Origin of the sequence: Pantoea sp. UBA4549 (assembly GCF_002387285.1) — a bacterium.
Lineage (GTDB): Bacteria > Pseudomonadota > Gammaproteobacteria > Enterobacterales > Enterobacteriaceae > Pantoea > Pantoea borealis.
Genome location: NZ_DGLH01000009.1, coordinates 1 through 112291 on the forward strand (window position 1 = coordinate 1; position 112291 = coordinate 112291).

The 112291-nt window shown below is 56.2% G+C and carries 112 protein-coding genes and 3 tRNA genes; 59 read left to right on the plus strand and 56 right to left on the minus strand.

All coding sequences use genetic code 11. The features are described 5' to 3' along the window. Window positions 1-450 precede the first annotated feature (450 nt). From B3041_RS06670 to B3041_RS06680, 3 genes are read right to left on the minus strand one after another with little or no spacing between them, the layout of a single operon-like run. Window positions 451-1278, minus strand: a complete 828-nt coding sequence (locus B3041_RS06670; RefSeq protein WP_065650449.1) for a glycosyltransferase family 8 protein — start codon at window positions 1276-1278, stop codon at window positions 451-453. A 20-nt stretch (window positions 1279-1298) separates the two neighbouring features. Next, the gene (locus B3041_RS06675; RefSeq protein WP_292970688.1) at window positions 1299-2681 is read right to left on the minus strand and encodes a D-arabinono-1,4-lactone oxidase; all 1383 of its coding nucleotides are present in this window, start codon (window positions 2679-2681) and stop codon (window positions 1299-1301) included. A 60-nt stretch (window positions 2682-2741) separates the two neighbouring features. Continuing rightward, window positions 2742-3401: a TetR/AcrR family transcriptional regulator gene (locus B3041_RS06680; RefSeq protein WP_292970691.1), complete on the minus strand. Its 660-nt coding sequence runs from the start codon at window positions 3399-3401 to the stop codon at window positions 2742-2744. Window positions 3402-3583: 182 nt separating this feature from the next. On the opposite strand from B3041_RS06680, the gene B3041_RS06685 reads away from it, so the two are divergent. Continuing rightward, window positions 3584-4711, plus strand: a complete 1128-nt coding sequence (locus tag B3041_RS06685) for a hypothetical protein (RefSeq protein WP_292970694.1) — start codon at window positions 3584-3586, stop codon at window positions 4709-4711. Between the two features lie 112 nt (window positions 4712-4823). Here B3041_RS06685 and B3041_RS06690 read toward each other — a convergent pair. After that, window positions 4824-4899: transfer RNA gene (locus B3041_RS06690), tRNA-Asn, on the minus strand. Window positions 4900-5410: 511 nt separating this feature from the next. On the opposite strand from B3041_RS06690, the gene B3041_RS06695 reads away from it, so the two are divergent. The 7 genes from B3041_RS06695 (at window position 5411) to B3041_RS06725 (ending at window position 14020) form a co-directional block, all read left to right on the plus strand. Then, a complete protein-coding gene (locus B3041_RS06695; protein WP_065648959.1) occupies window positions 5411-6334 on the plus strand; it encodes a sugar ABC transporter substrate-binding protein in 924 nt (307 codons plus the stop codon). Between the two features lie 33 nt (window positions 6335-6367). Continuing rightward, window positions 6368-7852 carry a sugar ABC transporter ATP-binding protein gene (locus tag B3041_RS06700; protein WP_292970699.1) on the plus strand — a complete coding sequence of 495 codons (1485 nt, stop codon included), beginning with the start codon at window positions 6368-6370 and terminating at the stop codon, window positions 7850-7852. Between the two features lie 14 nt (window positions 7853-7866). Continuing rightward, complete coding sequence (locus B3041_RS06705) at window positions 7867-8898, plus strand: ABC transporter permease (RefSeq protein ID WP_065648961.1); 1032 nt, start codon at window positions 7867-7869, stop codon at window positions 8896-8898. Between the two features lie 339 nt (window positions 8899-9237). Further along, window positions 9238-10155, plus strand: a complete 918-nt coding sequence (gene nac, locus B3041_RS06710; protein ID WP_065648962.1) for a nitrogen assimilation transcriptional regulator NAC — start codon at window positions 9238-9240, stop codon at window positions 10153-10155. A 122-nt stretch (window positions 10156-10277) separates the two neighbouring features. After that, entirely contained in the window at window positions 10278-11237 is a 960-nt protein-coding gene (gene cbl, locus B3041_RS06715; protein ID WP_065648963.1) for an HTH-type transcriptional regulator Cbl, read from the plus strand. Window positions 11238-11297: 60 nt separating this feature from the next. Continuing rightward, window positions 11298-12131, plus strand: coding sequence for a GNAT family N-acetyltransferase (locus B3041_RS06720; protein WP_292970709.1), 834 nt, complete (start codon window positions 11298-11300; stop codon window positions 12129-12131). Between the two features lie 107 nt (window positions 12132-12238). After that, window positions 12239-14020 (plus strand): thiamine pyrophosphate-requiring protein, encoded by a 1782-nt coding sequence (locus tag B3041_RS06725; protein WP_292970712.1) that lies wholly within the window; start codon window positions 12239-12241, stop codon window positions 14018-14020. Window positions 14021-14199: 179 nt separating this feature from the next. On the opposite strand, the gene B3041_RS06730 is transcribed toward B3041_RS06725, so the two are convergent. Beyond that, window positions 14200-14670 carry a transposase gene (locus B3041_RS06730; protein ID WP_292970715.1) on the minus strand — a complete coding sequence of 157 codons (471 nt, stop codon included), beginning with the start codon at window positions 14668-14670 and terminating at the stop codon, window positions 14200-14202. 530 nt (window positions 14671-15200) lie between these two features. Further along, entirely contained in the window at window positions 15201-17354 is a 2154-nt protein-coding gene (locus B3041_RS06735; RefSeq protein WP_414692365.1) for a putative bifunctional diguanylate cyclase/phosphodiesterase, read from the minus strand. Between the two features lie 293 nt (window positions 17355-17647). Here B3041_RS06735 and B3041_RS06740 point away from each other — a divergent pair, with 293 nt between their 5' ends. Further along, on the plus strand, window positions 17648-18220 hold the full coding sequence (locus tag B3041_RS06740) for a phosphonate C-P lyase system protein PhnH (protein ID WP_292970718.1): 573 nt from the start codon (window positions 17648-17650) through the stop codon (window positions 18218-18220). A 7-nt stretch (window positions 18221-18227) separates the two neighbouring features. On the opposite strand, the gene B3041_RS06745 is transcribed toward B3041_RS06740, so the two are convergent. Then, a complete protein-coding gene (locus B3041_RS06745) occupies window positions 18228-20816 on the minus strand; it encodes an ATP-binding protein (protein ID WP_292970721.1) in 2589 nt (862 codons plus the stop codon). Between the two features lie 143 nt (window positions 20817-20959). Here B3041_RS06745 and B3041_RS06750 point away from each other — a divergent pair, with 143 nt between their 5' ends. The 5 genes from B3041_RS06750 to B3041_RS06770 all read left to right on the plus strand — a co-directional run bounded on the left by B3041_RS06750 (window position 20960) and on the right by B3041_RS06770 (window position 26488). Continuing rightward, entirely contained in the window at window positions 20960-22462 is a 1503-nt protein-coding gene (locus tag B3041_RS06750) for a sugar ABC transporter ATP-binding protein (protein WP_292970724.1), read from the plus strand. A 10-nt stretch (window positions 22463-22472) separates the two neighbouring features. Continuing rightward, window positions 22473-23456 (plus strand): ABC transporter permease subunit, encoded by a 984-nt coding sequence (locus B3041_RS06755; protein WP_065648972.1) that lies wholly within the window; start codon window positions 22473-22475, stop codon window positions 23454-23456. 69 nt (window positions 23457-23525) lie between these two features. Beyond that, a complete protein-coding gene (locus tag B3041_RS06760; protein ID WP_065648973.1) occupies window positions 23526-24464 on the plus strand; it encodes an ABC transporter substrate-binding protein in 939 nt (312 codons plus the stop codon). A 115-nt stretch (window positions 24465-24579) separates the two neighbouring features. Continuing rightward, a complete protein-coding gene (locus B3041_RS06765; RefSeq protein WP_292970733.1) occupies window positions 24580-25440 on the plus strand; it encodes a ketose 1,6-bisphosphate aldolase in 861 nt (286 codons plus the stop codon). A 1-nt stretch (window position 25441) separates the two neighbouring features. Then, window positions 25442-26488: a carbohydrate kinase family protein gene (locus tag B3041_RS06770; protein WP_065648975.1), complete on the plus strand. Its 1047-nt coding sequence runs from the start codon at window positions 25442-25444 to the stop codon at window positions 26486-26488. On the opposite strand, the gene B3041_RS06775 is transcribed toward B3041_RS06770, so the two are convergent. Continuing rightward, window positions 26431-27171, minus strand: a complete 741-nt coding sequence (locus B3041_RS06775) for a winged helix-turn-helix domain-containing protein (protein ID WP_292970738.1) — start codon at window positions 27169-27171, stop codon at window positions 26431-26433. The genes B3041_RS06770 and B3041_RS06775 overlap by 58 nt on opposite strands. 407 nt (window positions 27172-27578) lie before the next feature. On the opposite strand from B3041_RS06775, the gene B3041_RS06780 reads away from it, so the two are divergent. Further along, window positions 27579-28877: an NCS2 family permease gene (locus B3041_RS06780; protein ID WP_292970741.1), complete on the plus strand. Its 1299-nt coding sequence runs from the start codon at window positions 27579-27581 to the stop codon at window positions 28875-28877. Between the two features lie 54 nt (window positions 28878-28931). Here B3041_RS06780 and B3041_RS06785 read toward each other — a convergent pair whose 3' ends face one another. After that, window positions 28932-30386 (minus strand): AMP nucleosidase, encoded by a 1455-nt coding sequence (locus B3041_RS06785; protein WP_292970744.1) that lies wholly within the window; start codon window positions 30384-30386, stop codon window positions 28932-28934. A gap of 272 nt (window positions 30387-30658) precedes the next feature. Between B3041_RS06785 and B3041_RS06790 the strand changes: the two genes are divergently transcribed. Continuing rightward, complete coding sequence (locus B3041_RS06790; protein WP_292970747.1) at window positions 30659-32080, plus strand: EmmdR/YeeO family multidrug/toxin efflux MATE transporter; 1422 nt, start codon at window positions 30659-30661, stop codon at window positions 32078-32080. Here the strand turns inward: B3041_RS06790 and B3041_RS06795 are convergent. From B3041_RS06795 to glyA, 9 genes are all read right to left on the minus strand, one after another. Further along, window positions 32069-32833: a 3'-5' exonuclease gene (locus tag B3041_RS06795; protein WP_065648980.1), complete on the minus strand. Its 765-nt coding sequence runs from the start codon at window positions 32831-32833 to the stop codon at window positions 32069-32071. The two genes, B3041_RS06790 and B3041_RS06795, sit on opposite strands and share 12 nt — an antisense overlap. 7 nt (window positions 32834-32840) lie before the next feature. Beyond that, window positions 32841-34718: a DUF294 nucleotidyltransferase-like domain-containing protein gene (locus B3041_RS06800; protein WP_065648981.1), complete on the minus strand. Its 1878-nt coding sequence runs from the start codon at window positions 34716-34718 to the stop codon at window positions 32841-32843. Between the two features lie 64 nt (window positions 34719-34782). Continuing rightward, entirely contained in the window at window positions 34783-36441 is a 1659-nt protein-coding gene (locus B3041_RS06805) for a BCCT family transporter (protein ID WP_039385230.1), read from the minus strand. A gap of 181 nt (window positions 36442-36622) precedes the next feature. Beyond that, the gene (gene purU, locus B3041_RS06810) at window positions 36623-37483 is read right to left on the minus strand and encodes a formyltetrahydrofolate deformylase (protein ID WP_065648982.1); all 861 of its coding nucleotides are present in this window, start codon (window positions 37481-37483) and stop codon (window positions 36623-36625) included. Between the two features lie 67 nt (window positions 37484-37550). Then, window positions 37551-38222, minus strand: a complete 672-nt coding sequence (locus tag B3041_RS06815) for a sarcosine oxidase subunit gamma (RefSeq protein WP_292970759.1) — start codon at window positions 38220-38222, stop codon at window positions 37551-37553. After that, window positions 38215-41235, minus strand: coding sequence for a sarcosine oxidase subunit alpha (locus B3041_RS06820; protein WP_292970762.1), 3021 nt, complete (start codon window positions 41233-41235; stop codon window positions 38215-38217). The genes B3041_RS06815 and B3041_RS06820 overlap by 8 nt, the downstream gene beginning before the upstream one ends. Window positions 41236-41247: 12 nt before the next feature. Further along, window positions 41248-41535 (minus strand): sarcosine oxidase subunit delta, encoded by a 288-nt coding sequence (locus B3041_RS06825; RefSeq protein WP_065648985.1) that lies wholly within the window; start codon window positions 41533-41535, stop codon window positions 41248-41250. Between the two features lie 11 nt (window positions 41536-41546). After that, window positions 41547-42800 (minus strand): sarcosine oxidase subunit beta family protein, encoded by a 1254-nt coding sequence (locus B3041_RS06830; protein ID WP_065648986.1) that lies wholly within the window; start codon window positions 42798-42800, stop codon window positions 41547-41549. Window positions 42801-42885: 85 nt separating this feature from the next. Further along, window positions 42886-44151, minus strand: a complete 1266-nt coding sequence (gene glyA / locus B3041_RS06835) for a serine hydroxymethyltransferase (protein ID WP_292970769.1) — start codon at window positions 44149-44151, stop codon at window positions 42886-42888. 309 nt (window positions 44152-44460) lie between these two features. Between glyA and B3041_RS06840 the strand changes: the two genes are divergently transcribed. From B3041_RS06840 to B3041_RS06875, 8 genes are all read left to right on the plus strand, one after another. After that, entirely contained in the window at window positions 44461-45837 is a 1377-nt protein-coding gene (locus B3041_RS06840) for an L-serine ammonia-lyase (RefSeq protein WP_065648988.1), read from the plus strand. A 336-nt stretch (window positions 45838-46173) separates the two neighbouring features. Next, window positions 46174-47322 carry a GlxA family transcriptional regulator gene (locus tag B3041_RS06845; protein WP_065648989.1) on the plus strand — a complete coding sequence of 383 codons (1149 nt, stop codon included), beginning with the start codon at window positions 46174-46176 and terminating at the stop codon, window positions 47320-47322. Window positions 47323-47532: 210 nt separating this feature from the next. Beyond that, the gene (locus B3041_RS06850) at window positions 47533-48510 is read left to right on the plus strand and encodes a dipeptidase (RefSeq protein ID WP_065648990.1); all 978 of its coding nucleotides are present in this window, start codon (window positions 47533-47535) and stop codon (window positions 48508-48510) included. Window positions 48511-48547: 37 nt separating this feature from the next. Continuing rightward, complete coding sequence (locus tag B3041_RS06855; RefSeq protein WP_065648991.1) at window positions 48548-49075, plus strand: 4-vinyl reductase; 528 nt, start codon at window positions 48548-48550, stop codon at window positions 49073-49075. Window positions 49076-49166: 91 nt separating this feature from the next. After that, window positions 49167-51230 carry a dimethylglycine demethylation protein DgcA gene (dgcA, locus tag B3041_RS06860; RefSeq protein ID WP_065648992.1) on the plus strand — a complete coding sequence of 688 codons (2064 nt, stop codon included), beginning with the start codon at window positions 49167-49169 and terminating at the stop codon, window positions 51228-51230. 87 nt (window positions 51231-51317) lie between these two features. Further along, a complete protein-coding gene (locus B3041_RS06865; protein WP_292970776.1) occupies window positions 51318-53276 on the plus strand; it encodes a (Fe-S)-binding protein in 1959 nt (652 codons plus the stop codon). Next, window positions 53276-54514 carry an electron transfer flavoprotein subunit alpha/FixB family protein gene (locus B3041_RS06870; RefSeq protein ID WP_065648994.1) on the plus strand — a complete coding sequence of 413 codons (1239 nt, stop codon included), beginning with the start codon at window positions 53276-53278 and terminating at the stop codon, window positions 54512-54514. The genes B3041_RS06865 and B3041_RS06870 overlap by 1 nt, the downstream gene beginning before the upstream one ends. Continuing rightward, window positions 54504-55295 (plus strand): electron transfer flavoprotein subunit beta, encoded by a 792-nt coding sequence (locus B3041_RS06875; protein ID WP_292970779.1) that lies wholly within the window; start codon window positions 54504-54506, stop codon window positions 55293-55295. Before B3041_RS06870 ends, B3041_RS06875 begins: the two co-directional genes overlap by 11 nt. A gap of 67 nt (window positions 55296-55362) precedes the next feature. Here the strand turns inward: B3041_RS06875 and B3041_RS06880 are convergent, their stop codons facing one another. Further along, the gene (locus B3041_RS06880) at window positions 55363-56628 is read right to left on the minus strand and encodes an aromatic ring-hydroxylating oxygenase subunit alpha (RefSeq protein ID WP_065648996.1); all 1266 of its coding nucleotides are present in this window, start codon (window positions 56626-56628) and stop codon (window positions 55363-55365) included. Window positions 56629-56994: 366 nt separating this feature from the next. Here B3041_RS06880 and B3041_RS06885 point away from each other — a divergent pair, with 366 nt between their 5' ends. Further along, window positions 56995-58122: a hybrid-cluster NAD(P)-dependent oxidoreductase gene (locus B3041_RS06885; protein ID WP_276203846.1), complete on the plus strand. Its 1128-nt coding sequence runs from the start codon at window positions 56995-56997 to the stop codon at window positions 58120-58122. A 68-nt stretch (window positions 58123-58190) separates the two neighbouring features. On the opposite strand, the gene B3041_RS06890 is transcribed toward B3041_RS06885, so the two are convergent. After that, window positions 58191-58266: transfer RNA gene (locus tag B3041_RS06890), tRNA-Asn, on the minus strand. Between the two features lie 295 nt (window positions 58267-58561). On the opposite strand from B3041_RS06890, the gene B3041_RS06895 reads away from it, so the two are divergent. After that, window positions 58562-59416, plus strand: a complete 855-nt coding sequence (locus B3041_RS06895; RefSeq protein WP_292970787.1) for a glucose 1-dehydrogenase — start codon at window positions 58562-58564, stop codon at window positions 59414-59416. Window positions 59417-59474: 58 nt separating this feature from the next. Here B3041_RS06895 and B3041_RS06900 read toward each other — a convergent pair. The 3 genes from B3041_RS06900 to B3041_RS06910 all read right to left on the minus strand — a co-directional run bounded on the left by B3041_RS06900 (window position 59475) and on the right by B3041_RS06910 (window position 61306). After that, window positions 59475-59550, minus strand: a tRNA-Asn gene (locus B3041_RS06900). 103 nt (window positions 59551-59653) lie between these two features. Then, the gene (mtfA, locus tag B3041_RS06905; protein ID WP_292970790.1) at window positions 59654-60430 is read right to left on the minus strand and encodes a DgsA anti-repressor MtfA; all 777 of its coding nucleotides are present in this window, start codon (window positions 60428-60430) and stop codon (window positions 59654-59656) included. 195 nt (window positions 60431-60625) lie between these two features. Next, window positions 60626-61306 carry a hypothetical protein gene (locus tag B3041_RS06910; RefSeq protein WP_065648999.1) on the minus strand — a complete coding sequence of 227 codons (681 nt, stop codon included), beginning with the start codon at window positions 61304-61306 and terminating at the stop codon, window positions 60626-60628. A 585-nt stretch (window positions 61307-61891) separates the two neighbouring features. On the opposite strand from B3041_RS06910, the gene B3041_RS06915 reads away from it, so the two are divergent. Together B3041_RS06915 and B3041_RS06920 are read left to right on the plus strand one after the other, a co-directional pair. Beyond that, window positions 61892-62596, plus strand: a complete 705-nt coding sequence (locus tag B3041_RS06915; protein ID WP_065649000.1) for a phosphohydrolase — start codon at window positions 61892-61894, stop codon at window positions 62594-62596. A 72-nt stretch (window positions 62597-62668) separates the two neighbouring features. Further along, a complete protein-coding gene (locus B3041_RS06920; protein WP_065649001.1) occupies window positions 62669-62923 on the plus strand; it encodes a ribbon-helix-helix protein, CopG family in 255 nt (84 codons plus the stop codon). 49 nt (window positions 62924-62972) lie between these two features. Here the strand turns inward: B3041_RS06920 and dcm are convergent, their stop codons facing one another. Continuing rightward, window positions 62973-64385 (minus strand): DNA (cytosine-5-)-methyltransferase, encoded by a 1413-nt coding sequence (dcm, locus tag B3041_RS06925; RefSeq protein WP_292970797.1) that lies wholly within the window; start codon window positions 64383-64385, stop codon window positions 62973-62975. A 182-nt stretch (window positions 64386-64567) separates the two neighbouring features. Here dcm and B3041_RS06930 point away from each other — a divergent pair, with 182 nt between their 5' ends. The 5 genes from B3041_RS06930 to B3041_RS06950 all read left to right on the plus strand — a co-directional run bounded on the left by B3041_RS06930 (window position 64568) and on the right by B3041_RS06950 (window position 66898). Next, window positions 64568-65044, plus strand: coding sequence for a very short patch repair endonuclease (locus tag B3041_RS06930; protein WP_065649003.1), 477 nt, complete (start codon window positions 64568-64570; stop codon window positions 65042-65044). A 70-nt stretch (window positions 65045-65114) separates the two neighbouring features. Beyond that, window positions 65115-65381, plus strand: coding sequence for a hypothetical protein (locus B3041_RS06935; protein ID WP_039385177.1), 267 nt, complete (start codon window positions 65115-65117; stop codon window positions 65379-65381). A gap of 20 nt (window positions 65382-65401) precedes the next feature. Beyond that, a complete protein-coding gene (locus B3041_RS06940; protein ID WP_292970803.1) occupies window positions 65402-66313 on the plus strand; it encodes a DUF808 domain-containing protein in 912 nt (303 codons plus the stop codon). A gap of 91 nt (window positions 66314-66404) precedes the next feature. Continuing rightward, window positions 66405-66539: a hypothetical protein gene (locus tag B3041_RS06945; protein WP_255402073.1), complete on the plus strand. Its 135-nt coding sequence runs from the start codon at window positions 66405-66407 to the stop codon at window positions 66537-66539. A 179-nt stretch (window positions 66540-66718) separates the two neighbouring features. Then, entirely contained in the window at window positions 66719-66898 is a 180-nt protein-coding gene (locus B3041_RS06950) for a YodC family protein (protein WP_065649005.1), read from the plus strand. Between the two features lie 35 nt (window positions 66899-66933). On the opposite strand, the gene B3041_RS06955 is transcribed toward B3041_RS06950, so the two are convergent. The 3 genes from B3041_RS06955 to B3041_RS06965 form a co-directional block, all read right to left on the minus strand. Beyond that, entirely contained in the window at window positions 66934-68154 is a 1221-nt protein-coding gene (locus tag B3041_RS06955; protein WP_065649006.1) for a glycosyl transferase, read from the minus strand. 15 nt (window positions 68155-68169) lie between these two features. After that, a complete protein-coding gene (locus tag B3041_RS06960) occupies window positions 68170-68970 on the minus strand; it encodes a mannosyl-3-phosphoglycerate phosphatase-related protein (RefSeq protein WP_292970808.1) in 801 nt (266 codons plus the stop codon). A gap of 353 nt (window positions 68971-69323) precedes the next feature. Beyond that, complete coding sequence (locus B3041_RS06965) at window positions 69324-69500, minus strand: hypothetical protein (RefSeq protein WP_292970811.1); 177 nt, start codon at window positions 69498-69500, stop codon at window positions 69324-69326. Window positions 69501-69808: 308 nt separating this feature from the next. On the opposite strand from B3041_RS06965, the gene B3041_RS06970 reads away from it, so the two are divergent. Both B3041_RS06970 and dsrB read left to right on the plus strand, forming a co-directional pair. Next, window positions 69809-69967, plus strand: coding sequence for a YqaE/Pmp3 family membrane protein (locus B3041_RS06970; protein WP_039385165.1), 159 nt, complete (start codon window positions 69809-69811; stop codon window positions 69965-69967). Window positions 69968-70032: 65 nt separating this feature from the next. Beyond that, on the plus strand, window positions 70033-70227 hold the full coding sequence (gene dsrB / locus B3041_RS06975) for a protein DsrB (RefSeq protein ID WP_065649008.1): 195 nt from the start codon (window positions 70033-70035) through the stop codon (window positions 70225-70227). A 49-nt stretch (window positions 70228-70276) separates the two neighbouring features. Here the strand turns inward: dsrB and B3041_RS06980 are convergent, their stop codons facing one another. The 15 genes from B3041_RS06980 to fliF all read right to left on the minus strand — a co-directional run bounded on the left by B3041_RS06980 (window position 70277) and on the right by fliF (window position 84162). After that, window positions 70277-71983, minus strand: a complete 1707-nt coding sequence (locus B3041_RS06980) for a methyl-accepting chemotaxis protein (RefSeq protein WP_065649009.1) — start codon at window positions 71981-71983, stop codon at window positions 70277-70279. Between the two features lie 161 nt (window positions 71984-72144). Beyond that, window positions 72145-72780 carry a transcriptional regulator RcsA gene (rcsA, locus tag B3041_RS06985; protein ID WP_039385157.1) on the minus strand — a complete coding sequence of 212 codons (636 nt, stop codon included), beginning with the start codon at window positions 72778-72780 and terminating at the stop codon, window positions 72145-72147. Between the two features lie 628 nt (window positions 72781-73408). Further along, window positions 73409-74197, minus strand: coding sequence for a flagellar biosynthetic protein FliR (gene fliR / locus B3041_RS06990; protein ID WP_065649010.1), 789 nt, complete (start codon window positions 74195-74197; stop codon window positions 73409-73411). Further along, window positions 74197-74466, minus strand: a complete 270-nt coding sequence (fliQ, locus tag B3041_RS06995) for a flagellar biosynthesis protein FliQ (protein WP_039385151.1) — start codon at window positions 74464-74466, stop codon at window positions 74197-74199. The genes fliR and fliQ overlap by 1 nt, the downstream gene beginning before the upstream one ends. Window positions 74467-74500: 34 nt before the next feature. Then, window positions 74501-75235 carry a flagellar type III secretion system pore protein FliP gene (fliP, locus tag B3041_RS07000; RefSeq protein ID WP_039385989.1) on the minus strand — a complete coding sequence of 245 codons (735 nt, stop codon included), beginning with the start codon at window positions 75233-75235 and terminating at the stop codon, window positions 74501-74503. Window positions 75236-75237: 2 nt separating this feature from the next. Then, window positions 75238-75630 (minus strand): flagellar biosynthetic protein FliO, encoded by a 393-nt coding sequence (gene fliO, locus B3041_RS07005; protein ID WP_065649011.1) that lies wholly within the window; start codon window positions 75628-75630, stop codon window positions 75238-75240. Window positions 75631-75632: 2 nt separating this feature from the next. Further along, window positions 75633-76043, minus strand: coding sequence for a flagellar motor switch protein FliN (gene fliN / locus B3041_RS07010; protein ID WP_065649012.1), 411 nt, complete (start codon window positions 76041-76043; stop codon window positions 75633-75635). Continuing rightward, complete coding sequence (gene fliM, locus B3041_RS07015) at window positions 76036-77043, minus strand: flagellar motor switch protein FliM (RefSeq protein ID WP_039385143.1); 1008 nt, start codon at window positions 77041-77043, stop codon at window positions 76036-76038. The genes fliN and fliM overlap by 8 nt, the downstream gene beginning before the upstream one ends. Window positions 77044-77047: 4 nt before the next feature. Next, window positions 77048-77533: a flagellar basal body-associated protein FliL gene (gene fliL / locus B3041_RS07020; RefSeq protein WP_065649013.1), complete on the minus strand. Its 486-nt coding sequence runs from the start codon at window positions 77531-77533 to the stop codon at window positions 77048-77050. 129 nt (window positions 77534-77662) lie between these two features. Continuing rightward, a complete protein-coding gene (locus B3041_RS07025) occupies window positions 77663-78937 on the minus strand; it encodes a flagellar hook-length control protein FliK (protein WP_292970830.1) in 1275 nt (424 codons plus the stop codon). Continuing rightward, window positions 78934-79377, minus strand: a complete 444-nt coding sequence (fliJ, locus tag B3041_RS07030; RefSeq protein ID WP_065649015.1) for a flagellar export protein FliJ — start codon at window positions 79375-79377, stop codon at window positions 78934-78936. The genes B3041_RS07025 and fliJ overlap by 4 nt, the downstream gene beginning before the upstream one ends. A 25-nt stretch (window positions 79378-79402) precedes the next feature. Next, entirely contained in the window at window positions 79403-80758 is a 1356-nt protein-coding gene (fliI, locus tag B3041_RS07035; protein WP_065649016.1) for a flagellar protein export ATPase FliI, read from the minus strand. Further along, a complete protein-coding gene (gene fliH / locus B3041_RS07040) occupies window positions 80758-81468 on the minus strand; it encodes a flagellar assembly protein FliH (protein ID WP_292970836.1) in 711 nt (236 codons plus the stop codon). Before fliH ends, fliI begins: the two co-directional genes overlap by 1 nt. Further along, window positions 81461-82453, minus strand: coding sequence for a flagellar motor switch protein FliG (fliG, locus tag B3041_RS07045; protein ID WP_065649018.1), 993 nt, complete (start codon window positions 82451-82453; stop codon window positions 81461-81463). Before fliG ends, fliH begins: the two co-directional genes overlap by 8 nt. Further along, the gene (gene fliF, locus B3041_RS07050; protein ID WP_065649019.1) at window positions 82450-84162 is read right to left on the minus strand and encodes a flagellar basal-body MS-ring/collar protein FliF; all 1713 of its coding nucleotides are present in this window, start codon (window positions 84160-84162) and stop codon (window positions 82450-82452) included. Before fliF ends, fliG begins: the two co-directional genes overlap by 4 nt. A 338-nt stretch (window positions 84163-84500) precedes the next feature. Here fliF and fliE point away from each other — a divergent pair, with 338 nt between their 5' ends. Then, a complete protein-coding gene (gene fliE / locus B3041_RS07055; protein WP_065649020.1) occupies window positions 84501-84812 on the plus strand; it encodes a flagellar hook-basal body complex protein FliE in 312 nt (103 codons plus the stop codon). A 374-nt stretch (window positions 84813-85186) separates the two neighbouring features. Here fliE and B3041_RS16890 read toward each other — a convergent pair whose 3' ends face one another. Beyond that, window positions 85187-85531, minus strand: coding sequence for a tyrosine-type recombinase/integrase (locus B3041_RS16890; protein ID WP_414692366.1), 345 nt, complete (start codon window positions 85529-85531; stop codon window positions 85187-85189). Window positions 85532-85795: 264 nt separating this feature from the next. On the opposite strand from B3041_RS16890, the gene B3041_RS07060 reads away from it, so the two are divergent. From B3041_RS07060 to B3041_RS07070, 3 genes are all read left to right on the plus strand, one after another. Continuing rightward, window positions 85796-85999 (plus strand): DUF2612 domain-containing protein, encoded by a 204-nt coding sequence (locus tag B3041_RS07060; RefSeq protein ID WP_292972385.1) that lies wholly within the window; start codon window positions 85796-85798, stop codon window positions 85997-85999. A 6-nt stretch (window positions 86000-86005) separates the two neighbouring features. Beyond that, window positions 86006-87298, plus strand: coding sequence for a hypothetical protein (locus B3041_RS07065; protein ID WP_292970844.1), 1293 nt, complete (start codon window positions 86006-86008; stop codon window positions 87296-87298). 149 nt (window positions 87299-87447) lie between these two features. Beyond that, window positions 87448-87741, plus strand: coding sequence for a tail fiber assembly protein (locus tag B3041_RS07070; protein ID WP_292970847.1), 294 nt, complete (start codon window positions 87448-87450; stop codon window positions 87739-87741). Between the two features lie 20 nt (window positions 87742-87761). Here B3041_RS07070 and B3041_RS07075 read toward each other — a convergent pair whose 3' ends face one another. Continuing rightward, a complete protein-coding gene (locus B3041_RS07075; RefSeq protein WP_292970850.1) occupies window positions 87762-88763 on the minus strand; it encodes an acyltransferase family protein in 1002 nt (333 codons plus the stop codon). Window positions 88764-89103: 340 nt separating this feature from the next. On the opposite strand from B3041_RS07075, the gene B3041_RS07080 reads away from it, so the two are divergent. Beyond that, the gene (locus B3041_RS07080; protein ID WP_292970853.1) at window positions 89104-89343 is read left to right on the plus strand and encodes a DNA polymerase V; all 240 of its coding nucleotides are present in this window, start codon (window positions 89104-89106) and stop codon (window positions 89341-89343) included. After that, on the plus strand, window positions 89343-89663 hold the full coding sequence (locus B3041_RS07085; RefSeq protein ID WP_292970856.1) for a phage repressor protein: 321 nt from the start codon (window positions 89343-89345) through the stop codon (window positions 89661-89663). Before B3041_RS07080 ends, B3041_RS07085 begins: the two co-directional genes overlap by 1 nt. Window positions 89664-90470: 807 nt before the next feature. On the opposite strand, the gene B3041_RS07090 is transcribed toward B3041_RS07085, so the two are convergent. Continuing rightward, the gene (locus tag B3041_RS07090) at window positions 90471-90797 is read right to left on the minus strand and encodes a four-helix bundle copper-binding protein (RefSeq protein ID WP_292970859.1); all 327 of its coding nucleotides are present in this window, start codon (window positions 90795-90797) and stop codon (window positions 90471-90473) included. Between the two features lie 279 nt (window positions 90798-91076). Between B3041_RS07090 and umuD the strand changes: the two genes are divergently transcribed. After that, the gene (gene umuD, locus B3041_RS07095) at window positions 91077-91499 is read left to right on the plus strand and encodes a translesion error-prone DNA polymerase V autoproteolytic subunit (RefSeq protein ID WP_292970862.1); all 423 of its coding nucleotides are present in this window, start codon (window positions 91077-91079) and stop codon (window positions 91497-91499) included. Continuing rightward, complete coding sequence (gene umuC / locus B3041_RS07100) at window positions 91500-92762, plus strand: translesion error-prone DNA polymerase V subunit UmuC (RefSeq protein WP_292970865.1); 1263 nt, start codon at window positions 91500-91502, stop codon at window positions 92760-92762. It begins immediately after the preceding gene. A 31-nt stretch (window positions 92763-92793) separates the two neighbouring features. Here umuC and B3041_RS07105 read toward each other — a convergent pair whose 3' ends face one another. Next, window positions 92794-93051 carry a biofilm development regulator YmgB/AriR family protein gene (locus B3041_RS07105; RefSeq protein WP_065649031.1) on the minus strand — a complete coding sequence of 86 codons (258 nt, stop codon included), beginning with the start codon at window positions 93049-93051 and terminating at the stop codon, window positions 92794-92796. Window positions 93052-93443: 392 nt separating this feature from the next. Between B3041_RS07105 and B3041_RS07110 the strand changes: the two genes are divergently transcribed. Beyond that, a complete protein-coding gene (locus B3041_RS07110; protein ID WP_139074182.1) occupies window positions 93444-93755 on the plus strand; it encodes a hypothetical protein in 312 nt (103 codons plus the stop codon). Between the two features lie 48 nt (window positions 93756-93803). On the opposite strand, the gene B3041_RS07115 is transcribed toward B3041_RS07110, so the two are convergent. The 3 genes from B3041_RS07115 to B3041_RS07125 all read right to left on the minus strand — a co-directional run bounded on the left by B3041_RS07115 (window position 93804) and on the right by B3041_RS07125 (window position 94844). After that, complete coding sequence (locus B3041_RS07115) at window positions 93804-94196, minus strand: YgiW/YdeI family stress tolerance OB fold protein (RefSeq protein WP_065649033.1); 393 nt, start codon at window positions 94194-94196, stop codon at window positions 93804-93806. A 213-nt stretch (window positions 94197-94409) separates the two neighbouring features. Further along, window positions 94410-94583, minus strand: coding sequence for a hypothetical protein (locus B3041_RS07120; protein ID WP_167350670.1), 174 nt, complete (start codon window positions 94581-94583; stop codon window positions 94410-94412). Window positions 94584-94667: 84 nt separating this feature from the next. After that, a complete protein-coding gene (locus B3041_RS07125) occupies window positions 94668-94844 on the minus strand; it encodes a hypothetical protein (RefSeq protein WP_292970875.1) in 177 nt (58 codons plus the stop codon). Window positions 94845-95959: 1115 nt separating this feature from the next. Between B3041_RS07125 and B3041_RS07130 the strand changes: the two genes are divergently transcribed. After that, a complete protein-coding gene (locus B3041_RS07130) occupies window positions 95960-96148 on the plus strand; it encodes a hypothetical protein (RefSeq protein WP_065649034.1) in 189 nt (62 codons plus the stop codon). A 31-nt stretch (window positions 96149-96179) separates the two neighbouring features. On the opposite strand, the gene B3041_RS07135 is transcribed toward B3041_RS07130, so the two are convergent. Continuing rightward, on the minus strand, window positions 96180-97391 hold the full coding sequence (locus tag B3041_RS07135; protein ID WP_292970878.1) for a diguanylate phosphodiesterase: 1212 nt from the start codon (window positions 97389-97391) through the stop codon (window positions 96180-96182). Window positions 97392-97633: 242 nt separating this feature from the next. Between B3041_RS07135 and B3041_RS07140 the strand changes: the two genes are divergently transcribed. After that, window positions 97634-97879 carry a hypothetical protein gene (locus tag B3041_RS07140; protein WP_292970881.1) on the plus strand — a complete coding sequence of 82 codons (246 nt, stop codon included), beginning with the start codon at window positions 97634-97636 and terminating at the stop codon, window positions 97877-97879. A gap of 40 nt (window positions 97880-97919) precedes the next feature. Here B3041_RS07140 and B3041_RS07145 read toward each other — a convergent pair whose 3' ends face one another. Then, the gene (locus B3041_RS07145; RefSeq protein ID WP_065649037.1) at window positions 97920-98576 is read right to left on the minus strand and encodes a helix-turn-helix domain-containing protein; all 657 of its coding nucleotides are present in this window, start codon (window positions 98574-98576) and stop codon (window positions 97920-97922) included. Window positions 98577-98716: 140 nt separating this feature from the next. On the opposite strand from B3041_RS07145, the gene B3041_RS07150 reads away from it, so the two are divergent. The 4 genes from B3041_RS07150 (at window position 98717) to B3041_RS07165 (ending at window position 100291) form a co-directional block, all read left to right on the plus strand. Continuing rightward, window positions 98717-99106, plus strand: a complete 390-nt coding sequence (locus tag B3041_RS07150) for a hypothetical protein (protein WP_065649038.1) — start codon at window positions 98717-98719, stop codon at window positions 99104-99106. Further along, window positions 99087-99377: a hypothetical protein gene (locus B3041_RS07155; protein WP_065649039.1), complete on the plus strand. Its 291-nt coding sequence runs from the start codon at window positions 99087-99089 to the stop codon at window positions 99375-99377. The genes B3041_RS07150 and B3041_RS07155 overlap by 20 nt, the downstream gene beginning before the upstream one ends. An 88-nt stretch (window positions 99378-99465) precedes the next feature. Next, window positions 99466-99879 carry a hypothetical protein gene (locus tag B3041_RS07160; protein ID WP_065649040.1) on the plus strand — a complete coding sequence of 138 codons (414 nt, stop codon included), beginning with the start codon at window positions 99466-99468 and terminating at the stop codon, window positions 99877-99879. 145 nt (window positions 99880-100024) lie between these two features. Next, a complete protein-coding gene (locus B3041_RS07165) occupies window positions 100025-100291 on the plus strand; it encodes a hypothetical protein (protein ID WP_065649041.1) in 267 nt (88 codons plus the stop codon). A gap of 19 nt (window positions 100292-100310) precedes the next feature. On the opposite strand, the gene B3041_RS07170 is transcribed toward B3041_RS07165, so the two are convergent. Then, entirely contained in the window at window positions 100311-100550 is a 240-nt protein-coding gene (locus B3041_RS07170) for a DinI-like family protein (protein ID WP_065649042.1), read from the minus strand. Window positions 100551-100859: 309 nt separating this feature from the next. Continuing rightward, on the minus strand, window positions 100860-101183 hold the full coding sequence (locus B3041_RS07175) for a DUF6388 family protein (RefSeq protein ID WP_039385062.1): 324 nt from the start codon (window positions 101181-101183) through the stop codon (window positions 100860-100862). 147 nt (window positions 101184-101330) lie between these two features. Here B3041_RS07175 and yedD point away from each other — a divergent pair, with 147 nt between their 5' ends. Further along, window positions 101331-101798, plus strand: a complete 468-nt coding sequence (gene yedD, locus B3041_RS07180) for a lipoprotein YedD (protein WP_292970895.1) — start codon at window positions 101331-101333, stop codon at window positions 101796-101798. A 40-nt stretch (window positions 101799-101838) separates the two neighbouring features. Here yedD and fliT read toward each other — a convergent pair whose 3' ends face one another. The 3 genes from fliT to fliD are packed head-to-tail and all read right to left on the minus strand — an operon-like array spanning window position 101839 to window position 104029. Beyond that, window positions 101839-102192 carry a flagella biosynthesis regulatory protein FliT gene (fliT, locus tag B3041_RS07185; protein ID WP_065649044.1) on the minus strand — a complete coding sequence of 118 codons (354 nt, stop codon included), beginning with the start codon at window positions 102190-102192 and terminating at the stop codon, window positions 101839-101841. Window positions 102193-102217: 25 nt separating this feature from the next. Beyond that, on the minus strand, window positions 102218-102598 hold the full coding sequence (fliS, locus tag B3041_RS07190) for a flagellar export chaperone FliS (RefSeq protein WP_292970899.1): 381 nt from the start codon (window positions 102596-102598) through the stop codon (window positions 102218-102220). Between the two features lie 9 nt (window positions 102599-102607). Beyond that, on the minus strand, window positions 102608-104029 hold the full coding sequence (fliD, locus tag B3041_RS07195) for a flagellar filament capping protein FliD (protein ID WP_292970902.1): 1422 nt from the start codon (window positions 104027-104029) through the stop codon (window positions 102608-102610). Window positions 104030-104365: 336 nt separating this feature from the next. Here fliD and B3041_RS07200 point away from each other — a divergent pair, with 336 nt between their 5' ends. The 8 genes from B3041_RS07200 to tcyN all read left to right on the plus strand — a co-directional run bounded on the left by B3041_RS07200 (window position 104366) and on the right by tcyN (window position 112040). Next, window positions 104366-106003 (plus strand): FliC/FljB family flagellin, encoded by a 1638-nt coding sequence (locus B3041_RS07200; RefSeq protein WP_292970905.1) that lies wholly within the window; start codon window positions 104366-104368, stop codon window positions 106001-106003. A gap of 153 nt (window positions 106004-106156) precedes the next feature. Beyond that, on the plus strand, window positions 106157-107128 hold the full coding sequence (locus B3041_RS07205) for an HNH endonuclease signature motif containing protein (RefSeq protein WP_292970908.1): 972 nt from the start codon (window positions 106157-106159) through the stop codon (window positions 107126-107128). A 140-nt stretch (window positions 107129-107268) separates the two neighbouring features. Beyond that, window positions 107269-107991 carry an RNA polymerase sigma factor FliA gene (locus B3041_RS07210; RefSeq protein WP_039385048.1) on the plus strand — a complete coding sequence of 241 codons (723 nt, stop codon included), beginning with the start codon at window positions 107269-107271 and terminating at the stop codon, window positions 107989-107991. A 48-nt stretch (window positions 107992-108039) separates the two neighbouring features. Next, window positions 108040-108543, plus strand: coding sequence for a flagella biosynthesis regulatory protein FliZ (gene fliZ / locus B3041_RS07215; protein WP_065649049.1), 504 nt, complete (start codon window positions 108040-108042; stop codon window positions 108541-108543). Window positions 108544-108671: 128 nt separating this feature from the next. Beyond that, window positions 108672-109658: a D-cysteine desulfhydrase gene (locus B3041_RS07220; protein ID WP_292970916.1), complete on the plus strand. Its 987-nt coding sequence runs from the start codon at window positions 108672-108674 to the stop codon at window positions 109656-109658. A gap of 164 nt (window positions 109659-109822) precedes the next feature. After that, the gene (gene tcyJ / locus B3041_RS07225) at window positions 109823-110623 is read left to right on the plus strand and encodes a cystine ABC transporter substrate-binding protein (protein ID WP_065649051.1); all 801 of its coding nucleotides are present in this window, start codon (window positions 109823-109825) and stop codon (window positions 110621-110623) included. Then, on the plus strand, window positions 110623-111291 hold the full coding sequence (gene tcyL / locus B3041_RS07230) for a cystine ABC transporter permease (RefSeq protein ID WP_071667941.1): 669 nt from the start codon (window positions 110623-110625) through the stop codon (window positions 111289-111291). The genes tcyJ and tcyL overlap by 1 nt, the downstream gene beginning before the upstream one ends. Beyond that, entirely contained in the window at window positions 111288-112040 is a 753-nt protein-coding gene (gene tcyN / locus B3041_RS07235; protein WP_292970925.1) for an L-cystine ABC transporter ATP-binding protein TcyN, read from the plus strand. Before tcyL ends, tcyN begins: the two co-directional genes overlap by 4 nt. Window positions 112041-112291 lie beyond the last annotated feature (251 nt).

Below are 112291 nucleotides of genomic sequence, written 5' to 3' on the forward strand. Positions count from 1 at the left end.
AGGGGCGCCATTCATGGCGCCCTTTGCCGGGTATGAAACCAGGGCCGCAATAATGCGGCCCCTGCGGTACACCATCACCGCAGGGGCGCCATTCATGGCATCCTTTGCCGCGTATGAAACCAGGGCCGCAATAATGCGGCCCCTGCGGTATATCATCATTGTAGGGGCACCATTCATGGCGCCCTTTGCCGGGTATGAAACCAGGGCCGCATCAATGCGGCCCCTGCGGTACACCATCACCGCAGGGGCGCCATTCATGGCATCCTTTGCCGGGTATGAAACCAGGGCCGCAATAATGCGGCCCCTACGTATATCGCCACCGTAGGGGCGCCATTCATGGCGCCCTGGCCGTAAATGAAACCAGGGCCGCAATAATGCGGCCCCTGCGGTACACCATCATTGTAGGGGCGCCATTCATGGCGCCCTGGCCGCGTATGAAAACCGGCGCCGCTATGCGGTACCACGCTCCCACCACAGTTTGTCCAGCGCATAATAACGGTCGCGTTCTTCTTCCGGCTGGGTGAGATCGCGCTTCCACGGCTTGGCGAGGATATAGTGCAGGTTTTTAACCTTATCCTGCTGCCACATGGCGCTGTGCTGAAAGGGCAGCGTCTTTAGCGCGTTATAGATGTAGGAAAGCGGCAACCAGCGGCCGGCAAACACTTCATTCAGCAGATCCTGCTCCGAGAAGGGATAGCGTTTAAGATCGTCAATCTCCTGCACTTTCTGCTGCAGCCAGCTGAACACGGCGTTATCCGGTTTCAGCACCAGAAAACCGCCGTTAAGATAAGCGTCGAGCGTGGCAGGTGCCGCTTCGCCCCGGTCATGCCAGGTATAGTGACAGTTTTCCGGCTGCCAGCTGGCCGGATAGCTCGCAATCTGGTTTGGATTACAGCGGCAGGCGTGACAGGCGGCCAGCGCATATTTACCCATATCCAGCGTAAACAGCTCATCCATGTTCTGCAGAACCAGCATATCGGCATCCAGAAAAACCACGCGCTCATAGTCGGTCAGCTCCCACGCGCGTAATTTGCTCCACACCTCGCCAAACTGTGCCGACGCGTAGTGCTGCTCCAGCGCGCTGTCGGGCATCAGCGGCGCAACAGGCTTAATCACACAGCCTGCAGCCTGCAGCGCAGCGCGCGTCCCGGCATCGATCGCATCCGTGACCATCACAACCAGCGGCCAGCGGGTTTCACTGCGCTGAAGCGAACGGTGCAGCGCTTTCACGCCAATAACATAATCGGGCTGCGTCAGCAGCGTTACCCAGGCGAACATATTCTCTCCCTGTTCAGACATCAGTCAAAAAGCGCAGTGGTGTAGTCGTTGCTGAAACGGCGGGTGGGATCCAGCGTTTCACGCACCGCGCGAAAAGCATCCCACTGCGGATAAATATCGCGCCACTGATAGCGCTGCGGATCGTAATATTTCCCCCAGTGCGGGCGTCCGCCTTCAGCTGCCAGCAGTTTCTCTACTTCCGTCAGAAAATGCAGACCCTCCTGCGACAGCGAGCCATCATCCGCGTAGTACACGACAAACCCAAAGAAGCAGGAGGGCTGCTGATGTGACGGGCTCAGCCAGCCTTCTGAGGCGCCGGTACAGCGCAGGATAATCGGGTAGTGCATGTGCGGCTGATTTTCGGCATACCAGGCTTTAATCTTGCTGATAACCTGCGGCGTTTTATCGAGCGGCACGGCAATTTCTACGTTGATCTGCGGGACCGCGATGCCGCGACAAAAAAGCTGATAAATATCGCCGCTGACATCGGTAAAGTCGCGGAAGCGGGTAACGGTGCGGAACTGTTTACCACCTTTACCGTGGATTTGCGTATCGCGGTGCATCTGGGCCAGCGTCTGATCAATGGTATGGTTCAGGCTGCTGTCGGCGTTATCGCCATGCTCAATCACCTGACGTCCATTGGCGTGCCAGGCCTGCGTATCCTCTTCGCTGGCCTGCTCAGCGTTCCAGACATGCATCAGGTTGTCATCGACAAACCACCAGGCTTTACTCAGCTCATAGTCACGGTTCCACTTCAGCAGATCCTGCTCCAGCGCATCAGCGCTGACGGCAAATTTATAGCAGGTAAATAAGCGAAACGGCTGGGTGCGCAGCGTAACCGCAGTTACCACGCCAAGCGAACCCAGGGCAACCTGCGCTGCCGGGAAGTCAGGCTCGCCGCGCACAAACTCACGCACGCTGCCATCGGCCAGCACCATGCGAATGCGCAGCGCTTCATCCGCCAGCGAACTCTGCTGTAATCCCTGACCATGGGTCCCGGTCGCCAGCGCACCCGCCAGCGTCTGCACGGCAATCACGCCGGGGGAAGAGGCGAGCATGCGATCGCGCGCGGTTAAGGTGTCATACACCGTTTGCAGCAGCGTACCGGCCGCAAAGGTAATGGTGTGGTCATCTTCAGCCAGTACGCCGGTAAAGGCGCTCAGGTCGAGCAGCAGGTCGTCGGGTTGCACGCAGAGCATCCGGCCTGGCGACAGTCGGCTGCCCATCAGACGCACTTTTCCGCGCGTATCGCGCAGCAGCTGCTGCAGCTCAGCTTCCGTTTGTGGCTGGTGCAGCTGCTGACGCTGGCCCACCACAGAGTTCTGCGCCCAGTTCCAGAGGGCTGTATCGTGTTCAGTATCCTGGGTGTTGCGTAACGGATAGAGAAGGGCATCTTTGTTCACTTCAGTGTTCCTTAGTCTCAGGTCTGTGACCGTCCCGTTGATGAGATCAAGCGTAGACCATCACAGCGAACCCGCAGACGACGGGGCCTGGCGAATGTAACGCAGCGTTGCTGTCACCGCCAGCTGACGGTTGCGGCAGATGGTTTCCGCTTCGCTGTCGTCAGGCGTGAACAGCGTATGAAAGGTATAGCGGTTCGACACATGGTGAACGCAGATACTGCTGATAAGGCGGTGTACATCCACGCTGCTGAGGTCGCGACAAAACAGTCCCTGCTGCTGGCCACGCGTCAGTATCGCTTCAAGCAGTTCGAGCGCACTGCGGTTAAGCGTTTTGATCCGCTCAGACTGCATGATATAGCGGCCGCGCAGCAGGTTTTCGCTGCAGACCAGCCGCATAAAGTCCGGATGCGCCACATGATAATCAAAGCTCGCCTCAACCAGTTTGACCATCGCCTGTTCCGGTTCGAGCGAGGCAAGCTGCAGGCTGGTTTCATGCTCGCGCATGGCGCGATACACCTGCTCCAGCACCTCAATGTAGAGCGCTTCTTTGCTGGTGAAGTGATAAACCACCATGCGCTTCGTGGTCTGCGCCAGCGCTGCAATCTGCTCCATGCGCGCGCCCGTCAGGCCATATTCGGCGAAAACAGAGAGCGCAGCCGCAATGATACGGCGCTTTAATCCTTCCGGATCGTTTTTGCGTTTACTGGGGGTCTCAGACATGGTTTTCACAGCGTTGATCAAAAACCCCATGATAACACAGGCATACTCCAGCCCGGACAGCAGTACGTGTGGCGCGAAGCCAGCCAGGGACGTTGAACCATAAGGAGCGAATTTAGAGAGCGCGCGGACAGGAGATCATTTTAACTATAGGGCTGTTTTTTAGACGCAGTTCAGGAGAAATTATGTCAGTTATAAGTGCGCAAGAACGTTTAAGAGTAACGGAAAATATATTACGTCACGGCAATGAATTTGATATGTTAGAAGTAACCAGACCTAAAGGTATGCTGGAATACCTTGTTAATATGTTTACACTTGGTGGGGTAAGAAAAGAGAAAGAAGAATTATATAATTGTGTAATAAAAAACCTGCGTAACTATTTTCATGAAAATAATATTACACTCAATAATTTACAGGATGCTAAAGAAATAAATATATCTCCCAAAGGGATGCATATTAAATTTGAGCCAAGTGCCAGGGCTGAAGAAACACGTATTGTAGTAAAAAAAGGATGTGAGGAGGAAAGCAAGTTTATACCTGACCATTATTTTACTTCTCTATGCACATCGATTCTTCTCAGAGATAGATTAAAACTTAGTCATGAGAATGATCTTCTTATGCCGTCAGGAGAAATTAACCTGACAGATATTCATAAAACTAATTTGAGTCTGCCAGAGGTTATGGCAATAATGGAGGATTTACCTCCACAGACAAAATGGATAATGTCAGAGGAGTATAACAAAGACCTGGACAGCCTTTTAAGTGTCATTGAGCAGTTAGATAGAAATGAAAAGTCTGCAGTAGCGATAGCAAGTCAGGTAAGAGAACAATTAGGACTGAATAAAAATAGCGATCTTCTTATGCCGTCAGGAGAAATTAATCTTACCGATATTGATGAGACTCCTTTGGATTTAACAGAGGTTATTTCAGTTCTTAGCAATGTGCCTCCGCAGATAAAATGGACTTTATCTCAAGAGTATATAGATAACTTAAACATTGTACTCAGATATAGTGAGTTTTTAGAAAAGAATAATAATACTAAGCCTTTTGTCAGTCGTGAACCAGAACCGCAGGTAAACATACTGCCGAAAACATCTATACATAACGAAACCTCGCCTCCTGTTTTATCGCGGGAGACAACCGGAGCGGATTCCGGTTTCGCGACAGGATATATGACTGGAACAAATTCAGACAGCGATACGTTAAGTATTGATCCCTCTATTGAAGAAAGAGAAAGTTTGTATAGCAACCAGCGCAGTTTTAAAGATATTTTAGCAACACGGCCTAACGCCCTGATAACAACCAAAGCCTGACCCGGCAGGCTAGCGTTCCCAGCCAGCCTGGTACACCACCAGCCAGTACCACATCAAAACGCAACACAGCAAAAAGCCCGCTCAGGTTTCCCTGAGCGGGCTTTTCTAATTCTGGCTCCTCTGACTGGACTCGAACCAGTGACATACGGATTAACAGTCCGCCGTTCTACCGACTGAACTACAGAGGAATCGTGTGAACGAGGCGAATAGTAGCGAGCGCGATCCCGCTTGTCAAAGCTGTACTGCACACTTTTGGTTTAAGTGCGCGCAAAAGCACCATTCTGCTGCTTTTCTGCCTGATGTGGTGGCAAAGCAAACTGCCAACAGGATCTCAATTCAGAGGCATTTCCGCTGAGATGTTAGAGGCGTGTCAAATTTTTGCGGTTTGCTGATTTTAAAACAACTGTTTCAGTGCTTTTATGATGAAAATTTCATATGAAGCAAGTATGAAACAAATGAACTGCTTATCATCACGCCGGAAACTACTTTTTAACAGGCGGCGGTGACAGCAAAATTAACCTGTTGATAAGGAGCGCGTTCTTCAGAGCAACATCAGCTGGCTTCAGCGCGAAAAGTGCAACTATCCGAAATCTGTACCCATAAATAACGCCAGTCGCGGTGCGCAAAGGCAAAAGATTTTTTTCATTTACCTGATGCATCATGCTGTGCGTGCGTTAACTAACAATAAGAAGGTGCCCTATGAAATTTAAAAAAGCGTTAGTCACTTCCCTGTTAGCCTGCATGTTGCCCGCTGCGGTTATGGCGAAAGATCTGCAGGTTGGTGTCTCAATGGCGCTGTTTGACGACAACTTTCTGACCATTCTGCGCACGGCGATGCAGAAAGAGATGCAGAAAGATAACGTTAAAGGCCAGCTGGAAGATGCCAAAGGGGACGTGTCGCAGCAGCTGCAGCAGGTACAGAACTTTATCGGGCAGGGCGTGGACGCCATTATCGTTAACCCGGTAGATACCAACGCCGTGAAACCGATCATGGACGCGGCGAAGAAAGCGGATATTCCCCTGATCTTCGTTAACCGTAAACCTGCCGGTGAACTCACAAACAAAATGGCGTATGTCGGCTCAGACTCAGAGCTGGCGGGCCGCCTGCAGATGGAAGCGCTGGCCAAAGCGATGAACGGCAAAGGCAACGTGGCGATCCTGATGGGTGATTTAGCGAACGAATCAACGCGCGACCGCACCAAAGGCGTGGAAGCGGTGGTAGCGAAATATCCTGATATCAAAGTGGTGCAGAAGCAGACGGCAAAATTCACCCGTAACGACGCGGTGGATGTGGTCAGCAACTGGATGACCGCCGGCGATGACATCCAGGCCATCGCCTCTAACAACGATGAAATGGCGATTGGTGCCCTGCAGGCGCTGGGCAAAAACCCGAACCATATCCTGATTGCCGGCGTGGATGGCACCCCGGATGCGCTGCAGATGCTGAAAAACGGCAAAATGGTCGCCACGGTTTTCCAGGATGCCAAAGGGCAGGGTGAAGGCGCGGTGCGGGCTGCTGTCAGCCTGGCCAAAGGTGAGAAAGTTGAGAAAGTGATCAACATCCCTTATCAGCTGATCACCAAAGAGAACATGGCGCAGTTTGAGAATCGCAACCAGAAATAACCGCTCCCCCCTTAAGCCGTATGGAGGTGATGTATGACCGCTTTTGCGCTTGAAGCCGAAGGCATCAGCAAGTTCTTCCCCGGAGTGAAGGCACTCGACAATGTCTCACTGCGAATCAGGCCGGGGTCGGTACATGCCCTGATGGGCGAGAATGGCGCAGGCAAATCCACGCTGATGAAATGCCTTATCGGGATTTACCGTCCCGATAAGGGCACTATCCGCATCAAAGGGGAACCCGTGCAGTTCCAGGACACCATGGACGCGTTGCGTTCCGGCATCTCAATGATCCATCAGGAGCTGAACCTGGTGCCGCATATGACCGTGGCGGAAAATATCTGGCTGGGGCGTGAGCCGATGAAGTTTGGCTTCGTCGATCACGCGCTGCTGAACCGCCAGACGCAGGAGTTGCTTAATAAACTCAATATTCGCCTCAAAGCGGATCGCATGGTGGGCGAGCTGAGCATTGCGGCGCAGCAGATGGTGGAGATTGCCAAAGCGGTATCATGGAACTCTGACGTGGTGATCATGGATGAGCCCACCTCCGCGCTCACCGAAACCGAAGTGGCGCATCTGTTTACTATCATTCGCGACCTGCGGGCGCAGGGCAAGGCGATTATCTATATCAGCCATAAGATGGATGAGATCTTCACTATTACCGATGAGATCAGCATCTTCCGTGACGGTACCTGGGTCGGAAGCAACGATACCAGCGCGTTTACGCGGCAGTCGCTGATCACCCAGATGGTGGGGCGCGAGCTGACCCAGCTGTTTCCGAAATTCAACGGCACCATCGGCGAAGATGTGCTGACGGTGCGCGGCCTGACCAGCAAAGATCGCTTCAGCGATATCAGCTTCAGCGTACGCAAAGGGGAGATCCTGGGCGTCGCCGGGCTGGTGGGTGCGGGACGCAGTGAGGTGATGGAAAGCCTGTTTGGTATGGAGAGTTATGACAGCGGTGAAGTGCTGATCGATGGTGTACCGGTCAGCATCGATTCGCCCTCTATGGCCATTGAAAAAGGCATGGCGTTTCTCACTGAGGATCGCAAAAAGTCGGGGCTGTTTCTGGTGCTGTCGGTGATGGAGAACATGAGCATCGTTAACATGCCCGATTACACCGGCAAAAGCGGCTTTGTCAGCCATGTGAAAATGGCGCAGGACTGTATGGATCAGATCCGCAAGCTCAATATTAAAACGCCGACCATGGATCAGATCATCAATAACCTCAGCGGCGGTAACCAGCAAAAAGTGCTGATTGCGCGCTGGCTGCTGGCGCAGCCGAAGATCCTGATTCTGGACGAACCGACCCGCGGTATCGATGTAGGGGCCAAAGCCGAGATCTACCGCCTGATCAGTGAACTCGCTAATCGCGGTGTGGCTATCATCATGGTCTCTTCTGAACTGCCGGAAATTCTCGGCATGAGTGACCGCATCATGGTGATGCACGGCGGGCGCATAACCGGCATCCTCAGTAAAGAAGAGGCCGACCAGGAAACCATTTTGTCGCTGGCATCTGAGTGAGGCTTGAGATCCCTATGAATAATGTAAAAGCTACGGCCCCGCAGGCCACTGAACAAAGCTCTTTCTTCAGTAATCTGCGCCATAAATTGCCGAAAGATACCGGCATTTTTGTGGTGATGTTAGGCATTGCGCTGATTTTTGAAATTGCCGGCTGGTACGTACGCGACCAGTCTTTTCTCCTCAACACCAACCGTTTAGTGCTGATTGTCCTGCAGGTGGCCATTATCGGCATTATCGCGGTCGGCGTTACGCAGGTGATCATCACCACCGGCATCGACCTCTCCTCCGGCTCCGTTATCGCCCTGACGGCGGTGGTGGCGGCCAGCCTGGCGCAGACCTCAGAAAGCCTGTCGCCAATGTTCCCCTCGCTGGTTAACCTGCCTGCGGCCATCCCCATCGGCGCCGGTATCGGTGTCGGACTGCTGTGCGGCGTCATCAACGGCGTGCTGATCACCCGTACCGGTATTCCGCCCTTTATCGCCACGCTGGGGATGATGGTGTCCGCGCGGGGCCTGGCGCAATACTATACGCAGGGTAATCCCATCAGCTTTCTGTCAGACAGCTTTACTTCGATTGGTCAGGGTGCAATGCCGGTTATCATCTTCCTGGTGGTGGCGTTCCTGTTCCATATCGCGCTGAAACATACCCGCTACGGCAAATATGTCTATGCCATTGGCGGCAACATGACATCAGCCAAAGTGTCCGGCATCAACGTTAATAAGTATCTGATCATCGTCTATACCATTGCCGGTGCGCTCTCAGGCCTGGCAGGCGTGGTACTGGCAGCGCGCGTCAGCAGCGGTCAGTCAAGCATGGGGATGGCGTATGAGCTGGATGCGATCGCCGCCGCGGTTATCGGGGGCAGCAGCCTGATGGGCGGCGTGGGGCGCATCACCGGCACGCTGATCGGTGCCGTGATCCTGGGACTCATCAAGAGCGGCTTTACCTTCGTCGGTGTAGACGCTTATGTGCAGGACATTATCAAAGGCATGATTATCGTTGCTGCGGTGTCAATTGATATGCATCGCAACCGCAAAAAACGCTAAGTCACCGCTCTCTGCGGCACAACTGACCCCGGCAGGGCCGGGGTCAGGCCGGAGGCAAAACAACGTACCGGTTTCCTGTCATCACTTTTTTGCACGTCTGCCTTGCAGGTTTTGCACCAGCAGAGTGCATGCCAGCTCCCGCTTTACCCGCCCGCTGCGGCACCGACACACTCTGCTTCCTTTCAGGTAATCACAAAAGCTTATTTTCCAGTCTTTTAATCTCTGTGGTACGCCGTTTTTTTCCGCGATGAAATAACTGGCCTGCTTATTGCAAAACTCTGTTTATCGGCCAGCAGGCCATACGCCCTTAACGGGTAAACCGGAATTGACGGAGGCAACATGAACTTAAGACGGCTGAAGTATTTTGTGAACATCGTCGATATCGGCAGCCTGACCCGCGCCGCCGAAGTACTGCATATTGCGCAGCCGGCCCTCAGTCAGCAGGTGGCAACGCTGGAAAGCGAACTGGATCAGCAGCTGCTGATCCGTACCAAGCGCGGCGTAACGCCTACCGACGCGGGTAAAATTCTCTATGCGCACGCCCGCACCATATTACGTCAGTGTGAGCAGGCGCAGGCCGCCGTCAGCCAGGCGGGCCAGACGCTGACCGGACAGGTTTCTATTGGTCTGGCACCCGGCACGGCGGCCTCCGCTCTGACCATGCCGCTGCTGCAGACCGTGCGCGAGCAGTATCCGGATGTGCTGGTGTATCTGCATGAAAACAGCGGCAGCTCGCTGAACGATAAAGTGCTGAACGGTCAGCTTGATATGGCCGTGCTCTACGATCGCGCGCCTACGGCTGGCGTGACCAGCCTGCCGCTGCTGAAAGAGGAGCTTTACCTGGTCGGCGCAACCGCCTGCCCGGGGTCAGCGGTAGATCTGGCCGACGTCGCGCAGATGAACCTGTTTCTGCCGCGTGACTACAGCGCGGTGCGCAAGCGGGTAGATGAAGCGTTTTCACTGCGCCGCCTGAGCGCGCGCATTATTGGCGAAATTGAATCAATCGCCACCCTGACCGCCGCGGTGTCCAGCGGGTTGGGCGTAACCGTGCTGCCGGAATCCGCTGCCAGGGCGCTGGTCAGCTCAACCCACGCCTGGATGGCCCGCATCACATCACCCTCACTGACGTTGCCGCTGTCGCTGAACATGTCTGCGCAGCTGCCGCTCTCGCCTGCGGCACAGGCGGTAAAAACCATTCTGCTGTCGCTATTGAATAAGCCCACTGTTGCCGATCGCGAGCTGATGCTGGTGGGCTAAAAACGGCCTGTCGCAGCCACACGCCTTATTACTAAACCGCATAACAGGCGGTTTTTTATTATTTGTTGTATTTAGTTCCGCTCCCTACCATGGCGAAAACCGTGCCAGAAAGGAGAGAGGGTGTGAATTTCCAGCAGCTTAAAATTATACGGGAAGCCGCCCGCTGCGACTTCAATCTGACCGAAGTCGCTAACACGCTGTTTACCTCGCAGTCCGGTGTCAGCCGGCATATCCGCGATCTGGAAGATGAGCTGGGCGTGGAGATATTCATCCGGCGCGGAAAGCGTCTGCTGGGCATGACAGAGCCGGGTAAAGCGCTGCTGACCATTGCCGAACGCATTCTGGATGAGGCAGGCAAAGTGCGGCGTCTGGCCGATGTATTTACCAACGAGACCAGCGGCGTGCTGACGATCGCCACCACCCACACGCAGGCGCGTTACAGCCTGCCGCGCGTCATCAAAGCGTTCCGCGAACTCTATCCCAACGTGCGGCTGGAGCTGAATCAGGGCTCGCCGCAGGAGATTGTTGCGATGCTGCTGGCAGGCGAAGCGGATGTCGGTATCGCCTCTGAGCAGCTGGTTAACCATGCCAGCCTGGCGGCTTTTCCCTGGTTCAGCTGGCATCATTCGCTGCTGGTGCCGCCCGGTCACGACCTGCTGCAGCAGCAGCCGGTGTCACTTGAAAGCCTGAGCGCCTGGCCATTGGTCACGTACCGGCAGGGGATCACTGGCCGATCACGCGTTGATCGGGCGTTTCAGGCAGCCAGCCTGCGGCCTGATATTGTCCTGAGCGCGCAGGATTCTGACGTGGTGAAAACCTATGTGGAGCTGGGGCTCGGCGTGGGGATCCTCGCCGATCAGGCGTGCGATATCTATCAGGGCGACCATCTGGTCAGGATTGATGCCCGCCATCTGTTTGAGGCTAACACCGTGTGGCTTGGCCTGAAGCGCGGGCAGCTGCAGCGCAACTATGTCTGGCAGTTTCTGGAGCTCTGCAACGCCAACCTGTCGCTGGAGGAGATCAGGCGTCAGGCGCTCTCATATGAGAGTGAGGAAGAACCCGCGCTCGATTTTCAGATCTGAGACTGTCAGGCACGGCCGCGGTATGGCACTCTTCTTCTGCATTCATTAAGGGAGAATCGCATGAGCATGACGTTGCGTGATATTACGGCGACAGATGCCGCGGCTGGCCATGCCCTGACGCAGCAGGCGGGCTGGCCACACCGTATTGAGGACTGGCAGCAGCTGATTGCGCTGGGGGAAGGTGTTGTGATGGAAGAGGCGGGGCGGGTGTCCGGCTGCGCGCTTGGCTGGCGCTGGGGAAGCACGGCTGCCACCATCGGCCTGGTAGTGGTGGACCAGACCGCGCGCGGACGCGGCATCGGGCGCAGGCTGATGCAGGCGCTGATCGCGCGTTTCGCCGGCTGTACGCTGCGCCTGCATGCAACGGAAATGGGAAAAGGCCTCTATGCACAGCTGGGATTCAGGGAGTGTGGTCAGGTATGGCAGTACCAGACCGCGGCGTTAGCCGCACCTCCCGCTGTACCGCTGCCGCCTGCGCTGAGGCTGGAACCGGCGTGCAGCGCAGCGTATGCGGATATGTGTGCGCTTGACCGGCAGGCGACCGGTCTGCAGCGTGCGCGTTTGCTGCAGCAGTTGCTACCCGGCAGCGTGCTGGTGCGCGATGCGCAAAGCGTGCAGGGTTTTGCCAGTCTGCGGCGCTTTGGCCGCGGGTGGACGATCGGCCCGGTTATTGCCCGCGACGGTACCGTAGCGCAGGCGCTCATTGCCGCGCTGCTGCACACGCTGACCGGTCAGTTCGTCCGGCTTGATACGCCTGACGCCGGGCTGGCGGCCTGGCTGGCAACGCTGGGTCTGCAGCAGGTCGACGCACCGCACATCATGGTGCACGGCACCCCCTGGCGCACAACAGACGACATACACTGTTTTGCGCTGGTCTCTCCGGCACTGAGTTAGCGTGTCATCCGGCAGCGTCAGCAAACCTTAATCCGGCAGATTCTCCGCACGCCCGTTTCTGTCAGCTACCCTTAAAAGCTGACAACAGCCTCTAAGGGAGCAGCGGGATGAGTAAAAAAACCAGCGATTTTTTTGTCGAGCGTCTGCAGGCGTGGGGCGTCACGCGCATTTACGGCTATCCGGGTGATGGTATCAACGGCGTACTGGGTGCCATTCAGCGCGCCAACAAAACGGGTGCCGGTATTGAATTTATTCAGGTGCGTCATGAAGAGATGGCGGCGTTTATGGCCGCCGGGCACGCCAAATTTACCGGTGAGCTTGGCGTCTGCCTCTCTACCGGCGGACCGGGCGCTACCCATCTGCTGACCGGCCTTTATGATGCCAAAATGGATCATGCGCCGGTGCTGGCGATTGCCGGACAGGCTGAGGCGACCGCGCGCGGTGCCAGTTATCAGCAGGAGATGAACCTCGATCGCGTGTTTTCTGATGTCGCCAATTTCGTGCAGGAAGCAGCCGCGCCAGCGCAGATCCAGCATCTGGTCGATCGCGGCGTGCGTATCGCAAAAGCGCAGAACGGCGTGGCGGTGCTGATCCTGCCAAAAGATATTCAGGATGAAACCTGGCAGCCGCCGCAGCATGCGCACGGCTTTACCCACTCGGGCCCCGGCTATCAGCGACCGAAAATCGTCCCGTATGAGGCGGATCTGCAGCGCGCGGCAGAGGTACTCAACGCCGGCAGCAAGGTGGCGATCCTGATAGGTGCAGGCGCACGCGGTTCGGCAGTGGAAGTCGTCCAGGCCGCGAACCTGCTCGGTGCAGGCGTTGCCAAAGCGCTGCTGGGCAAAGATGTGCTGCCGGACGATGCGCCTTTTGTCACCGGATCGATTGGCCTGCTCGGCACCAAACCGTCGTGGGATCTGATGCAGGAGTGCGACACGCTGCTGATGATCGGCACCGGTTTCCCGTGGACCGAATTTTTACCCGCCGAAGGCAAGGTGCGTGCGGTACAGATTGATATTGACCCGGCAATGCTGGGCCTGCGCTATCCCTGTGAAGTTAACCTGCACGGGGACAGCGCCGAAACGCTGCGGGCGCTGATACCGCTGCTGCAGCATAAAAGCGATCGCCACTGGCAGGAGCAGATCGCGGTGCAGGTACGCGACTGGTGGCAGCTGATGGAGGAGCGGGCGCTGGCGCCGGCTAACCCGGTCAATCCACAGCGGGTGGTGTGGGAGATGTCGCCGCAGCTGCCGGAAAACGCTATCGTCACCTCTGACTCCGGCTCCTGCGCCAACTGGTTTGCGCGCGACTATCGCGTGAAGCAGGGACAGCGCGCCACCCTGTCGGGCGGTCTCGCCTGTATGGGCGCCGCCGTGCCGTTTGCTATCGCCGCCAAATTTGCTTATCCCGATAAACCGGTTGTGGCGCTGGTCGGAGACGGGGCGATGCAGATGAACAATATGGCTGAACTCATCACTATTCAGAAATACTGGCAGCAGTGGGCCGATCCGCGGCTGATTGTCTGCGTGTTTAATAACCAGGATCTTAATCAGGTCACCTGGGAGCAGCGCGTGATGGAAGGTAATCCACGCTTCGAGGCGTCGCAGCAGCTGCCCGATGTGCCTTACGCGCGCTTTGCCGAAAGTCTCGGCCTGCAGGGGATCGTGGTTGATAATCCGGATGAGTTAGCCGCCGCCTGGCAGCAGGCGCTCAGCGCAACCCGTCCGGTGGTGCTGGAGGTGAAAACCGATCCGGAAGTGGCCCCGCTGCCGCCGCATATCACGTTTAAGCAGGCGAAATCGTTTATGGCATCCATGGCAAAAGGCGATCGCGGGGTGGCACAGATTATCGGTGACACCGCCAGCCAGCTTATCCGCCCTAAACGCTGATCCCGCCGGGTCTCTGTCTGTTATCCGGGCGCCATAAATGGCGCCCCTACGGTTACAGCGGTGCCGGTTATCCGGGCGCCATAAATGGCGCGCCTGCATATCTATCGTAGGGGGCGCATTCATGCGCCCCTGGCTTCGTTTATGCGCCCCTGGCTTCGTTTATGCGCCCCTGGCCTCGTTTATGCGCCCCTGTTTTTATCCCGCGGTTCCCGTACAAACAACCGATCCAGCTCCCACTTCAGTGGATTCTCTGCAATATAACGGCGAACCGCGTCCAGCTCCTGTTCCGTACGGATAACGCGGTCATAAAAGCCGCGCTGCCATAAAGGCACCCCGGCGCGCCGTGAAATACCTGCTTTAAAGTGATTAATAATGGCTGATAACGAACAACGATTACCCGGATGCAGCCAGATAATGCCGTGCAGATGATTGGGCATTACCACAAACGCATCTGTTGCCAGCGTGCTGTAACGGGCAGAAAGGCACTCCCACTCTTCGGTCACGCAGAGGCCGGCTGGCGAAGCGTGCAGGCTGCCGGACAGGATCTCCCCCAGCCGTAACGCGCGCTGTCGGGTGACCAGGGTAATGAAATAAGCGCCGGGTGTACGATAATCAAATTGCGTCAGACGCGGATTTTTACGGTTTCGCATTGTGCCTACCTGAGCCGCTATTTTCTCTTTCCAGCGCAGAAAGGCGATTCAGTCACGTTAACAATGCGAGATGTCGCGAAAAAGTAAGGGCGCCATGAATGGCGCCCCTACGGGTAGGGCGGTGCCGGTTATCCGGGCGCTATCAATGGCGCTCCTGCATATTCACCACAGGGGGCGCATTAATGCGCCCCCTGGCTTCGTTTATACGCCGTACTTCATTGTTGCCAGGGCGCCATGAATGGCGCCCCTACGGGTAGGGCGGTGCCGGTTATCCGGGCGCTATCAATGGCGCTCCTGCATATCCACCACAGGGGGCGCATTAATGCGCTCCTGGTCCCGTTTATGCGCCGTAGCTTATTGTTGCCAGGGCGCCATGAATGGCGCCCCTACGGGTAGGGCGGTGCCGGTTATCCGGGCGCCATCAATGGCGCCCCTGCAGATTTATATTCGGGCGCGATAACCAACGCATTCCCGGTGCTCGTAGGGGACGCATTAATGCGTCCCTGGCGTCATGTATACATCCCTGACACCTATACCATTTTTTCAATCTCGGCCAGCGGGACGGCATGGCTGAACAGGTAACCCTGCAGCTGGTTACAGCCGGCGCTGGCGAGGGCGTGCATCTGTCCTTCCGTCTCCACGCCTTCGGCGGTCACGGTAAGGCCCATAGCGTGTCCCAGCCGCACCACCGATTCGATAATCGCGGCTGAATTATCGGCCACACCGAGCGACTGAGTAAATGAGCGGTCAATTTTTATCTTATCGACCGGGAAACTGCTCAGATAGTTGAGACTGGAGTAACCGGTGCCAAAATCGTCCAGCGCGATACGGAAGCCCGCTTCACGCAGCGCGACAATACAGCTGCGTGCCGCATGCTCATCTTCAATCAGCACGCCTTCGGTGATCTCCAGCTCCAGACGCTGCGGATCGGCCCCTTCGCTCTGTACAATCTCCAGCAGCCGGGGCACAAAGCCGCTGCTGCGAAACTGCACCGGTGACACGTTCACCGCCACCACCACCTGCGGCAGCTTCAGCGATGTCTTGCAGGCTTCGCGCAGCACCCACTCGCCCAGCGGCAGGATCAGCCCGGTCTCTTCGGCAATAGCGATAAAGTCAGCCGGGGAGATATCGCCGCGTGTCGGATGATGCCAGCGCAGCAGAGCCTCAACGCCAACGACGCGCTCGCCATTAATCTCCATCAGCGGCTGATACCAGACGGCGAGGCCGGTAAAATTGACCAGCGCCTGACGCAGCTCGGCCGCCAGCTCCTGCCGCGTACGCAGCGACTCATCCATCGCTTTTTCAAACTGGCGAAACTGACCGCGCCCGTGATTTTTGGCGTCATACAGCGCGATATCTGCCTTACGCATCAGCTCCAGCCGGTCTGTGCCATCTTTCGGTGCCAGCGCCAGCCCGATGCTGACGCCGACCCACAGCTCATTACCCAGCAGATGATAAGGGGCGCTGAGCGTGCTGATGATGCGCTGCGCCAGCGCATGCACCTGGCCGATAGTCTCCGTATCCGGCATCACGATAATAAATTCATCGCCGCCAATGCGTCCCACGGTGTCGCTGGTACGCACCATCTCGCTCAGGCGACGCGCCACCTCGCGGATGAGTTCATCACCGGCGTGATGACCCCAGGTGTCATTGATATTTTTAAACCGATCCAGATCGAGCAGCAGCAGCGCCACGCGGCGATCGTGCCGGAGCGCGGCGGCCAGCGCCTGGGTCAGACGATCTTCTACCAGCGCACGGTTGGGCAGGCCGGTCAGCACGTCATGAAACGCAAGATGCTGCGCCTGCGCCTCGCTGGCGCCCAGCCGGACCAGCGACTGTGACAGACTGAGTGAAGAGGTCCAGATGCGCCGCACCATAAACAGGCAGAGCAGGGTAATGATCATCACCGACAGCAGCGTCGAGGGGATGATAGTCCGCAGCATCTGTGCGCCAGGCTTGTCGGGCTGCCAGCTCAGATAGCCTACCCGCTGGCCACTCTGCGATGAAAGTGTCCAGAACGCGCTCTTCTTATCAGTAGGCGGCGTGTCGCTAAAGTGCAGCTGCGCCAGCTGGCTGCGTTCGGAGAGGTGGCGCAGATAGCCGTCATCGAGAAACGCAACGCTCACCAGGCTAAACCGGGTAGTACTATCAGGTGCGCTGATCCTGCCCACGGCCAGCGCAGCAGCGCGGCCGGCAATACGCACAAAATCGGCCCGGTCCTCTGCGCCAGCCGCGCGGGTTACCAGCGGCGTGGCGAGCAGATCGCGCAGCCACGGACCGACCGCCTGTGGGCTGACCGGTTCACCGTTGCGCCAGACGGCAACCGGCTGCTGCCTGCTGTCCAGCAGCAGGATCAGCTGATGCGCAAACATCTCATAGAGCCAGCTGCCAACATTCTGATCCAGCCAGGCCTGGTCTGCGTCACCCCGTGTCAGATGGCCGGCAAGCGGTGACCAGCGCGTCAGGCTGCGCAGCTGGCGCAAATGCTCACTGAGGCTCTGGTCAAATGAGGCGGAAATCATACGCTGCTGCTGCTCACGCGCTTCACTGTTGGTCACGGATGTCCCCCAGTAAAGCCCGCTGCCGGCCCCGGCAAACGACAGCACCAGAATCGCGATCAGCGGCGCGACCACCTGACGCAAAAAACTGTGCCGGAACTGACGGGATGTTCTGATTGAATTCATTATTTTTTCTTCATATAAACAGGCGGCCCTAATGAATAAGTTAGCAGAAAGGCGGGTTTGTGCCTGGCGGTAAGCGGCACAGCGTCAGATGGACTTATTAATCATCCTGATGCGTCAGGGGGGCTGCGGCGGCAGATTCATCAGGCCGTCATGCCGTCGTCACCCCGCTGTCATCTGCTCCACGCATCCTGAGCGTCTATCAAGCCGGGCAGGGCCGATCCCGTCTCAGCCCGGAGCAGGGCGCTGAACAGCCCGGCGGTTTATTTTTTTATTCCGGTACACAAAGAGGACCCATGAGCTTACTGGCCAGTTTTCATTATTCCGTCGCGGATGCTCAGCAGGCGTCCCGCCGCCTCCGCAAAGCGATGAGCGAGCCAGGCGTCGTGGTGTCGCTGCCGCTGATGCCGGGGCGAAACGAACTCTCCTCAGCCGCCAGCGCGCTGCTGCTGACGCGGGAAGAGGGGGCCGATACGCTCTGGCTCGATTCGCAGATTGACAGTGCGGCGCTGCGTAGCTCGCTGCATTTTTGTACCGGCATGCCGCTGGTCCCCGCCTGTGAGGCGTCGCTGGCCCTGAGTCACGCCAGGGCAAATCCCGATCCCGCCTGTCTGATGGGCCGGCAGCATGCCGCCGGCAATATCCGTACGCTGATTATTGAGTTACCAGGCCTGAACGGCGGTCTGACATTGCGTCTCAGCGGCGGCGGGCTGCGTGAAACGCGCGCGGTCGCACCGCAGCTGCCGCCGGCGGTGCTCACTTATCTGCACGAGCATCCGCACCCCTCCCGGCAGCGGGGGGATTTAATGTTTACCTGCGGCGAAACATTAATGGCGCTGCCGCATGACGTCAGGGTCACGGTGTGCTGAGCACTTGCTATCCGCGGGATACCGGTGCTGAAGGCGCAGCCTGCCGCGCGCGGCTCAGCCGTGCGCTGCGCTGCCAGGCCCGCTCCAGCGCCTGAACCAGCTGCGCCTGCTGCCAGGGCTTCGCCAGCCGCTCGCACAGCGGTAACGTCACCTGCGACCGGCGCAGATCCTGCCCGCTGATCAGCAGCGTCGCGAGCTGCGGCCACTGCTGCTGCGCCTGACGTATTACATCGGCGCCGCTGAGCGGACCAGGCAGCATCAGATCACTGATCAGCAGATCGATATCAGGCGTCTGCAGCAGCAGCGCCAGCGCGCTGGCACCGTCGCCGCACTCCAGCGTCAGATAGCCAAGCTGATGCAAATGATCACACAGCGTCTGCCGCACGGCGGGTTCATCATCCAGTACCAGCACCAGACGATCGCGGCTGGCGCCGGGTACAGCAGGCGGAGGCGCAGCGACCGGCTGTGCTGCTTCCGCCGCGCGCGGCAGCAGCAGGCGTACCGTGGTGCCCTGGCCCGGCGCGGTTTCCAGCGCAATTTCACCGCCCGACTGCCGCACAAAGCCATAGACCATCGACAGCCCCAGTCCGCTGCCACTGCCGGTAGGTTTGGTGGTGAAGAAAGGTTCAAAGACCTGCTGACGAACTTCCGCTGACATGCCGCAGCCGCGATCGATGACCTCTACCACCACCCACTCGCGTTTCCCCGCTGCCGACGCTTTGCGCTGGTTCCAGACGCGCAGCACAATCTCGCCGGGCTGCTGCTGCAGCGCATCGCGCGCGTTGACCACCAGGTTCATCAGCGCATTTTCAAGCTGACCGGCATCAATCCACGCCGGCCAGCCGGGCCGCGGCGCCTCGGTCACCAGCTGCTGACCGGGCAGCAGGGCGTGCTGCAGCAGCGAATGCAGATCTTCGACCAGATCCACCACCGCGACCGCCCGCGGATAGAGCGCCTGTTTACGGGAAAACGCGAGCAGGCGCTGGGTAAGCTGCGCGGCGCGGTCCGCGGCCTGGCGGGCGCGTTCTATGCGGGTCGCCAGCGTGCCAGCCGGCAGCTGATCGGCTGTGAGCGCCAGGCTGCCGATAATCACGGCCAGCAGATTGTTAAAATCGTGCGCCAGGCCGCCGGTGAGCTGGCCCACCGCTTTCATTTTCTGGCTGTGCAGCAGTGCCTCTTCCAGCGCCTTGCGCGAGGTGCGCTCCAGCACGGTGTTGACCATGCCACGGCGCGGCACCGGACTGAAACGCAGCTCCAGCGTACGCCCGTCGGGCAGCCGCACCTCCTGCGCATCCTGCAGGCTGAGCAGCTGCACATTCAGTCGTGCCAGCAGCTGCTGATAGTGCAGGCCGCGCTGAAGCTCATGCGGCGCAATACCCAGCAGCTGCGCATATTGTGCGTTCCAGACCACCAGCTGCCCGCTGTTATCAAACAGCGCAAAGCCGTCGCGCATGGCGAGAAAGGTTGACTCCAGCTGGGTGCTTTTCTCCTTCAGCAGTGAAGAGGTGTGCGCCAGTGAGGCGGTGTTGCGGGCAAAAACGTTAAACGCCCGCGCCAGATCGCCCAGTTCGTCGCGCCGCGTCTGACCGGGCACGCTGACGCCTTTCTCTCCCTGCGCCAGCTGCGTCATGGCGCGGGCGATAGCGGTAAGACCGGAGCCGAGATTGCGGTAGATGTAGTAGCCGGCGTAACCGGTGATCAGCAGCGCCAGCAGCATAAACAGTGCGATAAACCCGATGACTGAGTCGAGTTCACGGTGCGTGCTGGCGCTGCGTGCATCGCTCTGCTGGGCGACCTGCTGCACATAGCGGGTAATGTCCTCATTGAGCATTGCCACCAGCGCCTTGATGCGATAAGTCGCGTAAGCGATGCCGGTATCGCTCTCTTCAAGGTCCAGGGCAACGGGCTCCAGCGCGCTGAGAACGCGGATAAAGCGCGCCCGCTGCAGTGCCAGCACCCCCTCCAGCGGCAGGGCTGACCAGACCGGCAAAATAGAGGTGAGCTGCTGCACCGCAGCCTGCGGCGTGGCGGAGCGGATCGCTACCGCGAGCAGGCTCTCGCTCTGCTGACGCAGCGGCAGAAAAGCGGCGTTGCTTGCCAGGGCATTAATGCGGTTCAGCAGCAGCTGGGCCTGCCACAGCCCGCTTAGCATGGTATTGCGCTGCAGGTGCCGCTGATGCCCCCTCTGCAGCAGCAGCGTGATGCTCTGCTCCAGCATCTGGCTGCGCTCACGAATGCGGCTGAGCAGGGCGGGCTGCAGCCTGGCAACAGGTGCCGCTGCCAGCTGCGTCAGCGCCTGCTGCAGCGCCTGCTGCGTCTGTTGCAGACGCGCCGATTCACTCTGGTACTCCAGTGCGCCCACGACCTGCGACAGACGTACCGCTGCCGTCGCCACGTTGGCCGTGTCACGTGCCAGCGCCAGGCTGCCATTCATATCGGCCAGCGTCTGCGCCTGCGCCTCTTCCTGAATCGTGCCGGCGTGACGGAATCCGGTAATCGCCACCAGGCTGACCGCCAGCGTTACGCCGACCACCAGCAGATTAAACAGCAGCAGGCGGCCACGGGCACCGGCATACCACGGCAGAGTCTGACTCATGCGCCACCTCGTCATGCGAAACGTCAGCCGAGTATAAAAGTGGCCATCAGAAGCAATATGACAAATATGAACAGACGCTGACATTTTCCATTTATGTTGCGCGGTGACACTGCTCAGCACTATCCGGCAGCAGGAGCGCGGCAATGACAGCACCGATACTGGAAATGCGCGGTATTACCCGGCGCTTCGGCAGCTTTTACGCTCTGAAGGGCGTGGACCTCACCGTCTGGCCGGGCGAAGTACACGCGCTGATGGGGGAAAACGGGGCCGGTAAGAGCACCCTGATGAAGATTCTGGCCGGTGCCTACAGCGCCAGCAGCGGGGAGATCCTGATTGAAGGGAAACCTTACGTCATCCGCGGCCCCAAAGAGGCGCTGGCGGCGGGCATTACGCTGATCTATCAGGAGATCAATCTGGCACCCAACCTTACGGTCGCGGAAAACATTTTTCTCGGCAGTGAGATTGCGCGCGGCGGGCTGGTCAGACGCCGGCAGATGGCAGAAGAGGCGCAGCAGGTGATTGCGCGGCTGGGCGCTCGCTTCAGCGCGACCGATCTGGTCGGGCGTCTGAGCATCGCCGAGCAGCAGCAGGTAGAGATCGCCCGCGCGCTGCACCGCAACAGCCGCATTCTGGTGATGGATGAACCTACCGCCGCGCTCTCCAGCCGGGAAACGGAACAGCTGTTTGCGCTGATCAAGCGGCTGCGCAGTGAAGGTATGGCGATTATCTACATCAGCCACCGTATGGCTGAGGTCTATGAACTGTCCGATCGCGTCAGCGTGCTGCGTGACGGTGAGTATGTGGGCAGCCTGACGCGTGAGCAGCTTAACGCCAGCGAGCTGGTGCGCATGATGGTCGGGCGTCCGCTCAGCGACCTGTTTAACAAAGCGCGCGACATTTCATTTGGGGCTATCCGTCTGGCGGTCAATCACCTGACTGACCGGAACAAAGTCCACCCCAGCAGCCTGGCGGTGCGTGCCGGTGAGATCGTCGGCCTCGCCGGCCTGGTGGGGGCCGGACGCAGCGAGCTGGCGCAGCTGATTTTCGGCGTGCAGCAGCCCGCGGGCGGAGAGATCTGGATCGACGGTGAAAAAGTGCACATCCGTTCTCCGCGTGAAGCGATCGCCCGCGGCATCGGCTTTCTTACCGAGAACCGCAAAGAGCAGGGGCTGTTTCTGGAGCTGGCCGCGCGGGAGAACATTGTGATGGCGACGCTGGAGCGCGACGCCAGCTACGGCCTGCTGAACCGGCGCAAGGGGCAGAAGATCGCCAGTGACGCTATCGCGTCGCTCAATATTCGCGTGCCGCATGCGCAGGTACGCGCGGGCGGGCTCTCAGGCGGCAACCAGCAGAAGCTGCTGATTTCGCGCTGGGTATCTATTGCGCCGCGCATTCTGATTCTGGACGAACCGACGCGCGGCGTGGATGTCGGGGCGAAGAGTGAAATTTACCGCATGATGAATCAGCTGGCGCAGCAGGGCGTGGCGATTCTGATGATCTCCAGCGAACTGCCGGAGGTGGTGGGCATGAGCGATCGCGTCTACGTCATGCGTGAAGGCACCATTGCCGGCGAGCTGAGCGGTGACGCAATCAGCCAGGAAAATATCATGACACTGGCCACCGGCGCTCAGCCGGTTACAGCCTGAGGAGAGGGGAATGACCAGCGAAACCACACGCGTAGCCAGCCCGACGCTGAAACGGGCGTTAATGAGTGATTTGCTGCAGACGGTGGGGATCCTGCCGATTCTGATCCTGATTGTGGCGGTGTTTGGCTTTATTGCGCCTAACTTTTTTACCGAAGCGAACCTGCTGAACATAACCCGGCAGGCCTCTATCAATATCGTGCTGGCGGCGGGGATGACGTTTGTCATTCTGACCGGCGGTATCGATCTGTCGGTGGGCTCGATGCTCGGCACCACCGCGGTAGTGGCCATGGTGGTATCGCTCGATCCCGCCTTTGCCAGTCTGACGATCCCTGCAGCGCTGGGGGCCGGGCTTATCATGGGGTTGTTTAACGGCATTCTGGTCGCCTGGGCCGGACTGCCGCCGTTTATTGTCACGCTCGGCACCTATACCGCCCTGCGCGGGGCCGCCTACCTGCTGGCTGACGGCACGACGGTCATTAACTCCAATATCAATTTTGAATGGATAGGTAACGGTTATCTCGGCCCGGTACCGTGGCTGATTATTATCGCCTTTGCGGTCATTGCGCTCTGCTGGTTCATTCTGCGCCGTACCACCCTGGGTATTCATATCTATGCCGTGGGCGGCAACATGCAGGCGGCCCGTCTGACCGGGATCAAAGTGGGCGCGGTGCTGATCTTTGTTTACGCCATGAGCGGTCTGCTCTCCGGGCTGGGGGGGCTGATGAGCGCCTCACGGCTCTACAGCGCCAACGGCAACCTTGGCGTGGGGTATGAACTGGATGCGATTGCTGCGGTGATCCTCGGCGGCACCAGCTTTGTCGGCGGTATCGGCACCATCACCGGCACGCTGATTGGGGCGCTGATTATCGCCACGCTCAACAACGGCATGACGCTGATGGGCGTCTCCTACTTCTGGCAGCTGGTGATCAAAGGCGGCGTGATCATCGTGGCCGTATTAATCGATAAATACCGTACCCGTCATCACGTTAGCTGAGGCCGGTGCAGCATTTCCAGGTGGCGATCCCGCGGACCGCTAACAATAAAAAGCAGGAGAACATCAACTATGCGTTTTAATCCGATTGTAACCGGACTGCTGGCGGCCACGCTGCTGAGCGCGCCGCTGGTGCAGGCGAAAGAGCTGAAATCGATAGGGGTGACCGTAGGCGATCTGGCCAACCCGTTCTTTGTGCAGATCACCAAAGGTGCCGAGCTGAAAGCCCGCGAGCTGGCGGGCGACAAGGTCAACGTGACGCTGGTCTCCAGCGGCTACGATCTCGGTCAGCAGGTGGGGCAGATTGATAATTTCATCGCCGCCAAAGTGGATATGATCATTCTTAACGCCGCCGACTCTAAAGGCATTGCGCCGGCGGTGAAGCGGGCGCGTGACGCCGGCATTGTTGTGGTGGCGGTGGACGTGGCCGCCGATGGTGCTAACGCGACGATTACCTCGGATAACACCCAGGCAGGTGCCATGGCGTGCAAATATATCTCTGACCGCCTGAACGCGAAGGGCAACGTCGTGATCATCAACGGGCCGCCGGTTTCGGCGGTGCAGAACCGCGTCGAAGGCTGCATGAACGAGCTGAAAACGCACCCCGATATTAAGCTGCTCTCCTACAACCAGAACGCCAAAGGCAGCCGTGAAGGCGGGCTGGAGGTGATGACCGGCCTGCTCTCGGCTAATCCGAAGATCGACGCCGTATTTGCCATCAATGACCCGACCGCAATCGGCGCCGATCTGGCGGCAAAACAGGCGCAGCGCAGCGAATTCTTTATTGTGGGCGTCGATGGTTCGCCGGACGGGGAAGAGGCGCTGAAGCGCAAAGGCTCGCTGTTTGTGGCGACCCCGGCGCAGGATCCGCAGGTGATGGCGGAGAAAGCGGTAGAAATTGGTTACAACATACTGCAAGGTAAGCCTGCCCCTGACAAACCGGTGCTGATTCCGGTGACGATGATCGATCGCAACAACGTGAGCAGCTACAAAGGCTGGACAGTGAAATAACGCGCCGGATATTCCGGCGGTAATCCCTCTCCCGCAGGCGGGAGAGGGCTGCGGCGGCAACACGTTTGTCTGCCGCCGCGCCATCCATTTACCCCTCACGTGACGGGAGCACTTCATGGCACTGATATCTCTGGCGCAGGGGCTGGCCCATGCGCAGCAGCACGGCTACGCGCTGGGCGCATTCAACGTCCTCGACACCCACTTTCTGCGCGCGCTGTTCCAGGCGGCAGAGCAGCAGCGCTCACCCTTTATCATCAATCTCGCCGAGGTGCATTTTAAGTATGTCAGCCTCGATCACCTGGTTGCGGCGATTCGCTGTGAGGCGGCGCGGCACGCGATTCCGGTGGTGCTCAATCTCGATCACGGTCTGCATTTTGAGGCGGTGGTACAGGCGGTACGCCTCGGCTTTACCTCGGTAATGTTTGACGGCTCCGGGCTGAGCTATGACGAGAATGTGCGTCAGACGAAGGAAGTCGTCAGACTCTGTCATGCGGTGGGCGTTTCGGTCGAAGCGGAGCTGGGCGCGGTGGGCGGCGACGAAGGCGGAGCGCTGACCGGTGAAGCGGACAGCGCAAAGTTTACCGATCCGGCGCGGGCGGCTGACTTTGTAAAGAGCACCGGCATCGACTGCCTGGCGGTGGCGATTGGCAACGCGCACGGTAAATATAAAGGCGAACCCCGCCTCGACTTCGACCGGCTGGCGGCGATCCGCAGCGCAGCAGGTATTCCGCTGGTGCTGCACGGCGGCTCGGGAATTAGCGACGCCGACTTTCGCCGCGCTATTACGCTTGGCATTCATAAAATCAACTTCTATACCGGCATGTCTCAGGCGGCGCTGGACGCAATAGAAACGCAGATCGGCCAGCGCGACGCCCGCTATGACAGTTTTGCTGAGCTGCTTATGGCGGTGGAGCGCAATATCAGCAGCGTGGTCGCGCAGCAGATGCAGATTTTCGGCAGCAGCGGACGCGCCTGAGATGACGGCGCGCAGCGGCATTCTGGCCGCCGGTACCCTGCTGGTCGATCATGTACAGCGCATTACGCACTGGCCGGAGCAGGGCTGGCTGACCGAAATTGTGGCGCGCGAGCGCTGCAGCGGCGGCGCGGTGCCGAATGTGATCCTGACGCTGGCACGCATGCAGTCAGGTTTACCGCTGGCGGGTGCCGGTATCACGGGCGAGGATGCGGATGGTGACTATCTGCTGCAGCGGCTGCGTGAGGAGGGCGTGGATTGCCACGGCGTGACGCGCACCCGTGCAGCGGCCACCGCCATGACGCAGGTGATGACCACGCCGGATGGTCAGCGCACCTTTTTCCACGCGCGCGGCGCCAGCGCGCTGCTTGATGTGGCGCATTTCCGCGAGCTTGCAACCCCGCACCGCATTTTTCATCTCGGCTATCTGCTGCTGCTCGACCAGCTTGACCAGCCTGACGCGCAGTTCGGCACGCGCAGCGCGCGGCTGCTGGCACAGATGCAGCAGCGCGGCTATCTGACCTCGCTCGATCTGGTCTCCCGCGCCGGCGATCACCGCGCCCTGGTGCTGCCGGCGCTGCGCTGGCTCGACTATCTGATCATCAATGAACTGGAAGCGTCAGCGCTGACCGGCATCCCGCTGCGGCACGGCACCGGGCTGGCACCGCCGGAGACGTTTGCCGCCGCGGGCGTCTGGCTTCTGCAGCAGGGCGTGCGTCAGCGCGTGGTGATCCACGCACCGGAAGGCGCATGGGGGGCAGAAAGGGGCGGAGAGGCGTGCTGGCAGCCGGCATGGCAGCTTGATGCCAGCGATATTGTCGGCAGCGTGGGGGCCGGGGACGCTTTCTGCGCCGGCGTGCTGTACGCCAGCCACGAGGGCTATACGCTGTCAGCCACCCTGCAGCTGGCGCACACCTGCGCCTGCTTTAACCTGCGCGCGGCGAATGCGCTGGATGGTATCCGGCCGTTACCGGAAATGCAGCGCTGGATGGATCAGGCGATCTGCGACACGGGCGCCGCCGGACGCACTACGTCGGCTGAAAACACATAGCCGAGGCCGCGAATGGTGCGGATAAGGTTTGGCTGATGCGGGTTCGCTTCGATTTTACGCCGCAGCCGCATGATCAGCACGTCGATAGTGCGGTCAAAGACATCCAGCGTTTCGCTGTGCGTCAGCTCCAGCAGCTGGTCGCGCGTTAACACTTTGCGGGCATGGGCAACCAGCGCACGCAGCAGCGTATATTCTCCCTGCGTCAGCGGCACGCTTTCACGCTGCGGATTCAGCAGCTGGCAGCGCATCTCATCCAGCTGCCAGCCGTTGAACTGCCAGCCTGCAGGGGGGACGCTCTCCGGTTCCCCGTGCCTGCCGCTGCGGCGCAGCGCGGCGCGCGCTCTGGCCACCACCACACGCGGATTGAACGGCTTAGCGATATAGTCATCGGCACCCATTTCGAGGCCAACCACCATCTCGGCCTCCGATCCCATACCGGTCAGCATGATCACCAGCACGCCCGGATGTTCTCGCTGGATCTGCTGCAGAACCAGCAGCCCGTTAGTATCCGGCAGCATCATATCGAGCATCACCAGCGAAATGTCCGGGTGCAGCGTCAGCAGCGCCTGGACATCGCGCCCGAGGTGGCAGCGATAGACGGCAGAAACATGCTCACTTAAGACATCGTGCAGCAGTTCGCAGATGGCACGATCATCGTCAACGATCAGTATCGCGGGCTTCATGGCGCGGCCTCGTTATCATGCAGAGAGTAGAGGCACTATAACCTGCTGTTTTTGACCTGCTGAATCGTGCAGCAGAAACGTGAGCGATATCGCCAGGCAGAACGCGAAAGCGTGCGGCACCGCAAAATTATTGCGCACAGCGTGGCATGAAGGAAAACGATTGCGCAGCAGCGGGGCAATGCACCATAATCGCGCTTCTTTCTGGTTCAGACTTTTCTTAACCGGATGCGTATCTGAAAACGTAAACGATTGCGCAGAGGATGGCACAGCAATTGCTATCAGGACAGGGGAAAGCGGAGGGGGCAACCTTACGTCCGGCAGACTCGCTTTCAGCAAAAAACAATCAGCTGTTAACCACGTTGGCCAGTGAGAACGCGCAGCCGCTGCGTCTCCGTTCATGAGAGAGAATGATGTTAGAGAAACTGTTTAAGCTTAAGGCGCACAACACCACCGTGCGCACGGAGATCGTGGCGGGGATCACCACCTTCCTCGCAATGGCCTATATCCTGTTTGTTAACCCCGCGATTCTGGGCGCGACCGGCATGGATAAAGGGGCGGTGTTCGTGGCGACCTGTCTCGCGGCAGCAATCGGCTCAATTCTGATGGGACTGATTGCTAACTATCCGATTGCGCTGGCCCCCGGCATGGGGCTGAACGCGTTTTTCACTTACACCGTTGTGCTGCATATGGGTTACACCTGGCAGATTGCGCTGGGCGCAGTGTTTCTTTCGGCAGTGATCTTCTTTGCCCTCTCCATCTTTAAAATTCGTGAGTGGATTATCGCCAGCATCCCGCTGCCGCTGCGGGCCGGCATTGCCGCCGGTATCGGTCTGTTTCTGGCGCTGATCGCGCTGGAAGGTGCCGGCATTGTGGTGGATAACCCGGCGACGCTGGTCGGGCTGGGCGATCTGACCAAACCGGGGCCGCTGCTGGCGCTGCTCGGCTTTTTTATCATCGTGGTACTGGAAGCGCGCCGCGTGACCGGCGCGGTGCTGATCGGTATTCTGGTGGTGACCTTTATCTCTATGGGCATCGGCCTGACGCCGTTTGGCGGCGTCTTCTCCGCACCGCCTTCGATTGCGCCTACCTTTATGCAGCTCGACATCGCCGGCGCCTTCAATGTGGGGCTGGTAAGCGTAATTTTTGCCTTTCTGTTTGTTGATGTGTTTGATAACACGGGCACGCTGCTGGGCGTGACGAAACGCGCAGGCCTGGCGGATGAGCAGGGCAACGTGCCAAAAATGGGACGCGCACTGATCGCTGACAGCGCGGCGGCGCTGTTTGGCTCACTGCTCGGCACTTCAACCACCACCAGCTATGTGGAATCCGCGGCTGGCGTCAGCGCCGGCGGACGCACCGGTCTGACGGCGGTTGTGGTAGCCGTGCTGTTTCTGCTGAGCCTGTTCTTCTCACCGCTGGCGGGCAGCGTGCCGGTCTGGGCCACTGCCCCGGCGCTGCTGTTTGTCGCCGTACTGATGGCGTCCGGCCTGGCGGAAATTGACTGGAAAGATGTGACGACGGCAGCACCGGTAACGGTAACGGCGCTGACCATGCCGCTGACCTACTCCATTGCCAACGGCATCGCCTTTGGTTTCATCACCTGGACCGTCGTTAAGCTGCTGAGCGGTCGCAGCAGGGAGGTCAATAGCGCACTGGTGATCCTCTCACTGCTGTTTGTCATCAAGCTGGGATGGCTCAGCGCCTGATCAAAAAAGGGAAGCCCGCCCGGGCTTCCCTGCTGATGGACGCAGGCTGGTGCGTTACCGGAACGGCGGCTCGTTGAACGTGCGCAGCTTGCGGGAATGCAGCTTATCGCCCTCGGCGCGCAGCAGCTCTACCGCACAAATGCCAATCTGCAGATGTTCAGAAATGGCCCCCTCGTAAAAGCGGTTCGCCTGACCCGGCAGCTTGATCTCACCGTGCAGCGGTTTATCAGAAACGCACAGCAGCGTGCCGTAAGGCACGCGAAAGCGGTAGCCCTGCGCCGCGATAGTCGCACTCTCCATATCCACCGCCACGGCGCGGCTCAGGTTAAAACGCAGCGCGGAAGCGGCGTAGCGCAGCTCCCAGTTGCGATCGTCAGTGGTGACCACCGTACCGGTACGCAGCCGCTGTTTAACCTCTTCACCCGGCATGCCGCTCACTGACTTGGTCGCATCGTAGAGCGCACGCTGCACTTCGGCGATGCTGGGTACCGGAATATCCGGCGGCAGCACGCTGTCGAGCACATGGTCATCACGCAGGTAGGCGTGGGCCAGCACATAGTCGCCGATATTCTGACTTTCGCGCAGGCCGCCGCAGTGGCCAATCATCAGCCAGGCGTGCGGACGCGTTACTGCCAGATGATCGCAGATAGTTTTGGCATTGGAAGGGCCTACGCCAATGTTGACCAGCGTAATTCCGCGCCGGTTGGGGGAGGTAAGATGCCAGGCGGGCATCTGGTGCTTTTTCCACGCCAGATCGGACATCATCGCGGCGGGATCGGCCGTTTCCGCCGTGATGACTACGTCGCCGGCGCAGGCGAGGCTGTCATAGGGCGTGGCAGGATCCTGCACCTGTTCTATCGCCCAGCGCACAAACTCATCGACGTACCGGGTGTAGTTGGTGAATAGCACGAAAGGCTGGAAGTGTTCCACAGCCGTACCGGTGTAGTGCCGCAGGCGCGCCAGCGAGAAGTCGGTACGCAGTGCGTCAAAATGGGAGAGCGGGAAGCGGGCATCGGCGTTGAACAGGCCATCTGCGGTCTCATCGCCAATCTGCGACAGCTCGGTGGTCGGGAAATGGCGGGCAATACTGGCGCTCATCGAGCGGTCAAGCGACAGATCCGAACCGTCAATCACGTAAGGGTAGGGGATCTCCTGCTGCGACGGCCCCACTTCAATCAGCACGTCATACTCTTTCTCAATCATCTGCAGCTGCTCGCTGAGATAGTGGCGCAGCAGCGCAGGGCGGGTAATCGTCGTGCTGTAGCGGCCGGTATGGGTAAAGCGGCCCCAGGCACGGGTGCGGTTCTGCTGCGGACCCTCTCCCTGCCAGGTCAGGCGCAGCTCCGGATAGACAAACAGCCCCTGCTGCCGCTGCTCTGTGTCGGGCAGCGTACCCTGTTCAGTGAAGTCGCGGATAGCGTTGCGCAGCGCCTCAACCGCCGCATCGTAGCAGCGCTCCAGTTCATCCAGTGCCTGATGGGCAGTCAATCCGTTCCGTTGTGTTTGCATAGATTCTCCTTCAGGAAAATGGATCAGGTTGAGCAGAGCATAGCGGATAAACCGGCTGATATAATTAAGAATCTGTGACGCTATGCCAGCGTAATTATTGCGTACAGAAATTAACGTGGCTGCGCAAAGCGGGCAGAAATAAAAAGTTTGTAATAATGATTAAATGGCCGCCGCAAAGACTTTGCATAATCGCTGGCCGCCTATCATCATTACCTCTCCTCTCTCATCCAAAGTGATTTGGTACTCTCTTGCAAAATCCCGGTGTGGCAGTAATGCGGGCGGTTCGCAACACGGCGTGGTATCCCCGGCGCCGGACTTACCGCACGCTGTTGTGGCGTGAGATCGCGCCGCTGGCGATCCCTATCTTTATCGAAAACCTCTGCGTCATGCTGATGGGCGTGCTGAGCACGTTTCTGGTCAGCTGGCTGGGCAAAGAGGCGATGGCGGGTGTCGGGCTGGCAGACAGCTTCAACATGGTGATCATCTCCTTTTTTGCGGCTATCGATCTCGGCACCACGGTGGTGGTGGCGTTTAGCCTGGCGCGCCGCAACGGGAAACGCGCCCGCGCGGCCACCCGGCAGTCGCTGGGGCTGATGACCGTGCTGGCGCTGGTGCTGGCGCTGGCGATTGAGTTCTGGGGACACCTGATCATTGACGTCATCGCCGGCAGCGCAGACCCGCAGGTCAAACAGCTGGCGCTGAGTTATCTGCAGACCTCCGCCTGGAGTTATCCGGCGGCGGCCATTGCGCTGATTGGCAGCGGTGCGCTGCGCGGCGCGGGTAACACCAAAATTCCGATGCTGATCAACGGCGGCATGAATATCCTGAACATCATGATCAGCAGCGTGCTGATTTATGGCGCGCTGGGCTGGGAAGGAATGGGGTTCATCGGGGCGGGCCTCGGGCTGACAATTTCACGCTACATCGGTGCGCTGGCGGTGCTCTATGCGCTCTGGCGCGGTATCAGCCCGGCGCTGAAGCTCACGCTCAGCAGCTACTTCCGCCGCTGGGATCGCGCCATCCTGATGGAAGTGCTGGGGATCGGCGTGCCCGCCAGTATTGAGTCCGTGCTGTTTAACGGCGGTAAGCTGCTGACGCAGATCTTTGTCGCCGGTATGGGCACCAATGAAATCGCCGGTAACTTTATTGCGTTCTCTATTGCCACGCTGATCAACCTGCCGGGCAACGCGCTGGGTTCTGCCTCCACCATCATTACCGGCAAACGGCTTGGCCGGAATCAGGTGATGCAGGCGGAGCGTCAAATCAGACATGTGTTCTGGCTGGCGATGATCGGGCTCTGTACGCTGGCGCTGATCACCGTTCCGCTGGCGGGTACGCTGGCGCGCTTCTATACCCGCGATCCGGCGGTAATTGAGGTCACAAAACATCTGATCTGGCTCAACGCCGCCTTTATGCCGATCTGGACCGCCTCCTGGGTGCTGCCCGCCGGACTGAAAGGGGCCCGCGACGCACGCTACACGATGTTTGTCTCGATGTTCAGTATGTGGGGCGCGCGCGTGGTAGCGGGCTATCTGCTGGGCATTGAACTTGGCATCGGGGTGGTCGGCGTGTGGCTCGGTATGTTCCTTGACTGGACGGTGCGCGGTCTCTGCTTCTGGTGGCGACTCAGCAGCGGCAAATGGCTAAGCAACTACCGGCGCATGCTGGCGAAAGCAGGTGGCTCAGCACCATAGCTCGCGTAATGGCGTCTGCGGCGGGAAGTGGTGGGCACACTGCGCCTGCAGCAGCTCGGCACAGCCCAGTGCGTCCGTCAGCGCGTTATGTGCCGGATAGTGCGGCAGATGGTAACGCGCCCGGCTCTCCGGCAGGCACAGCGAGGGGCGGGCGCTGCCGCGCCACAGTTTTCGCAGCCGGCTGACCGGTGCGTGCTGACAAAGCAGCCCTTCCAGCGCCAGCGTGTCGATACAGGGAAAAATAATGCCTTCTCCGATGCGCCGCTGCAGCGCCGCGTTCAGAAAATGCTGCTCAATGCCGCGATGGTGAACCACCATCACGCGGCCCGCCATCATGGTCAGCAGCTTCAGCAGCCGTTCACTCAGATCGGGTGCGTGCGCCACCGTCGCGTGGGTGATGCCGTGAATGACCACTGATTCATGGCGCAGATCGGCACGCGGGTTGAGGATCCAGTGCACGCTTTCGCTAAGCCGGATACGCGTCAGGCTGAGGGGAATAAGGCCGATACTGACAATATCGTCGCGCCGGGTATTCAGCCCGGTGGTTTCAAAGTCCATTGCCAGCAGCGGCACCTCGCTGATGGGCGTCGCCGCATCCGGTACGCCAGCCCGGTAGTAGTGCTGCAGCGCCGGATGGCGTGCTGTCTCTGCCTGCTGCGCCAGCAGCGCGGGCCAGTCCGGCGCGAATCCTGCGCGCGGTGCCGGTGCCGGCGCCGGTGCAGATCGCAGCAGCTGTTTACTGATATGCAGCATAGTTACCTCACACTTTCCGGCCTGGCTGATAACGGTATTTCAGGAATTTCTGCGCGTTGCTCAGGATCTGAAAGGCATCCTTAAGGTTTTTGCGCTCGAACTCAGAGAGATTGAGCGGCTCAATGCGGTTATCCGGCTCCTGACCGCTCTCCACGTCCTGCGCCTGATGCCGGATACGTACCATCGAGATAAATTCCAGTGCGTCACGCAGATCCTGACCGCGCCCGTGCGGCAGCAGGTCGGTTTGCATAATATCCTGCAGCCGGTCAAACGAGTTGCGTGCTGCTGAACCGGCAGCCAGCGCATGCACGCGGATCAGATCGGCCAGCGGGGCAGTGCCGCGACGTTTCATATCGATGGACTGCGTGTGCTGACCCGAAGGCTCCATCACAAAATTTTTAAAGAAACCCAGCGGCGGTTTGCGCAGCAGCGCGTTGCGCGCCATACAGGCGAGAAAGCGCGAGTTGTGCCGGACCTTATGCGTGATGCGTTTATTCAGCTGCTCACCCCACTCCAGCTGACCCCAGACGGCATCAAGATCGAAGAAAATTGCGCTGTCCAGCAGCGTCTGCGGGGAAGGGGTGTCAATCCATTCATCAAAGTATCCTTCCCAGACGGCCAGCGGCTGACGCCAGCGCCCGTTGGTGGCCATGATATTGCCGCTGCAGTAGTGATAGCCGCAGGCCGCCAGGCCATCGCAGACGCGGCGCGCCAGCGCCATGAAATAGGCTTCATGCCGGAAGGCGTCATACCGGTTGTCGAGGATCAGCGCGTTATCCTGGTCGGTGACCAGCAGCTGCTCCTGACGTGCCATCGATCCCAGCGTAATAAAACAGTAGGGCACCGGCGGCGGCCCCAGTTCAGCTTCAGCCAGCGCCAGCAGCCGCTGCGTGAAGCTGCGCCCGATAACCGCCATGGCGCGGCCCGTCATCTGCGAATTGGCGTCTTCGCGCACGATGCGGCTAAAACAGGCGCGTACCTCATTTTTCAGCGCGCTCAGCTCACTGATGCTGTTGCAGTGAAAAATACGGCTGACAAGAAACAGGCTGTTTTGCGACTCATAGCGGATGATATCTGACTGAGAGATCACCCCGACCGGCTGACCCTGCTTCAGCACCGGCAGATGATGTATGTTGTGCTGCATCATGATCAGCATCGCTTCAAATACCAGCTGATGATGAGCGACGTGCGTCAGCTGCCCGGTCATGATCGTTCCGACCGGCGTATTGAAGTTCAGCCCGCGGGCAATGACCCGATCGCGCAAATCTTTATCCGTCACGATGCCCGCCAGTCGCTGCGGGGTTTCCCCGTCAGCATCCGGGGTCACAATCAGCAGTGACGACACCCCTTCTTTACTCATTTTTTGCGCCGCTTCACACACCGTGGCGCGGCTGTCGATGGTCACCGGTAGCCGGCTAATCAGCGCTTCAATGCGTGACGTCATCAGGCCGCTCGCCTCTTCGGTACGCGCAACGGTTTGCCGCAGGCGGGTGCGATCTTCCACCTCGACCAGATCGGCAAACTCTTCGTATTTGCTGAATAGCTCATTAAAAATCGGGGCGGGAATAAGATAGGTCAGCGTATCTTCCAGCGCGGTAACCGGAAAGCGCACGCTGTTCTCACGCAATAAACCGAACTCACCAAAATAGCCGCCGGCGCTCAGTCGGTTATACAGGTCGCCGTTGCGGCGATAAATCTCTACCGCGCCGCTGCGGATGATATACCAGGCGTCGACCTGCTGGCCAAAGGTGAGGATCGGCGTACCGGCTTTGTAATAGCTCACTTCAAGGGTGGCAGCAATGCGCGCCAGTGCCGCCAGCGGCAGGCTGTTAAACGGCGGGTAGCGCTGAATAAAGTCGATGATTTCCTGATGTCCGGCCTGCATAGCGATCTCCCTTCCTGCACCTGCAGCGGCGGATAGCCTGGCCGGCTATCCGCCTGCGTGCGTGCTATTGATTGCGCACAGCGGGAGCCGGGCGCGTCGGGCGTGGCTCAGAGAGCAATCCCTTTACAACGGCGACCGATGCGACCAGCAGCACCAGTGCAAAAGGCAATCCGGTGGAGACCACCATTGCCTGCAGGGCATCCAGCCCGCCGCCGAGGATCAGTACGATGGCGACCAGCGCTTCAAACACGCACCAGAATACGCGTTGCGCAGTCGGGGATTCAATTTTACCGCCGGAGGCGATGATATCGATCACCAGCGTGCCGGAGTCAGCTGAGGTGACAAAGAACACCACCACCAGAATGATGGCGACCACGCAGGTGATTTTTGCCAGCGGCAGCGTGTCGAGCATGGTAAAGAGCTGCAGCGGCAGAATGGCATCAGCAATACTCTGATATCCCTCAGTAAAATATTGATGGATAGTGGTGCCGCCCAGTACCGTCATCCACAGTACACACGCCAGTGACGGGACCAGCAGCACGGAGATGATAAACTCCCGTACCGTGCGACCACGTGAAATACGCGCGATAAACATGCCGACAAACGGTGACCAGGAGATCCACCACGCCCAGTAGAAGGAGGTCCAGCCGGCGGCAAAATTGCTGTCTGGACGGGAGACCGGATTGGAGAGCGCGGGCAGGAACTCAATATAGGAGACGAGGTTAGAGAAAAAGCCGCTAAACAGCAGCATGGTCGGGCCGACCACGATAATAAACAGCAGCAGCAGACCGGCGAGGATCATGTTCGCTTCTGATAAGCGCCGCACCCCGGCGTCCAGCCCGGCGACCACAGAAAAGGTGGCAATAGCGGTAATCGCGATCACCAGTACAATCTGCGTGGTTTGTCCCAGCGGTACATCAAACAGAAAATTCAGTCCGGATGCGGCCTGCGAAGCACCCAGCCCCAGGGAGGTGGCGAGGCCAAACAGCGTGGCCAGCACGGCAAGAATGTCGATCAGATGACCAGGCCAGCCCCATACGGCATCACCCAGCAGCGGATAAAAGAGTGACCGGATAGTCAGCGGCAGGCCTTTGTTAAAGGTGAAGAGGGCCAGTCCCAGGGCAAGAACCGCATAGATCGCCCACGGATGGAGCGCCCAGTGGAAAATCGTAGCCGCCATGGCCAGCCGCGTAGCCTCTTCTGCTGATCCACTCGCACCGCCCAGCGGCGCCCAGTCGGTACGCACGCCATTTTCAGTGGCCGTGCCGCCTATCGCGCTGGAGAAATGCGACAGCGGCTCAGAGACGCCGTAAAACATCAGGCCGATACCCATGCCGGCGGCAAACAGCATCGAGAACCAGGTGACGTAGTTGTAATCGGGACGGGCGAGGGTGCCGCCGAGCCGAACCTTGCCCAGCGGTGAGAAAACCAGTCCCAGACAGATGATGACAAAAATATTGCCTGCGCCAATGAAAAACCAGTCGAGTTTAGTGGTAAGCCAGCTCAGCATGCCTTTGAACAGCGGGGCAACATCACTCTGAAACGCCAGCGTTAATATAACAAATAGAATTACGGCGATGCCGGATATCGCAAATACCCGGTTGTGAATATCCAGACCAAAGGGTCCGACATTCACGATAATATTATCCTGGCCTACCTGATAGTCAGTATCATAGGGCGATACTTCGCCATCAGGCGTCATCGGATCTCTGGAATCCGCCATAGTGATTTCCTCGCGACTTACGTGTTGTTGTTAAAAACCTGCCGCTGATGTCAGGACAGGTTCTGTTTTATTTAACGCTGAAGGTCGTGATCAATCCCTGATTACCCTGTTTTCCGAAAAAAGATAAAAACGTGCAGCCTGCTGGTGCATTCACTGCACTTTTTATTGGCGATTGCACCGGTTAACTGAAAACCACCGTGCGCTTGCCGCTTAAAAATACGCGTTTTTCAACGTGATAACGTACTGCATTAAATAGCGTGACGCGTTCAATATCCTGGCCGCGACTGATCAGATCATCGGGATAAAGCGCGTGATCGACACTCTGAATACCCTGCGTAATAATGGGTCCCTCATCCAGGTCATTATTAACGTAGTGCGCTGTGGCACCGACCATTTTGACGCCTTTTTCCCACGCCTGATGGTAGGGGCGTGCGCCTTTAAATCCCGGCAGCAGTGAGTGATGAATATTAATGGCTTTACCGTCGAGCTTTTCACACATCAGCGGCGAAAGAACCTGCATATAGCGTGCCAGTACCACCAGGTCGATATTATATTGATCCAGCAGAGCAAGAATTTGAGCTTCCTGTTCTGCGCGATTCGCATTATTTACCGGCAGATGGTACCAGGGAATGCCGTGCCATTCAGCCAGTGAGCAGAGATCGGGGTGGTTAGAAATAATCAGGGGCACATCAATAGATAATTGTCCGGTGCGATGCCGGAATAACAGGTCATTCAGACAGTGATCAAATTTAGAGACCAGAATGGCCACGCGCTCACGATGCTGCGGCGGGGTAAGCTGCCATTGCATTTCAAACGGGGCTACACGCGGAGTGAAATTATCACGGAATATATCGGTACTGAATTGCGCAGCGGGTGAAAAAGCAACGCGAATAAAAAAGTGGTGGCTGACGCGGTCATCGAACGAATGGATTTCATTAATATAGTGACCCGATTCCGCCATAAACCGGGTCACGACATCCACCGTGCCTAATTTACTCGGGCAGCTGGCGGTAAAAATCCATGAATCGGGCAGCACGCTCATGGGCGACTCCTGATAATAAGAGAAAGGCGTGCCGGCGGGCAGTTAGCCGCGCCGGCACGGCCGGATATTACGTGGTGATCTTCAGGCCATATTCACGGCTGGCATCCCGTAGCCAGAGCCAGATGTACTCTGCGAAACTGCGGCGGATCACCAGCTCCCAGCTTTCCGGACCGGTGCGGCGGATCAGCGCGCTGCTCTTCGCAAACACCGACCCGGCAACTTTGCCGACCGGAAACTGTGACGGATGCAGATCAAGCACCGTGCTCTTTTTCAGCACATCCACAGCATGTTTACCGGAGAGCGCCAGAATGGTCTGGCCGCCGCTGACGTTCACCACCGAACAGTGGCCGTCGATTTCAGCGCGCAGCGCTTTCTCTACCGGGAACAGCTGATCCATTGGCAGCACCACCAGCCACTCATCGGGACTGAGCCAGCGCACGGAGATATCGCCATCTTCGGCAGAGGTCAGCGGCGCGGCAGGCAGCGGGACACCTAATACCGTCAGGCAGCCCTGCATAAAGCTCACATTGTTTTGCGAACCGCGCAGTACCAGATGCCCGTACAGCGCCAGCTCGCGCAGTTCAACGCCTGCCTGCTGAGACTGACTGGCGGTGACGGGACCGCGATCGGCGTGATGCAGCGGCGACTCGGCGCGCACCTGCGGCGCGACCTGGTTCATGACCGCGACCTGTCTGACGGTCCCTGCGGGTTTGGTTTCAGGTAAGAGGGTTTCAGACATGTTGACGTTCTCCTTTCGGATCGATAAAGACCGGGCTGCAGATTTCCGCTTCAACCACACGGCCATCTGCCAGCGGATAAAACACGGTTTCGCCCATACGTTGCAGCCCGCCTTTGATAAAGCCCATTGCGATACTGCGGTTCAGATTGGCGCTCCAGTAGCTGGAGCTGACGTGGCCCAGCAGATCCATCGGCACCGGCTGCTGCGGATTGGCTACCGCCTGCGCACCTTCCGGTAGCACCACCAGCGGGTCACGCGTTTTCAGGCCCACCAGTTGTTTACGCTGCTCGCGCACACAGTCTTCCCGCGCCATACCGCGCTTGCCGATATAGCTAAACGGTTTTGAATCGGCGACGCACCAGCCCATATTGAGATCGTGCGGCGTGACGGACCCATCCGTATCCTGACCGGCAATAATGAAACCTTTCTCCGCACGCAGAATGTGCATGGTCTCCGTGCCGTACGGCGTCAGATCGTATTTCGCCCCGTGCTCAAACAGCTTCTCCCAGACCGCAAGCCCGTAGTTTGCCTGCACGTTGATCTCAAACGACAGTTCACCGGTAAACGAGATGCGGAAGATACGCGCCGGTACGCCGGCAACCGTGCCTTCCTGCCAGTCCATGAACTTAAAGGTCTCTTTATCCAGAGAGACATCGCTGCAGAGTTCCGCCAGCAGGTTGCGGCTCTCCGGACCGGAAATGGTCATGGTTGCCCAGTGATCGGTCACGCTGGTGAAGAACACTTCCAGCTCCGGCCATTCAGTCTGATGGTAGAGCTCCAGCCACTCCATAACGTGCGCCGCGCCGCCGGTCGTGGTGGTCATCAGAAAATGGTTCTCCGCGAGGCAGGAGGTCACACCGTCGTCAAACACCATACCGGTTTCACCGCACATCAGGCCGTAGCGGCACTTGCCCACGCCGAGCTTAGCCCAGGCGTTGGTATAGACGCGGCTGATAAACTCGCGCGCATCTTTACCCTGAATATCAATTTTGCCGAGTGTAGACGCGTCAAGGATACCGACGCCGCTGCGCACTGCGCGGCATTCGCGATCCAGCGACTGCTGCATGGTTTCCCCCGGACGCGGGTAGTACCACGGACGTTTCCACTGGCCGACATCCTCAAACTTCGCACCCTGCTGTACGTGCCACTTATGCATGGCGGTAAAGCGTTTAGGATCAAACAGCTCACCGCAGTTACGCCCCGCGATAGCGCCAAAAGCGATCGGCGTATAGTTCGGACGAAACACCGTGGTGCCGGTCTCGGGAATGGTTTTGCCCATCACTTTGGCGGCAATCGCCATGCCGTTGATGTTGCCGAGCTTTCCCTGATCGGTACCAAACCCCATCGCCGTATAGCGCTTGATGTGCTCAATCGCCTCAAACCCTTCACGCGTTGCCAGCGCAATGCCGGCCGCCGTCACGTCGTTCTGGAAATCAACAAACTGTTTAGGCGCCCGGCTGATCGGTTTGGTGTGCGGAATATGAAACAGCGCGGCGGGCGTATGCTCAATCCACTTTTTCACCTCAGGCAGCGCGACCTCAACCGGCGTCAGCCCAAGTTTCAGCACGGCGTCCTGACCCGCTTTGATCCCCTCCTGCAGCACATTGTCGAGCGCGTAGCGGCCGTTGATGCCACCCGCCGTCAGCTGCTGCTGCGTGGTGGGGCCAGGCAGGAAGCCAATGACGTCGCTGTTCCAGACCGGACGGCTGCCGGTATGTCCGGCGAGGTGGATCACCGGGCTCCAGCCACCGGAGCTGGCCACGGTATCGCAGGAGAGGGTAAAGGGCTTGCCGGTAAGGGCATCGCCTTTCTTATCGATAGCGGCAATGGTGACGCCGCTGACGCGCTTTTTACCCTGTACGTCGATCACCGCGCTGCCGTTGATCACCCGAATACCGCGGCGGCGCACGGCGGCGGCCAGCTCACCTTTAGTGGCGGCGCGCGTATCGACCACGGCCACAACCTCACGACCGGCATCGGCCCAGTCCAGCGCAGTCTGATAGGCACTGTCGTTGGTGGTCATCAGCACCAGCTGATTGCCGGGCACCACGCCATAGCGATTGATATAGACGGAGATGGCGGAAGCGATCATACAGCCGGGCACATCGTTGTGGCTGAAGACCAGCGGGCGCTCCTGCGCGCCGGTGGCAAGCACTACCCAGTGCGCCCGCACGCGGTGCATGCGCTGACGTACCTGTCCGGCTGCCGCGCGGTCGCCGTGGTAATCTGTGCGGTTCTCATTAATGGTTAAGAAGTTATGATCGTGATAGCCGTTCACCGTCGCGCGCATCAGCAGCGTCACTTCCGGCATGGTGGCCAGTTCTGCCACCACCTCTGCAACCCAGTCGGCGGCCGGCTTGCCCTCGATCAGTTCGCGGCTGGCGAGCAGGTGTCCGCCCGGTTCGCTCTGCTCGTCTGCCAGGATCACGCGCGCACCGCTGCGGCCGGCGGTCAGCGCCGCCATCAGGCCCGCCGGACCGGCACCCACGATCATCACATCGCAGTGCTGATTCATGGCGTCATAAATATCCGGGTCTTTCTCCTGCGGCGCACGTCCCAGCCCGGCGGCCTTACGGATAAATTTCTCGTAAGTCGGCCACATTGACTGCGGATACATAAAGGTTTTGTAGTAAAAGCCGGGCGGCATCACTTTGCCGCCGAGGTTACCCACCAGCCCCATCAGGTCAGATTCCACATTGGGCCAGCCGTTGGTGGCAGAGCAGACCAGGCCCTCATAGAGCGTCTGCTGCGTGGCGCGCACGTTGGGTACCTGAGTCGCTTCCGTTGCACCCAGCTGCAGCACGGCATTCGGCTCTTCCGCGCCCGCGGCAACGATGCCGCGCGGGCGGCTGTATTTAAAACTGCGTCCGACAATATCAATGCCGTTGGCCAGCAGGGCAGACGCGACGGTATCGCCTTCATAGCCCTGATACTGACGGCCGTTCCAGGTAAAGTTCAGCGGGGTGGAACGATTGATTCTGCCGCCGGACGGCAGGCGATTTTTCTGGCTCATGCTCTGCGCTCCTTACCCTTGCTCGCCGGCTTCAGGCTGTTCATCGAGTGTATAAACACGTTTGATTTCATACGTCTGTGTGTCACGCGTCAGGTTAAAAAATTTACGGCAGCCGGCGCTATGTACCCAGAGTTCGTTATGCATACCGCGCGGATTTTTGCGGAAATAGAGAAAGGTTCCCCACTCCTCGTCGCTGCAGGCATCCGGATTAGCGGGCCGGGCGATATGCGCCTGACCGCGCGGATGAAACTCTTCTTCTTCGCGATACTCACCACAGTGAGGACAGTAAATGTGCAGCATGCTAAAAGTCCTTAGTGGGCCACGCCCGCAGCGCCATGTTCATCAACCAGGGCCCCGGTGTAAAAACGGGACATTGCAAAAGGTTCAGCGATTGGATGCGGCGTGCCGTGCGCCAGCTGGTGAGCAAACAGGTTGCCGGAGCCGGGCGTGCCTTTAAAACCACCGGTGCCCCAGCCGCAGTTGAAAAACAGGTTGCGTACCGGGGTCGCTGAAAGAATGGGGCTGGCGTCAGGGCAGGTATCGACAATGCCGCCCCACTGACGGTTCATGCGTACGCGGCTGGTGCAGGGGAAGAGCTCAACAATCGCCTGGATCGTATGCTCAATCACGCTGTACGATCCGCGCTGACCATAACCGACCCAGCCGTCAATGCCGGCACCAATCACCAGGTCGCCTTTATCAGACTGGCTCATATAGCCGTGTACATGGTTGGACATCACAACCGTATCCAGGAAAGGTTTAATCGGCTCTGAAACCAGCGCCTGCAGCGGATGCGACTCAACCGGCAGTTCAAAGCCCGCCATTTTTGCCATCACACCAGAGTTGCCGGCGGTCACGCAGCCCACGCGGTCGGCTTTGATTACGCCATGGTTGCGGGTTTTCACGCCGGTGATCTTGCCGTCGCTGATCTCCATATCGATCACTTCACAGTTCTGGATCAGATCCACACCCAGACTGTCGGCTGCGCGGGCATACCCCCAGGCCACCGCATCATGACGGGCATTGCCGCCGCGCCGCTGTACTGAAGCGCCCAGCACCGGATAACGCGCATCTTTACTGCAGTCGAGCGCCGGGATCTCACGCTGCAGCTGGTCGCCATAGACCATTTCGTTGTCGACGCCCTGCAGGCGGTTGGCGTTAGCCAGCCGCTCATTGGTGCGCAGATCCTGCAGCGTATGGCAGGTGTGATAGACACCACGCTGCGAAAACATCTGGTTGTAGTTCAGCTCCTGCGACAGTCCTTCCCAGAGTTTCATGGAGTGCTCATAGAGCGCGGCTGATTCATCCCACAGGTAGTTAGAGCGGACAATGGTGGTGTTGCGGCAGATGTTGCCACCGCCGAGGTGGCCCTTTTCCAGCACCGCCACGTTGGTGATGCCGTGCTCCTTTGCCAGATAGTAAGCGGTGGCCAGGCCGTGGCCACCGCCGCCGATAATAATGACGTCATAGCGTTTCTGCGGTGTCGGGTTGCGCCAGACCTTCTGCCAGTTCTCGTGATAGCTCAGACTGTGTTTGAGCAGGCCAAATCCTGAATAGCGTTGCATAGTTATCTACTCCCGTAACGATACCGCGTGTGCGAATGGACAGAGGGTAAGATGGCGCCCCGCGGCTGGCCGGGGGCGTTCTGGCTTAGCGGTAAACCGGGAAATCTGCACACAGCGACAGCACCTGCTGTTTCACCTGCGCAATTTTCGCCTCCAGCTGCTCCTCGTTGTGCATCACGTCGAGGATGTCTGCGATCCAGCCTGCCAGCGTGCGGCAGTTCTCCTCACTGAAGCCGCGCGTGGTGATCACCGGCGCGCCGATACGCAGGCCGGAGGTCACAAACGGCGACTGTGGATCGCCTGGTACGGCATTTTTATTAACGGTAATATTGGCGCGGCCCAGCGCGGCATCCGCCGCTTTACCGGTCAGGCCCTGTTTGATCAGGCTAAGCAGAAACAGATGGTTATCTGTACCCCCTGACACCACATCGTATTGGCGCGAGACAAATACCTCTGCCATCGCCTGCGCATTCTTAACGACCTGACGCTGATACTTCGCGTAGTCAGGCTGCATCGCCTCTTTAAAGGCCACGGCTTTAGCGGCGATCACATGCATCAGCGGACCGCCCTGGCCGCCGGGGAACACGGCAGCATTCAGCTTCTTCTCCAGCTCCGGGTTGGCTTTCGCCAGGATCAGACCGCCGCGCGGACCGCGCAGGGTTTTATGCGTGGTGGTCGTAACCACGTCAGCGAACGGCAGCGGATTAGGGTAGATGCCGGCGGCAACGAGGCCCGCGACGTGCGCCATATCGACAAACAGCCACGCGCCTGTTTTGTCGGCGATAGCGCGAAAGCGTGCCCAGTCAACCACGCGTGAATAGGCAGAAAAGCCAGCCACAATCATTTTCGGCTTATGCTCCAGCGCCAGCGCTTCCACCTGGTCGTAGTCGATCTCGCCTGTTGCTTCGTTCAGGCCATACTGCACGGCGTGATAGATCTTGCCGGAGAAGTTGACGTGTGCGCCGTGCGTCAGATGGCCGCCGTGCGCCAGACTCATGCCCAGCACAGTGTCGCCCGGCTGGCACAGCGCCATGTACACCGCCGCGTTGGCCTGTGAGCCGGAGTGCGGCTGCACGTTGGCATAATCGGCCCCGAACAGCGTGCAGGCGCGTTCAATCGCCAGTTTCTCCACGATGTCGACATATTCGCAGCCGCCGTAGTAGCGTTTGGCCGGATAGCCCTCTGCATATTTATTGGTCAGTACCGTACCCTGCGCCTGCATAACCCGCGGGCTGGTGTAGTTCTCTGAAGCAATAAGCTCGATGTGCTCTTCCTGACGCACCGCTTCCTGCTCTATCGCCTGCCACAGTTCACTGTCAAAGCTCTGAATCGTGTCGCTCTTCGCAAACATGCCTGTCTCCTTGCCCGGATAATCGCGCGGCGCCTGCTCCGGTACTGAGCCATTCAGGGCAGCGGTAAATTGAGTGTGGGTTGATAATACCCAGCGCCACTGCGGCCAGGATGTTTGGTAACGCCGGGGCTATGTCAATTTGCGACATAGGGCGGCGCCTGCCTGTCTGCAGCAGGCTGGCGCGGCCGTGCCGGGCGGAAAATGGCGAGTTCACGGTGAAATGCGTCGTTATCCGGCATCCATTAATTTTTTACGCCACCGATAATGCGGCGGTTAAACACTACATGGCCGTGAGCCCGGGAGAGCAGAATGAGTATTAGCGTCTTCGATTTATTTAAAGTCGGAATTGGCCCCTCCAGTTCGCATACCGTCGGGCCCATGCGCGCGGCACAGCGCTTTGTTGAGCAGCTGAGCCACAGTGACAGGCGGCAGGCGCTCTGCCGCATCAAGATCGAACTGTTTGGCTCGCTGAGCGCAACCGGACGCGGCCACAGTACTGATAAAGCGGTGCTGTTAGGGCTGATGGGAGCCTCGCCGGATACCATCGATCCGCACATCATTAACGCCACGGTACAGGCGATCTGCGAAACCGGTTCGGTAACGCTGCCCTGGGGCGAAAACATCGAGTTTGACTGGCATCAGGATCTGCTGTTCGTGGATGACGTGCTCGCTTATCACCCGAACGCCATGCGGCTGAGCGCGTACTTTCGCACCGGCGACAGCCTTTCCGTGGTCTATTACTCCATTGGCGGCGGCTTTGTACTGGATGAAGAGGAGGCAACGGCCACGGCACATCTGGTGCCGCAGTGCTCACTGCCGTATGACTTCAACAGCGGAGCGGAACTGCTGGCGCACTGCCGCGAAAAAGGGCTGCGTATCAGTACGCTGATGCTGGAAAATGAAAAGGTGTGGCGTGACGAAGCGGCGATCCGCAGCGGGCTGGCGCAGATCTGGGAGGTGATGCAGCAGTGTATCGCTAACGGGCTGGCCCAGGAGGGCATACTGCCTGGCGGGCTGCAGGTGCGCCGCCGTGCGCCAGCGCTGTATCAGTCCCTGCGCCGCGCCTCAGCGGAGAATGTCATCAGCTCCACGCTCTCTGCTATGGACTGGATCAACCTCTATGCGCTGGCGGTCAACGAAGAGAACGCCGCAGGCGGGCGGATGGTGACGGCACCGACCAACGGCGCAGCCGGAATTGTACCGGCCGTACTGATGTACTACATGCAGTTTGAAGCGCGTGCGCGCGAAGAAGATGTGGTGGATTTCCTGCTGGCCGCGGCGGCTGTCGGCGCGCTGTGTAAGAAGAATGCTTCTATATCCGGCGCTGAGGTGGGCTGTCAGGGAGAGGTCGGTTCCGCCTGTGCAATGGCGGCAGCCGGGCTGACAGAAGTGCTGGGCGGTACGCCGGAACAGGTAGAGAACGCGGCTGAAATTGCGCTGGAGCATAACCTTGGCCTGACCTGCGATCCGGTGGGCGGACTGGTGCAGGTTCCCTGTATTGAACGCAACGCGATTGCGGCAATGAAAGCGATCAATGCCGCGCAGATGGCGCTGCGCGGTGATGGTCAGCACTTTATTTCGCTGGATAAAGTGATCCGTACCATGCGCGATACCGGACGCGACATGCAGGATAAATACAAAGAGACGTCGAAAGGCGGTCTGGCGGTCAATGCGATTGAATGTTAATGCTGTGTAAGTAATTGGTTACAGCATCTTATGCAGATCGTAATGTGCGCAGGCAGTGAACAGTGACGTAAAAGGGTGCAAAATGCGCTGACTTAACCAAAACGGGTCAGCGCCTGCACTGTTTTGAGGCTGACAGACGCTGACGCGGCAGCAAAGATCAAATCTGTGAAGCTGAACAAACATTTGTTTCGCTTATGTTAACTGTGTGTCATTTTCGGGATGTCTATCCTGGTGACGAATGGCATGTCTGTTGCTTACTCTATAGGTGATGGAAAGCGATTGGGGGAAATGCCCCCGGGTAATGTTTCTGTTTAGCCTATATAGAGGTCAGCGCACATGTTCGACACAGACGCAATTTTGAAAAGTCCCTCTAATGATATTAAAAAGCGCAGCGTAGGCTTTTTACTCGTCAATAATTTCACCATGATGGCTCTGGCAACCGCAGTGGAACCTTTACGCATGGCGAACCAGCTAAGCGGCAAAGAGCTGTATAGCTGGTGTACCGTCAGTGAAGAGGGTGCGCCCGTTGTGGCAAGTGATGGTATTTCAATTACGCCCGATCATTCGATGGCTAACGTGGCAGCACTGGATGTGCTGATCGTGGTCGGGGGTGTCAACATTACCCGCAGTTATACCAGCCGTCAGGTGAGCTGGCTGCAGAGCATGGCGCGCCGCAAAATCCTGATTGGCGGCATCTGTACCGGACCCTATCTGCTGGCGGAAGCCGGGCTACTGGATGGGTATCACTGCAGCGCACACTGGGAGTGTATTGCGTCAATGCAGGAGGCGTATCCCAAAGTCATCTGTACCAACCAGCTGTTTGTGATTGAGCACGATCGCATGACCAGCAGCGGCGGCACCGTGCCCATGGATATGATGCTGACGATGATCCAGCGCCATTTTGGTCACCAGCTTACCGCCGGGATCTCAGAGATGTTCATCTGCGATCGCGTACGCAATGAATCAGACTACCAGCGTATTCCGCTGCGCCACGTACTCGGTACGGCGCAGCCAAGCCTGGTTGAAGCAGTCTCGCTGATGGAGGCCAATATTGAGGAGGCGATCGATCTTGACGAGCTGGCAGGCTACGTGGGCCTGTCGCGGCGCCAGCTGGAACGGCTGTTTCAGAAATACCTGCGCTGTTCGCCTTCACGATACTATCTCAAGCTGCGGCTGTTCCGCGCCCGCCAGCTGCTGAAACAGACCTCAATGTCGATTATCGAAATAGCCCTGGCGTGTGGCTTTGTCTCTACGCCGCACTTCAGCAAATGTTACCGCGAACACCTTGGCGTACCGCCACGCGAAGAGCGGCGGGGCGTACACAGCCAGGGAGGCGGCAAAACGCTGACGCAATTTTTTATGGCAGAACTGCCCGGTCTGACCAACTGGCAGCAGGAGAGTACGGTATCGGCTTCTCTGCGCATCCTGAATGAAGCGCGTTTTGAGCCAACCTTTGGCTCAGTGGCTTTATCAACGGATGTCTGACGCATCCCGCCTGTAATTCACGCCGGCTGAAAACGCTGCCTTCATGGCAGCTTTTTTATGTCCGCTCATCGGTTTAAATCGCCTGTTCCCTTTCCGGGCTGCGCCAGCTGTCAGGCAAGTGACGTTTTCAGAACAATTCATCCGCAGCGTAAACCCTATTCTGTTTTCATTCGGCCGCACCCGGTTATGAATCAAACCAGAGAGGAAGATATGAACGCTACTGAATTGCATAATTCTGCGATTGTCATCGATGGGCTGGTGATTGCGAAATGGGACAGAGAGCTGTTTGAAGATATGCGCCGCGGCGGGCTGACGGCTGCCAACTGCACGGTCTCCGTGTGGGAAGGGTTTCAGGGCACGGTGAATAATATCGTGGAAATGAATAACCTCATTGCGCAGAACGCCGATCTGGTTACCAAAGTGACCAACACCCGCGATATCCGGCGCGCCAAGGATGAAGGCAAAACCGGCATCCTGATGGGCTTCCAGAATGCGCACGCGTTTGAGGATCAGCTGGGCTACATTCAGGTGTTCAAAGAGCTGGGCGTCGGCGTCGTGCAGATGGCCTATAACACGCAGAACCTGGTGGGCACCGGCTGCTATGAACGTGATGGCGGCCTCTCAGGTTATGGTCATGAAGTTGTGGCAGAGATGAACCGCGTCGGCATGCTGTGCGATCTCTCTCATGTAGGCGCGCAGACCTCTAAAGAGGTGATCCTGGCGTCGAAAAAACCGGTCTGTTATTCCCACTGTCTCCCGTCTGGCCTGAAAGATCATCCGCGCAATAAGTCTGACGAAGAGCTGAAGTTCATTGCGGACCACGGCGGATTTGTGGGCGTCACCATGTTTACTCCGTTCCTGAAGAATGGCATTCACTCCACAATTGAGGACTACGTGGAAGCGATCGACTACATCTTCAATCTGGTAGGGGAAGATCAGATCGGCATCGGCACCGACTTTACGCAGGGCCACGGTCAGGCGTTTTTCGAGTGGCTGACGCACGATAAAGGCTACGCCCGTCAGCTCACCGACTTCGGCAAAATCATCAACCCGGAAGGCATTCGCACGCTGGGTGAGTTCCCGAATTTAACGGCTGCACTGCTGCGCCACGGCTTTACCGAGAAGCAGGTGCGCAAATTTATGGGTGAGAACTGGCTCAACCTGCTGGCAAATGTCTGGCACGAGTGATCATCTGGCCTGTTAACACGAATAAGCGAGGTAAACCATGGCACATGCGCCTGAAATGCCGATCAGCGTCGATGATGAAACCGGCGTCTGGACCACCGATGCGTTACCCATGTTATACGTGCCCCGGCACTTTTTTGTGAACAACCATATGGGGATTGAAGAGGAAATTGGCGCAGAACGCTACGCCGCCATCCTCTACAAAGCGGGCTATAAATCGGCCTGGCACTGGTGCGAAAAAGAGGCTGAACTGCATGGCCTGTCTGGCGATGCAGTGTTTGAGCACTACATGAAACGTCTTTCTCAGCGCGGCTGGGGCTTGTTTTCCACCGAAGCCCTGGATTTGAAACAGGGCACGGCGCGTATCCGGCTCGATCACTCTGCGTTTGTCTACCAGTACGGCAAAGTCAACCGCAAGGTGGACTACATGTTTACCGGCTGGTTTGCCGGCGCGATGGACCAGATTGCACAGAGCCTCGGCTACAGCGTGAAAACTCAGGCGGTACAGACGCAGAGCGCCGCCGAAGAGGGATGTGAGTACGGTGTTTTTACCGTTTCGCCAGTATAAGACCCGGTACGCAGCGCTGGCTGCGTACCCCGCATTACCACTGAACCGCAGGCTGGCGGGCCGGATATCAGAACGGAATTAAGGTGAAGCTATGTCACAGTTTGATCTGCTGTTTGAGCCATTAAAAATAAATAAACTGACTATCCGTAACCGTATTGTCAGCACCGCCCACGCCGAGGTGTATGCCACTGACGGCGGGATGACCACCGATCGCTATGTGAGATATTACGAAGAGAAAGCCAAAGGCGGCTGCGGGCTCTGTATCTGCGGTGGCTCAAGCGTGGTTTCGATCGACAGTCCGCAGAGCTGGTGGAGTTCGGTTAACCTGAGTACTGACCGGATTATTCCGCACTTCCAGAATCTCGCCGATGCCGTGCACCAGCACGGTGGCAAAATCATGATCCAGATCTCTCATATGGGGCGGCGTTCGCGCTGGGATGGCGAGAACTGGCCTAACCTGATGTCACCCTCCGGCATCCGTGAGCCGGTGCACCGCGCCACCTGCAAAACCATCGAGGAAGAAGAGATCTGGCGCGTCATTGGCGACTTTGCAAAAGCGGCACAGCGCGCTAAAGCGGGGGGCCTCGACGGCGTAGAGTTATCCGCCGTGCATCAGCATATGATCGATCAGTTCTGGTCACCGCGTGTCAATAAGCGCACGGATGAGTGGGGCGGGAGTTTTGAAAAGCGGATGCGCTTTGGCATCGAGGTACTGAAAGCCGTGCGTGACGCAGTCGGGCCCGATTTCGTTGTCGGCATGCGTATAACCGGTGATGAGTTCCATCCCGACGGCCTCAGCCATGAAGATATGCGGCAGATTGCCGCCTATTACGATAAAACCGGCATGGTGGATTATTTTGGCGTGGTCGGTTCCGGCTGCGACACCCACAACACGCTGGCGAACGTTATTCCGAATATGAGCTATCCGCCTGAGCCGTTCCTGCACCTGGCGGCGGGTATTAAAGAAGTGGTCACGGTGCCGGTGATCCACGCGCAGAACATTAAAGATCCCAATCAGGCGCAGCGTATTCTCGAAGCGGGCTACGTTGACTTTGTGGGTATGACGCGTGCACATATCGCCGATCCGCATCTGATCGCCAAGATCAAAATGAATCAGGTGGATCAAATCCGCCAGTGCGTCGGCGCCAACTACTGCATCGATCGGCAATATATGGGGCTGGATGTGCTGTGCATTCAGAACGCGGCCACTTCGCGCGAATATATGGGGCTGCCACATATCATCACCAAAACCGAAGGGCCGGTGCGCAACGTCGTGGTGATTGGCGGCGGACCGGGCGGGCTGGAAGCGGCACGGGTCGCGGCAGAGCGCGGGCATAAGGTCACGCTGATAGAACGTGCCAGCGAGCTGGGCGGGCAGATTACGATTGCAGCAAAAGCACCACAGCGCGATCAGATGGCCGGCATCACGCGCTGGTTAGCGATGGAGATTGAGCGTCTTGGCGTCAAGGTAATGACCGACACCACGGCGGATATGGCGATGATCCGCGATCTCACGCCCGACGTCTGCATTCTTGCAACCGGCGGAGAGCCTTTCCTTGAGCAGAACCCGGAATGGGGCGCGGCAGAAGGGCTGGTGGTCTCCAGCTGGGACGTGCTGAACGGCGTCGTGGAGCCCGGCAAGAACGTACTGGTGTATGACTCTATCTGTGAGTTTTCCGGTATGTCCGTCTCCGATTTCCTCGCTGCCCGCGGTGCGCTGGTGGAGCTGGTGACCGGCGATATCAAACCCGGCGTGGGTATTGGCGGCACCACCTTCCCGACTTACTACCGCAGCCTGTATGAAAAAGCAGTGGTAATGACCTCCGATCTGGCGCTGGAAAAGGTCTACCGCGAAGGCGAGAAGCTGGTGGCAGTGCTGGAGAATGAGTATACCGGGCAGAAAGAGGAGCGGGTGGTGGATCAGATCGTCGTGGAAAACGGCACCCGCCCCAATGAGGAACTTTACTACGCGCTGAAAGCGGAATCGCGTAACAAGGGACAGATTGACGTAGAAGCGCTGTTTGATATCCGGCCCCAGCCGGTGCTGGAACAGGCGGGCAGCGGCATGATCCTGTGGCGGCTTGGCGACTGCGTATCGCAGCGCAATGTCCACGCCGCGATCTACGATGCGCTGCGTCTCTGCAAGGACCTGTAGTTTCGCCGTCGCTGACGCAAAGCGTGCGGTATCCGGAAGCGGCACCGCACGCTGCATTTAACAGAAATTGTCTGGAAAGGGCACATCATGGTACTTGATCGGATACTCCCCTGGTTACTTCTTGGCGCGGTGATCCTGGCCATCGTGGGTATGGTCAGGCGCGTTCTGCTCTGGCGGCGCGGACAACCGGAGCAGGTTGCCCTGCTAAGCGGCCTGATGGCGATGCCCCGCCGCTATTTAGTTGACCTGCATCACGTGGTCGCACGTGACAAATATATGTCACGTAGCCATGTGGCAACCGCCGGCGGCTTTGTGCTGTCGATGCTGCTGATCCTCATGGTTCATCTGGCAGGCGTCAGCGGCACGCTGGTGGATGGGGTACTGGCGGGTGCGCTGCTGGTGATGTTTAGCGGTGCGCTGTTTATCTGGTATCGCCGCCGCAATCCGCCGGCCCGTCTTTCGCGCGGACCGTGGATGCGCCTGCCAAAAAGCCTGCTGGTGTTTGCAGCCACGTTCTTTATCACCACGCTGCCGGTCTCCGATCTCTTTGGCGAGGCAGGGCGCTGGGTCATGGCTGCACTGCTGCTGGCAGGCATCTGCTGGGGGCTGGGTGAAATGCTGTTCGGCATGGCGTGGGGCGGGCCGATGAAACACGCGTTTGCCGGTGCGCTGCATCTTGCCTTTCATCGCCGTCCGGCCCGCTTTGGCGGCGGTCGCTCTGTGGGCCTGAAGCCGGTTGATCTGACAGCCGCAAAGCTTGGCGTCGGCAAGCCGGCAGATTTCAAATGGAACCAGCTGCTGGGCTTTGACGCCTGCGTACAGTGCGGTAAATGTGAAGCGATGTGCCCGGCGTTTGCGGCCGGTCAGCCACTGAATCCGAAAAAGCTGATTCAGGATATGGTCATCGGGATGGCAGGCGGCAGCGACGCGCGCTTTGCCGGCAGCCCCTATCCGGGCGTGCCGGTGGGGGAAGCGTGCGGGCAGCCGCATCAGCCGATTGTCGGGGGGCTGATCAAAGAAGAGACGCTCTGGTCCTGCACCACCTGCCGCGCCTGCGTGGAGGAGTGCCCGATGATGATTGAACACGTCGACGCGATTGTGGACATGCGCCGCTTTATGACGCTGGAAAAGGGGCAGACGCCCGGCAAAGGCGCTGAAGTGCTGGATAATCTCAGCCAGACGGATAACCCCGGCGGGTTTAATCCGCGCAGCCGCACGCACTGGTCAGCAGATCAGAACCTGCCGCTGATGCAGGATGTCGGGCAGGCTGACGTGCTGTTCTGGGTCTCAGACGGGGCGTTTGATATGCGCAGCCAGCGTATTCTGCGCGCGTTTGTCAAAGTGCTCAGGGCCGCCGGCGTCAATTTTGCAGTGCTGGGTGATGAAGAGCTTGATAGCGGAGACGTTGCGCGACGCCTCGGCGATGACGCCACGTTTCAGCGGCTCGCCCGCAGCAATATTGCCACGCTGCAAAAATATCGCTTTAACCGCATCGTAACCACCGATCCGCACGCCTTTCACTGCCTGAAAAATGAGTATCCCGATTTTTACCCGGCAGGTACGCAGCCTGACTATGAGGTGTTGCATCACACCACCTTCATTAATGAGCTGGTTAAGGCGCAGCTGCTGGATCTGAAAGATTACAAAGGCGGCAGCGTGACCTGGCATGACCCGTGCTATCTCGGCCGCTACAACGGTGAATATGCGTCACCGCGTGAGCTGCTGGCAGAGCTGGGGATCAAACTCAGCGAAATGGACCGCTCCGGCTTTCGCTCACGCTGCTGCGGCGGCGGCGGCGGTGCGCCCATCACTGATATTCCGGGAGAGCGGCGTATTGCTGACATGCGTATGGAAGATGCAAAACAGACCGGCGCAGAGCTGATTGCCGTTGGCTGTCAGCAGTGTACCGCCATGCTGGAAGGTGTCGTCGGACCGCGTCCGGACGTAAAAGATATCGCTGAACTGGTGGCTGAAGCCCTCAGCGAGCCGAAAAAGCCGCTGCCGGCGAAGCTGCGCGAGCGCCAAATTGCTGTGGAGGTGATCTGATGGAAACCCCTGTACGTCGCGATCCGCGTCTTGAGTGGATTGCCCGCAACCGGCTGCATCCGCAGCATGCAGAGCTGATGCTGCCGGTACAGGAGAGCCGCGGCCCGTCCGGGCTGCTGCGTAAGAATCCGCACGCTGTCGGCTTTACCGGGCCAAATGGACTGAAGCGAATCGATCGCGAGAACGTCAATGCATTTACCCAGCTTTCCGGCCGGCGCAGTAGCGGGACACCGCACGTTGCGGAGCTGCCGCTGCACCGCGTGGCGCAGCCGGATTACTGCGTGGCGGTAGTGCTGGACATGACCGGTGGCCGGCTAACCGGCCACGATCGCGACGTGCTGGGACAGGCGCATCAGCTGGTGCGTGAGGCCGGCGGAGCAGGTGTGGTGATGGCCGTGGTATTTGGTGAACACCGTGAAGAGAGCTTTGCCACTGCGGGCGTTGACCGGCTGCTGCATTTCAGCGGCGATCGTTATGAGGGGTATAACCCGGAACAGCGCATCCATGCGCTGATGGCGGTAGAAAATGAACTGACACCGCGCTTCTGGCTGTTTCCGGATAGCATTGCTGCCGGCTTTGAGCTGGGCTGTCGTTTTGCCGCACGCTGCGGTGAACGACCCGCCACGCAGGTGTGGCGCATAGAAGGCGAGCGCTGCATCAGCCGGGCGGCAGGCGGCAGTGCTGATATTACTCGTCCGGTTGCGCGCGTGATGCTGCTGTCAGCAGAGTGCGCTGAACCCGTGGATGAAACCCGCCATGAAGTGCTGCCGGTGAGCGTCGGGCTGCAGAGTATTGGCGCCGCACGCATCACCGACTGTGGTCTGATGCCGGTTGATCCGGCAGCCGTGCCGCTGGGTGAAGCGGAGTTTATTTTGTCTGCCGGTAACGGCGTCGGCGACTGGGCGCAGTTCCACGCGACCGCAGAGATTCTGGGGGCCACCGAAGGCGCCAGCCGCGTCGCCGTTGATAATGGCCATATGCCGCGTTTCCGTCAGGTCGGCGCTACCGGCACCTGGGTGACGGCGCGGGTTTATCTGGCGGTGGGCATCTCCGGCGCAGTGCAGCACCTGCAGGGGATTGCGCAGTGCGATCGGGTTATTGCCATTAATACCGATCCCGGCTGCGATATGGTCAGCCGCGCGTCGCTGAGCGTCATCGGCGACAGCGATGCGATTCTGGCCGAGCTGGCGCGCCTGGCGCGCGCCTGGCGTAATGAGGAACTTAACCATGCAGCATAAAGCACACCACAGCGGGTGCCGTATTACGGCGCTGATATCCGTCGGACTGCATCCGGAGTCGGGCAGAGCCCGCCGCGCCGGACAGGATGCGCGTGCGGTAGAAATGGGGCTGGCGCTGGCCTCCGGCGATCTGGAACTGCTTCACGCCGGCGATCCGCACAACGTGGCGCTGCGCAGCTACGCCGGCATGGGGGTGGAGACGCTGCGCGTGCTGCCAATGACAGAACAGGGCGATGCGGTAGCGGTGCTGAGTCATTATCTTAAACAGGATCACCCGGATGTGATCCTCACCGGCGGCCGGGCGGAGCGCGGCGAGTCGTCGGGTATGCTGCCTTTTTTGCTGGCAGAAGCGCTGGAGATCCCGGTGGTGGTGGGTGTGGCAGAGATAGTCAGCCTGAACGGCACTGACGCCGAAGTGTTACAGGCGCTGCCGCGCGGCCAGCGGCGCCTGCTGCGGGTTGCGCTCCCGTTTATCGCCAGCGTGGACATGGCTGCCGCCGCGCCGCGCCAGAGCGCGTTTGGTCCGGCTAACCGTGCAGAGATTGTCACCGCTGCGGGCAGGGAGGTACCGGATGCGGCGATGGCAGCCTGGGAGATTGCGCCTGCGCGTAAGCGGCCTAAGCGACTGAAAAAAGTGAAAGCTAAAACAGCTGCGGATCGCTTTAAAGCAGCCACGGCTAAATCACAGAGCGAAGGCGGCAAAGTGCTGCAGAATAAGCCGACGAATGAGATGGCGCAGGCAGTTTTTGATCTGCTGCTGGAGGAAGGCGTGATCCGCTAACCGCCTCTCTGAACGATGAAAACCCGGCTGGCGTTTCACTGCGCCAGCCGGGTTTTCTGTTATCAGATCAGCCTTTTACGTTTTTAAGCACGGTTTCACTGTACCAGTCGATAAAGTTAATCACGCCAAATTCATAGGTTTCTGAATAGGGACCAGGCTGATAGCCGATCGAGTTGATGCCACGCTGGTTCTCTTCGCCCAGAACGCGATCCTGTTCATTGGTTGCGTCCCATACGGTGCGCAGACGTTCCGGATCGTAATCGACACCCGCCACCGCATCTTTATGCACAAACCATTTTGTGGTGACCATCGTCTCCTGTGCGGAGATCGGCAGCACGCGGAACACGATAAAGTGATCGCTTTGCATATGGTTCCATGAGTTGGGCAGGTGCAGAATACGCATCGATCCCTGATAGTGGCTGGTGAAACGACCCAGCAGCCGGGTGCAGCCCTCACGACCGTCAATGGTCATGACTTTGGTGCCTTCCTTCAGCGGCATACGCACAATCCGGTTGCGCAGGCCGAAGCTCTGATGGCGATGCGGAATACCCTGCTCATCCCACAGCGCCGCCTGCTTGTTGTAGTAGTCGTGAAAACTTTGCGGTGCGCGTGGATCGTTGGTGTCATCCCACTCCAGCAGGCTGTTCAGCAGTTCCGGATGACTGCCGGCGCAGTGATAACATTCGCGGTTATTCTCCAGCACCAGCTTCCAGTTGGCTTTTTCATACATGTGGGACTCTGCCGCTAGCTTGGTGTTCTCCACATCATAAGGTTCCATATACTCTGCCAGCGTGGCCAGAAACTCATCGAAGTCAGACTCCGGTGGCGTCTCGGCCAGGCAGATAAAGACAAACCCGCCCGCGGTTTTGCAGTGCGCTTTTTTCAGGCCGTGCTGCTTCATGTCAAACGACTGGTTCATCTCTGAGCCGGCGAACAGCAGGTTGCCTTTTAAATCGTATGTCCACTGGTGGTAGGGGCAGACCAGATTCGCCACCTTGCCGCGCTGCTGTGAGCAGAGCCGCGAGCCGCGATGGCGACAGGTGTTGTGAAACGCGTTGATGTTGCCTTCTGCATCGCGCAGAACCAGCACCGGGTTCTGTCCGACCTCCAGCGTAAAGTAGTCACCCTTTTTCGGGATTTCGCTACTCATACCGGCAAACAGCCACTCTTTCTGAAACACCTCCTCCATATCAATGCGAAACAGAGTCGGGTCATTATAAAGCGCCTGCGGCAGTGAATAGTTGGGCTGGCGTTTTTCGAGCAGATCCTGCATACGGTCGCTCGCATCGACAAGGCTTGTACAGGTGATATTCAGCAGATCGTTGTGACTCATAATGTTGCTCTTCTCGCGCGGTTGAAAAGGGAGTGGTTCGCGCCCGACAGGCGCAGCCGGATATCAACAAAACCGGACTTCCGCCTGGCTGGAAGCCCGTAAGATCGCTACGGATTACATGTGCAATCCATGCTGCACCGGTTAGGCACCCGTCAATGTTCTGCCAGCGACATAAATCCCCTCTGTTAAAGACGCGTGCGCAGAATTTCCTGCCGATGTGGGTTTTTCAGGCATTTCCGTGTCGCGTATAACTAAATGCTGTCACAGGGTTACACGGAGAATCGCAGTTTCTGGCTCAAAAGCCTGTGGTTATCCATGCGTCAATACAGGCAATTGATCACTCCAATCCTGATGGGAATGAAATGTATGACAGAGAGAAATATCACGGTACTGAATACCAATGCTTTTGAGCCTGTCACCACGCAGACCTGGACCAATGGCCGTCATGCGGTGCGGTGCGTTAAAGTCATACAGGAAACCTGGGACGTGAAAACCTTCTGCTTTATGGCCGAGCAGCCGGTGATGTTCTTCTTTAAGCCCGGGCAGTTTGTCACGCTGGAGCTGACGATAGAGGAGCAGACCGTGTTTCGCTCCTACACCATCTCCAGTTCTCCTTCGGTACCCTACAGTTTTTCAATCACGGTGAAACAGGTGCCGGGCGGCGTGGTCTCCAACTGGCTGCATGCGAATATGCGCGAAGGCATGGATCTGGCGGTGCATGGCCCGGTAGGGCAGTTTAACTGCATCGATTACCCCGGCGATAAGGCGCTGTTTCTCTCAGGTGGCGTCGGCATTACGCCGATGATGTCGATGGCGCGCTGGTATTTTGATACCAACGCCGACGTGGACATGGTGTTTGTGCACAGCGCCCGCACGCCGGAAGATATTATTTTCCGCCGCGATCTGGAAAATATGACGGCGCGTATCCCCAATTTTAAACTGAGCATCATCTGCGAACGCTATGAATCAGGGCAATACTGGTCAGGTTTTCGCGGTTTCCTGAACCATGCCATGATGCAGATGATTGCGCCTGACTTTATGGAGCGGGAGATCTTCTGCTGCGGACCGACACCTTATATGCGGGCGGTGAAAGCGATTCTGGAAAGCGTTGGCTACGATATGACGCATTATCATGAAGAGTCTTTTGGCGCCACGCCGGAGGTGGTACAGGAACAGGTGGTGCAGGAGGCGGAAGAGGCGGCCGAGCTGGCTGATGCGCTCTGCAGTTCAGAACTGCTGACCGTGGCGTTCACGCAGAGTGACAAGAGCGTGAAAATTGCGCCCGGCGAGACGGTCCACGCCGCCGCTGCCAAGCTGGGTCTGCATATCCCGAAAGCGTGCGGCATGGGGATCTGCGGCACCTGCAAGGTGAAATGTCTGGAAGGGGAGGTTGAGATGAACCACAACGGCGGCATCACCGACGAGGATGCCGAAGAGGGCTATATCCTCTCCTGCTGCAGCGTGCCAAAAGGCAATGTGGTGGTGGAGTTCTAATCCGGAGCACGGCCTTTCAGCCAAAACGCAAAAAGCCAGATGTCAGCTGACATCTGGCTTTTTTAATCTGGCTCCTCTGACTGGACTCGAACCAGTGACATACGGATTAACAGTCCGCCGTTCTACCGACTGAACTACAGAGGAATTGTGTTTCGGCGCGCATAATAATCAACTCTTATGCGGCTGTCAAAATGTGATTTACCGCTCGCCTGTTGTTTGCTGCTTCCTGCAGCAACCTGCTGATTTCCTCTGCATCTGCCGCCTGCTGCCGCAATGTTTTTGCACATAATGTGTCCGCATAACCGCCATGTCATGTCGGAATAGGCTTATCTCTCAGGCCGTTACGCTTATCAGACTGGCTTGCATTCTGGTTATGACTGCTACACTTGATGCTGTTCACCTAAGCCAAATTATCTCTTCGCTGACAAAGGAGCACGTTATGACCGATCGCCCACAAAATCCGCAGCAGCAGCAGCAGCAGTGGCCCGGCAGTTTTCGGGAGATGCAGCCGGTGCCCGATCACGGCGAAACCAGCTATCAGGGCAGCGGCCGTCTGAAAGGGAAAACGGCGATTATCACCGGCGGCGACTCCGGCATCGGCCGTGCGGTGGCTATCGCTTACGCCCGTGAAGGCGCCGATGTGGTCATCTCTTATCTGGATGAACATGAAGATGCAAAAGATACCGCACAGCTGGTGGAAGCTGCCGGGCAGCAGGCGCTGCTGATCGCGGGGGATATCATGCAGGCGGAGCACTGCCGCAGCATCGTGGCACAGACGGCAGAGCGGTTTGGCAAAATTGATATTGTGGTCAACAACGCCGCTTTCCAGATGACGCGCGACTCGCTGGATGAGATTGATGATGACGAGTTTGACCGCACGATGAAAACCAATCTCTATGCGATGTTCTACATCTGCAAAGCCGCGGTAGCGCATATGCCAGCCGGCAGTTCCATTATTAACACCGCGTCAGTCAACGCCGATCAGCCGAAACCAAAACTGATTGCCTACTCGGCCACCAAAGCCGCCATCATTAACTTCTCCGGCAGCCTTGCCGCGCTGCTGGCGGATAAAGGCATTCGTGCCAATGCGGTCGCACCGGGGCCTATCTGGACGCCGCTCATCCCGGCCACCATGCCGCCGCAGCAGGTTGAAAGTTTTGGCAGCCAGGTGCCGCTGCAGCGTATGGGGCAGCCTGCTGAACTGGCTTCTGCTTATGTCATGCTGGCCAGCGACGAAGCCAGCTATATCTCAGGGGCAACCATTGCCGTAACCGGCGGGGTGGCGGTGATTTAGCGCCGGCGCAGACAGCAAAAAGCCCGCTCAGGTTTCCCTGAGCGGGCTTTTCTGATTCTGGCTCCTCTGACTGGACTCGAACCAGTGACATACGGATTAACAGTCCGCCGTTCTACCGACTGAACTACAGAGGAATCGTGTGAACGAGGCGAATAGTAGTGGCCCCGGGCGAGCCTGTCAACCGCTTAAAACACAATTGCATTCAACTGGCTAGCAAAGATACAACCCGCACAGGGATCAGGCAGACTCCGCTGTCAGCGCGGTGAGCCGGGTAGCCGGATCCTGACGGTAAAACAGCTGCAGATGACGATACATGTCCGGGAAGCGCTGCCGGAGGAGGTCAGGTGCAGTAAAAAAATATTCTGACAGCACAGCAAAACATTCGGCCGGATCGCTGGCGGCATAAGGATCAAACGTTGCCGCCTCTTCACCGGTGAGCGCCACTTCGTCTTCAATTTCATGCATAACCTGCAGCAAATCTTTCTCCCATGCCGCAACCTCGCGCAGCGGGATGGCGGGAATGCCGCTGGTGTAACCGCTGCCGCGCGCATCCAGCTTGTGCGCTACTTCGTGGATCACCAGGTTATAGCCTGAAAGATCAAACGCGTCGAGAATATCCAGCGCGTTGAGCACCACAGGTCCCTGTGTCCAGCTCTGCCCGGCGTGTACCGCGGGCGCCTGATGCACCAGGCCGCTCTCATCTTCCCAGCGGTCATCAACCTCAAACGGTTCAGGATAGATGAGCACGTCGTGAAAACCATCCAGCCACTCCAGCCCCAGCTTCAGTACCGGCAGACAAAACAGCAGCGCCAGACGGGCGCTGTGTAGCGCATCCATTTCAGTGCCCTGCAGCAGCACAAATTTTTTCTGCTGCAAAAAGCGCTGCGCCATACCGATCAGTATGGCGTGTTCGTCGTGATTAAGCAGTGAAAAAACAGGCTGTCGCAGCGCCTGCGTCCAGGGTAGCTCAGCGGCAGCATCGGACTTAGGGGCGTTCCGGGACCATTTAAACATCGCAGCGCCTGTATGAAAGGAGAAAAAGGGTGCTGACGGGGCAGAATGTGCCAGACGTCAAACCCATTATTCAACCTGTTAGCGGGAACGGAGTCTGTGATTGCGCTTGCAAAGTGAAAAGCAAAATAAGCGGGGGGAGAGCGTAAGCGCCTCTTCCGGCAGAGAGAAGAGGCGCAGGGCGCGGTTTTACGGCGATCAGCTTTCGCGGGCAACGCGTTCGAATGCAATGACCCAGACCCAGGGATTAACTTCCCAGCTGGTTGCACCATACTGCTTTTGCCACGCCTTGCGGTACGCCTCTTTGGGCGATTCTGAATTCATATTCATGGTAAAGAAGTTGTTCAGGAAGTGTGAGTCAGTCTGAACGCCCTCTGCCATGATGTCATCCTCGCTGATATCCTGAATCTTTTCAGCCCGAATCGCGGTGATGGTCAGATCGATGCGGCTTGCCCAGCGTGGCATGTGGATTGCCGTCTGCCAGCCAAACTGCTCTGCGTCCTGCAGATCGTCTTCCAGCTGACCAAATTCATTGCTGTCAGCACGATACTGGCAGTAATCGGGATGGCGAAATAGCTGGGGATCGCGATCGTACTCAGCCAGCTGCGCTTCCGGTACGATCGGGCCGCGCCAGGTCTCACGCACCCACAGACGATCGCCAACCTGTCCGAACGGACAGTGCGCACTGATATCGGACATCGACATCAGTTTGTAGCCGTGAAGATGATTTGCACTGACATCAAACGCATGAACGCCTTCATGGTGGTCCTGTCCTGGACCAAATGCCTGCGTCTTCATAATGCGTCGGGTCTGTGTTTGCTGGCCAACCAGCAGGGCGCGAACCCGCTGTTCGGAAAAAAGAATCGGCCGTTCTTTCATTTTTTACCTCTTGTTATATCACGAACCCGGAAAGCGTTAACGGTACATCCTGTACAGGATGAGAACATTAGCATAAAGGTTTCAAACAAATTTGCTTAATAATTTGTCACCTGATAATCAGGCATCCTCTTCCTGTTCCGGTATTAAAAAAACATCCAGGCAAAAAGTGGGGTGCAGATCGCTTAACACATCGGCGAAATGCGGAAATTTCCCCTATACAGTACGTTATAACGGCCAAAATAGAAATATTTTCAGACTATTTCACCTTTTTCTCCGCTAATAACTGGCTGGCAGTCAGCGATGGCTGGCCCCTGAAATTTACACTAAGCCGGCATCGCAGTTAAGCGAGATACATAAACTGTGTTAACCATATTTAGCGACAGCCGGACGGCATAAGGAAAAACTGAAAACAAAAAGGCCACTGGGAAAGCGCGCTTAACAACGCTATAACATGATCAGGATCGCAAAATTTTTCCTCCCACCCTGAAAATGCTGTAAGAAAAGTGTCATGACCTGCCCGCTAAGATAGCAGGTGAGCCTGTGTGGCTCCCGCCGCGCATCACATGCCATAACAGGAGAAGCATCATGTCCATTACACACTGGCAACAACGCTATGAACACTGGCTGCGGCTGAACTGGCAGCATGAGGATAAGGCGCATGATGTGGGGCATTTGCGTCGGGTCTGGATGAGCGCTGCGCGCATTATGCAGGAGACGCCCGCCGATGCCATGGTGGTGCTGACCGCCAGCTATTTTCACGATGTGGTTAATCTGCCAAAGAACCATCCGCAGCGTCATCTCGCCTCGACTTTTGCCGCTGAAGAGACGCGCCGTATTCTGCAGCAGGATTTCCCCGATTTTCCCGCTGAGCTTATGGATAGCGTGGCGCACGCCGTGCAGGCGCACAGTTTCAGTGCCGCGATTACGCCGCTGACAGCGGAAGCAAAAATTGTGCAGGATGCCGATCGGCTGGAGTCGCTGGGGGCTATCGGGCTGGCACGCGTGTTCTATACCGCTGGCGCACTGGGCCGGCCACTGTTTGACAGTGACGATCCGCTGGGCCGCGATCGCGAACTCGATGATGTGAAGTGGACGCTGGATCATTTTCAGAAAAAGCTGCTGCGCCTGCCCGATACCATGCAAACGGCAGCAGGACGCCGTCTGGCAGAATACAACGCGGATTTTCTGGTGCACTACATGGCCAAACTCTGTGCTGAACTGCAGGGTAATTTAGCCGGGGTTGATGAATCCGTACTGCGCGACTTTTGTTGCACGTTACAGGAATATTAAATTTTTGTGACAGACTGTTAACTCACGTCATCTTCCGTTACGTTTGTGAAAAAAATAGCAGGGAGTATGGAAATGACTGAAACCGTGAACATTACGATAAAAATTGACCCGGCGCTGAAAGAGGAGATTAAGCAGCTGGCCGCTGATAATCAGGTTTCAATGAGTCAGGAGATTATCAGCCGATTGCAGGCGAGCCTGCAGAGTGCCCCGCAGCAGGAGACAGCGGCAGATAATCTGCACTCCGACGAGACGCCGGACGATCGGTTAAGCGCCACGGAGCTGCGTCAAATCCGGGCGCTGCTGAAAAAGAGCAAGAAGAAGAAGTAATGTTTGCACTCACCCGCCGTCCGGCGGGTAAGTGCTTTCTGATGCATTATCAGCCAGCAGCCCGATCTGACGGGTTCAGCCTGTACTGTTCAATCAGCGGCAGCAGCAATTTCGCTACCGCAGCAAATACCGGCACTACCACGGAATTGCCAAACTGACGATAGGCCTGCGTATCAGAGACCGGGATGCGAAACGTCGCTTCGCCCGGCGCTTCAAATCCCATCAGGCGCGCGCACTCGCGCGGGCTCAGCCGGCGCGGGCGGCGTGCCATGTTTTCAGCAGCGGTAAAGTTCTGCTCACCCAGCGCGCGATCCCAGCCGCGATCGATCAGGATCTCCGAGCCATCTTTATAGTAGCGTGCTGAAAGCGTGCGCACGCAGCAGTGCGGATCCTGCGGGTCGTTCAGACCATAGCCAAAGCCATTGCCTTTCGCCTTATGCTTTTGTGCATAGCGGTACAGGTAGTGCCAGAGCGTGGGGGAGAGGGTATATTTTTCGCCCGGATCCGCGTCCAGCAGGCTCTGCAGTGGCGGCACCTGTGGCGGGTAGAGTGCCGGCAGAGCGCGCAGTGAAAAGGGCTGATTAACGCCGCTGTCGCGCCGGATACCGACCAGGACAATACGTTCACGGTGCTGCGGCAGAAAATAGCGCGCGTCGATCACTTTAGCGTCCGGCGCGCCTTTATCGTCAGCATCCGCCACGTCATAACCCAGCTCATCCAGCGTGGCCATAATAATGGCGAAGGTGCGGCCCTTATCGTGACTCTTCAGGTTTTTGACATTTTCCAGCACAAAAAACGCCGGTTTTTTAGCCGCGAGAATGCGCGCCACGTCGAAAAACAGCGTGCCCTGCGCCTCACATTCAAACCCGTGCGCCCGACCGAGGGCGTTCTTTTTACTGACCCCCGCCAGCGAAAAAGGCTGACAGGGAAAGCCGGCCAGCAGCACCTGATGATCGGGGATAGCGCGATCGATATGCTGATAAATAGCCGCCTCTTCAGTGAGGCCGGCTGGCTGCGTCACAAGACGGATATCCGTATTAAACTGGTGGCGCAGCGGATCGCAGTAGTGATTCGCTTTATACGTGCGGACCGCCTCTTTATTCCATTCGCTGGTAAAAACGCACTCGCCGCCGGCCTGCTCAAAGCCGCGCCGGATGCCGCCAATACCGGCAAAGAGATCGATAAACTGGAAGGCGGGCCTGTCATAGTGGTCCGGTCGTGAGGGCAGCAGGGCGCGCAGGCTGGCGATCTCAGACGGCAGAAGCGTGGCCGATGTGCCTTTGCCACTGCGCAGGCGGTTCAGCTTCGCCACGCTCCAGTGACCTGTGCCGGCGGCGTTGAGGGTCTGCATCACATCGCGCGCTGCGTAGATATCGAGTACCTGCAGTAACAGCGCTAAGGCATCCTGCGCAGCGGTTAACAAAGAGGGGGTAGCCGGTGCGGCGGGATCGGGAACGAGCATGCGTTTTTCCTTAACAGTTGAGCGGCTATGCTACCACTCATCTGCCAGGGTTGAAATTAGCGTGTCGTGTCGTGTCGTGTCTTGGCGTGCGCTGCGTGGCGTGCCGCACTCTTTCACGCTGCCGCTTTCGCTTTTGCCGTAAAACGCTAAAGTTGAATAAGCCCGCAGGAAAAGGAAACGGCATGGCTGACGTGCACTCACAAGCGATCCGCAGTAAAAATATGCGCGCGATCCGTAATCAGGATACGGCGATTGAACAACGCGTGGCCGCGATACTGAAAGATCGCGGCTTCAGCTTTCGCGTGCAGGATAAAGCGCTGCCGGGACGGCCCGATTTCGTGCTGCCTGAGCAGCAGGCAATTATTTTTGTGCACGGCTGTTTCTGGCATCGCCATCACTGCTATCTGTTCAAAATGCCTGCCACGCGCACCGGCTTCTGGAACGGTAAAATCAACAGTAACGTTGAACGTGACAGACGCTATGTGCAGCAGCTGCAGGAAACCGGATGGAAGGTGCTGATTGTCTGGGAGTGCGCGCTGCGCGGTAAGCTGCGGCTGGACGACGGTCAGCTGATTGAGCGTCTTGAGGAGTGGCTGCTGGCTGCCGGGCAGAGCGCTGAGCTGGATCACCAGGGATTGCATCATTACCGGCCCGTCTAGCCGGCGATGATTGCTTTTCGCGGCAATAACCGTTTAGATCACGTTTTTCTCTGGGACGCGGAGCACTACCATGAGCAGTATCAAACTGACGGTCAGACGGCTCTATCAGCTGCGCGACGAGCGGCTGGTGGCGACACAGGCCACGGCACGCATCTGGCTGGACGATCGGCTGATTGCCACGGAAGAGATCAGCGGCATGACCGAGAGTCCGGTAAGCAAATATCTGCATGCAGCGGATACGCAGGGAAAAACGCTACGCGTTGAATGGGACTGTGAGGGCATCGCCGACATGTCGGTGACATGGGTTGAGCGCTGCCCCTGTTGTCAGGAACACTAACCGGAATAAGGATTACCATTTTGGCAGGAACCAGTTTACTTACGCTTCTGGATGATATCGCAACGCTGCTGGATGACATTTCAGTCATGGGCAAGGTTGCCGCAAAAAAAACCGCTGGCGTGCTGGGCGACGATTTATCGCTTAATGCGCAGCAGGTCACCGGGGTCAAAGCCAATCGCGAATTGCCGGTGGTCTGGGGCGTGGCGAAGGGCTCATTTCTGAACAAGCTGATCCTGGTGCCGCTGGCGCTGGTGATTTCCGCGTTTGCCCCCTGGCTTATCACGCCGTTACTGATGCTGGGCGGCGCCTACCTCTGCTATGAAGGGGTGGAAAAGGTGTTACACAGCCTGCAGCATGATAAAGAAGAAAAAAGCCCGGAGGCGCGTCAGCAGCGGCTCGACAATCTGGCACAGCAGGATCCGCGCGCCTACGAAAAGAGCAAGGTCAAAGGCGCAGTGCGCACTGACTTTATTCTTTCTGCAGAGATTGTGGCCATTACGCTGGGCATCGTTTCAGAGGCGCCGCTGCTTAACCAGGTGCTGATCCTCGCCGGTATTGCCATTCTGGTCACCATTGGTGTGTATGGCATTGTGGCGATGATTGTGAAGATTGATGACCTCGGCTACTGGCTGCGGGAAAAGTCCTCTGCACTGGCGCAGGCGGTAGGCGGTTTTCTGCTGGCGATGGCGCCGTGGCTGATGAAAATTCTTACCGTGGTCGGCACGCTGGCGATGTTTCTGGTGGGTGGCGGTATCATTGTGCACGGTATTACGCCACTGCATCACGCTATCAGCGAATACAGCAGCGGCTTTAACGGCCTGGTCTCCAGCCTGCTGAGCAACGGGGCCAATCTGGTACTCGGGTTTATTGTCGGCGCAGTTGTGCTGCTGGTGGTTAACCTGATTGCCAAAGTGCGCGGTAAGTCGGCATAAAAGGCCTGTGCGGCAAGCGGCGCACAAGCCGCTTACCGCTTATCTCTGACAATGCGATATAACGCGCGGCACACTAATTTTCAGGAGAGTGATGATGAACGACGATATGTTTGAATTTGATATCGATGCCCAGCTGGAACAGGCTGAAGCGAAAGCGGCGGAAAAAGCCAGCGAAGTACCCGCTGAACTCAGTGACGATGCTGAGTGTGAAGGCTGCAAAATCTGATTGCGGCAGTTAAAAAAATTTCAAAGCCGGTAATAAACATTACCGGCTTTGTTTATGAACCAGATTTTGCACTGCTTATTCCTCTTTTATCACATTAATAACATTATCCTATAGGCAAATTGTCTGCCCGGCTGCTATACCTTTAAGCGTTCAATCAACGGTAAAAGGGAGAGCGCGGTATGACCTTTGCAGTGAGTGATGAAGTTCAGCACAAACAGGGCGGACCCACGATGGTGGTAACCGGCTATGCCAGCGGAATGGTAGAGTGCCGTTGGTATGATGGCTACAGCGTGCGTCGTGAGGCATTCCGTAGTGATGAACTGAGTCACATAACGACGGAATCCCGGCTTGCCAGCTGAATCTGTCCGGGACGGTTTCACCGTCCCGTATCGCCTTACACGTTGCCCTCGTTATCTTCTTCGACCGCCTGATAAATCCGCTGCAGAATATCCGGGAACGCCGACTGAACGCGACTCCAGCTCGGAATAAAGGGCTTATCGTTGGGACGTTCAATAAACGACTGACCGGCGTCAAGAATGGCCTGCGTAAACATCTCCACCGCCGCCTCTTCCTTATGCTGATCGAACGACAGACCGTTCATTGTCGCTTCATGCCGGTAGATCTCCATCATATCCAGTGCATTACGGTAGTAAGTCGCTTTCAGCACGCGAAATGAGTCGCTGGTCAGCGGCACACCCATTGTGGCCAGCTTACGCAGCAGCGATTGCACAATATCACTGCTCATGCGTTTCAGACCCCCGGTGCCATCCTCCTCGGCCAGCGGCTGATGCTTGTGGTCATAGTGATCGGCAATCTCTACCTGACAGCTCTGACGGGTGGTGTAGTTGCGATAGATCTCAGACAGCACGCCTATCTCCAGTCCCCAGTCGCCGGGTATTTTAATGCCGTTAAGCACATGGGTACGCATGGCAAACTCGCCGGAGAGGGGATAGCGAAAGCTGCTGAGGTACTCGAGATACTCCGAGTGACCGTACACCTGCTGCAGCGAACGCAGCATGGGTCCTACCAGCAGACGGCCAACGCGGCCGTTAAGCTTGCCGTCCGCGACGCGCGCATAAAACCCTTTGCAAAACTCATACTGAAACGCAGGGTTGGCCAGCGGATAGAGCAGGCGCGCCAGCATACCGCGTTCGTAGGTCACAATGTCGCAGTCGTGCAGCGCCACGCACTGGGTGCGATCGGATGCCAGGGTATAACCGGTACAGAACCAGACGTTGCGTCCTTTGCCCGGCTGGCTGGGGGACAGACCCTCCTTATCCAGTTCAGCATCGATAGCTTTCAGGCGCGGGCCATCATTCCACAGGATACGGTGCCGCTGTGGCAGGCGTGAGAAGAAGTCGCGGGCAAACAGAAACTGATCGCGATCGGCGCGGTCGAGACCAATCACAATCTCTTCCAGGTAAGGCACCTGCGCCAGTTCATTGACAATATTATCCAGCGCCGGGCCCTCCAGTTCGGAGAACAGCGACGGCAGAATCAGACCCATTTTGCGCCGGCGGGCAAACTGCACCATCTCTTTTTCCAGCGACTCTGTACGGCGATGGGTGAGGTTATGAAAATTCGTAATCACGCCATTCTGATAAAAATCACTCATCGTCTCATCCTCAGATTACGGCTTATGGGGGGCCAGAAAATGATCTATGCCTTCGCACCAGCCTTCCGGTCCGGTTTGCGTTGTGCGATAGATATGGTCGCGGTCGGTACGGCTGAGTTCAACCGGCGACTTGCTGAAGCCTTTAATAATGACCGCATAGTCTGCCTGTTCCAGCATCGGAATATCATTGGGGCCGTCACCCAGACCCAGCGTTATCCGGCGTACACCATCCTGCTGCATCAGCTGCTGCTGCAGCTGCGTCAGCGCTATCCCTTTGCCGCAGTTTTCCGGCATCACGTGCCAGAAGCGACCACCCTGCGTCAGCGCAAGCTGATGGCGGGCCAGCGCGGCGCGAAACGCATCCAGTTGCTCGTTCTCGTCGCGCCATAAAATCACTTCCGAGGCATCACGCAGACGACTTAACCGGGCTTCGCTCAGTGGCAGACCGGTAAAGCTCGCCACGTCGCTGTCACTGAGATCGTGAAAGCCGGTAAAGCGAAATTCCGCTTTCAGCGCACCAAGAATGTCGCACAGCGCCAGATAGCCAGCGGCTGGCTCATCATTAACCGTAACGTCCTGACCAAAGCTGATACGGGCACCATTTTCAGCGATAAACGGCGCACCGCTGATACCCAGGCGCTTCTGTAGCGGAATAATCTCTGCGGCGGTTTTACTGGAACAGAGCACCACCGGGATCTGGCGTGCAGCAAAGTGTTTCAGCCACGGGCGGGCAGCTTCCCAGTTATAATCGTGGTGATCCAGCAGCGAGCCATCCAGATCGGTCACTACCAGCAGAGGGGAATCGGGGTCAATCATCGTCATACTCCTTACACCACAGATGTGAGTAAAGCAGAGAGTAATCAGTATAATAGCGTTATGAAGATTGCACGTTTTTCCGGCTTGCTGAACGCGACAACCAGGAATAATCTTAAAACGCGGCGCAGGTCAGGCTGACGGTACGTGAATTATGCAGCGAAAAGCGCAGGCGGGGCGGCCATCCGGCTGGTTTAACGCTACGTGATATGCACATTTCTGCACTTTATATGCATAAATGCTGGTTGCCTTCATGCACAGTGAGCGTAATCTGAAACGGCATTATCATTTCCTGGTGTAACGAATTCATTGATAAATTTAACCCGGCCTGAGCCGGGTTTTTTTTGAAATCGATTTCAGCGATTCGTTTCACAGAAGCTGCAGTCGTGTATATCTACTTCACACTGTTCAGAAAGGCAGCGCGCCTGATCCACGGTTTTAGCGGATGAATCAAACCATTCGGTATCGCGCTCTTTTTCCTGCTCCGGACTGCCTGCCGGGGGAAAGCGAGGGCGGGTCTCTTCTGCACGCATATGGGGACTCCGGGAAGCCAGGGTGAGCCATAAGTATAGTGCGGCTCCGTCATGCGCGCGCAGCCCGACAGGCAAAAAAAGCCTGCGCTGTATGGCAAAAAGCGTTGTTACTTTTAGGCTGGTTGCTTCTCTGAGGGGGAGTATAGCGAAAAGAAGATCGGCATTTTTTCTGGCAGGTATCTCGTTGTAAGACGTTGAGAGCGTGCAAATATGGCTTTTGACAGTTCTTTACCTGCCGTCGCTCCTGTTTTTACCAGAAGCAGCTATGCTTAACGCTGTCTGATTATTATTGATAACAAGGAGTTAGTATGGATTTGCTGCGCATTATTATCGCTATTTTGCTGCCACCGCTGGGCGTATTTATGCAGGTGGGCTTTGGCGGAGCGTTCTGGCTGAACATTCTGCTGACGCTGTGCGGCTATATTCCCGGCATCGTTCACGCTGTCTGGGTTATCGCCCGTCGCTGATCGCGATCACTATTTCGCGGCCTGTTTACGTTACACTGGCGCAAAACAGCAGCTGAGAGGTCACAATGCAGGTTGGCGAACGCGTAACGGTGAAAACAGATGGCGGCCCGCGCCGCGCCGGTAAACTACTGGCGGTGGAGCCGTTTAACGAAGGCACTATGTATCTGGTCGCGCTGGAGGATTATCCGCTGGGCATCTGGTTTTTCAACGAAAGCGACCATGCTGAAGGCGTATTTGTTGAGCCTGCCTGCAGCAGCTGAACAGATAAAACAGCGCGCCCCGGCTGACGATTCAGCGGGGCGCCTGCTGTCAGAAGGTCTCCCAGTTATCGCTGCCTGATACCGCCAGTGCCGGACGTACCGGGCGCTGAGCCGCAGGTGCTGCTTTTACGGGGGCCACACCTCTCATCATAGCGGAACCCGTATCGCTGAGGCGGAACGCGGCCACCGCCTGCGTCAGTTTACCCGCCTGATCTTCCAGCGAGGCCGCTGCAGAGGAGGCTTCTTCAACCAGTGAGGCGTTTTGCTGCGTCACATTGTCCATCTCTGTGACCGCCAGGCTAACCTGCTGGATCCCGCGACTCTGCTCATCTGACGCTGCCGCAATTTCTGCCATGATATCGGTGACGCGCCGTACGGCTTCAACAATGTCACTCATGGTTGTTCCCGCTTCGCCCACCTGATGCGATCCGTTGCTAATCAGCGCCACCGACTCGGCAATCAGCGTCTCGATCTCTTTCGCCGCCTGAGCGCTGCGCTGCGCCAGACTGCGTACTTCGCTGGCGACCACGGCGAAGCCGCGACCCTGTTCACCCGCCCGTGCGGCTTCTACGGCGGCATTAAGCGCCAGGATATTCGTCTGAAAAGCAATGCTGTTAATAACGCTGGTGATTTCGGCAATCTTTTTCGAGCTACCGGAGATGTTGTTCATGGTTTTCACTACGCCGCCGACCAGATCGCCGCCGTTGCGCGCTTTGTCAGAAGCGTCAGCCGCCAGCTGACTGGCGTGATGGGCGTTTTCCGCATTCTGCTTCACGGTGGCAGTGAGCTGCTCCATACTGGCGGCGGTCTGTTCCAGCGCTGAAGCCTGCTGCTCGGTACGGGAGGAGAGGTCGGTGTTACCGGCAGAAATTTCACTGGTTCCCTGATAGATCGCCTCCGCCCCTTCACGCACGCTGCCCACGGTGCGTACCAGCGCGGCCTGCATCAGCTGCAGATTATGCAGCAGCATGCCGATTTCGTTACGCCCGCACGGCACATCGGCGGCGGTCAAATCGCCCCGGGCAATACGCTCAATGCGGACGACCGACTGGCGCAGTGGATTAATAATGATGCGCCGCAGAAAGATAAAGGTCAGCACAACCAGCACTAAAGCCGCTGTAAATGCCGCTGCCATGGCGATAAAACCAAGGCGTGCCTGGTGCGCCGCCTGGGCGTTAATCATCTCGGCTCGTTCGGTGCGGATTTTAATGGCCTTCAGCAGCAGCGCGTTATACGCATCATCCAGCTTGCGGGTCACATCGGTCTCCTGCGCCACAATGCCTTCAAAGCTGCCCTGACGCGCCGATTCAATCATCGGCTTCACGCCTTTCTCAATATATTGATTGAAGCTGGCAGTCAGCGGCGCGTCCAGTGCCAGATCGGCGGGCGTTTTGACATCACGCGCCATATAAAGCGTAAATCCTTCGCGTGCCTGTTTAATACGGGTTTCCGTCCGCGCCAGATCGGCGCGGTAACTCTCCATCTCGCCAATACGCGTTGCCGCGCCTGCCTGCAATATATTAAGTCGGGCGGTGCGCAGGTGATTAGAGCTGTTGGATATCCCCATACGCACCTGAATCTCTTCCGTTGCGTCGTTCAGCGAGTTGTTACTCTGGATCAGAAAATAACTGGCAAGACCAATACACAGGGCAAAAAGCAGCAAAATGCCGCCGAATATTACGCTGAACAGTGGCATCAGGCGCAGGTTTTGCCAGAGGCTGAGCTTATTATCTACATCGATCGATGCTGTTTTCATTTCCTTGCTCTCATAGTGGTAAGGGTTCTGAAAACAAACATCGGCAGGGCAGGGTAAAGACTTAGATGAGAATATGAGATCGCGATCGCAAAAGCGTTAAAAAACAACAGGGCCGGTCAATAGACCAGCCCTGCAGCAGCATAAATTATGTCGCAGACAGTTTATCGCACGTTAACATAAATGCCGGAGGTTACATTATCTGTCAGACGTACCACATGATAGATAACCTGTTTATTATGCGTTTTGATTTTACGCTTAATATTGCCTTTATGAGATGAAACGGTTTTAGCCTTGATCTGCATTTTGTCTGAAATCTGAATAGTGTCATGGCCTGACATCCACATTTTCAGCATATTTGATTCAGTCTGGCTCAGCGTCAGTGGATGAATATCCATCCCGGCGGAAATACGCGGTGACGCATTGAGTTTCTTTTGCAGGTAGGTGCCCAGCAGTGAATCCAGTGTTGACGTCTTTATCGATTTTGATGTAATAATCAGGTTTTTACGAACGTAGAGATATTCCTCAAAATGGATATTTGAGATCGCCATAAAAATAAAGAAAAGAGTATCCGGGTGCTGTGTGATAATAGCACGAATACGATCGCTTGAATCGGCTTCGTGAATAAAGCAATCTTCGTTAATAAATACTACGCCAGGTTTTAGTTGCTCGCATTTTTGTTGTAGCTGTTCGATATCCGTGGCTGCAGTAATGTTTTTCTTTTTAACTCCTTTTGCCGACATATAGTCCGACAGGCCCAGGCGTGTGTAGTTACATGAATCCATAATAATCGTTGGCATTATAGCGACCCTCACCAATTTGTTATCCGTTTAAATCAACGATGAATACGCGTTTGCGGTACGAGAGAAATTTTCAAAGACACTTTTTTATTCTGCTTTGCAGTCTGGCAAATTATATCCCTGTGCCATCATGACTCTTCCCTGACCCGTTCTGCGAAGTTTTTTGTGTTCCATCCACGTCATTCTTTTCCCGGCGATAGCGGGAATCACCAGGAATTTGCTTTAGGTATACCTTCCGCTCTGTTTTTGAGAGCTGTGTCACTATCGCGCATGTTACAGGCAATTCTGATAGGACAAATCTTAAAAACATTTGTTTCGCGAAAGTGTGACGCTTCAGCGAGTGTTGACAATGCCGGAAAAAGGGAAATTAGACAAGAAAAATCGCTTTTAAATTTTTTTTGTTTAAAAACATACCCTTGAGCACTTTGCCAACCGATCCGTCAGGGAAACCACCTTAAGAATCGTCTGACTAAAATACTCCAGGCACCGTTTAATAAGAATGTTTTTCACGATAAATATCGATTTATCAGAATTTCCTCAGTTGATTTCTGAAAAAAATGGTTTGAAAAGTATACGGAATGATTTTGACTGCTTAACTATCACTTCAGAATGGTAACAGTATCGTTAACTAACGTGCAGGGGAAAGTTCTGAGACAAATCGGGCGAGTAAATCAAAGACTTCGCTGAACAGATGTTCGCAAAACGGGGCAAGAAGGGGCATCAGCATACCCATGGAGAGGATGCCGACCGTTAAGGTAACAGGAAAGCCAATAGCAAAAACCGACAGTTGAGGTGAAACACGGTTTAACAAACCCAGTGCCAGGTTTAGCGTGAGGAGCAAAATGATTAAGGGCAGCGCTAACATCATGCCATTAAGGAAAATTAACCCGGCGCCTTTGACCAGTCCCATGAAGGCATCAGCACTCAGCGGCTCTGCGCTGACAGGCAACGTCTGAAAACTGTCTGCCAGCAGCGAGATCAGCCACAGGTGCCCGTTGAAAGTCAGAAACAGCAGCATGGCCAGCATATCCAGAAAGCGAGCCAGCAGCGGCATGTTGACCCGCGTGTTCGGGTCCAGCAGCGTAGCGAAAGATAATCCCATCTGTAAACCAATGATTTCACCCGCCAGCTTAACGGCTGAAAACGCCATCTGCATGGTCAGACCGATGCCCGCACCAATCAGCAGCTGCTGAATCAGCATCCAGAAGCCGGCAGGTGAGAACAGGGTAACCTCTACCGGTGGCAGCAGCGGCAGTAAAATCCAGGTGATCACAAACGCAAGCGCCACCTTTACCCGCTTGGGGATATTGCGCTCATTCAGCACCGGCGCGCTGGCAAACAGCGCCAGCAGGCGTGCCATCGGCCAGAAAAACTGCGCCACCCAGTGGATCAGCTGACTGCTGTCGAGGGTAACCATCAGCCGATGATGTAAGGCAGGTTGCTGAACAGGGTGCGAATGTAATCCAGCATCAGATTCAGCATCCACGGACCGGCGATCACGCCGGTAGCCGCCACCGCCAGAATTTTGGGGATAAAAGAGAGCGTCTGTTCATTAATCTGCGTTGCCGCCTGCAGGATACTGATGATCAGTCCGCTTACCATCGCGACCAGCAGGAGCGGAGCCGCCATCATCAGCGCGACACGCATCGCTTCCTGGCCCATTACCATTACCGATTCCGGGGTCATACTGTGCTCCTGTCAGGGAAAGATTGTTGAAGGGTCAGGAATAAAAGCTCTGGGCCAGCGATCCCACCAGCAGCTGCCAGCCGTCAACCAGCACAAACAGCATCAGCTTAAACGGCAGCGCAATCGTCGCCGGCGGGACCATCATCATACCTAATGCCATCAGTACGCTGGCGACCACCAGATCGATAATCAGAAAAGGGATAAAGACCGTGAAGCCAATCTGAAATGCGGTTTTCAGCTCGCTGGTGACGTACGCGGGCAGCAGGATACGCATCGGCACCGCTTCCGGGCCATCAATGGGCGCGGTATTGGCCAGGCGGGCAAACAGGGCAAGATCGGCTTCGCGCGTCTGGCGCAGCATGAACTCGCGCAGCGGCTGGGCACCTTTATCCAGCGCCACCTCCATGCTGATTTTGTCCTGACTGAAGGGCAGGTAGGCATCAGCATAAATTTTGTCGAACGTGGGCGCCATGATGAAAAAGGTCAGGAACAGCGCCAGGCCGAGCATCACCTGATTAGGCGGCGCCGACGGCGTACCCAGCGCGTTACGCAGCAGGCCAAACACGATAATGATGCGCGTAAAACTGGTCATCATCAGCAGTACGGCCGGGATAAAGGTCAGCGAGGTGATAAACACCAGCGTCTGTACCGGCAGTGACCAGCTCTGCCCGCCATTAGCCAGCGGCTGGCTGACCAGACCAGGCAACTGCGCGTGCGCAGCCGGTGCCAGCAGCATCAGCAGCGGCAGCAGAGAGAGTAATCGACGCATCATTAAGGTTTTCCGGGACGTTTAACCAGGTTGTGGAGGATCTGACGAAAATCCTGTGGTACAGGCTGAGCCTGTGGGTGCTCTTCAGGCGGTAACGGCGGCAGCGAGTGCAGATGGGTGATCTGCTGCGCTGTCACACCCAGCACCAGACGCGCATCGGCGGTTTCAACGATCACCACCCGCTCCTGACGCCCGACCTGTACGCTGGCGCTGACTTTCAGCGCCTGCGCATTCACCGTTTTTGGCGCAAAACCCATGCGTTTTGCCAGCCAGCCGCAGGCCAGAATCAGCAGAACGATAACTGCCAGCATCGTACCGACCTGGCCCACCACGGAGCCGGTAGAGACCACCGGCTGTGTGTGCGCCGGCTGCAGGGTCTGTGCGCTGTTTTGCATCATCAGCGGCTCAGACGACGCATGCGTTCAGAAGGCGTAATGATATCGGTGATGCGTACACCATATTTATCATTCACGACCACGACTTCACCTTGTGCAATCAGATAGCCGTTGATCAGAATATCCAGCGGTTCACCGGCGAGGCCATCCAGTGACACCACAGAACCCTGCGTCAGACGCAGCAGCTCTTTGATTGTCATCTTGGTACGTCCCAGTTCAACGGTAAGTTTGACCGGGATATCCATGATCAGATCGATATCCTGCATGGCACCGCTGGCGCCGGCGCTCTCAAACGCCTTAAAAACATTTTCACTGGCGGCCGGTGCGCTGCCGCTGCCGGTCTGCTCGTTCATTGCTTCAGCCCACAGATCGTCCGCGGAGATATCGTCGGACGGGTTTTTGCTGTCACTCATTGGGCTGTTCCTCATTCAGCGAATTCAAAATCGGGTTTATCAGATGTTCAACGCGCAGCGCGTACTGGCCATTCAGCATGCCGTACTGGCTGGTCAGCACCGGAACGCCATCCACATGGGCAATAATGCGATCCGGCTTCTCAATCGGCAGCACATCGCCGGGTTTAAGCTGCAAAATGCGCGACAGGCGCATTGAGGTTTCGGCAAAATGTGCAATCAGCTCCAGCTCAGAGTGCTGCACCTGCTTCACCAGATTATCGCGCCAGTGGGTATCTTCCTGACGGGAGTTCTCCAGCGGTGGATTGACCAGCAGCTCGCGCAGCGGCTCAATCATGGAAAACGGAATACAGATGTTAAACTCACCTACCAGGTTGCCAATCTCCACCTGAAAAGGCGTGTTGACCACAATATCGTTAGGTGAGGTGGTGATGTTGGTGAATTTCACCTGCATCTCTGAACGGACATACTCCACTTCCAGCGGGTAGATCGCTTTCCACGCGTCGCTGTAGCCATCCAGCGCCAGCTTCAGCATGCGGCGGATCACGCGCTGTTCAGTATGGGTAAACTCACGTCCCTCTACTTTGGTCGGAAAGCGACCGTCACCACCAAACAGGTTATCGACGGCGATAAAAACCAGGCTTGGTGAGAACACGACCAGTGCCGTGCCGCGCAGCGGCTGCAGATGGATCAGGTTCAGGTTGGTTGGCACCGGCAGGTTGCGGGCAAACTCATGGTAGGGCTGAATTTTTATTGCCCCTACGCTGATATCCGGACTGCGGCGCAGCAGGTTAAACAGCGCCATACGAAAATGGCGCGCAAAACGTTCATTAATGATCTCCAGCGCCTGCAGCCGCTCGCGTACCACGCGACGCTGGGTGTTGGGATCGTAAGGGCGAATGTCGCCATCGCTCCCGGTGGAAATTTTCTCTACTTCCGCGCTGTCACTGTCGCCGTTAAGCAGCGCGTCAATTTCAGCCTGGGAGAGAATGCTATCGCCCATTAAATCACCTCAAAATGAAGGCGGTAAACAGCACATCACTGACGGCCTGTGCAGGTTGTCCGGTTACCAGCGGCGGCGCCATCACCTGTTTTATCTGCTCAACCAGAGCCTGTTTGCCCTGTTCGGTTGCCAGCTGCGCCGCGTTCTGACGCGACAGCAGCAGCAGCAGACGGCTGCGCACTTCCGGCAGGTAATCGTTCAACCGGCGACGGGTATCCTCATCCGGCAGACGCAGCGTAAAGCCTACGTACAGCACGCGATCGGGATCGTTGTCAGGATTTACCAGGTTAACCGTAAACGTATCCATTGCAAAAAAGACGGGGGCGGGCGGTGGCTCAACTTTCGCGGCCTCCGGTTTGTCACCCTCGTGTTTATTCATCATTCGCCAGACTGCATAGCCTGCTACGCTGCAAGCGGCCAGTGTTAAAATCAGTAACACCGGAATCAGTAATGAACGTTTGCGGCCTTTTGCTTTCGCGTTATCAGACATGTTTGCAGTACTTCCTGTGAATTATGGGCAAGCCTCTCGGCTTACCTGAACAGATTATCCCGCGTCTTAAGTCAAACAATGGGAAGAAAAGACGCGAGTTTTACGCTTACCTTCAGCGTTTAGCCGCTGTCAGGCAAAAATATCAACGCCACCGCTGCCGGCAGCGCGCGCCTGCAGGGTCGCCGGAACGGCTACAGGTGTTATCTCACTGTCACTCTCCAGCGCCTGAGTAAAGCGGCCATACTGGCCGTCGCGCTGATTCTCCTGCTGTCCGGCGTGCTGCTGCTGGCTCTGGGCAAACGCGTCGCTGCTGACCTGACTCTGGCCCAGGTTAATGCCGCTCTCCGCCAGTGCACTGCGCAGCTGAGGCAGGGCGGCTTCCAGCGCCGCTCTGACATGGCTGTGACCTGAAACCAGCGTAAGCTGCGCCTGGTCCTTATCCATTGTCAGGCTGATCTGCAGCGCGCCTAAATCTTCCGGATGCAGCCGCAGTTCAGCATTCTGCTGCCCGTTGCGGCTGAACATCACAATCTGCTGACCCAGCGCCTGCTGCCACTCCTGACTGCCAAGCTGTGCATTCAGCATCGGCGTTGACGGCGTGCCCTGCAGGCTGGCGCTGGCGGTATTAACCGGTGCGCTGCTGCTGAACAGGGTGCTGAGATGCGCGGCTGGCTGCTCCTGTCCGGCTGACAGCGCGTGCCGCTCATCGCTTTTACTGAGTCCCCCCAGCATCTGCCGGAAACTCTCATCCAGCGTCAGTGCCCCACTACTGGCGGGCGCGGTGCTGCTGTGACTGCTGGCGGCCAGGGCGTCAGCGCGCGCGGTAAGCGCTGGCGCATCCTGACTGCCGGTGTGGGGTACCGCCGCGTCTGCCTGCTCAGTTGCCTGCGCGGTGCCCGTCAGCAGCGCCCCTGTCAGCGCCGCGTTAAGCGGCGTACCTGCGGTGGCGTTAGCGGCTACCGGCGGCTGAGCACCGGAGGCCAGCGGCGGACGGTTTTCCACCATCGCCGGCAGCATGGCAAACAGCGCCTGCACGTTCTGTAAGTCGCTGGCACTTAACGGGGTAACGGCAGGCTCATCACTATCATCGGCGGATTTAAGCCCGGCTTTAGATCCCGCCGGCTGGAAAAGTGCATTTAAGGCATCTGGTTTGTCCAGTGCCTGCAGCAGCGTACTCAGTGATGTTTTATCATCTTTACCGGCAGCCTCTTCAGCGCCGCGGGTCTCACCCGGCTGCAGTTTTCCCTGCTGTTTCGCCAGCGCCAGCAGCTGATTACCCAGCTCGGTGATAAAATGGGACGGCAGACTGTCACCCGTTGCCGTGTTCTCTGGTGCCGCATCCGTTGCGACAGCTGTTTTAGCGACTTTTGCAGTATGCGTAAGCAGGGCTTGCAGCGTAGTCATTCGCTTTTCCTCAGTGCGGCCCGTTGGGCAAATTCATCCATCCGTTTCTGATCGAGACGGTTTTCCTGACGCAATGCACTCTCTTCAGCGCGGGTGATCAGCATCTGATAGGCATTGAGTTTTTTATGTTTTTCCCGCCAGCTGCCCAGCGCCTGTTCAGTGCGCTGATCCCACTGGCTGAGCTGCTGGCGATGCTGGTCAATCGCTTTTTCCAGCGTCTGAATAAACTGGTGGTAGTTGCTCCAGCGCATGCTGGTAATACCGCCGGACATATCCTGATTGAGCTTGTTGCGATACTCATCCAGATAGTCCAGCAGCATGCTGAGCTGTTCATTAGCCTGCTGCTGGCCGCGCCGCATGTTGCCAAGATGGACGACAGCATCGTCCAGATCCTGTTCGGCAAGGTCGCGCAGGGTGTCAATTGCACTGGCGGTTTTCATGGGTCAGCCTCGTCTGATAACAGCGTTAACCAAACAGCGTCTGCAGGTGCAGGCAGGCGTCATCATATTCACTGCGCTCAAAAATCCCCTGATGCAGAAATGCTTCCATCTGCGGATAGAGCGTAATTGCCCGGTCCAGCATCGGATCGCTGCCGGCGGCGTAGGCGCCAACGCTGACCAGATCGCGGTTACGCTGATAGCTGGACAGCAGCTGCTTAAACTGCCGCACGCGGGCGTAATGTGTTTCATCAATCAGCGAGGTCATTACGCGACTGATCGACGCTTCGATATCAATAGCCGGGTAGTGACCCGCTTCCGCCAGCCGGCGCGACAGAACAATATGCCCGTCCAGAATGGCGCGCGCGGAGTCAGCGATAGGATCCTGCTGATCGTCACCCTCGGTCAGCACGGTATAAAACGCCGTGATTGACCCGCCGCCGTCGATGCCGTTCCCGGCCCGTTCTACCAGCGCCGGCAGCTTGGCGAATACGGAAGGGGGATAGCCTTTAGTTGCCGGCGGCTCACCAATTGCCAGCGCAATTTCACGCTGCGCCATCGCGTAGCGGGTCAGCGAGTCCATGATCAGCAGCACGTGCTGGCCGCGATCGCGAAAATCTTCCGCAATGCGCGTGGCGTAGGCGGCGCCCTGCATGCGCAGTAGCGGGGAGACATCGGCCGGCGCGGCGATCACCACCGAGCGGGCGCGGCCTTCGGCACCCAGAATATTTTCGATAAACTCTTTGACTTCACGGCCGCGTTCGCCAATCAGGCCAACCACAATTACGTCGGCTTTGGTATAGCGCGCCATCATGCCCAGCAGCACCGATTTACCCACGCCGGAACCGGCAAACAGTCCCATGCGCTGGCCGCGTCCCACCGTCAGCAGGGCGTTAATGGCCCGCACGCCAGTATCAAGCACGTCATGGATCGGCGTGCGCTGCAGCGGGTTAAAGTGCGGGGTGATCAGGGGTGCGCGATAACCGGTTTCAGGCGCAGGCAGGCCATCAAGCGGCTTGCCGCTGCCATCCAGCACGCGTCCCAGCAGTTCCGGTCCCAGCAGCAGCTGTTTGCCGCTGTGATCGCCGTTCATCCGCGCATAGACGCGGGCGCCGGGCAAAATACCGTCAACTTCTTCCAGCGGCATCAGAAACAGCTTCTGCCCGTTAAAGCCCACCACTTCACTCTCTACTTCGGTGATGTGGCCGTTGTCATGGCGTTCAATAATGCAGGTTGCGCCCAGCGGCAGCTGCAGCCCGGTCGCTTCCAGCACCAGCCCGGTGGCGCGCGTCAGGCGCCCATAGCGTCGCACGGTCTGCACCTGGCTGATACGCTGTTCAAAGGAGTCGAGTGCGCCAAGCCAGCGCGACAGACGAGACGTCATCAGAGTGCTCCCGGCGCTGCCAGACGGCACAGCTCCTGCCAGCGGGTTGCCACGCTGGCGTCAAGATCGCCATCTTCAGCGCTGAGCTTGCAGCCGCCGGGGTGCAGCGTACTGTCCGCCAGCAGCCGCCAGCCGTGCAGATCAAGCGTGGGGCCAAGCGTCTGCTCCACGCGCTGCAGATCGTCCGGATGCACGCGCAGCTGCGGTTTGCCGCTGAACATCGGTTCCTGCTGGATCAGCTGCTGGATTTGCCGCAGCAGGGCGCTGCCATCCACCTGTGTCGCCTGACCGATAACGGTACGGGCGGCCTCCAGCGCCAGCTGCATCAGCCGCGAGGCGATGACGCTGTCCAGCGCTTCCAGCGTATGATGGAACTCGGTCACCAGCTGCTGCATGCGCGCCTGCAGCGGCGCCTGCTGCTGCTGTGCGTCGGCCAGACCCTGCTGAAAGCCGGCGTCGTAGCCATTCTGCTGCGCTTCCGCAAATCCTTTCTGGTAGCCTTCGCTGTAGCCCTGCGTCTGCGCATCTTTGCGCATCTGCTGCTGCATCCGCTCCAGCTGCTGTTGCTGCTCATCTTCTTCGCTGAACGTCATGACATCAGCGTCAGCATCATGCCCCGCAGGCGGCAGGTCAGGCGCGGTGCTCAGTGGCGCTGCCAGATCGTCAGGCAGCCAGCGCTGCCACGGACGGGCGGAAAATGCATCAGACATAGGTTTCCTCGCCGCCACCAATCACCATTTCGCCCGCTTCTGCCAGACGGCGTACCACCAGCAGAATCGCTTTTTGTTCGTTCTCTACTGCAGACATACGTACCGGACCGCGGTTGGCCAGGTCGTCGCGCAGGATGTCGGCTGCACGCGCAGACATGTTCTTGAGGAACTTCTCGCGCAGCGGCTGCTCGGAACCTTTCAGCGCAATCAGCAGCTGCTCGGACTCCACTTCCTGCAGCAGACGCTGGATGCTGCGATCGTCCACTTCCACCAGGTTTTCGAACAGGAACATCTCGTCGATGATTTTCTGTGCCAGTTCGCCGTCGAAGTCGCGTACCGCTTCGATGACCGCCTCTTCCTGCTGCGTTTTCATCAGGTTGATAATTTCGGCTGCGGTTCTCACGCCGCCCATCTTCGCACGCTTGAGGTTGGTGCCATCCAGCAGGCTGTTCAGGACTTCAGTCAGCTCCGCCAGCGCCGCCGGCTGAACGCCGCCGAAGGTGGCGATACGCAGCATCACATCGTGACGCAGGCGTTCGTCAAACAGCGCCAGAATATCGGCCGCCTGACCACGTTTCAGGTGCACCAGGATGGTGGCGATGATCTGCGGATGTTCGTCGCGGATAAGATCGGCAGCCGCCTGCGGCTCCATAAAGTTGAGCGTTTCCATACCGCTGGTGGTTTCGCGCGTCTCCAGGATATCTTCCAGCAGGCTGGAGGCGCGCTCCTCGCCCAGCGCCTTGATCAGTACCGAACGCAGGTAGTCGTTGGAGTTCAGGCTCAGCGCCGCAAACTGCTCAGCATCGGTCTCGAACTCGCGCAGGACTTCCGTCAGCTGCTTGTGCGATATCTGCTTCATGCTGGCCATCGCCGCGCTGAGGTGCTGCACTTCACGCTGGTTCAGGTGTTTAAACACTTCAGCTGCGCGCTCTTCGCCGATGGTCATCATCAGGATGGCGCTTTTTTCTGTACCGGTCAGACTCATAGTTCGTTACTCATCCATTCACGGATAACCAGCGCCACGACGCGCGGATCGTTTTCAGACATATCGCGGATGCGCTGGCTCATCACTTCGGCGCTCATGCGGTTAGAAGATTTACGCTCCTGGTCCAGCTCATCTTTATTAATCTGCACGCTATAAGCAGCTTCTTCTTCCTGCGCAGCGGCGCGGGCAGCCACGGCTTCAGCAGCGGCCTGTTCCGCCTCGCGTTTGCGCATCAGCTGCGGACGCACCAGTTTGCGGTAGAGGATGAACGCAACCAGCGCCACCAGCAGCCAGCGGCCGGCATTCATCAGCTGATCGAAGAACGATTGCTGCTGCCAGAACGGCAGATCGCCACCTGCAGGCTCGGTGGTATTGAATACCGAGTTCACCACATTGATGCTGTCGCCGCGCGTCTGTGAATAGCCCATCGCTTCGCGGGTTAAATCTTCAATCTGTTTGATCTGCTGATCGTTCAGCGCGACCGCTTTGCCTTTACCGTCATCGCGGTAGTTCACGACCACGGCGACTGACAGACGCTGCACATCGCCAACGTTGAGTTTGGTGTGGCGGATTGAGCGGTCGAGCTCATAGTTCACCGTATCATTACGGCTGGAGCTGCTCGGGCCGCTGCTCTGGCTGGCGGTGCTGGTGGTGGTACCGGCATTCTGCGCCGCATTGTTCTGGCCATTAGCCGCGTTCTGCTGCGCCGGATTTGTCACCGGTGCATTGTTAGCAGGCGCAGGCTGATTAGAGAGGGCGCCAGGTACGCCACCCGGATAAGCGCTGCCGTTCTGATCGCTGGTGCTGGTCTGACGCGAACGCACCGCCGAGTTGGCTGGATTGGCGTTTGGCTGATACTTCTCATCCGTTTGTTCACTGCGGTCGAAGTTAATCTGAGCGGTGACCTGCGCGTGTACGTTGCCCTGGCCAACAATCGGGTTCAGGATCGCTTCAATACGCTGCTGATAACGCGCTTCAACTTCAGCGGCATATTTCAGCTGGGCGTCGTTGAGATCGCGTCCTTCACTGTCGGAGCGGGTCAGCAGGCGACCGGTCTGATCGACCACGGTCACGTTGCCCGGCGGCAGGCCCGCCACGCTGCTGGAGACCATATGCTGGATGGCCTGGATCTGCCCTTCATCCAGTGCCCGGCCAGGCTGCAGCGTCAGCGTCACTGAAGCCGACGGCGCTTTCTGTTCGCGAACGAAGAGGGTAGGTTTCGGCATCGCCAGGTGCACGCGTACGGCCTTGACCGGACCCAGCGTTTCAATCGTGCGTGCCAGTTCACCCTCCAGCGCACGCTGGTAGTTGATCTGCTCGCTGAACTGGCTGATACCGAACTTCTCTTTATCCATCAGCTCAAAGCCTACCGAGCCGCCTTTCGGCAGGCCCTGCTGCGCGAGTCGCAGGCGCAGTTCATGCACTTTATCGGCCGGCACCATCAGGGCACCGCCGTTTTCAGCGAACTGATAGGGGATGTTCATCTGCGTCAGCTGGGTGACAATGGCGCCGCCATCTTCATCAGAGAGGTTGTTATAGAGCACGCGGTAATCGGGCGCTTTGGCCCAGAGCACCAGCGCCAGCACAACCGCAATGGCTGCGGCCGCAGCGATGATGAGGGGAATTCGCGGATTAGCGCGCAGGCGGGCGAAAAGGTCTGTTATGCCTTTCTTTGCTGTATCCTGTGTAGCGGCTGCACTCGCATTCATGACCGATTCCTGCCTGACATAATTGACCGGGTAAGTTGTGGTAACAAAACAGACTCCCTGATACGTCTACCCGGTAATTGCGCTGCTGGCCATTAGAGTGCCGGCGGTAGCTGACGAAGTGAGCTCCCCGCACGGGCGTTTCCTTTCGGACCGCGCCGCAAAAACTTTAGGGTAAAAATGAAATTCCAATCTTATGGCAGGCATTATTGATGAATCGCATGACTTCGATGGCTGAATAAGCCGGGGTTTTAGGGGCTATTTAGCGCCTTTGTCCTATTGACACTGTGCTAACTTTGCAGGCGTAAAAAATTCACTCCCTTTTTCTGCGAGGTATAAAGATGTCAATTCAGGCAATAGATGGCGTGCTGCAGCAGCTGCAGATGACCTCACTGCAGGCGGCCGGCAAGGAAACTCACTCCTCCGGCCAGCTCGATTTTGGTGCCACGATGAAAGCGGCGCTGGACAAGATCAGTGAAACCCAGACCACCGCCCGCACGCAGGCGCAGGATTTTGAGCTCGGTAAGCCTGGCGTGCAGCTTAACGACGTCATGGTTGATCTGCAGAAGTCCTCTATCTCTATGCAGATGGGGATTCAGGTGCGCAACAAGCTGGTGAGTGCGTACAGCGATATTATGAATATGCAGGTTTAGCGGCGTAAGTAGCTGAATATAAATAAAAATACTACACTGCAGCCTTAGCGGAGCACGTATGTAGCACAAGATCGTTCATTTTCGTGTTGATGAGGGATAGCTGATCCGTATTGTTCTCTGACATCCAGGTACCATAAACCCGATAGACCATCTGCGCATCTGAATGGCCCATTTGCGCGGCGACGTAATTCGGGTTTGCGCCTGCAGACAATGCCCAGCATGCGAAGGTGTGACTGGATTAATATGGCTTACGGTAAGTTATGCCTGCACGCTTAACTGCTGCCCGCCACGTCTGAGGAATGGAAGCAATTGTGTAGTAATCATTGCTGACATTACTGATTGCGTGTGCTTTTGGGTTGAAAACGAATGTGGCCTCAACTGCTTTTCCCATACTCACATAACAACAGAGTGATGACTGCCGGCGGACGCATGTGGGTGATTTCAGGCTGATCCTTCAATGCTCTAATTGCTGAGTCGACCAGAAACACGGTCCGCACACCCGCGTCTGTTTTCGGTAGAGTGAAGTCTCCCTGGTTAGTGAGGCTTCGCCTGACGGTGATGGTTCCCCTGATCAGGTCGATGTCCTCCCATGCGAGTGCGCAAAGTTCGCTATGTCGCAATCCGGTATACACAATAACCGTTTTCATGCGCAAACTTAAAAAGCGAGTACTGGTCTGACATACACGTGTTGACGTATGCCACCGACCTGCCTTTGCCATGCCTATTTTTTCCGCGCCCGTATACGTAACTTCCTTTCAATAGCTCCAGCCGCATGCGCTGGATATTCTCCGTGCAGTGGCAGATTATTGCCGACTTCATTCACAACCCTGACAACTTTGATATTGATAAGGCTACTGGCGACAGACTGGACATTATCGGTTGAATCATAGGCTTGCCACGAAGCGTTCCGTCAGTGATCGCAAAAGTATTGCTTGGTTTTGAGATACATAACAATTCGGCCGGCTTTAAAAACAAATGCAGGCTTGCTTATATGGGGGGCACCGTTCTGCAGGGAATTTTTACCAGCTTATGGCGATTATCAACTGAGTGATAATGAATACAGACGGTTCCTTAAAGTTAAAATCGCCAAAAACGCCACGTCCGGCACCATAGCTTCTGATGAAAGAGTCAGCCTGCAGGAGATCATTCAGGTCGCCTTCAGCGGAGAGGCATACATCACAGACTGAAAGAATATGACGCTGGCTCTGAATATATCCCCTCAGATATCCCTGGATGAATTGCGCCTGATCGTAAGGCTGGGACTTTTACCTAAGCCTGCCGGCGTCAGATACGACTATTACTATCTGGTTACGCCCGGGCAGACGTTTGGCTTCTCAAAAAAACCCTCAGTCAGAGGGTTCGCAAGCAAATTCAATGCCGCCTGTCAGGGCTGTTTTTTCGAGGAAAATTCATATCTAAGATTGCACGATATACAGGAAACCTGCGCGCTTTCGGCTCAAATGCTCAGGGTCGGGAGCGAACGGTTTTTTGGCGGTACATCTCAGGCCGATGACCTGACATCGCAGGTCACTGATGCATTCTTGCGTGGGTGGGGAATTGTCGGGCCATCCGAAAACCCATCCATGGAAGATTTTAACGCTGCCATGTACATACTCAGTCAATTTATTGCTTATCAGCATCAGATGGGTGTACCGGAGTGGGATTCAGCACAGGAATACTATGTTGGCTCTCTATACGTCAGGAATGGAGATGCATACTCATCTATTGCGAGTAACAACATTAACAGCCCTCCGCCATCGTCAAAATGGGCGAAAGTGATTAATGATAAGAATGGACTTCTTAGCCTCGGATTAAGTGATGCCAACGGTTTTGTCGGCAGGCTTATTAACATTCAGATATTCACAGCAAGTGGCGTATATACCCCAACTGCAGGCGCAAAAAAGTGCATTATAGAGGCTGTTTCCGGAGGCGGCGGAGGTGGATCTGTTATTAATATTTCATCAGGACAAACTGCTGTCGGTAATGGGGGCGTGAGTGGCGAATATGTCAAAGCGCCACTTTTGACGGCTCAAGCAAAAAATATGATCATTGGCTCCCCTGGGGCTGGCGGGACATCGGGCAACCCTGGCGGCGCAGGCGGAGTGACATCTGTTGGAAATCTTATAAGTCTACGGGGTGGGTCCGGTGGAGGTGCTGGCGCTGCATCAACAACAAATACAATCGGAACAACATCCGGTAGCCCGACAGGAACCTTTGCTTATCCAATTGACTCTGTTTATCAAGGCAACTCACTCGGCCCTCGCGGAGTGATAGTTAACCCTAGGGTTTCAGGAGGAGCACTGGCCGGCACCGGTGGCTCATCACCATTTGGAAAAGGTGGCGATGGCACGAATGTATCATCGTCCGGAAATGATGCATCCGGCAATGGAGCTGGCGGGGCTGGAGCAATCAATATCGGTGCGAGCGCCACAAGAACTGGCGGCGCAGGTACAGGCGGTTTAGTAATTATTTGGGAGTACGTATAATGGCTAACTACGCATTGATTTATAGTGGAAAGGTAGTTAATACAATCGCGTGGGATGGGCCAGAAGAATCGCCAATGGAATTTGAAGAAGGTTTACATATGCCTTGATACCGGATAAGGCAGGTAATTAACCTTCTTATGATTGGCTGTATGATGGAAAAAATTCATCCCCCCCTGACTGATGATGAACTTGCCGCACAGAATCAGCAAAAAATTGATAATAATATTGCTACCAAAGCTAACTTATTAGCTCAGGCAGCTATAGTGATCGCGCCACTCCAGGACGCCTTGGATTTAGATGAAGCTACCGATGAGGAAACGTCTTCCTTAAAGGCGTGGAAACAGTATCGTGTGGCTGTAAATCGTATAGACGCCAACATCGCCGATGATATTGCTTGGCCCGCACAGCCATCGTATCTTAAGCTAAAAAGGGCCAGGCGATAAGGTAAGCTTGGCCCTAGCATTCACCTTCCCCCTAAAAACAATAGCCTTGTCAAAGATATTTTCTTCAAAACAATAGCTGCAGAAATACAAATAATGATGATCAAAGAGGCAAATAATGGCGTAGCCAATAGGTTGTAAACTAGTTTGTTGTTAAAATAGCTCCCAATATCAAGGAATCCTGATATCCTCGAAAGCGTTAGTGTTGAAATTATGTATATTGGTAGCGTAAATCGTCCGACATATGATGCGAGTGAGCTAAAACTTCTTAGGTTTGAAGTGTATGAGTATAAATATATTGCAGAAATGGAGCCAAAAAAGCCAATTGCATACCTATAAACAACTATATATAGCTGGTGCCAAAATTCAACTCCATGGAATCTCATTTTTGTTATGTATATATAAAATGATTTATCCCAAAATAAAAGCATTGCAAACCATGTAGCTAAAGAAAGTAATCCTAACCTGTGTTTATAACTAGCAATTATTTCTGTAAAGTAATGAGCGCAAAAGCCTATGAGGAAGTATGGTGCAAGAAATTTAGTTCTATCCATATTCCATGAGTCACCAAAAAAAAGAGAGGAAAAGAATAGAATTAAGAAAGGCGCCCAAGGCTTATCTTTTGATATAGCATAAGACATAGCCATCGCAACGCAGGATAAAAACAATGAGGATAAAAACCAAAAAGGGAATACGGCACCATACTTAATGTTTGGTATGTTTATGTCCCTATTTATAATAATAGACTCAAGAATGAACCAAGAAACAGAAGGTAAAATTAATTGAAGTATTTTTTTCCATGAGGAAATGACAGAGTTGCTTCTTCTGAGGCTGTAGAAAAATAGATAGCCACTAATCATCATAAAAAGTGGCATGTGAAAACTATAAATAAAAATAAAGAAAGGGTTGTTAAAGAAAGAGTCGCCTCTCTTATCAAGGAATTGAATAGAGTGACCCCAGCACACCAAAAAAATAGCAAAACCTTTCAAAGAATCTATTATTGTTATTCGTTCATTGTTGTTCATAAGTTTATCAGTGGTTGCCATACGCTAAAAGGATAAAGTGTCTTAATTCAAAAAATATCACATTCTGCTTCTTGCAACAATCAAGCGAGAGCCTGACGCTAGGTTTGATTTCATTTTTTATAATCATAAAAAAGCCCCGGCGACGGGGCAATCCTGTACCGCGCCGATCTGAGCAGGCTACGGTGTGGGAGCCTAAACAGTAACCACTCACGCCGTCTGCAGCAAATAAATATCCATACCAGCCAAAAGGTTCGCAAAAAATACCCCTGGCGCATCTTGCTCAGATCCACCGATTGATATTGCTGTATATATACAGTAATTATCAGAGGAGGATTTTATCATGCCACGCGAGTACCAGATAAAAGAAGCATTCATCAGCTCCATTAAGCGCGAGCCATCAGGCCGCAGCACCGTTACCACTGCCGACTTCGTAGAGGAGCTGGAGCGCGTTAACTGGCACTTCGCGCTCAAAGCAGCCAACGACTGGATACGGAGCCATACAACCACCTTCCGCGATGCCTCAACGCAGGAGGGTGAGAATATGACGTGGTTCCGGTTCAACCCTAACGGTGGCCTCTGATGGGGTTCCCTTCACCGGCGCAGGACTACATACAGCCGCGCCTCAGCCTCAACTCAGTATTCATCCCAAATCCGGCCACAACGTTCCGTGTCGATATCCCGGACGGCTTCCTGCTGGTCGACTCAGCTGCAAAGGTAAAACCCGGTAACAGGATTGCGTATCAGTGGAACGGCTATTCAGGACTGGGGAAGATGTACCGCTACAGCCTGGTGACAGAAGAGGGCGAGGTGATAGAAGGTGAGCCACTGAATGATGTCATCGTGCTGGGGAAGGTGACGTGCGAGGTAAGGCATGTGTATGACGATTCCAGGGCGCCATAAATCAGTTCTGTTCTGGTAACACATGTAGCACAAAAAAATACCGCAAAGCACCTCATATTCACCCGACGGGTAAAACGTGCCTTGCGGTATACCTTTGATAAAACGTGAATCAGCCTAAAACAACTCACATGCTAAAAACTGCCAAGGGATATTATGAATATGCAGGTTTACTTGTTTTAACTATTTGATTTTAAATTTTTTATTTGCTGTGTGGATTTAATGTGGGACAGCGATGGGGCATATCCGGACTTCAGATTTCTACCAGGTTGCAGCTTATAAAAGGCACATATGCTCCTGAATATATCAGGCGTGATTAAGAAATGGATAGGATGACAAATTACGTCAGATTTCCAGAGGGTTAATAAAGAGCGGCGCAGTGACGCGGGAAGATGTTATTCACGTTATCGGCCTGGAATAGAAAGATGGCGGGCATAGTTATATTAACGCTTTTATGCACTGCATAGAGCGCGTTTAAGAGCAGATAATTGATTTAGTTTTACTGGAGATGCCGGGAACAAAAAGCCCTGGTTAAAGGTCTGCAATAGCTGATAAGACCATAGGTGCTCATTGGCAGCTCAGGCAAAATAATCTCTGGCATGCATTCGCCGGATAAAAGCTCCTGCATCAAAAATGAACAAATTTGCATTAGAGAGGCAACCATAAAGGGCAGCGCAAAGGATATCTGTCATCAGTCAGCAAACGCCGTTGCTGACTAACTTGCCTGATAGCGGCAGCGCTGCTGAATAGTGTCGCTTTAGTGAGGCGCATCTCAAAACCCGCCGGTAAGCGGGTTTTCAGGCTTCGCGATTATGCGGCCATCTGGCGGCACAGTTCCGCGCAGTGATGGCAGGCTTTCGCGCATGCCTGGCAGTGATCGTGCTGGTGCTGACCACACTCATCGCCACATTTCTGGCAAATCTCTGCACAAAGCTGGCAGAGCGCGGGCGCAAACTCACTCTTCAGCGTCATAAACTGTGCGGCGAGACGGCAGATATTCGCACACTGCATATCCATCCGGATACACTCCCGCATCATCTCCGGATTTTCCTCTTCAAGACATGAAACGGCACAGTTATCACAGGCGGCTGCACAGAGGTAGCAGGCTTCAATGCACTGTTTGTATTGATCCAACATATCTTCTCCTCGGTTAGGGTTACCTGATAAGCCTGGAAAAAATCCCCAATTATGCAAATTGTGAATATGTTAATAACGTTTTCAGCACGGCGCTCATTTTGTGACTGGCACGCGCGCTGAAGAGTAAGCCGCGCGAACATTCATCAATTTGCGCCTGTAATTCACTCAATTTGTCTTATCTGCACAGGCTTTACAAAAACATCAGGCGTATTTGCTTGATCGTTTACGGGAACTGCTATTACTGTATTTATATACAGTAATCATTTTGAGACCATGGATATGGAGCTTTTACACCCGGCGGACATCCGCGCCATCCTTGAATTACCGCTTTATGTCAGCCGCGTTCCCTGCGGTTTTCCGTCGCCGGCTCAGGACTACGTTGAGCAGCGAATCGACCTGAACAGGTTGCTTGTACAGCATCCCAGCGCGACATATTTCATTAAGGTCAGCGGTGACTCAATGATTGAAGGGGGCATCAACGACGGCGATATGCTGGTAGTAGACAGCTCAATCAAAGCCGGACACGGTGATGTGGTAGTCGCTTCAGTCTGTGGTGAATTTACAGTTAAACAGCTTATGCTGCGCCCGTTTCTGCATCTCAGGCCCATGAATGCGGCGCATGCGATCATTGCAATTGAGGACGCCGATCAGTTTGAAATTTTTGGTGTGGTCAGACATGCCATTAAGACGATAGGCCCATAGATGTTCGCGCTGGTGGACGTTAACGCGTTCTATGCGTCGTGTGAAAAGATATTCCGGCCGGATCTGAAAGGCGCGCCGGTTGTGGTGCTGAGTAACAACGATGGCTGCGTGATCGCCCGGTCGGCTGAGGCCAGAAAGCTGGGTATCAAAATGGGCGCGCCCTATTTTAAAATGAAAGATGAACTGACGCGTCACAATGTGCGGGTGTTCAGCTCTAATTATGCGCTTTATGCCGATATGAGTGACCGGGTGATGACCACGCTGGAGGAGATGGCGACAGCCGTTGAAATCTACTCGATTGATGAAGCATTTATGGATCTGACCGGGATGCAGCGCTACACATCGCTGGAAACCTATGGCAGAGCGATCCAGCAGCGGATATACCAGGAGATGCACCTGCTCACAGGGGTGGGTATTGCTCAGACTAAAACGCTGGCAAAACTGGCTAACTATGCAGCTAAAAAATGGACCAAAACCGGCGGGGTGGTGGATCTGTCAGATGCAGAACGGCAGCGCAGACTCATGGCACTGGTGCCGGTAGAAGAGGTATGGGGAGTGGGCCGGCGTCTCAGTAAAAAACTGAACGCGATGGGCGTGATCACGGCTAAGGATCTGGCTGATCAAAGCACCTGGGTTATCCGTAAGCACTTCAGCGTGGTGCTGGAACGCACGGTCAGAGAGCTGCGTGGTGAATCCTGCCTTGAGCTGGAAGCGTTAGCGCCTGACAAACAGCAGATAGTGTGCTCACGCTCCTTTGGTTCACGCATTACTGAATATCGTGATATGCGCGAGGCGGTCTGCAATTTTGCAGTACGGGCCGCTGAAAAGCTCAGAGCAGAACGCCAGTATTGCCGGCAGATAGCGGTGTTTATCCGCACCAGTCCGCACGCCGACGATGAGGTATTTTACGGCAATCAGGCGCTGGGCAGGCTGGCTATCCCGACTCACGACAGCCGGGATATTATCCGCGTGGCGACAGACGCGCTGGATCGTATCTGGCTTGAAGGCCGGAGATATATGAAAGCGGGCGTCATGCTGGGCGATTTTTTTAGCCAGGGCGTGGCGCAGCTTAACCTGTTTGATGAGTTCCAGCCGCGCGCAAACAGCGCAGCCCTGATGCAGGTAATGGATAAGGTCAACCAGGAAGGCAGGGGGCAACTGTGGTTTGCAGGGCAGGGGATCGCGAAACCCTGGGCGATGAAGCGGGAAATGTTGTCCCCGTCTTACACGACGCGTTACGCCGATTTGCCGGTCGCGAAATAACATCCCTGTTTCAATTACCCGGCTTTGACATTCAGTTACCCATATCTTCAGGCGTACGCTGGATCACAATTTCCAGCGCGTTGCGGTAGATATCCTGTTTCACAATATCCTGTTCCGCTTCAAGCCGCATGATCAGGGCCAGAATGATATCTTTGTTCGTCACGCGAATCTTGCGTGTGGTCAGTTCAAGCCGGATTTCAGAGATGATCACACGTTCACTCAGATACTGTTCACCGGTAGTTTTAAAGTAGTCGCTGAGCTGAGACTCCGGGGTAGCAAGCTGTTTCATATTAAGCCTCACAAAAAGAGAAATCACACATGTTATTGTCTGGCGGTGGCAAAAGCGTATGCTCTCCGCGCTGCAATAAACTTATACAAGATTTTCGTAGTTGTACAACTCGCGCAGCGCTCTTTTGTGTGGTCGTACGTGTAAATGATATGCATCAAAATAAGCGCGCTATTTTTTGGATCGATCATTTCCTTTATAAGCAGGACGTTAGTGCAGTGCGGAACAAAGCGCACAATCTTCACGCGAACCGCGCTGAAAGAGAAATTTTATGCGCGGTTAATCCGGCAGAGGCCGGGAGCGGGTTTTCACCCATTTTATTTTGCTAAACGCAGCGCGAAATCTGTAAGTCAGGCTACTTTTAATGCTCAGACCAATAATCAACAGAGGTGCGCATGCACTCACAACAGGTCAGTATCAATCTGTACGCTTTGGCGATTCGTAAACTTGCTGCCGCTCACCAGACAGGAAAAGATCTTAGCGACGTAAAACACCAGGTCGATGCGGTTATTCAGACGATGAAAGAGGGGATGACCGTTGATAAAACGGAGCAAATCGAGATGTGGGGTGAGCTGCTGGCGATCCTCGATAACTGTAGCCGCAATACGGCTCATCCTTCATGGATCACCGTTATCAATCACGCGCGTTATCGGGTAAAGAGCAGAAAAAACACTGCAGTACAGTATTACCGGCAAATCAGCGCCTGATAAAACACTGCCGATCGTGACGATCGGCAATAATTTTTCAGCCTGATATCAGGGCTCATCAATACGGGAAACTTTCAGGTGCGCACTGTTGCCTTTGCCATAGACTTTACCGCTGACGCGGATTTTGTCGGTGGCATCATAGGTTTTACCTTTAAAGGTCTCAGCAGGTGCATCAATACGCACGGTGCCTGAGCTGTCGCGGAACTGATAGCTGTTATCACCGATCTTTTTGAGGATGTACCCTTCAAGGGTTACGTATCCGCCCTGACGGAAATCGCGGATCAGCGACACGCGCGTCTGACCGGTATCTTCTGATCCTTTATAGCCTGCATCTTCTTTATGCTGCGGCGGCGGCGTTTCACCCGCTTCAAATCCCCCTTTTTCAGCGTAAGCGCCAAAGCTCAGACACAGCATCACAGCAGCCCATGTAATTTTATTCATGTCACTCTCCTTGAAGTCAATCGACCCGTTAAGCATGGCACAGGTTTCGCCGGGGAGCAGGGGGAGAACAAAATTAATAGAGCGTCTGAACAAAAGGTATACAGAAGAAGAAAGGAGGCATCGCGTGGGTACATTTGTACAGCAATAAAAAAGCCAGCACCCCGGTCTGGCTTTTTTATTGCGCTGAGCAGCCGTCTGATTATGTGCAGACAGTCAGGGCAGCGAAAGCCGGCCACTGATAACCCGATAGCCTGATCCGGCAAAGGCGTCAGCATCAAGCGGCTCTTTTTTGCCTGGGCCAAACCATCGCGGGTTGTGCTCTCCCGCGTAATACCACACTTCCGGTTCCGTTGTGGCTGATTCCACCCAGTAATAGCCTTCCTGCATCGTCTTATCCTCCTGCGAGGACTATAGTTCAGCTGCGCTACGCTTAACAGCACTGCGCGCCATTCTCTACAGAAAAATGTGCCGTCAGTGCTCTTCAGGAGGCGTCAGTTTCTCGCTGAGAAGCACAAAGCCCGCGGATTTAAAGCGCGCCAGAGAAAGAGGTATTGGCTCCATGGGCCGGTAAAAGCCGCGCCCCGCATCCCAGAACCAGACCTCTGGCTCAGTTGTTCTGCTACCCACCCAGTAAAAACCCGTTTCCATTAGTGCTCTCCAGAAATGAATGAAGGCACGCCTTCTTAAATTTCCGCAAAATGATGTATCAGGTAAAGTCGATAATCAATCTTGTTTACCGCTTCGCTTATTTTACAACTTACCTTGTGAGGTGCCGAATATCCTCTGGCTATGCACAACATACGTATCTGCATTAACCAGAATACGGCTCCTGTTCATTATCAGTCTGAATTTCATTACCAGGTGCAGCACAGCAGAAGCCTGTTATCCGGGGGTTAACGGTCAGCCTGCCTGCGCTTTCCGATTAACAGCAATGCCGTGCCAGACAGGCTTCGGCTTTCACTGCCAGGTTTACATTTAACGGCCGAAATCGATTTCACACTTTACACGGAGTCAGGCTAAGTTGTACAGCTCATCAAAGTTGTACAGGTTTGCGCTGGTTGTATAGAAGCGTCTGGTGTTTTAATTCCCGTAACGAAAAGGCGTTGCGTTTTGCTTTAATTTTAAACAAAAGAGAAGGCTCAGGGCTGATTAAGCTGATGATAGGCGAGACAAAATCGGGAGCACTGAAATTATGCACGTTTGAAATAAAAAGTACGATCTCATCTGACCGCACAAATTGATAAAGCGTAACTTATACGAATGGAGAAATCATGTATAACTTCAGGTGTTATGTATGGCGTTATCAGGCGCCTTTTTATCTGACTGGCTAAGCCCGCTCGGGACTGAAACAGTAAATGAGCTTTACAGCTGTATAATTAACCGCGTAATACGCTGCTGAGTAATAGAAAACAAAACTCCAGGGCTGAATATAATTCATAGCAGATTTACTGCTGAATATGATCATCCTCTTTTCATGCAAAACAAAATCTATTTCATACAAAGTTGTCAGGACAATGAACCCGGTATTCCTGTTGTTTTTTCTGAAACGAAGAGCGCGTTAATAACCAGATTTATTTCCGCATTCTGAACTGGCTGCCAGCAAAACAGGCGCGGGACGGTAACCGGTAATGGCAGCCTGATCGTTTGCTGTTGCTATCGGGAGTCGCTCCGCTTTACCGCGAACAGAACGACAGCTGCTACACTTACAGATGCCGTGAACAGCGGCGGTAAATGTCAGTGCTGAAACAGAGGCGAGCAGGCTTATGAAAGATGGATATTACTGGGTGAAAGATGGTGAGCGCTACCCGGAGGTATGGTTCTATCAGCGGCAGTTTGGCTGGTTTCGTCCCTGCAGCGCGGTTCCGATGACGCAGCGCACCTTTGAAATGATGAAGTATGTCATCCTCAGCGAGCGGCTTGATGCGCCTGCAAAGCAGCTGCAGGCGCAGTAAATCGTAGTCAGAGATGCGCTTCTGACAGATGCTATCTGATTTCAGGCCATGCGATTGACGGAAATGCATTCAGCATTGGCCGCGCAAAAAGATAGCCCTGAAACTGATTAATACCGGCTGCTTCAAGCCACATCCACTCTTCTGCTTTTTCAACGCCTTCGGCCACTACGGCAATTTCCAGTGAAGCGCAGCATTTAATAATCGCATGCACAATTGCCTGCTTCGGGCCGCTTTTATGAACGTCACTGATAATTTCACGATCGATTTTTATTTTATCGGGCTGAAATTTTGCCAGCAGAGAGAGTCCGGCAAAGCCGGCACCAAAATCATCCAGCGCCAGACTGATACCGGCAGCTTTTAACTTCCGGACTTCCGCTGTAAATTCATCGGCGCGTGAAATGATTTCATTCTCTGTGACTTCCACCACGATTTGCTCAGGAATGAGACCGCTGGCGTGGATCTCTGCAAGCAGGAAATCTACGGCATGGGGTACGGTCACCAGAGACATCGGCAGCAGATTGATAGTGAGTGTATGCTGCCCCAGCCCGAGCTTGCTGGCGAGATTGAATGCCAGGCTTTTTGACTGAATATCGGCCCGATAAACCGCATCACCACCAAAGGCGGCGAAATACTCTTCCGGCGCACCGCCGGAAGGCGTGCGGATCAGCGCTTCATAGGCAGCAATGCGCCGTGAAAAGGGATCCACAATAGGCTGGAAAGCAAAGCGGCAATCCTGAATGAAGTGCTGAAAATCATTCAGCTCGCGGCGTGCTGTATCATCTTCGACAAACTCCCACGTGTTCGCCGGCGGGATTTCAAAATAGTTCTCTTTTTCACGCGCCTCAACAAAGGTGCGCAAAAACTGCAGGGCACGATCGTCGTAGGTCAGCTGATGGCGTGACGTACCTTTATCAAGTACAGCCTGCAGCACGCTGCTTCTGGCATGCTGACGCAGATCAAACAGCTCCATACCAGTATTACCAAAGCGGCGCGCTGGCGCAAAATCATGCATCAGCTCTACCAGGTTGTGATGACGTGCATCCTGACGAATACGCTCATAGATATGCCTGACAGCGCGATCCGGTCCTTCCAGAAGCTGAAAGAAATGCCGGCCATCAAATAATAAAATGCCGGTTATGTCCGACAGCGCATTTTTGGTGTTTGCGCGGGCCACAATATCTTCAAGAACTCTGACGGGAACATGTTCATCAAGATGACTGCGGTAAAGAATAGTGGTCAGCATGCAATTGTCCTGCCGGAACGTTATTTAAGCCTCTACATTAACCGTCGAACCGGCAAAGATGTCCAGCCCGGAGAGGCTAAATCAGCATAAAATTTACCTATTTATCTGATAAGCGCGGCGGCATAACAGGCGTCAATTCAATTTATCAATCGGACGAAATGAATATGCACTAACGATAAATATTTTCGATTGAATAGATTAACGAAATGCGTATCTTAAACGGCGTTAGCCGGAGGAATAAAATGTTACGCGATTACTTAAAACTGGACGCAGAAGATCGTCTGATTGAGCAGGATAAACAGGCTGCGAGGCAGGATCGGGAAGCCACTACCCGCTGGCAGATCGTAAACAGCCAGGGCCTGGTAAAAGGCAGTGTGATGCTGAGCGACAGATTTACTACCCGTCGCTCCTGGAACGTGAACTACCGTATTACGCAGACGGATGCGTCAGGCCGGGTTGTTATCGATCGCCTGACCGACGTTCTGTAACAGGTAAATACCCTATGCCACACCCGCCCCGTGCGGGTTTTTACCGATCGTCAGCGCGGTAACGCCGGCGCTGCTCAGCCAGCACGCCGATAATCTGCACCTCATGTCTGTCCGTGCGAAGCACAGGATAATCTTCATTAACCGGACGCAATAAAAAATGCTCTTCGTTCTGAGAAGGAGAGTGCACCCGTAACATTCTGACCAGCGCCTGCCCGGCATACAGCGCCAGCACAACCTCACCGGGTGCTGCAGATCGCTGTGGTTCAAATATCAGCAAATCGCCGGGCAGAAAGGCTGGCTGCATGGAATGATCGTTTAACTGAACGGCGACAGCACTGTCGCTTACCGCATTGTCACAGTAGAGGAAGCGATCCGCTTCCCGCTGCAGCTGCAGGCGGGTCTCATCCAGCCAGCCGGTGACCTGCTGCAGCGTCAGCAGCGGCACAGCCCGCACGCTGCTGTGGCTGCTGACGACCGCAAACGGTTCCCCCTCACCATCAAACAGCCATGCCGCCGGGCACTGGAGCAGCTCTGCCAGCCGGAGCAGGTGTTCGCCGCGCGGCAGCGTCTCATTTTTTTCCCATTGTGAAATGGCTACGTGCGACACCCCGACGTCTGCCGCCAGCTGCTGCTGGGTGAGTTTCAGTATTTTACGGCGAGCGCGAATACGCTGGCCTGGCGTTTCCTGATTCTGCATCTTGACAACTCCTGAAAGATTTACTTAAGTATACTTAAATTAATCGATTAAAGTAAACTTAAAATACACTGACCATATGACTGGCAAGGGGAGGTCAGTGTATTCCGGGCGGAGCCCTTGCCAGTACTGAGAGGTAAGGCATGGAGAGTAGTATGATCACCAGCGTTGGCGCACTGCTTCTCGGCGGTGGTGCAGCCGCGGTGTTCTGGAAACCATTACTGGCCGGCATAGCAACCATCGTAACCAGCAATCGTGCAGGCGGAGAGATTATCACCAGTTACAAAGAGCAGGTGATGTTACTGAAAGAGAGTCATGCGCTGATGCGGCAGGAGAACGATGAGTTGCGCATTCGCCACGATCGCAATCTGCGCCGCATCTCTTCACTGGAGACCGATCTGCGCCTGATAAAAAATGCGCTGGGCATTTTGCTGGCCACAACGGAAACCGATCACAGCGATAAACTTCGCACTCAGATCAATCAATTGATAACCACGCTTGAGGAGAATCGTGATGGTGCAGATAAACAGTGAATTTACGATAAGAAACCACCGGCGTCAGCTACTGCTGGGAGGAATGATGCTGCTGTTATCGCTGATATGCATTGGTATGACGGCCATGTTTATCTACGTCAGCAATGAGGCTAACCAGCGCGTCGAAAATATCCGGGAAGAGTACCGGCAAATCTCTGACCGGCGCGAAGCGCGGGTGGCTGAACTGACGGAGCAGCTGGCAGAACTGCAGCTAAAAATTGACGGAATAGTGGTGCGGGAAAAGGCCAGACCGGCTAAACGCAGCAGCTAGCAGCAGGGAGGCGCTGATGAGTATTACCAGTCAGATCGCGGTATGGCTACGGCAGCGGCGATCGTTAACCCGGAAGAAGGAGAGTACCATGAGTGAACAACAGAGCATTAACCCGGCAGCAGCAGCGGAGCCGCACGATGTGTCCCCGCTGGAGAGTTTTGCCAACGAAACGGCACCGGCCAGTTCTGCTGCGCCGGCGTTAACGGAGGGGAGCGTAGCGGGCGCAGAAGTCACCGCGACAACAGAGGAGAGAGTACCGGCTGATACAGCGGCGCAGCCAGCAGCAGACGATCCGCTGGCGACAACACCGGCCAGCACGGACGCTGCTCCGGCGGTATTGCCGGCCCAAAACGCTGAGGAGAAAACGTCACCGGCCGCAGCGGCACTGGATGCCGGGGTAAAGGATTTTGTGCAGGCATTTACGTTTGTTGAACATGGCGTGAGCCAGCTGGGGGAAGCAGCCAAAGCGGAACTGATAACGCTGGCGCGAAAATACCTCTGATGTACAGCCATCTATACTGACAGGGATGTCAGCTTCAGCCGTTCACAGACTTCCGACTATTCTTAGTGCGGCTTCGCTATTATCGACTATCTTTAATCACTCAGACGTTATTTTAACTGGCAAAACAAGCAAAAAGGAAAATAGCATGAGCGATTCAGAAGCGATTAAAACCAAACCTGAGTACCTGCGCGATGTTACCTCACAGCTTAAAGAGATGCGTCACTATGCGCAAACCAACACTGAAACGCTCTCTGCACACTGGCTGGCGTTTGATGCCGGTGAGTACAAAGACAAAGAGTACGCAGGACGTTTTGAGCAGCTGATTAATGAGCAGGGTAAACTGCTGGAGAATATTGATCAGACAATTCAGGATTTAGAGATTGCGGTTAACCATATTGAGCAGGAGAGCTAACCGCATACGGCAGGGTGGCCTAGTCGGCCACCAGCCACATATCCGCCTCATCGAACATCTCTTCGACAATGCGCGCAACGGTCGCTTTATCGTTTTTGCTTAAATCGGTTTCGATTCCGTTGCGCTCCATCGGTTTTACCCGTACTTCAGCCTCCGGAAACACACGCTGCACCCGCTTTTCGAGCTCAGCCTGAATCATTTCGCGCGCGCCGGGCAGGCCTGCGACGTTGCGTTTGTCGTAAATCAGCTCTACAAACATCAGAACCATCCATCAAATAAGGTCAGGGCATCATATTACTGTAAATAAAAACAGTAGCAAGGGGCGCAGGCGGCACAGAAGGGAAAAAAGTGTACGCACCGGTGAATCAGGAAGGGTTGCCGGAAAAAGCAGGGAAAAAAATGAACCTCTGGAAGTGGAAAACCAGCACCACTTCCAGAGGTGGCGCACACGCACCATTCGTTAAGGGACAATCCTTGACGGTTGTCATGGTGCGTAACTTATACAAAAATATTCCTTTGTACAACTATATTTTCTCTGTTGTACAACTTTGCGCGCTGCCGTGCAGCGCTACAGCTCATTCTTTATACAAAACTCTTCCCACGTCATACCCAGCGCCTCAGCGTGCGTCTTCAGATAAGCTTCAATCGCCTCTGCGGCGACCGCCTTATCCGGCTCGGCGAGCTGAATAGAGAACAGAATACCATCCAGTTTTTTCTGGCGGATAAAAGCCGCATAGATACGTTCGGCATGCCAGTCGCGCAGTTCACGCAGTGACATATTCGCCGCGCGGGCGTCGCTTTCGCTCAGCTCATCCAGCGCGGCCTGAAAGGTAGGGTGGGCGGTAAAAAACAGGCTGCGTGCCAGGCTATAGTACTCTTCAGGGGTTTTCATGCTCTATTCCGGGTCATTAACTCGGCGCATAGTGTAACGGTAACCTGGCGCGTTGTCAGGCGCGCCGGGTTTTGCTGCAGACCGCTTGCCTTACGCCTGAGAAAAATTATACCGTAGCCGCCATTAACGCGAGGACAGGGAATTAAAATGAAAAAGTGGATCGTGCTGGCCGCCGTCGCGCTCAGCGGGTGTGCGCAGATTAACAGCTACAGTGATGCGGTAAAAACCCCGGCACCGGCCGCGCTGCAGGGCAACTGGCAGACCGTCGGGCCGCAAAGCAAGCTTATCAGCGGCCAGGCGCTGGGCAGCCTGATTATCACCGCCGACGGCGACACGCTGGATTGCCGCCAGTGGCAGCGGGTGATTGCCAAACCGGGCAAGCTGACCCGTCTGAGCGACAACTGGGTCAACGTCAATCGCCAGTCGCGCGTGATGCCGCTGGTGCTGGAAAACGGTGAATTGCAGTATGATGGTCTGCGCCTGCGTAAAGTGGAACAGCCCACCGTGGAGTGCCAGCAGGCGCTGGAAGAGGTCGCGAAGCGGCCCGATGAGGCGGTGATTCAGGATATTGAGCCAGAGCTGATGAAACCGGTCGCGGCACACACCGTGCAGTAACGCAGTAAGAGACCCTCTCCCGGCGGGAGAGGGCAGGCATTCAGCTCTGCGGCAGCCAGACGTCGCCCTGCTGGCCATAAGCACGCATGACCGATTTCTGTACTGAGGACTGACTGACCAGCCGCGTCAGCTCATCCATCCGCGCCTGCAGCAGACGCTTCACTTCGCTCTCATTGTCCAGAATATGACGCAGGACCGGACGCAGCTGCTCCTGCAGCTGGCCTGACGGCGGCGTGGTTTCCGTACTCTGCGCCAGACGCTCCACCGCACTGACGTAATCCATTTCGTGAGTAATCAAATCATCCCACTCGCCGCGGCTGGCGTGGCGCAGCATGCCGTGGCTGAGGGTGAGGATCTGCTGATAAGCCAGCATCAGGTGCGGTGCAGTAGTCATAACATAGCGTCCTAAAGAGTTAAGATTAAGCGACTTCTTTCCAGGCATCAGCGATATTGCGCAGCAGCGTTTCAACCTCTTCCAGTGCTGCCACGTCGTTGCGGATGTTCGCCTCAACCAGACGGCGGACCATATAAGAGTAAAGACCGATAAGGTTCAGCGTCAGCTCATCGCCCGACGCCTCATCCAGACCCTGTTTCAGGCCGGCCTCGATAATATTGATCGCTTTCGAAATTGCGTTGCCTTTGCCCGCAATGTTGCCCTCCTGCATAAACAGACGCGCACGCACCACGGCGCTGATGGCGCCATCAAACAGCAGCGTCATCAGCTGCGGCGAGGTGGCGCTCATTACGGCGCTCTCAACGCCAATTTTTGCATAGGCCTGCGTGCCGTTTGCACCGTACATGGTTACTCCTTATTTTTTCGAGCTGCTGGTCATGCTGTCAAACTGCTGCGTCAGGTAGTCGCTGGTGCTGTTGAGCTTACTGACGGCGAGATCCAGCTGGGTAAACTGGGTTTTATAGCGTGCAATCAGGTCATTGATGCGCGTATTCATGTCGTTATATTTCTGCGTCAGCTCATTCAGCGTTTTGCTGACGCCATCTTTGGCGCTCTGGATCGGCCCTTTGCTTGAGAGCCAGGTCGTAAGGTTATCGGCCAGTCGCGTGGTAATACCGGTTTTTTTCCCGTCGCCGACGACCATCTCTTTAATGCCGTCCGGATCTTTCGCCAGCTCGGTTTTCAGCTTGCTGTCATCCAGCGTGAGCTTGCCGGAGGTGGGATCGGAGGTGATGCCAATCTGCGCCAGCGTTTTATAAGAGGAGCTGCTGGCGGAGTTGGTCAGCAGCCCCTTAATCTGCGTCTGAATGCTGCGCAGGGTGCTGTCACCAACCAGCGCGCCGTTGCTGGCATCCTGCGCGTCGGCACCTTTTTCCACCGCGGTGTATTTGGTCAGCGTACTGAACTGATCGAGCAGCGTGTTATAGGCGTTAACAAAGTTGCTCAGCGCAGTAGTGGCTTTTGACGTGTCCTGCGCCACGGTCAGCGTCTGGCTGCCGCTGGTGGTCGCGGTCAGATTCAGCGAGATCCCCTCCAGCGCGTCGCTGATGCTGTTACTGCTGCTGGTAATTGGCACATTATTCACGGTGAGCTGCGCGTTCTGCGCTGCGACGCTGACGCTGAGCTTGTTGTTCGCTGCGATATCATTTTGATCAAAGCCGACCACTGCCTGCAGCGTGTCGTCGCCGCTGACGCTGACCGCTGCCACCGCGTGTGCCTCGCCGGTTTTAGTGGCGGTCAGCGACAGACGGTACTCACCCTCGTTGCTCTTGATAATACTGGCAGAGACACCGGCATTCGCTTTATTGATCGCATCACGCATCCCGGTCAGCGAGGTCTGGTCGCTGGTGAGGGCAATATCTTTGCTGCTGCCGTCGGCAAGCTTAATGGTCAGGGTGCGGCTGGCGGCGCTGTCGCCGAGCGCGCTGCTGTTGCTGCTCTGCGCCGCCGAGGTCAGCGTCTGCGCCTGCGCCAGCTGGGTCACGTTAATACTGTACTTACCTGCCACTACGTTGCCCGACGTCGTGGCGCTGAACGCGCTGCTGCTGCTGGTCGCAGTGGTGGCGCTGAAGACATCGGCGCTATTGAGCGCGCTGTTGGCGGTCTGAAACGCGGTCAGCGCGCCTGAGAGTGAGCCGTAGGCGCTGAGCTTCGCGGTATAGGCGCTCTGCTGGGTGGTAATCGGCTTTAAGTTCGCTTTTTCGGCGTTGGTTAAGCTATCGAGAATATCGCCAAGCTGCAGGCCTGAGCCGACGCCGAGGGAAGAGATGCTGGCCATATAGTTTCCTTTTCCTGTCGCTGCAAAGAGTGAATAGCGCAATTATCGGCGTCAACGCGTCAAAGTTTAGAATTAATAACCGGTGAGTAATAAACGGAATAGAGGGGCGTAAAGGAGGTAATTCGGGCGCTAAAAAAAAGTTAAGCGGGGCTAAAGAAGCGCAAGCGGGTGGCGATAACCATAAGCATGGCAGGTGGAGCGAAAAAAATTCACCCGGTCCTAAAAAAAATCTAAAGGTTGTTCCGGGGCAGACGATAACAACTTTGACGGCGATGAAGCCGAAGGGTTGAAGCCCACACCTTAACCGAAAGACTTGATTAAACAGGAAACTTTATCATGGCCCAGGTCATTAACACTAACAGCCTCTCGCTGATCACTCAGAACAACATCAACAAAAACCAGTCTGCTCTCTCTTCTTCAATGGAGCGTCTGTCATCTGGTCTGCGTATCAATAGCGCGAAAGATGACGCAGCAGGCCAGGCTATTGCTAACCGTTTTCAGTCCAACATCAAAGGTCTGACTCAGGCAGCCCGTAACGCCAACGACGGTATCTCAGCTGCGCAGACCACTGAAGGCGCCTTGTCTGAAATTAACAACAACTTACAGCGTGTACGTGAACTGACCGTACAGTCGCAGAACGGCACCAACAGCCAGTCTGACCTGGACTCTATTCAGGACGAAATCAAATCCCGTCTGGATGAGATTGACCGCGTATCGGGCCAGACCACGTTTAACGGCGTGAACGTACTGGCAAAAGATGGCACCATGAAAATCCAGGTTGGCGCCAACGATGGCGAAACCATCTCTATCGACCTGAAGCAGATCGACAGCAAAACCCTGGGTCTGACCGGCTTTAACGTGAACGGTAAAGGTGGTGTTGCCAATGCCGTTGCTACTGGCGCAGATTTGAAAGCAGCAGGTTTTACGCTGAGCGGTTCAACCTATACAGGTTCTGCTGGTTATAAAGCCGCTGCCTCCTCAGACGTATTAAGTAATCTGGCTGATGGCGCAACTGTTACCAGTGCTGGTACCGTTGATGATGGTTTATCTGCCGCGGCTAACACTTATAAGTTTGATAAAGCCAGCAATAGCTTTACCTTCTCAGAAGCAGGCGCAACATCAGCTAAAGTTTTAAGCTATCTGAATCCATCAGCTGGTGACACTACTAAGGCCAGCGTAGAGATTGGCGGTTCCAAGCAGGATGTAATTATTGCTAAAGACGGAACTCTGACCGCTGGTGATGACGGTGCAGCGCTGTTCCTGGACACAACAGGTAACCTGACAAAAAACAGTGCTGGCAGCCCGCCAGTTGCAACGCTGGCCGGTTTACAGACTAACGGTGGCGGTACAGCAAAAGCTTCAACCATCACTACAGAATCCGGCGAAACCCTGACACTTACAGGTGGTACAGCTGGTAAAATTGATGTATCTGGTGCCTCAATCAGCGCTGATAAACTCAAAGCAGGTATGGCGGCTGGTGGTTACACGGCTGGTACATATGATGTAGATGGTGCTGGCGCAGTTACAACTGGCGGCGCAGCTGTTTATGCTAAAGGTGACGGTTCTCTGACCAACACTAATGTTGCAAATTACTATGTGCAGGATGATGGCTCAATCACTAACGGTAGCGGCAAACTTGCATATAAAGATGCGGCTGGCAAAATCAGCACTGATGCTCAGACTGCAACTACCACTACTGCTGACCCACTGAAAGCACTGGATGCGGCTATCAGCAGTATTGACAAGTTCCGTTCTTCACTGGGTGCGATTCAGAACCGTCTGAACTCAGCAGTGACTAACCTGAACAACACCACCACTAACCTGACGGCTGCTCAGTCTCGTATCCAGGATGCGGACTACGCAACTGAAGTGTCAAACATGTCTAAAGCGCAGATCGTTCAGCAGGCGGGTAACTCCGTGCTGGCGAAAGCGAACCAGGTTCCACAGCAGGTTCTCTCTCTGCTGCAGGGCTAATCGCTCACTGCATAAGCGTCAAAACCCCGCTCCGGCGGGGTTTTTTTTTGCGTATAAAACCGGCATCGCCTGCTACAGCCTGCCGCCGCGCGGCCGATAATCTGTTACAGAACCATTCCGCTATAGGTCACGTTTTCCACTCAGGGAGGGGCGATGCGCTTCAACTACGATCTGTTACCGGGTGAGCTGCTCTCGTTTGATGAGATCGCGCTGCGTTATGCGCAGCAGCATCCCGGCGAAAAGGCGCTCACTGCACGCGGCCTGCTGAGCCCCTCGGCGAGCTATCGCCATCTGGTGATCCGCGCGCTGTTTGCGCAGCAGGAGCTGAACAGCCCGCTCGAGGAGCTGCTGTTTATCAGCGATGACAACGAACGCAAAAACTATCTGCGCCGCTTTGAGCACTACCTGAAGACGCAGCAGGCGTTTCTCTATTTTCGCCGCAGCGACGACGCCAGCCAGGCCGGGCGCTGGAAAGTGATGGGCGAGAGCCGGGTCTATGCGATGCTCGATCCGCACTCGGCGGCGGCGCAGAACCTGCTCACCAGCCGCGGCTACCGGCTGGTGCTGATGCGTCAGCAGGAGGAGGAGGCGTACTGGCAGCTGTTTGACGCGCAGGCGCACCCCTGTTTTCCGCTGTCGCGCGCCGTGCAGTTTATCGTGGTGCTGAGTACGCCGCAGCAGCCGGCGCCTGCCGCCGTGATGCCCGGCACCGAAGTCGGGCGGCGGGTGAAAACCCGCGTGCTGCAGCACGCCAGCCAGGCGGCGTTTCTGGCGGCGGTGAAAGCGCGCTACGGCGCCTGCGTCATCACCGGCACGCCGCTTACCGAACCGCACGGCTGGCCGTGGGTAGAGGCGTGCCATATCAACACCGACGAGAGCGAGGCGGGGCTGCTGGCGGATAACAGCGTCGACAATGGCCTGTTTTTACGCAGCGATCTGCAGCGGCTGTTCCGCAATAAACTGATTAGCATTGATGGTGAAACCGGGCAGGTGATGCTCAGCGCGGCGCTGGAGAGTGAAGCGGAAGACAGCTTCGCTTATCAGCCGCTGGCGGGCAAAATCTGCGCACTGTGGTGCGTGGTGCCGCCTGCCACAAGGCAGCGTTTACAGCAGCGCAACAGGTAACGTCCGCAACGGCGGTGTCCGTCACCGCCATCCATCACTAATTTGAAATAACCTCGCTTTTGCCCGCCTATTCTGCCAATCGAAACCGCTACAGAATTGGATAATCATGCCGATAACTTAATTAACGCAGGGTAGTCAACGTGAACGATCTCTATACCGCCGGCGGCGTGATGGATAAACATTCGCTCTGGCAGCGCTACGTTCCCCTCGTGCGGCATGAAGCGCTGCGTCTGCAGGTGCGCCTGCCGGCCAGCGTGGAGCTTGATGATCTGCTGCAGGCGGGGGGCATCGGGTTGCTGAATGCCGTGGAGCGCTACGACGCGCTGCAGGGCACCGCCTTTACCACCTATGCCGTGCAGCGTATTCGCGGCGCCATGCTGGACGAACTGCGCAGCCGCGACTGGGCACCGCGCAGCGTGCGGCGCAACGCGCGCGAGGTAGCCGGTGCCATGCACCAGGTGGAGCAGGCGCTTGGACGCTCAGCCTCCGAGCAGGAGGTGGCGCAGCAGCTGAACGTGTCGCTGGAGGAGTACCGGCAGATCCTGCTGGATACCAATAATAGCCAGCTCTTCTCTTATGACGAGTATCGGGAAGAGCACGGTGACAGCGCGGAGCTGGTGACAGAGGGCCATGAAGAGGCAAACCCGCTGCATCAGCTGATGGAAGGGAATCTGCGTGAGCGCGTAATTGACGCAATCGAGGCGTTGCCCGAACGCGAAAAGCTCGTGCTCACACTGTACTACCAGGAAGAACTGAACCTGAAAGAGATTGGCGCGGTGCTGGAAGTGGGGGAATCCCGCGTCAGTCAGCTGCACAGTCAGGCGATCAAACGCCTGCGTGCCCGGTTAGCGGGAGCGCGCTGACAGACTCAGTCCTGGGGAAACAAAAATAAAAAAACCGGGGACTCAGCAATGGGAGCCAAAATTAAAGTCAGGCCGTTAAGTCGTTATCTTAAAGACTATAAACATAGCCAAAGCAACTGTTCACACTGTGGCAAAGTATTAGATCGTATGGCGCTGGTATTTCGTGGCCAGATCATTAATAAAGAGGCGATAGCCCGTATGGACCAGATGATTGACGATCAGGTCTGGATGAAGCTGCAGCCCGAACTGACAGCGCTATGCCGTTTCTGCAGCGATATTTTTTGTAATACCCATCCGAACTACTTCGACATCATGGCGTTTAAACAATATCTGTTTGAACAGACCGAGATGAACCACAGTACGATTCGGGAATATGTGGTGCGCCTGCGTCGACTTGATGACATGCTGAAAGCGAGAAATTTCCCGGCAGAAAATCTATCCGGCAACAGCTGGCATGAGTGTCTGCAGCACGATCTGCCCGATGCCGGTAATAACAACTACCGTATTGCACTGCGCAAATACGATCAGTTCCTCGGCTGGCAGCGCGGCTGATCAATAATTGATGTCCGTTGCGGTGATCTGTGCCGCAACGGGCAGCTGTTATCCCTCAATTCCGGATGCGCCTCATCGCATCTTCTGCAACACTACAGGGAAATCTGCATACTGCCCTGGAGGCTGCATTGTCCCTACATCTTCTGCATCAGTTCCCGCGTCTTGAGCTGCTTGGCGCACCCACACCGCTGGAGCATCTGCCGCGTCTTTCCGATTACCTTGGCCGTGATATTTTTATCAAACGTGATGACGTTACGCCGGTGGCGCTGGGCGGCAACAAACTGCGCAAGCTGGAGTTTCTGGCCGCAGACGCGCTGCGTCAGGGCGCGGATGTGCTGCTGACGGCGGGTGCGATTCAGTCCAACCACGTGCGCCAGACGGCCGCAGTGGCGGCGCGGCTCGGCCTGAAATGCGTGGCGCTGCTGGAAAACCCGATTGGCACCACGGCTGAAAATTATCTCTCCAACGGCAACCGCCTGCTGCTTGACCTGATGGATGTGGAGATTGAGAGTGTGGCAGCGCTGGATAATCCGCCGCAGCAGCTCAGCGACGCCGCAGAGCGTCTCGAAGCGCAGGGGTATCGCCCTTATATCGTGCCGGTTGGCGGCTCAAATGCGCTGGGTGCAGTGGGCTATGTAGAGTGTGCCCAGGAGATTGCCCATCAGAGCGAGGGCGTGGTGGATTTCGCTGCGGTGGTGGTGGCCTCCGGCAGCGCCGGTACGCATGCCGGTCTGGCAGTAGGGCTGGAGCAACTCTTACCGGAAAGTGAGCTGGTTGGCGTGACAGTGTCACGTAGTGTGGCCGCGCAGCTGCCGGTGGTAGAGCGTCTGCGCAGCGCGCTGGCTGAGCAGCTTGAGCTGCAGCCGCAGGCGGCGATCACGCTCTGGGATGACTACTACGCGCCGCGCTATGGTGAACCTAACGAAGAGGGCATGGAAGCGGTGCGGCTGCTGGCACGACTGGAGGGCATCATGCTGGATCCGGTCTATACCGGCAAAGCGATGGCCGGTCTGATTGACGGTATCAGCCAGAAGCGCTTCCGGCGTGAAGGGCCGCTGCTGTTTGTGCATACCGGCGGCGCACCGGCGTTATTTGCTTATCATCCTTCGGTATGAGACAGGCTGACGAAACGCTTTATAATCGCTGCCACAGACAGGCGTAACGTCACCGCAGACGTGTAATTTCTGTGGCGCTGATAATAAGACTACGCTATCTGTTACAGGGTGCGTCACGCGACGCACCTGCACTGACACACACAACAGATAATAACGGGGTAAACATGGCTTTCTCTCTGATTCGTCGCCCGCTGGCGATGGGAATGATGGCGGTGGCGCTGCTCGCAGGCATCAACGCTAAAACCTTTGCCGCTGAAGATTTGCTGGCACAGATCAAAAATAAAGGCGAACTGCGCGTGGGCCTTGAAGGTACCTATCCGCCGTTCAGTTTCCAGGACGAGCGCGGCAAGCTGACCGGCTTTGAGGTGGAGTTTGCGCAGGAGCTGGCACAGCATCTCGGCGTAAAAGCAGCGCTGAAGCCGACCAAGTGGGACGGCATGCTGGCGTCGCTTGATTCGAAACGTATTGATGTCGCGATAAACCAGGTCACTATTTCCGATGAGCGTAAAAAGAAGTATGACTTCTCCACGCCGTATACCATCTCAGGCGTGCAGGCGCTGACGCTGAAGAAAAACGCCGGCACCATTACCAAACCTGAAGATCTGGCAGGGAAAAAAGTAGGGGTGGGCCTCGGCTCCAACTATGAGCAGTGGCTGCGTGATAACGTCAAAGGCGTGGATATCCGCACCTATGATGATGATCCGACAAAATATCAGGATCTGCGCTCCGGCCGCCTGAATGCCATTCTGGTTGATCGCCTGGCCGCGCTCGATCTGGTGAAGAAAACCGGTGACACCATGGCCGTGGCGGGTCCGGCGTTCTCGCGTCTGGAAGCGGGCGTGGCGGTGCGTAAGGGCAACGACGATCTGCTGAAAGCGATCGATCAGGCGATTGCAGAGATGCAGAAAGATGGCTCGCTGAAAAAACTCTCTGACAAATGGTTTGGCACGGACGTGACCAAATAATGCTGGAGAGCGTACATCTGGTGCTGGATTCAGCACCTTTTTTACTGAAAGGGGCACTGTTTACGCTGCAGCTCAGCATCGGCGGGATGTTTTTTGGTCTGCTGCTGGGCTTTATTCTTGCCCTGATGCGCCTGTCCCGCTTCTGGCCGGTGAACTGGCTGGCGCGCATCTATGTCTCGGTTTTCCGCGGCACGCCGCTGATCGCCCAGCTGTTTATGATCTACTACGGGCTGCCACAGTTTGGCATCGAACTCGATCCCATTCCCTCAGCGATGATTGGTCTGTCGCTGAATACGGCGGCCTATGCGTCAGAGTCACTGCGCGGCGCAATTGCCTCGATTGAACGCGGACAGTGGGAAGCGGCGGCCAGCATTGGCATGACCCCGTGGCAGACGCTGCGCCGGGTGATCCTGCCGCAGGCGGCCCGTACAGCGCTGCCACCGCTGGGCAACAGCTTTATCAGTCTGGTTAAAGACACTTCACTGGCGGCTACCATCCAGGTACCGGAGCTGTTTCGTCAGGCGCAGTTAATCACCTCACGCACGCTGGAAGTCTTCACCATGTATCTGGCCGCTTCGCTGATCTACTGGATCATGGCGACCGTGCTCTCCGCGCTGCAAAACCGGCTTGAAGCGCACGTCAATCGTCAGGATCGGGAGGATAAATGAGTGCAATTGAAGTCCGCCAGCTGGTGAAAAAATTTCACGGGCAGACGGTGCTGCACGGCATCGATCTCGACGTGGCTGCCGGAGAAGTCGTGGCTATCATCGGCCCCAGCGGTTCGGGAAAAACCACGCTGCTGCGCAGTATTAATCTGCTGGAGGTACCGGATCAGGGAACCGTGACGGTAGGCGGCATCACCATCGACGCCAGCCTGAGCCTTAACAAACAGAAAGAGAAGGTGCGTCAGCTGCGCCAGCAGGTGGGGTTTGTGTTTCAGAACTTCAATCTGTTCCCGCATCGATCGGTACTGGAAAACATTATTGAAGGGCCGGTGATCGTTAAAGGCGAGCCGAAAGCAGAGGCTGAGGTGCGGGCACGTAAGCTGCTGGAGAAGGTCGGACTGACGGGTAAAGAGACAAGCTTTCCCCGCCGGCTTTCCGGCGGGCAGCAGCAGCGCGTGGCGATTGCCCGCGCGCTGGCGATGCGCCCGGAGGTGATTCTGTTTGATGAGCCGACGTCCGCACTCGACCCGGAGCTGGTAGGAGAGGTGCTTAATACCATTCGCGCCCTGGCGCAGGAGAAACGCACCATGGTGATCGTCACGCATGAGATGAGTTTTGCGCGTGACGTGGCCGATCGCGCGATCTTCATGGACCAGGGGCGCATTGTGGAGCAGGGGGAAGCCAGAACCCTATTCAGCAATCCGCAGCAGGCGCGTACCCGGCAGTTCCTTGATAAATTTCTTAATCAGTAATATTCAGGGCCGGTTCGCTGGCCCTTATTTATTATGGTGCTATCATATCCCTTCGCGTTTCTCTTATCATTTTGGTGCATAGCCATATCATTATCTTATTGCTAAATTATTAACTGGCTTCTCTGTTTGCAGATTGCTCTTAATTAAATAGCAGCTTTTCTTACTGATTATTTTCCCTCCATCACAATTTATATCTTCCTGCGCGGCCTGCTGCATATGTAAATGCATTTTAATTAACGTAAAGTCCTGTT

Excerpts from the sequence above, each read along its gene's own strand:
- B3041_RS06670 (WP_065650449.1), bottom strand. The coding sequence starts at position 1,278 with ATGTTCGCCTGGGTAACGCTGCTGACGCAGCCCGATTATGTTATTGGC.
- B3041_RS06680 (WP_292970691.1), bottom strand. The coding sequence starts at position 3,401 with ATGTCTGAGACCCCCAGTAAACGCAAAAACGATCCGGAAGGATTAAAG.
- B3041_RS06685 (WP_292970694.1), top strand. The coding sequence starts at position 3,584 with ATGTCAGTTATAAGTGCGCAAGAACGTTTAAGAGTAACGGAAAATATA.
- B3041_RS06695 (WP_065648959.1), top strand. The coding sequence starts at position 5,411 with ATGAAATTTAAAAAAGCGTTAGTCACTTCCCTGTTAGCCTGCATGTTG.
- B3041_RS06700 (WP_292970699.1), top strand. The coding sequence starts at position 6,368 with ATGACCGCTTTTGCGCTTGAAGCCGAAGGCATCAGCAAGTTCTTCCCC.
- B3041_RS06705 (WP_065648961.1), top strand. The coding sequence starts at position 7,867 with ATGAATAATGTAAAAGCTACGGCCCCGCAGGCCACTGAACAAAGCTCT.
- nac (WP_065648962.1), top strand. The coding sequence starts at position 9,238 with ATGAACTTAAGACGGCTGAAGTATTTTGTGAACATCGTCGATATCGGC.
- B3041_RS06720 (WP_292970709.1), top strand. The coding sequence starts at position 11,298 with ATGAGCATGACGTTGCGTGATATTACGGCGACAGATGCCGCGGCTGGC.
- B3041_RS06725 (WP_292970712.1), top strand. The coding sequence starts at position 12,239 with ATGAGTAAAAAAACCAGCGATTTTTTTGTCGAGCGTCTGCAGGCGTGG.
- B3041_RS06730 (WP_292970715.1), bottom strand. The coding sequence starts at position 14,670 with ATGCGAAACCGTAAAAATCCGCGTCTGACGCAATTTGATTATCGTACA.
- B3041_RS06735 (WP_414692365.1), bottom strand. The coding sequence starts at position 17,354 with ATGAATTCAATCAGAACATCCCGTCAGTTCCGGCACAGTTTTTTGCGT.
- B3041_RS06740 (WP_292970718.1), top strand. The coding sequence starts at position 17,648 with ATGAGCTTACTGGCCAGTTTTCATTATTCCGTCGCGGATGCTCAGCAG.
- B3041_RS06745 (WP_292970721.1), bottom strand. The coding sequence starts at position 20,816 with ATGAGTCAGACTCTGCCGTGGTATGCCGGTGCCCGTGGCCGCCTGCTG.
- B3041_RS06750 (WP_292970724.1), top strand. The coding sequence starts at position 20,960 with ATGACAGCACCGATACTGGAAATGCGCGGTATTACCCGGCGCTTCGGC.
- B3041_RS06755 (WP_065648972.1), top strand. The coding sequence starts at position 22,473 with ATGACCAGCGAAACCACACGCGTAGCCAGCCCGACGCTGAAACGGGCG.
- B3041_RS06760 (WP_065648973.1), top strand. The coding sequence starts at position 23,526 with ATGCGTTTTAATCCGATTGTAACCGGACTGCTGGCGGCCACGCTGCTG.
- B3041_RS06765 (WP_292970733.1), top strand. The coding sequence starts at position 24,580 with ATGGCACTGATATCTCTGGCGCAGGGGCTGGCCCATGCGCAGCAGCAC.
- B3041_RS06770 (WP_065648975.1), top strand. The coding sequence starts at position 25,442 with ATGACGGCGCGCAGCGGCATTCTGGCCGCCGGTACCCTGCTGGTCGAT.
- B3041_RS06775 (WP_292970738.1), bottom strand. The coding sequence starts at position 27,171 with ATGAAGCCCGCGATACTGATCGTTGACGATGATCGTGCCATCTGCGAA.
- B3041_RS06780 (WP_292970741.1), top strand. The coding sequence starts at position 27,579 with ATGATGTTAGAGAAACTGTTTAAGCTTAAGGCGCACAACACCACCGTG.
- B3041_RS06785 (WP_292970744.1), bottom strand. The coding sequence starts at position 30,386 with ATGCAAACACAACGGAACGGATTGACTGCCCATCAGGCACTGGATGAA.
- B3041_RS06790 (WP_292970747.1), top strand. The coding sequence starts at position 30,659 with ATGCGGGCGGTTCGCAACACGGCGTGGTATCCCCGGCGCCGGACTTAC.
- B3041_RS06795 (WP_065648980.1), bottom strand. The coding sequence starts at position 32,833 with ATGCTGCATATCAGTAAACAGCTGCTGCGATCTGCACCGGCGCCGGCA.
- B3041_RS06800 (WP_065648981.1), bottom strand. The coding sequence starts at position 34,718 with ATGCAGGCCGGACATCAGGAAATCATCGACTTTATTCAGCGCTACCCG.
- B3041_RS06805 (WP_039385230.1), bottom strand. The coding sequence starts at position 36,441 with ATGGCGGATTCCAGAGATCCGATGACGCCTGATGGCGAAGTATCGCCC.
- purU (WP_065648982.1), bottom strand. The coding sequence starts at position 37,483 with ATGAGCGTGCTGCCCGATTCATGGATTTTTACCGCCAGCTGCCCGAGT.
- B3041_RS06815 (WP_292970759.1), bottom strand. The coding sequence starts at position 38,222 with ATGTCTGAAACCCTCTTACCTGAAACCAAACCCGCAGGGACCGTCAGA.
- B3041_RS06820 (WP_292970762.1), bottom strand. The coding sequence starts at position 41,235 with ATGAGCCAGAAAAATCGCCTGCCGTCCGGCGGCAGAATCAATCGTTCC.
- B3041_RS06825 (WP_065648985.1), bottom strand. The coding sequence starts at position 41,535 with ATGCTGCACATTTACTGTCCTCACTGTGGTGAGTATCGCGAAGAAGAA.
- B3041_RS06830 (WP_065648986.1), bottom strand. The coding sequence starts at position 42,800 with ATGCAACGCTATTCAGGATTTGGCCTGCTCAAACACAGTCTGAGCTAT.
- glyA (WP_292970769.1), bottom strand. The coding sequence starts at position 44,151 with ATGTTTGCGAAGAGCGACACGATTCAGAGCTTTGACAGTGAACTGTGG.
- B3041_RS06840 (WP_065648988.1), top strand. The coding sequence starts at position 44,461 with ATGAGTATTAGCGTCTTCGATTTATTTAAAGTCGGAATTGGCCCCTCC.
- B3041_RS06845 (WP_065648989.1), top strand. The coding sequence starts at position 46,174 with ATGTTCGACACAGACGCAATTTTGAAAAGTCCCTCTAATGATATTAAA.
- B3041_RS06850 (WP_065648990.1), top strand. The coding sequence starts at position 47,533 with ATGAACGCTACTGAATTGCATAATTCTGCGATTGTCATCGATGGGCTG.
- B3041_RS06855 (WP_065648991.1), top strand. The coding sequence starts at position 48,548 with ATGGCACATGCGCCTGAAATGCCGATCAGCGTCGATGATGAAACCGGC.
- dgcA (WP_065648992.1), top strand. The coding sequence starts at position 49,167 with ATGTCACAGTTTGATCTGCTGTTTGAGCCATTAAAAATAAATAAACTG.
- B3041_RS06865 (WP_292970776.1), top strand. The coding sequence starts at position 51,318 with ATGGTACTTGATCGGATACTCCCCTGGTTACTTCTTGGCGCGGTGATC.
- B3041_RS06870 (WP_065648994.1), top strand. The coding sequence starts at position 53,276 with ATGGAAACCCCTGTACGTCGCGATCCGCGTCTTGAGTGGATTGCCCGC.
- B3041_RS06875 (WP_292970779.1), top strand. The coding sequence starts at position 54,504 with ATGCAGCATAAAGCACACCACAGCGGGTGCCGTATTACGGCGCTGATA.
- B3041_RS06880 (WP_065648996.1), bottom strand. The coding sequence starts at position 56,628 with ATGAGTCACAACGATCTGCTGAATATCACCTGTACAAGCCTTGTCGAT.
- B3041_RS06885 (WP_276203846.1), top strand. The coding sequence starts at position 56,995 with ATGACAGAGAGAAATATCACGGTACTGAATACCAATGCTTTTGAGCCT.
- B3041_RS06895 (WP_292970787.1), top strand. The coding sequence starts at position 58,562 with ATGACCGATCGCCCACAAAATCCGCAGCAGCAGCAGCAGCAGTGGCCC.
- mtfA (WP_292970790.1), bottom strand. The coding sequence starts at position 60,430 with ATGTTTAAATGGTCCCGGAACGCCCCTAAGTCCGATGCTGCCGCTGAG.
- B3041_RS06910 (WP_065648999.1), bottom strand. The coding sequence starts at position 61,306 with ATGAAAGAACGGCCGATTCTTTTTTCCGAACAGCGGGTTCGCGCCCTG.
- B3041_RS06915 (WP_065649000.1), top strand. The coding sequence starts at position 61,892 with ATGTCCATTACACACTGGCAACAACGCTATGAACACTGGCTGCGGCTG.
- B3041_RS06920 (WP_065649001.1), top strand. The coding sequence starts at position 62,669 with ATGACTGAAACCGTGAACATTACGATAAAAATTGACCCGGCGCTGAAA.
- dcm (WP_292970797.1), bottom strand. The coding sequence starts at position 64,385 with ATGCTCGTTCCCGATCCCGCCGCACCGGCTACCCCCTCTTTGTTAACC.
- B3041_RS06930 (WP_065649003.1), top strand. The coding sequence starts at position 64,568 with ATGGCTGACGTGCACTCACAAGCGATCCGCAGTAAAAATATGCGCGCG.
- B3041_RS06935 (WP_039385177.1), top strand. The coding sequence starts at position 65,115 with ATGAGCAGTATCAAACTGACGGTCAGACGGCTCTATCAGCTGCGCGAC.
- B3041_RS06945 (WP_255402073.1), top strand. The coding sequence starts at position 66,405 with ATGATGAACGACGATATGTTTGAATTTGATATCGATGCCCAGCTGGAA.
- B3041_RS06950 (WP_065649005.1), top strand. The coding sequence starts at position 66,719 with ATGACCTTTGCAGTGAGTGATGAAGTTCAGCACAAACAGGGCGGACCC.
- B3041_RS06955 (WP_065649006.1), bottom strand. The coding sequence starts at position 68,154 with ATGAGTGATTTTTATCAGAATGGCGTGATTACGAATTTTCATAACCTC.
- B3041_RS06960 (WP_292970808.1), bottom strand. The coding sequence starts at position 68,970 with ATGATTGACCCCGATTCCCCTCTGCTGGTAGTGACCGATCTGGATGGC.
- B3041_RS06965 (WP_292970811.1), bottom strand. The coding sequence starts at position 69,500 with ATGCGTGCAGAAGAGACCCGCCCTCGCTTTCCCCCGGCAGGCAGTCCG.
- B3041_RS06970 (WP_039385165.1), top strand. The coding sequence starts at position 69,809 with ATGGATTTGCTGCGCATTATTATCGCTATTTTGCTGCCACCGCTGGGC.
- dsrB (WP_065649008.1), top strand. The coding sequence starts at position 70,033 with ATGCAGGTTGGCGAACGCGTAACGGTGAAAACAGATGGCGGCCCGCGC.
- B3041_RS06980 (WP_065649009.1), bottom strand. The coding sequence starts at position 71,983 with ATGAAAACAGCATCGATCGATGTAGATAATAAGCTCAGCCTCTGGCAA.
- rcsA (WP_039385157.1), bottom strand. The coding sequence starts at position 72,780 with ATGCCAACGATTATTATGGATTCATGTAACTACACACGCCTGGGCCTG.
- fliR (WP_065649010.1), bottom strand. The coding sequence starts at position 74,197 with ATGGTTACCCTCGACAGCAGTCAGCTGATCCACTGGGTGGCGCAGTTT.
- fliQ (WP_039385151.1), bottom strand. The coding sequence starts at position 74,466 with ATGACCCCGGAATCGGTAATGGTAATGGGCCAGGAAGCGATGCGTGTC.
- fliP (WP_039385989.1), bottom strand. The coding sequence starts at position 75,235 with ATGCGTCGATTACTCTCTCTGCTGCCGCTGCTGATGCTGCTGGCACCG.
- fliO (WP_065649011.1), bottom strand. The coding sequence starts at position 75,630 with ATGCAAAACAGCGCACAGACCCTGCAGCCGGCGCACACACAGCCGGTG.
- fliN (WP_065649012.1), bottom strand. The coding sequence starts at position 76,043 with ATGAGTGACAGCAAAAACCCGTCCGACGATATCTCCGCGGACGATCTG.
- fliM (WP_039385143.1), bottom strand. The coding sequence starts at position 77,043 with ATGGGCGATAGCATTCTCTCCCAGGCTGAAATTGACGCGCTGCTTAAC.
- fliL (WP_065649013.1), bottom strand. The coding sequence starts at position 77,533 with ATGTCTGATAACGCGAAAGCAAAAGGCCGCAAACGTTCATTACTGATT.
- B3041_RS07025 (WP_292970830.1), bottom strand. The coding sequence starts at position 78,937 with ATGACTACGCTGCAAGCCCTGCTTACGCATACTGCAAAAGTCGCTAAA.
- fliJ (WP_065649015.1), bottom strand. The coding sequence starts at position 79,377 with ATGAAAACCGCCAGTGCAATTGACACCCTGCGCGACCTTGCCGAACAG.
- fliI (WP_065649016.1), bottom strand. The coding sequence starts at position 80,758 with ATGACGTCTCGTCTGTCGCGCTGGCTTGGCGCACTCGACTCCTTTGAA.
- fliH (WP_292970836.1), bottom strand. The coding sequence starts at position 81,468 with ATGTCTGATGCATTTTCCGCCCGTCCGTGGCAGCGCTGGCTGCCTGAC.
- fliG (WP_065649018.1), bottom strand. The coding sequence starts at position 82,453 with ATGAGTCTGACCGGTACAGAAAAAAGCGCCATCCTGATGATGACCATC.
- fliF (WP_065649019.1), bottom strand. The coding sequence starts at position 84,162 with ATGAATGCGAGTGCAGCCGCTACACAGGATACAGCAAAGAAAGGCATA.
- fliE (WP_065649020.1), top strand. The coding sequence starts at position 84,501 with ATGTCAATTCAGGCAATAGATGGCGTGCTGCAGCAGCTGCAGATGACC.
- B3041_RS16890 (WP_414692366.1), bottom strand. The coding sequence starts at position 85,531 with ATGGCAAAGGCAGGTCGGTGGCATACGTCAACACGTGTATGTCAGACC.
- B3041_RS07065 (WP_292970844.1), top strand. The coding sequence starts at position 86,006 with ATGACGCTGGCTCTGAATATATCCCCTCAGATATCCCTGGATGAATTG.
- B3041_RS07070 (WP_292970847.1), top strand. The coding sequence starts at position 87,448 with ATGATGGAAAAAATTCATCCCCCCCTGACTGATGATGAACTTGCCGCA.
- B3041_RS07075 (WP_292970850.1), bottom strand. The coding sequence starts at position 88,763 with ATGAACAACAATGAACGAATAACAATAATAGATTCTTTGAAAGGTTTT.
- B3041_RS07080 (WP_292970853.1), top strand. The coding sequence starts at position 89,104 with ATGCCACGCGAGTACCAGATAAAAGAAGCATTCATCAGCTCCATTAAG.
- B3041_RS07085 (WP_292970856.1), top strand. The coding sequence starts at position 89,343 with ATGGGGTTCCCTTCACCGGCGCAGGACTACATACAGCCGCGCCTCAGC.
- B3041_RS07090 (WP_292970859.1), bottom strand. The coding sequence starts at position 90,797 with ATGTTGGATCAATACAAACAGTGCATTGAAGCCTGCTACCTCTGTGCA.
- umuD (WP_292970862.1), top strand. The coding sequence starts at position 91,077 with ATGGAGCTTTTACACCCGGCGGACATCCGCGCCATCCTTGAATTACCG.
- umuC (WP_292970865.1), top strand. The coding sequence starts at position 91,500 with ATGTTCGCGCTGGTGGACGTTAACGCGTTCTATGCGTCGTGTGAAAAG.
- B3041_RS07105 (WP_065649031.1), bottom strand. The coding sequence starts at position 93,051 with ATGAAACAGCTTGCTACCCCGGAGTCTCAGCTCAGCGACTACTTTAAA.
- B3041_RS07110 (WP_139074182.1), top strand. The coding sequence starts at position 93,444 with ATGCACTCACAACAGGTCAGTATCAATCTGTACGCTTTGGCGATTCGT.
- B3041_RS07115 (WP_065649033.1), bottom strand. The coding sequence starts at position 94,196 with ATGAATAAAATTACATGGGCTGCTGTGATGCTGTGTCTGAGCTTTGGC.
- B3041_RS07120 (WP_167350670.1), bottom strand. The coding sequence starts at position 94,583 with ATGCAGGAAGGCTATTACTGGGTGGAATCAGCCACAACGGAACCGGAA.
- B3041_RS07125 (WP_292970875.1), bottom strand. The coding sequence starts at position 94,844 with ATGGAAACGGGTTTTTACTGGGTGGGTAGCAGAACAACTGAGCCAGAG.
- B3041_RS07130 (WP_065649034.1), top strand. The coding sequence starts at position 95,960 with ATGAAAGATGGATATTACTGGGTGAAAGATGGTGAGCGCTACCCGGAG.
- B3041_RS07135 (WP_292970878.1), bottom strand. The coding sequence starts at position 97,391 with ATGCTGACCACTATTCTTTACCGCAGTCATCTTGATGAACATGTTCCC.
- B3041_RS07140 (WP_292970881.1), top strand. The coding sequence starts at position 97,634 with ATGTTACGCGATTACTTAAAACTGGACGCAGAAGATCGTCTGATTGAG.
- B3041_RS07145 (WP_065649037.1), bottom strand. The coding sequence starts at position 98,576 with ATGCAGAATCAGGAAACGCCAGGCCAGCGTATTCGCGCTCGCCGTAAA.
- B3041_RS07150 (WP_065649038.1), top strand. The coding sequence starts at position 98,717 with ATGGAGAGTAGTATGATCACCAGCGTTGGCGCACTGCTTCTCGGCGGT.
- B3041_RS07155 (WP_065649039.1), top strand. The coding sequence starts at position 99,087 with ATGGTGCAGATAAACAGTGAATTTACGATAAGAAACCACCGGCGTCAG.
- B3041_RS07160 (WP_065649040.1), top strand. The coding sequence starts at position 99,466 with ATGAGTGAACAACAGAGCATTAACCCGGCAGCAGCAGCGGAGCCGCAC.
- B3041_RS07165 (WP_065649041.1), top strand. The coding sequence starts at position 100,025 with ATGAGCGATTCAGAAGCGATTAAAACCAAACCTGAGTACCTGCGCGAT.
- B3041_RS07170 (WP_065649042.1), bottom strand. The coding sequence starts at position 100,550 with ATGTTTGTAGAGCTGATTTACGACAAACGCAACGTCGCAGGCCTGCCC.
- B3041_RS07175 (WP_039385062.1), bottom strand. The coding sequence starts at position 101,183 with ATGAAAACCCCTGAAGAGTACTATAGCCTGGCACGCAGCCTGTTTTTT.
- yedD (WP_292970895.1), top strand. The coding sequence starts at position 101,331 with ATGAAAAAGTGGATCGTGCTGGCCGCCGTCGCGCTCAGCGGGTGTGCG.
- fliT (WP_065649044.1), bottom strand. The coding sequence starts at position 102,192 with ATGACTACTGCACCGCACCTGATGCTGGCTTATCAGCAGATCCTCACC.
- fliS (WP_292970899.1), bottom strand. The coding sequence starts at position 102,598 with ATGTACGGTGCAAACGGCACGCAGGCCTATGCAAAAATTGGCGTTGAG.
- fliD (WP_292970902.1), bottom strand. The coding sequence starts at position 104,029 with ATGGCCAGCATCTCTTCCCTCGGCGTCGGCTCAGGCCTGCAGCTTGGC.
- B3041_RS07200 (WP_292970905.1), top strand. The coding sequence starts at position 104,366 with ATGGCCCAGGTCATTAACACTAACAGCCTCTCGCTGATCACTCAGAAC.
- B3041_RS07205 (WP_292970908.1), top strand. The coding sequence starts at position 106,157 with ATGCGCTTCAACTACGATCTGTTACCGGGTGAGCTGCTCTCGTTTGAT.
- fliZ (WP_065649049.1), top strand. The coding sequence starts at position 108,040 with ATGGGAGCCAAAATTAAAGTCAGGCCGTTAAGTCGTTATCTTAAAGAC.
- tcyJ (WP_065649051.1), top strand. The coding sequence starts at position 109,823 with ATGGCTTTCTCTCTGATTCGTCGCCCGCTGGCGATGGGAATGATGGCG.
- tcyL (WP_071667941.1), top strand. The coding sequence starts at position 110,623 with ATGCTGGAGAGCGTACATCTGGTGCTGGATTCAGCACCTTTTTTACTG.
- tcyN (WP_292970925.1), top strand. The coding sequence starts at position 111,288 with ATGAGTGCAATTGAAGTCCGCCAGCTGGTGAAAAAATTTCACGGGCAG.